Below are 115,343 nucleotides of genomic sequence, written 5' to 3'. Positions count from 1 at the left end.
ACCAGGCCAGGAGAGGAGCTTCTCTCGCAGCTCAACTACGTGAGGGTGGTTGAGATAGTTGGTCTTGACCAGCAGATGGACGGCGGAACCCACGTCAAGAGCACGGGAGAGATTGGAAAGATAAGCTTTGAGAAGTTCGAAAACAAGGGAAAGCACAACAAGAGGATCGAGATAACGCTTTCACCTAGCTCAGGCTTTTAGGCACTTACCTGCTGCTCTGGGATGGAGTTCATCTACATTTACCTAGCTGCGCTTGCCTCTTCCATGGCAGTGGGAAGAATCACCAAGATAAGGTGGGCGGGAAGGATGCTTCCCTTCGTAACTGGAGCGCTGATATTCTTAATGGGTATGTGGGCTGGCAACGAGATCAGGTCGCTTCCCGCCATTGGATCTCTCTTCGTGAGCTCGGCTGAGATATTGATACCCTCCGTGGCCATAGGCTACGCCCTGGCATATGCCTTCAGAGATGATGAGGGAAAGCGCCGCTCAAAGCAGGCCCAAAGGGGCAAGCTACCTTACGTGTTCATAGCGTGCGCTGCCACGGGCTGGGCCCTCGGTTCGCTCGTAATCCTCCCTAGTGCGAGCCTTGACATAACGATACTTCTCATAGTTCTCGTGATCGTCATAGGCATAGACATGGGCCCGTCCATAACCTTTGGCTCTTTCAAGCGTGACCTCAAGCACTCCTGGATACCCTTCTCAGCCCTAGCTGGCGCCCTTATCGGAGGGGTTCTATCTTCGTTGGTCTTCGGCCTTAACGTTAAGTTCGCCATTGCGGCTTCCGTAGGCCTGGGCTGGTACAGCCTCGATGGGCCTCTCATATCATCTTACTTCGGCCCGACGTTTGGCATGGTTGGCTTCATGGTGAATTTCCTAAGGGAACAGCTCACCTTTTTTGTGGTGCCGGCGCTGCGGAACCAGAAACCTGGGGCCCTTCTTACAATCGGCGGATCCACCACTATGGATGACACGCTCTCCCTTTACGCTACGAGCCTGGGGGACGATTACAAGGAAATCGCCCTCTTTAACGGCCTCGTTCTCAGCATAATCCTCCCGTTTCTGCTCCCTGCGGTGCTGTCGGCGCGAGGTGCCCATCGTTAAGCTGATAAGGGGCTGCCGGCATTTCTTAGGTTGTTATCCCCCGGTTACATGGGGATGATCTCTCAGCGCGATGCGGAGGCGAAAAGCCGATGAACCATAACCGCGTCCTTTCGGCTTCTATACTTGACATAGAGATGCCGGTAATATGGGAAAAGCTCAAGCCCGTTATAGATGCTGGGCTAAAGTGGGTTCATCTGGACATAGTGGATGGCCACTTCGTCCCCAACATAACGTATGGGCCCAGGATGGCTGCCGACCTGAGAACGCTTACCGACATTCCCCTCGAGGCTCATCTCATGGTTACCGAGCCAGAGCAGTACATGGATGAGCTTGACAGCAAGGTTAACATCATATATTTCCACTACGAGTCGGCCAGGGCTCCCTTTCGTCTTATCCAGCAGATAAAGTCCATGGGCCTTAAGGCCGGCATAGCGCTCAGCCCTCGCACAAGCGAGGAAACTGTTTCATACCTTCTTCCCGAGGTGGACTACGTGCTGGTCATGCTCACGGAGCCAGGATATGGCAATCAGCAGATGATCGGTCAGTCGCTCAGAAAGATAAGGCACCTTAGGAAGGTAAGGGAGAGGGAGGAGCTCAACTTCGTGATAGCCGCCGATGGGGGCATAAAACTCCACAACATAGACCAGGTCTTGGATTCGGGTGCTGAGGTCATAGTCGTGGGATCTGGCATATTCAAGACCGAAGATCCGGTCAAGTCCTTCAGGGCCTATAGCTCCATAATAGAGAAAGCTAACTCTGAATAAAAAATCGCTTTTTCTCTTGTTGTTGAACCCTCTTCCAGTCCTCAGCGAAAAGGGCTAGTCCCTCGTCTGTTTTTGGATGCCTTAACAGCATCTCCAGCACTGGGAAAGGCATGGTGACCACGTCAGCTCCCATGAGCGCCGCCCTGTAAACGTGTATGGGATTCCTTATGCTGGCCGCTATTATCTCGGTCTTGAGGCCGTAATTCGAGAATATGCGCTTGATGTCATCAACTATCCTCATGCCGTCCTCCGTTATGTCGTCAAGCCTTCCCACAAATGGGGAGACGTAAGTGGCGCCTGCCTTTGCGGCCAGGAGAGCCTGAAGCGGCGTGAAAATCAAAGTGGCGTTCACCTTGATCCCTGACTGCGATAACGCCTTCATGGCCTTGAGCCCCTCCGCCGTGAGGGGAACCTTTATCACCACGTTGTCCGCAAGAGACGCAAGCTTCTTGCCCTCCTCGACTATGGCGTCGCTCTGCGTGGAAACCGCCTCCAGGCTCACGGGGCCCTTGCAGAGCGATAGGATATCCCTAACCACCTCGTCGAAGGGTTTCTTTTCCCTAGCTATTATCGTGGGATTGGTGGTTACCCCATCCACTATCCCCATATCGACGCCCTTTCTTATCTCTTCCGCGTTTGCGGTATCCAGAAATATCTTCACTTTCTCATCGCCTCCACGAAATCCCTTGCAACCTCCGCTATGCCGTCGCTATTAAGCTTGTACTTCTTGAGAAGCTCCTGAGCGGTTCCAGACTCTCCGAATACATCGTACATGCCGTGCCTCTTCAGTGGGGTTGGTTGCCTTTCCGAGAGGACCTCAGCTACCCTAGACCCCAAGCCGTTGTAGACGCTGTGCTCCTCCACGGTCATAACCAATCCCGTCTGCTTGGCAACCTTAACTATCAGATCGGCGTCGATGGGCTTCACGCTTGCCATGTCCACGACCGTGGCAGATATTCCGTCCTTCTTCAGCTTGCCCGCAGCTTCAAGGGTCTCGCCCAGAAGGATGCCCGTTGATATGAGCGCAATATCCCCTCCCTCTCTCATGACGAGCCCCCTCCCAAGTTTAAAGTCATATCCCTCCGTGACGTCTGCCACCTTTTCTCTGCTCAGCCTCACGTAAAAGGGTCCCCTATCGTTCGCCACCGCATCGATCACGCGCGCCGTCTCGGGGGCATCCGCGGGCGCCACCACCTTCATGTTTGGAAGACCCGCCATTATGCCAAGATCCTCAAGCATCTGATGCGTTGCGCCGTCCTCCCCAACTGTTATCCCAGCGTGCGTGGCAACTATGTTAACGTCAAGGTTAGGATAGCATATGCTCTGCCTTACCGTGTTGTACACCATGCCACTCATAAATGACGCGAACCCGGCCACGAAAACCTTCTTCCCAGAGGAGGCAAGCCCTGCGGCTATGCCCATCATGCTCACCTCTATGAGGCCTGCGTCGAAGAACCTCTCAGGATATGCCTTTCCAAATAGGCCACTCCTAGTCGAGGATGAGGTATCCGCATCTAGTACCACTATGTTCTTGTTGAGGCCTCCTATCTTTACCAGCTCATTTCCAAAGGCGTCTCTGAGCGCGTTCATCTTGACGGATTGAACTGACATTCGGTTCACCTCGTACGGAGAGGCCCCAAGCGATCTTATCTTGTCATCAAGCTCATCGATTTTAGCTTGAAGCTCGGTGATCGCCAGCCTGTACTTCTCCTCACTCTCTGGGGGATTGCCGTGATAGTGATCGTTGTTCTCCATGTAAGAAACGCCCTTTCCCTTCACGGTCCTTGCGATCACAGCGGTGGGACGCCCCGTCTCTCTTTTTGCTGCCTCAATTGCGCCGATTATCTGATCGACGTCGTGGCCGTCTATGTCAATAACGTTCCACCCAAAAGCCCTCCACATGTCATCGATCCTGGATAGGTCAAGAAGCAAGTTCCCGTCAAGCTGAAGGCCGTTGAAGTCGACAAAGACCGTCAGGTTTGAGAGATGGTGCGATGAGGCAAAAAGAGCCGATTCCCAGGTGCTTCCCTCCTCGCACTCCCCATCGCTTATTATGGCATAAACCCTGTAATCCTTGCGATCTATGGCACCTGCAAGCGCTATGCCAACTGCGTTGCTTAACCCTTGACCTAGCGAACCGGTGGTTATCTCGACCCCCGGCGTCGATATGTATGGGTGGCCTTGGAGCCTTGAGTTTATCTTCCTAAAGGTCATGAGTTCATCGGCGGGAAAGTAGCCCTTCAAGGCGAGCGCCGCGTAAAGACTGGCTGAGGCGTGGCCCTTGCTCAACACTAACCTATCTCTTTCTGGCCAAGACGGATTCTTTGGATCAACCCTCATTTCCTTGAAGTATAGGACGGAAAGTATCTCCGCAATCGAAAGGCTCCCACCAGGATGACCGGATTTAGCGCCATAGATCATCTCAATGGCGTGACGCCTTATCCTGTAAGCGACCTCCTGTAACCTCAGCAATTCCAGATCCGATACACGCGCTTGCTTGGACATTTCTTACGTAACTGTTGGGCGCGTCTTTTTAAGGGTTGATAACTTTTTTGCTTGATGGTACTGAGCGTCCCTGCGACAAAATCGCTAAGACTTCATCGCCAAGGCCTTGTCCACCTCGCCTTAGAAGAGATAACGCGGTCCGGGGATCGTTTGTCGTTACGGAGTCGGGCCCGATGGCAGAAAGAGCCCTTAGCTCATCGGGGTTGCTGGGAGCCCAGACGTCAAGCTTCAGGCCATGGTCATGAACCACATCGCCATCTCCCTTTTGCGCTAGGTCGTGCGCTCCCCTAAGCCACTTGCTTCCGACCTCCGCTGCTATGCCGCAAAAATAAGAAGGCCTTCCCACGAATATTATTCCGGTTTCCGCCTCAGGCCAAGCGCTTTTAACGACCTTCAGGGAGTCGTAATCAAAGGAGACAAATTGAGCGCTTACGCCTTCTGCCCGCACCTCCGAGACCACCTTCTCCTCTATGCCCGGATAAACCGCCGAGCCCCTCTTTATCTCGATTACGAGTAGCGCGTCGCGCTTTTCGCGTTTAACCGCCTGCAGCACCTCCTGCAGCGTCGGTATCCTTATTCCTGGCATGCCGAACTTCATCCCTGCGTCAAGGCGCTTGATCTGGTCCACAGTGAGAGATGACACCTTTCCGTGGCCGTTCGTCGTCCTGTCCACATCGTAGTCATGGATCACCACGGGGACGCCGTCCTTTGACAGATGCACGTCCATCTCGACCCCATCTGCTCCCGCCCTGAGCGCACCGAGGAAGGAAGGAATGGTGTTTTCTGGAAAAGCCGAAGGAAAACCCCTGTGTCCTATTACGAGCATGTGCACCGAAGCTGCTTCCCGTTTAAGTTTAGCGTTAGGAGATGCGCCCAGTCCTTCGCCTTCTTGACTTGGGCCTTGAGGTTGCGCGCACTTAGAAGACAATGGGCGCCGTGTCCAGTCTCCGACCTCCCGAATCCGTGGCAAGTACGCCGTTCTCTATCCTTATACCAAAGCCCTTTCCGTATACTCCCGGCTCAACCGTGAAAACCGCTCCCTTGCACAGAACGTCGGTGGACGCGGGATGAAGCGCGGGCAGCTCGTGATGCCTAAAGCCCACCCCATGGCCAAGCCTATGCACAAATTCATCACCGTATCCGCTTTTCTCCAGCGCTTTCCTTGCGGCCATGTCAACGTCCGCTGCCCTTGCCCCTATCTTGGCCGCTGCAACCCCTGATTCATTGGCCTCAAGCACGGCCTCAAACCTATCCCTCAGCTCTTTCGGGGGGTCAATGAACCAGGTCCTTGTGGTATCTGACCAATACCCATCGGCCTGAACGTCAAGTTCTATGAGCACCGACTCGCCCCTCTTTATCCTCTTCTCGGATGAACTGTTAAACGGATAATAGGCGACCGACCCCCTTTCTCCTGACATCACGAAGGCATAAGCCCTTACGCGCTGCGTTCCACTGTATCCCACTGACGAGTTTATGGCATACTCTATATCGCTGGCAAGCTCCGCTTCGGAAACGCCCTCCTTCAGCTTGCAATGGCCTTCCCTAAGACCAACGGCGGCAAGCTCATACGATATGCGTATCTTTTCCAGGTCGTCCTCGTCCTTCTGCTGTCTCAGTTTTTCGAGGCTAGCCGTAAAATCAACTGGCTCAGCTCCAGCCTGCCTGACCACATCAAATGTCCTACATGAAGCGTACGATACCTCGGTGCCAGCATGCACCGTGCTCACCACCTCCGATGTCATCTCCACCCCGACCTTTCCGCTCAGCTCTCCCAAGAACTGCTTAAACCTGGGATATGGATCGAAGACTGCCTTCAGGCCTTCATCTTCTTCCCATTGCACCTCATCTGCGCACCCATCGGGCACGAAGTCGCGCTCGGAAACCGGGGCCAAAAGCCTGCTCTCCCCATCGGAGCCTATGAATAGCAGCGAGCGGCCGATGGCTGGCCAATAGCCCGTAGCGTAAAGGATGTTCTCGGGATTTCTTATCAAGATTCCGCTCAAGCCAAGCGCCTCGGCCTCGTGGAGCAAGCCCTCAATTTTTTGCTTCTTCATTCTGGCTTAACTTGCGTGGTAACATAAAAACGTGCATCAGCTGTACGATTGGCCCAAGGCCGCGACCCTCATGAAGGAACGTCAGAAAAGGGAGCCGCGCGCGGCACGTAAGACCCTCGCGCAAGCGGGATGAGAAAAACCGATTAAAGGGACCTACTTAACCGCAGAGGCGACAAGAGATAACGCACCACAAATCGGTTAAAACTAGCGAGAAGCCGCTTGAAATCGTCAAGATTGGGCAGATCGGCGTCAGCCTTGGGCGCTCTACCATCTTTAGGGCCGTGATCCCAGAAACAAAGATCAGCTCCAGATTCCAAACGCCGCAATCGCGGGGCCTCGCAGATCCAACCCGCAGGACCCGAACCGTCAGCTGTCGCTTGACAGCCCCTCGCCTGGAAGCGAGCGCAGCTGAGAGCGAGCTCAAGAGCTCCAGCGCCACCTTTATGACGACCTTGCCCGCGTTCTTGCTGAACGGGAAGGTGTCATAGTACCTGTAAGCCTCAGCGGCCTCATAAGAACTCACCTCAAAGGCCTTGGCATCCGGAACGTATCCCATCAAGCCGTTGGCATATCCAACCACGAGCGTCTCAGGAAAAGGGGAGCCTAACCTTATGACGCTGCCGATAGAGCTGAAGAGCTCGGCTGAAAAAGACACAAGGGCCAAATCGCTGGATAAGGCCACGGCTTGAGCTTCGCCCACGGCGGGCATGGGCTTAGCCTTACTGACCTCGTCCAGCCACTCCCGCAGCGCCTCAGCTTCGAGCTTAAATGGCATGCCCGCTTTCCTATCCAGCTCATCACCCATCCCATCCTCCTTTTTTATCCTATCTTCAAGCTCATCCGCATTGATTTCCGGTTTTACTCTCTCAAGGGTAACCTGCTTGCTGGCAGCAAGCACGTGAGCATCTACGCTTTTCCCTTCGACATATGTCTTTTCGCCGAGCGTTTTCCCCATCCGCTCCGCGTCAGCAAAAGTACCGCTTTGGCCGCGAGGGAGATAAGGGCTGAGATCTCCTGACGCGCCGTTCAAGAAAATGGCCTCCTCTCCCGCTGCCTCGTAAAACGCGTAAAGGTAACCAGGATAGTCGGCGCTTACCTGCCTGTTGTCAGCCCCCAGCACAGAGGGGTGGCAGGAATAGTTAACAAGCGTCACCCTTTTTCCCTTGCCCTCCGAGGGCTTTAAGTGAATGGCCGCAAGCGAGTCGTCGGGGGCGTTCTGATACACCCTGTTGAAGCTGAGGCCTGGCGCCCTGGCCGTGACGAACGTCATCGTTGACCTGCGAGTTTCTGCGCTTTTCTCGACGGCCTCGCCTATGGCGCGCTCAATGAAGTCGAGGTACTCTTTCTCCACTTTGCCGCCCTTCCTTAATTGAATGGTTGCCGGGGACGAATGAGTGTGGGTAGCGGTCAGCATGACGTTTGACGGCCTTATACCAAGCTTAATGGCAACGCCTTTCCTTATCTGAGTGGAGAAATCGTGGTCAAAGCCGAAGGTATCGCATGATATGATCACGAACTCCTCTTCGGACCTCAAGTAAAGTGACCTGCAAAAGAGCCTGTCGTGAATCCCCTCGCTTTTCCTACCCGCAAAACCTGATAGCTCAAGCTGTTTATCGGGGGTTATGTCCGTCTTACCGAAACCGGCCTCGATCATGCGATGAACCATGAACCAGATAAAAGTGTTTACTTACCCCACGCAAGGCCCCGAATGCGGGAAGCGATGGCATCGGCTTTTTCTCATCATGTCTTCGTAAAGCTGGATCAGCGCCTGTGTTCCCCTCTCTCCCCTTCCGCTGGCCACCAAGGAGTTGTAAAGCTGAAGCAAGAGCGCTGCGCCCGGGAGCGGGACGTTGAACTCGTGAGCCATCTCTATGACGTAGTGCAGGTCCTTCCTTAGGTGGGCTGCCCTGAACCCGGGCTCCATGTCTCCCTTCATTATCCTGGGCATATAGCTCTGAACCGTGAAGGAGTTGCCAGCCCCACTCGAAAGGACCTCATATAGCGTGTCCATACTTATGCCAGCCCTTTGAGCGATAACCATGGCCTCCACAAGCGCGAGCATGTCCACTCCAACCACTATTTGGTTTGCCAGCTTAAGCGCCTGTCCTGAGCCCGCCTCGCCCGCGTAAACCACTGTCTTGCCCATGGCCTGAAACGCTGGTTTCACCCTCTCAAACACCTCTTTCTTCCCGCCGACCATGATGGTAAGAGTCCCCTCGCGGGCTCCTTTGTCCCCTCCGGTTACCGGGGCATCCAAGAACTCTATCCCAAGTTCAGATAGCCTCTCGGAGAAGGCCTTGGCGTGACTGGGAGAGTTCGTGCTCTCATCGACGAATATGAGGCCATCATGCTTTCCCTCAACAACGCCTCCCTTTCCGAAGAGGACTTGCTCCACGTCAGGAGCGTCGGTCACTATCTCAAAAACCGCATCCGAGCGCTGAGCCACCTCAGCTGGGGTATCGACGACGACCGCGCCTTCATTGCCAAGGGCCTCGGCCTTGCTCTTCGTTCTGTTGTAAACTGTGAGCGGAAAGCCTGCCCTTAGAAGGTTCTTGGCCATGCCGCTTCCCATTATGCCTAAGCCTATGAAACCAAGCCTGAGTTTTTCGCTCATAAAAACATGAGCGCCTGCGCTTTTACGCCTATCTAACTGCAGCGCGCTAGCTCAATGGTTTAACTCGAAACGCGTAAAGGCATACTGGCAAGCCCTTTATGAAGATCCTTGCCGTCCAATCCGGCGGGCCGTCTCCTGGTTCGAACCCCGCGCTGGCAGGGGCCATCTCCGCGTGCCATGATGGCTGCGAGCTTCTCGGCGCGGTAGGCGGATGGATCGGCTTAGCCAAAGGCAACGTGATATCCCTGAACGGAATCAAGCCAGATCAGATAGCGTCGTCGCCGTCGCCCTACCTTGTGACCTTCAGGGACAGAACGAGCGAAGACGCGATCATGGCATCAATAAGGCGCTTGGATGTAGACGCCATATTGATCATAGGCGGGGAAGGCTCAACGGCTTTTGTCAAGAGACTTAGGTCAAGGGCCGACATCGGGGCGCTTGTTGTAGCCAAGACCATCGACAATGACCTGGGCCCCTTCCATCACGATCTTGGATATCCGAGCTCGGCTGAGAGGGTTGCCGACTTCGCCGTGAGGATGAGGTACGACGCCTCTTCCTACATAGGCTACGTGGAGGTCGACCTGATGCAGGTCATGGGAAGAGATGCGGGATGGCTCACGCTGGCATCCGCGTTGGCAGGGAAGCACGCGCCCGATCTTTTCTTGCTTCCCGAGACAACCTACGACGTAGAGGAGCTGCTCGCAGAGGTTAAGAGGATCATAGGGCGCGTGGGAAAGGCCCTAGTGGCCATCTCCGAAGGAGTTACGGTAGAGGATGGTAAGCTGGTAAGGGCAACTGATTACCAGAGGGCGGGCGCCGCCCCAGCCCTCAGGGACCTCTTGCAGGCGCAGGGAATCAGGACAAGATACGAGTGGCCTGGCATACTTTACAGGTGCGTGGAACCTAATGAAAGGGACAAGAAGGAGGGGATGGATCTTGGCAGACTTGCCATAGAGAAACTGCTCAAAGGGCAGGAGGGCGTGCTGGGGCCTGATGAAAGAGGCAAACCTGAGCTCGTTACGCTCGATGAGGCAAGTAAGAGATATGTGCCGTCTAGCTTCTTGAACGGCTTCCTGCCCAGCGCTGAAGCCCTGCACTATCTACGGCAGGTATGCGCATTTCACGAAAGCAGTTGGGCAGAGCCGTTATCGCTCGCCTGACCGTGAGGTGTGTCATTCCGGTTTCCTCTTGCCTGAAGCTCGGGTGAACTTCAACCTCAAGCTTCCTTTGGTCGGGGGGAGCCGCTATAACCCACGCGTATCCGCTCCCAGTAAGAGGTGAGCTCACGTGAGGGTGATAGCCGCCAGTTATAAGAAAGACGTCGTAATCGTGAACCACGTAGGCCCTCTCCTCCCCATCCTTCATGGACATCTGAATCGCGTAGCCGGGATCCACGCCATAGAACACGTACGCCTCGGGCTTTCCCTCATGTCTGTGAGGGGGGTACGAGCTCCAGTTTCCTGGATACTCCTCTGTGTATCCAGCGAGGAAGCTGATCGCGGGATCTCCCTCACCTATCATCGTCTTAACCCTTCTCGTGTAGTTCCGCAGGCCCACCTCCAAGGAAGGAACGTCGGCATAGCGCTTAACGTAGAATGGGAGGGAAGAGCTATACCGCGACTCGGCCAAGTACGTGACCGATCCGCGCGACACGGCAATCCTCCCCTTGAAGCTTGATGGCAGGTAGGCCATATCTTTTTCCTCAACGCTCCGCCCGTTGATGATAAAGCCTCCCTTCAGCGAAAAGACCAATCTCTCCGACGCGCTTTGACCTATCTCGAAGCTCGCGTCTGAGGAAGCCCTCAAGCCGTAAAGGGAAAAGCGGTCGTAGTCGAATATTTTCTCCAGAGAATTTCCCTCACCTATCCTCGTGTAAAGCATACGTAGGACACCGCTTGGCGTAAACGGCTTGCGGCAAGCGACCCATCAGGCTGTGAAGCCGTCCCAAATCACCACCAAAGCGCGCCGATGAAGACGTTCCTGAGCTACCGCTTCTCGCAGAACGCGAACAACACTTAAATTTGATTGATAATTCATCTATATGAAGTTCATACTCATCGTGATAGATACGCTCAGGGCCGATCACCTTGGTTGTTATGGCTACGCGAAAAACACTAGCCCCTCCATCGACAAGCTGGCAAGGGAAAGCACTGTTTTCCTAAACGACACCGCAACTGACGTCCCCACTCAGCCCTCCTTCACGGCCATGATGACGGGCAAGAGGGGGATAAAGACCGGTGTCGTGAGCCATAGCCCCCACGAAACGATTGGCGATGAGGTTCCGCTGCTTCAGCAACTCCTGGCCTCCAAGGGATACGTAACTGGCGCCGTCTCCACCCTCTACATAATGAAGAAGTACTTCTCCAGGGGCTTTCACTACTACATGAACCCAGTGGCTGGCAATCCCTCAAGGATACAGAGGGTGCAGGCGGAGGAGATAAACGCCATGGCCCTCCCCTGGATAGAGCAGCACCAGAAGGAGGACTTCTTCCTCTTTGTACACTACTGGGACCCTCACACCCCGTACATGCCTCCTGAGAAGTACCGCAAGATGTTTTACGACGGGGTATATAACGATCCCAGCAACCACAGCTTGGACGAGCTCAAGAGCACGCCGCTTTGGTACCATCACTTAACCTGGCTCAAGGAGGCAGGATACGCTGACGTGACCGATCTGAACTTCATAATTTCCCAATATGATGGAGAGATAAGGCACGTAGACGACGCCGTAGGTGAGCTAATACAAAAAATAGATGACCTGGGTCTAACGGACGATACGGCGATTTTTCTAACCGCGGACCACGGGGAGAGCATGGGAGAGCATGGCTTTTACTTTGATCATGCCGATGTCTACGAGACAACGATACACGTTCCCCTAATGATCAGGATGCCTGGGATTTTTCCAGCGGCGCGGGTGAGCGAGCTGGTTCAAGGCATTGACGTCACGTCCACGATTTTGAAGATGGCGGGACTGTCTCCTACGGATCCCGAGGGTCTTGACCTGAGAGACGTTGCGACTGGCGCGAAGGGAAGGGAAACCGTTTACTCAAATCAGGCACTTTGGACCGCCAAAAGGATGATTAGAGAGAAGAGGCACAAGCTCATACTTACCTACGAGGCCACGTACTGGCCCACTCCGCGGCTCGAGCTTTACGACCTCGATAACGACCCCAAGGAGGAAAAGAACATAATTAACGAAAGGCCCGACTTGGCCAACGAACTTGAACTCAAGCTGAGAAGGTGGGAAGACGAACAGCTTGGACCAAGGGTCGACCCACTCAAAAAGATCACCGAAAGCGGGATACCCGCAAAAAGCTGGGTGGAGAACGTACTTAAGAGGTACAACGTCTACGACACTTACGAGAAGCAAAGGAACGCCATAGACGCACCAAAACGAGCGACTTTTCCCCACGACAAGTAGCTCGTAGGGTAGAAGAAGCACCTGATCAACTGAAGGCTAATCGCTTACAAGTTTCCCGCCACCTCACCCATGCTCGAAGCAGTGAGCGCTCCAAGCGGTAAGGCGTTACGGATGACGCTCACTTCAACCTTAAAATGCGAGGCGTAACTAACCATGGTTTGAAGCTTCTCATGCCTTATGGCGAAAAGGGCATGCAGATAGAGTTACCCAGTAGTGCCTTTGTGGCCAAAGCGCATATACCCGCTGGGGTGCCAGAAAGCGAGACCACTAACGTGATCATGAAGTCGTTGAGGAACTCCATTGGGTTTACGCTAGAGGAGCTTGTCGGGGGCACCGAAAGAATCTCCGTGCTGGTAACCGATAAGACCCGGGCCACGCCAAACGCTCCCATACTAACCGCGCTGATCGATGCCATTGGCCAGGGGCATGGCATAACGATCGTTGTTTCAAATGGCCTTCACAGACCTGCCGGGGAAGAAGAGCTGAGAAAGCTTGTGGGAGACGAAATATATGAAAGATATGAGGTCGTAAACCACAACTCCGACGATGAAGATACCGCATACGTAGGAAAAACGTCAAGGGGTACCGACTTTTATCTTAACAGATCAGTTGCCGTTTCCGACCTGATAATCGGTACCGGACTCATAGAGCCCCACTTCTTCGCTGGCTACAGCGGCGGAAGAAAGCTCCTGCTTCCCGGCGCCGCGTCCACGCGCACCGTCTATCAAAACCACGATTACAAAAAGATAGCGGACCCAAGATCGGACTACGGTTACCTTGAAGGCAACCCAATCCATGAAGACATGGTTGAGGCCGCGAAAATGGTTAAGACTTTCCGCTTTATAGTTAACGTCTTACTTGATGAGCAGAGAAGGGTGATCGCGGCTTTCTCGGGAGACCCCTATCAGGCGCACGTCCTTGGAGCGAAGAAATACGATTCCTTTGGGAGGGTCACTGTCCCCTTCAAGGCTGATGTGACCGTCGTTACCAACGGCGGTGCTCCCCTCGATCTTAACCTGTATCAGGCGGTGAAGGGCATGACCACCGCGGCCCGGGTAACAAAGCGGGGAGGGGCTATAGTGATCCTCTCCCGTTGCCGTGAGGGAATTGGGCACGAAAGCTTCAGAGAGCTCGCAGCGTACAGCAAGAACCCCTCCAAGATCCTTGATCGGATAAGGCAGGAAGAGCCCATAAGAGACCAATGGCAGGTCCAGAAGCTTGAGCAGGTGCTTCTAAAAAGCAAGGTGGTGGTAGTGAGCGAGGGAGTGAAGGAGAAAGATGTGGAAGAGCTTAACATGATCCCGGCGTCAAGCTTTGACGAAGCGCTGGAAATCGCGCTAAGGCTAGCAGGAGGAGACAAAATCGTGGCAATACCTGGCGGACCTTACGTCATACCCTACTTGGCCAATTCGGCGTAAACGCGTCGAGCTTCCGCCGACGCTTCGTGATGCGCTATCGGGTTTCCGCCGACACCCATTAATCGCATGGATTTGCGCAGATCCGCCTAGGCTCGATTTCGATCCGCTATTCCTCCAGACCGAGCCTGCGCAGAAATCCTGAATAAGCGTCGTCCTTTCCCTCTGGTTCAAACTTCCTAACCTTGAACGATCTCCTCACGGCGTCTCTTAGCTGCGATGGGGATAGGTTTCCCAAGCCGACCTGCTGCACCAAGAGGTTCCCCACGGCCGTTGCCTCGTCAGGCCCCGCGAAAACCGGGACTCCCAGGGCGTCAGCGGTCATCTGGTTTAACAGCCAATTTCTTGACCCTCCTCCCACGACGTTGATCGCCCTTATCCTCCTCCCTGAGAGCTTTTCAGCCATCTCCAGGATGTACCTACGCTTCAGCGCCAAGCTCCTGATAACCACCCTCAACGTCTCTCCTTCTCCCATGGGCTTCTGCTGCCCCGTTTCCTCTAGGTAACTCGTCACTTCCTTGGCCATGTCCGCTGGAAACAGAAATCTCGGATCATCTACGTCCACATATGAATTGACATCGCTTGACCGAGAGGCCAGCTCAACAAGTTCATCGTAAGAGTAATCCCTGTGATGCGCGGCTTCGATGGACCTCTTAAGCCCCTGAATGATCCACATTCCCTGCATGTTCTTGAGGAAGTTCACCTTCGAAAAGGCACCTCCCTCGTTCGAGAAGTTGTTGAGCATCGCCTCGCGCGTCGCGATGGGTGACGAGAGCTCGAGCCCCACGAGGTCCCACGTCCCCGAGCTCACGTAGGCCACGTCATCGGAAACCTCAGGCGCCGCGGCGATAGCCGACGCGGTGTCGTGCGTCGCTGGCAAGATTACAGATGCCCTGAAGCCAACCTCGGCGCTGACGTCCCCGCCAAGCTCTCCCACATTGGCTGATGGCTTAAGGGTCGTTGGAAGCTCGAGCTCTATGCCGAGCAGGCGCATGGCCTCTTCCCACCACCTCCCATCGAGCCCCATGAGCTGAGTCGTCGTGGCGTTCGTGAGCTCTCCAGCAGGGATGCCAGTGAGGTAGTAGTGAAAGAGGTCTGGGATCATCAGAAGGTAGGAGCGCAACTTGTGAGATGCGTGCCGAGAGAGCCAAAACAGCTGATAAAGGGTGTTGAACTCCAAAAACTGTATTCCCGTTTTCTGGAAAATCTCTTCCCTTGGAAGCAGCCGAAGTACCTGGTCCATTGCCCCCTTGAAGCACGGGTCCCTGTAAGCGTAGGGAAGGCCAACCATCTCCCTCTCCCTGAGCAGGGCGAAGTCAACGCCCCAGCTGTCTATCCCAATCGACGACACCGGTCCCGCCACCTTCATGGATTCCTTTATCTCCTCCCACAACCTGGGGATATCCCAGTAAAGGTGCCCACCCATGGCGACGGCGTGGTTCTGAAAAACCCTCACCTGATTCACAAAAACAACCCTCCTGTCGGGGTCAAAAGAACCGAGGAAAGATTTTCCACCGCTGGCGCCCAAATCAACCGCGAGAGATGAAGTAAAGGCCGCGCCTGTCAAGCCACTCAAGCGAATGCAAGGGCCTTTACGCGTTGTGCCGCAGGTGCATTGCCTTAAATTCCAAGCCAAGAGGGTCTTATGGTCAAGAAGGCTTTGATCGTGGTTGACATGCTCAACGACTTCGTTCATGGAGCCCTAAAAACGGAAGAGGCGGCCTCGACCGTGGGGCCCGCAGCGAAGGTTCTCGAAGCCTTCAGAAAAGCAAGCCTTCCCGTTTTCTTCACCAATGATTCCCATCTTCCAACCGACTTCGAGATGAGGCTTTGGGGCAACCACGCCATGAAGGGAACGTGGGGAGCGGAGGTCGTGGAGGAGCTTCATCCTCGCGCCGGCGAGGTGGTGCTCGAGAAGCACGCGTACTCAGCGTTTTACGGCACGCCCTTGGACTACCTTCTTCGCTCGCTCGGCGTCAGCGAGGTCGTACTGATCGGGCTTGATGCCGACATCTGCGTGAGACATACGGCGGCGGATGCCTTCTTCAGGGGCTATGCCGTTGCGGTGATCAAAGACGCGGTGGCGGCCCGTATCGACAAGCGTTGGGAGGACTACTACAGGAAGGTATATGGCGCCACGATCATCAGCTCTGACGAGATCACGGGTTATTTGGCTCAATAACTCCGTTAGCGGCGTAAAGGGCAACGCGCACGCGGTGCGTAGGCATAAGGCTCGAGAAAGCCGCACGCAAGCGCGCCCAAGAACCGCACGCCAGTTGGATGGGATAAAGCGCGCGCGATCTTGCAACGACCTGACACCTAGGCTACTCGCGCAACGCAAATGAGCGTTTAGGTGCGCCGCAACTTAGCACTTTATAAGGCAAGCCGCCTCAACTTTATGATACTGCTCTCTGGATTCATGATGGTGGACCTGGTGGCCGCCGACCTTCCCGATATCCCCTCTCCCGGCGACCTCGTCTACGCCCCTCGCGGCATATCGGTCTATCCTGGAGGACATCCCGATAACGTGGCCTCCACGCTCGTTAAGCTCGGCCACAACCCAAGGGATATAGCGCTCGTTGGGGCAGTGGGCGACGATGCCTTTGGCCGCTTTCTGATCGAGACCATGGGATCCTTGGGCATAAAGCTTCTGGTGCGCTCCCTCAAAGCTAATACCGGCAAGACCGTAAGCCTAAAGCCCAGGGGCAAGGACAGGTCATTCGTCGTTGACGTTGGCGCAAACCTGCTATTCAACGCAAGCTGGGTGCTTTCGGCTCTCGAAGAGCTGAGCCCCTCATTTTTCTACATGGCAGGGGGAATACTGGGAAACGCGGATAATGAGATCTCCGACATGCTGGCAAGGGCAAAGGAGCTGGGAGCGGTTACCCTCGCCGACTCGGTAAGGCCGCTGGGAAGGGGATGGGATTACCTTACCCCCGCTCTCAAGCACGTTGACTTCTTGCACCTCAACAGGGAAGAGGCACGCGAGCTCACCGGAGAGAGCGATTGGGAAGGCGCGGCGCGCGCCCTCTCAAAGGCCGGGGCACGCTTCGCCCTAATAACCGATGAAGAAGGAGTTATGGCCTCGTGGGATGGCGGCAACCATCGCGCTTTTCAGCCATCCTTTAAGGTGGATGTGGTCGACACCACGGCCGCAGGAGATTCCTTCGTGGCTGGCCTCATTGAGATGCTGGGCAAGAGGGGAATTCCGTCGACAAAGGCCGAGCTGGAGGAGTGCCTTAGGTTTGCGCAGGCCACCGCGGCCGTTAAGTGCACGGGCGTCAGCACGTCGGGCGTCAGCCTTGAGGCCGTTGAGAAAATGCTTGGAAAGACCTCACGACGGGCATTGCCCTCGGTCCTGAGCGTACTCCTTCCAGAGCTTGACGGTCTCCTCCACGTTCTCAAGGACCTTTTTGTCGTCCTCCTCAGAGGGAGGGATGTACTCCACGAAGGCGTAGACCTCCTTGGCTCCCGATCTTTCCAAGCTCTCAATAACCTTATCTGGCTTCATTATGCCGATCTCGTTGTACTCGCGCGCGAAGGGCCAGTGCCTGTCCGCCTTCCCGTCGGTCTGCTGCAGGTGGATGACCGGTGACTCCGCGCCAAGCTGGGCAAGCCACCGGTAGGGATCGCCGTCAGATCCCTTGAGGGTGCACTGGTGGCCCATGTCAATGGCCAGCTTGAGGGGAACGCCTTCTCCCTCGTTGGCCCTCTTGAGGACAAGGCTTGCCTCCTCGAGGCTCCACGGGGTTTCCCTAGGGACCGGCATGGGTTCCCAGAGAAGAGCCTCAAGCCCCTCCTGCTTCGCGTGGACGCGCATGGACTTTACGGCCTCGAAGAGGGCCTGGTCAACCGCGTTGGCGCGGGCCTTGTCTTCGTAGTCGGCAACGCTCTTTGCCCCCATGTGCCCTCCAGTCATCTTTGCTCCCAAAAGCTTTGTCACCCTTATGGCCTCCATGTACCAGTCAAGGGCATCTGCCCTCATGACGGGATCCGGGTGGGCAAGGAAGTTCATGGAGTAAGGTATGAGGCCCGTGAAGGTGGACTGAAGGTAAAGGCCGTACTTGGCCACCGCATCGTTTACCTGCCCTATCCCGTACTCGAGGACCACTGGTTTCGACCTGGGATCGAGGAGGTCGAAGGAGAACTGCACGTTCTTCACGTCCATCTTCCGGTAGAGGTCGGCCCATTCCGACGGCACCGGCCACCTCTTTATTGCCCAGCAGTTGTTCAAGCCCAGGTGAAATTTTACCATACATCTTTCCCCCACGTGAATAAAAACGCGGCGCGAAAAAAGCACAAAAGGCGAAAGTCGAGGTAGCGAGGCACGAAAAGGATGTCTCGGCGATCGGAAAGCTTCCAAGGTCACGCGCCTCCGTGAAACCACGCGAGCCGGCACGCCCACGAGCGGTCGTCGGCCGCGGAGAGGACGGCTTGGCCTGCCAAGCCCAAGTAAGGCCAAAAACTTAAATCAGGTGCCTTCAAGGGCACGTGTGCGATACCCTCGTCTCGCTTGCCAATAACAACGCGGAAAAAGGCGTTACCTACTTCGCGAAGAACAGCGACAGGGAACCTGACGAGCCCCAGCTCGTTGAGTACTACTCCTCGGCCCCTAGGGAGGGGAAAATAAGGGTGACCCGCGTCGAAGTCGAGGCCAAGGGCCGTGTGGAGGCGAGTCGCACCGTCATATCGAGGCCAACGTGGATGTGGGGGGCTGAGATGGGCTTCAACGAGCACGGGGTCGCGATGGGAAACGAGGCGATCTTCACCAGAAGGCGCTTTCCCAGGCAGGGAATGCTGGGAATGGACGTGCTCCGCATAGGCCTCGAACTGGGGAAAAGCGCAAGGGACGCCCTTGACGTGATGGTCGACCTCGTGGAAAGGTATGGAGTTGGAGGGTCAAATAGCTCCAAAAAGGAGGAGTACTACGACAACTCCTTCCTCATATCCGACAGGGAGAGGGCGTTCGTGCTCGAGACCTACGGAAACCGGTGGAGGTACGAGGAGGTGAAGGGATACGCCTCCATTTCGAACGCGCCCTTTGAGCCGCTTGAGGGAAGGGGTGAGAACTTCAGGTACAAGCTCAACCTCCTTTACACGTACCTCGGGAGGGGAAGAGAAAGGGAAGCCTACACGAGCTCCGCGCTCGCGAAGGGAGGCGTGACGCTGAGGGACGTGATGACGATCATGAGGCACCACAAGAGGGAAAGGTTTTGCCCGAGGAAGGGATCAAACGAGGACGTGTGCATGCACAGCGGCTCCCTGACGAGGACGTCGCAGACCGCCAACTCCATGATAGCGGAACTCCGCCAAGAGTACGTCATTGGCTGGTTCACGTTTTCCTCAAACCCGTGCATATCGCTCTACAAGCCCCTGGTTGCCGGCGAGGGGAAGGTCAAAGTCCGCTATGACGAGGGCTACTGGCTCAAGGCCCAGTCGATTCACGACAGGCTTTCAAGGAAAAACGCCGATCTATACGCGAAGGCAATGGAGATAACGAGAAAGCGCCAGGAAGAGCTGCTGGATATAGTGGACGAGGCAAGGGGCAGGCTGCCGTCCGGCGACGTAGCCGAGGAGATAGGCGAAAGGGCAGGGAAAATCGACAGGGAGCACTTAAACGAGCTCGCCTCGCTTTGACCTGGGCGCCGAGAGGTGAGCGCTGCGTCTTTGGAGGCGTCTTTGAAACGGACTTTGAGATCTGACCTAGTCGCTCGCCCTTTCGCACAAAGCGCCGAAGCAGCAAGCGGAGCCGAAGCTTAAATGCGCGGGCGAGCTTACGTCATGCAGTCGGTTTTGGACTCTTTCAGCCTCAAGGGCAAATCTGCGGTAGTCACGGGGGCGTCAAGCGGCCTCGGCGTCAGCTTCGCCGAGGCCCTCGCGGAGGCGGGAGCCGACGTCTTGATATGCGCCAGGAGGCAGGAAAGGCTCATCGAGAACGCCGAGAGGATAAGCTCCCACACGGGGAAGAAGGTCGTTCCCTTCAGGGCGGACGTCACCGTTGAGGAGGACGTGAGGAGAACTGTGGAGGAGGCCGAGAGGCAGTTCGGCAAGATAGACATTCTCGTGAACAACGCGGGCATGACTGTGCACAGCCCCACAACCGAGCTGAGCAGGGAGAGCTGGCAGAAGGAGATGGACACAAACGTCACCTCGGTCTTCCTCTTCAGCAAGTACGTCATAAGGAGCATGCTCGCACACAAGGTCAAGGGAAAGGTAATAAACATAGCATCCATTTCCGGCCTCCTCAGCAACATAGAGCTGCACGCGGCGTACTACGCAAGCAAGGGAGCGGTGGTCAACCTGACAAGGGCGCTGGCCACCGAGTTTGCGAGGGATGGGATACGCGTCAACGCCATAGCGCCGGGCTACATAGCCACCGAGATGACGGCGGAGCTGTTCAAGGACGAGAAGGTGATGAACCACATAAGGCTCAGGACGCCCATGGGCAGACCGGGCACGCCTGACGAGCTCAAGGGGACCCTGGTCTACCTGGCTTCCGATGCCTCTTCTTACGTGACCGGCGCCATCATACCCGTGGACGGAGGATGGACGGCCTTCTGAGCCATCGCGGGAAAGCGCCGAGCGGCAACACTTAAAAACGGGGCCGGGATCAGCGCATGAAAGCCGTAAGCATAGTAGGTCCTGAGAAGCTTCAGTTTGTTGAGCTACCCGAGCCCCACGCGGGACCCGGACAGGTGGTCATAAGGGTTCGCAACGTGGGCATATGCGGGAGCGACCTCCACACGTTCGTGGCGAAGCACCCGGACTGCAAGCTGCCCGTCATCCCGGGGCACGAGTTCGCCGGGGAGGTCGTAGAGGCAGGGGAGGGGGCGACGCACAAAATCGGCGACAGAGTGGTGGTGGAGCCCATAGAGGTTTGCGGGCACTGCTACTACTGCAAGAGGGGGGAGTACATAAGGTGCCTCAACTTAAAGTGGCTTGGCTGCCAGCTCAGCGGCGCCTTCACGGAGAGGATAGCCGTCTCCGATGAAAGGGTTTACGGCATACCCGCCTCCATGAGCTGGGAAGAGGGGGCTGCCGTGGAGCCGTTGGCCATAGCCGTTCACGCCCTCAGGAGGGGAGGCGTGAGGGAAGGAGACAGGATAGCCATAGTTGGAGGGGGAACCATAGGGCTGAACATATTAGCAGCCGCCAAGGCGGCTGGCGTCTCCTACGCGGCGGTCGTGGAGCCAGTTGAGTGGAGGCAAAGGGTCGCCAAGGAGCTCGGAGCAGACCTCGTGGTGAAGCCGGAGGACGCCGACCGGATAGTGAAGGATACGGAGGTAGGGGTTGACGTGAGCTTGGAGGCCGTGGGGAAGTCGGAGACGGCCGCGCTCGCCCTTTCCCTGACGAAGAAGGGAGGAAAGACCGTGGTGGCCGGCGTCTTCGAGGTCCCCCAGTTTCAGTTCAACCCCATGATGCTCGTTAACAACGAGAAGGAGCTCTACGGGAACTTGGGATACGCCTGGGGAGACTTCCCCACAGCGATCTCGCTCATAGCCAGCGGAAAGGTTCCCGCAAAAAGGCTTGTGAGCAGGGTTCTTCCGCTCGACCAAGCGGAAGAGGGGTTCAGGCTGGGGCTCTCAAGAGGGGAGGTAATAAAAGTACAGCTTCAGCCATGATCCCTAAAACCCTACCAGTGGGATGGCGTTGACCTCGTTCGAGTAAGCCGCGTGAGCGGCCAAGGCCGCTACCTCCTGCGCTTGACGCTCTTCTTTTCTCTTTCCACCCGACGCTTCCCGGCTTTCCAAGCCCCATAGGAAGCTCCTGCCACCGCCCCAACGATGAGGATGACGATGACCAAGACCCAGTAGGGAAAAGTCGGCTTGAAGACCGCCTCAACGTATCCGCTTCCGCTTATGATGATGGTCGTGTTTGGGAGGCTGTCGTTGAGGAAAACTATGAAGGGAGCTGACGAAACCCACTTATAGAAGCGATAACCGGTTGAAGCCTTGGCGCTTACCTTCACCGTAGAACCTCCCTCGTACCAACGAGAACCCGATGGGTAAACCGAGCCACCAGAACCGGACGTGAAGTTGACCTGGTAGTACGGGAGATACACGACCTTCACAAGGGCCTGCGATGGAACGCTAAGCGTTCCAGATGAGATCGAGGCACGGTAAACCGTTCCCGGGCCCCCAGCTATCTGCGCGGGGGCGGACCAGCGATAGGAACCGGGAGGAAGGTCCACGACGATCGTCCCGTTATAGGTGTAGTAAGCCGTGCCATTTACCGTTACCTCCCACATGGTGTTAAAGGGCAGTCCAACGACCACGAACTTCACGTTATAGGAAGGCGCAGCGAGGGCCAATGGGATAAAGGAAAGGGCAAGGAGTAGGAGAAAAACGGGCAGGAAGCGCATGATATTAAGGGAAAACTCGCCCAAAAGTGTTGTGGATGACCTACTCTAGCGACTTGGAGTAAACGCCGTAGAGCGATATCACCGTGAGCAGCACGTTGATCAGAAAGCCAGAGGGAAGCAGCGAGAAAAGTCCAAATATGAGGGAAAAACCGAACGTGACGAAGAAGAGGAAAAGGGCAAGGGCAGAGAAGATCATGAATGCAAGCGCGAGAAGCGCCGACCTGAAGGAGCGGACGCGGCCCAGTTCCGTGAAGAACTGAAAAAGGATGAGACCCGTTACCGCGGTCAGGTACACGAACAGGTAATCGAAATTTGACTTGCGCACAAGTGGTAAGCGTGGGGACGTAAAAGTTCAGCGTCTCCCTCGCTGAGGTTCGCCAGCCTGTTCTGAAACGGCGGCAGAGGGAAGAAAGGCGCCCGCTGCCACTAAGGCCAGCATAATCCCAACCAAAATGGTCTTCGTGTTTTTCTTATCAACTGTGCAATTCGTTATTAAACGTTTCTCTTAAATAAGAAACAAGTGCTAAGGCAACATGCTAGGGCTAAGGAAGGCCAGATGGGACCCCGCGCAAGGGGACGCGCGGGAAGAGCGGGTTGGCGGAAACCAAGGACATAAAAAAGCAGGCCGTTCAAGGAAAAAGGCCAGCTCGATTTCCTGAGAGAACTTATGGGGATCTCCAGTAAGGTCTCGATGCTTTTTCGGAATCAACGAGCTATAACTCCCGTGACCGCAAAGCCGGTCAGAAGCCGGAAACGCAAAACGAGAGGCAACGCGGAGAGCAGCCCGATCCATGAACCCGGCAAAGCAAGCGGAGGAGCTGAAGCGCATCAAAAAGCCGTCTATCGAGGGGCGAAGCGAGAAAAGAACGTGATCGCAGTAAACCGCAGGCGCCAAAGAAAAGAAAAAACGCAAAAATAGGATTAAGGCGGCTACGACGTGGTGAAGCTTATCGAGCCCGAGATCACCGGGTTGCCCTGGCTGTCGTTCAGGCCTGTCAGGGTGACCGTATACGTGGTATCAGGGCTGAGGCCCGTTATGATCACCGTGATAGTGCCATCGGCAGGAATCGTGTTCGACGAAACCGTAACCTTACCACTTGGGGTGCTAGACCCAGCCGCGGTTACCACGACAGCGCTATTCGATATCGAAATCGGGAACTGGCCTCCATTCGTTATCTGCAGCGTCGCAGCGGTGTTGGTAACGTCAAGTATCGTTATGGTGGCCGACTCCGAGGTAGGCATGTGCGTGCTCGTTCCAGATCCTATGAGGCCAGACACCCATCCGTAGATCGCGAGCCCGGCGGCTATGGTTATGGCTATGAGCAGCACGGTGGCTATTATGGGAGAAATACCCTTACTCTTTGAGCGCATTCTTCTTTCTAACGCAATCCGTCCGAGCTACTTAAACTTTTTTGTAAATCATCGTAAAAGCCCGAGGTAAAGAGCTACGTAACGCCTAGAGGGTACCTCACTTTTTCCGGTTTTCATTCCGATCTGTTTTTATCCGCTTTTTCGTTGTCGTCCTTTTTTCTCCTGTCCTCGACCCATGCCCTCGCGACGGCAGCGGCGACCGCCGCCACCAGGGCGAAGTAGGCGTAAACGGAGAAGGAGTTGGCCAAGGCCTCGTCCCCGAGGGAGAAGGCGACGGCAGCAGCCACGATAAGCGCCACCGCTGCGCCCGCGATGGGCGAGGCCGGATCCCTCTTCGCCAGCACCCCCGCCCTTTTAGCCGCTACCGTCACCCTCCTCCTCTCGACCACCGCTGCCGCGACCAGCGCGTAAGAGCCCGCAAAGGAGTAGGCGAACCACCTCTCCGCCCTAGCCACCCTCCCGGGGTAAAGCGAGGCCTGCTCCTTCACGCTGGCGTAGTTCAGCTCCAAGAGGACCATGGCTCCCCTCTCCGCCCTCCCGGCGACCGAGGGAGAAGGGGTGAAAGCCGGGGCGCGCCAAGCTGCGAGGGTTGAGTTACCCTCCACGAGCTTTACCTCCCCCTTGGAGAAGAGGAAGTAGAACAGAGCCGAGCCGTTGACCTCTCCCACCCTCTTCCCTCCGGCGATTAGGGCGCCAGAGGTGGAGGGGGCGCCGCTTGAAGGGACTACGTAAACGAAAACCCTCGACCCGTTAACGTAGCCCGGCGAGACGGAAAAGTTCCAGCGGAAGAGGTAGCCCCAGTAGATCGAGAAGTTGACCTCGGCCGTTGAGGAGGCGGGCAATGACGGAAGGGAAGAGGGAGCTGCAAGCGAGGCGTTCAAGGCCGAGTTGGCTATGAAGGAGAGGATGCCGTGGTCGTAATCAGATGAGAGATAAGAGGGGGAGACGGAGAAGGAAGAGGAGGGAAAGGGGAAGGCCTTGGCCGCCGAGTAGGCCGGGGACGTTGCGAAGGCGTAGTAGGCGAAGGAGGAGGAGATCGGCAAAGAGATCAGAAGCGCCACGAGGAGGGCCAGCAGGATTGGATGGCTCGGCCCTGAGGGAGCGGACGAGGAGGGGTTAGGCGCTGACGACGCGAAGCGGTGGCGCGAGGGATGGTCGGCAAAGGGGCGCATGCCAAGATCAGGAGGACGCTAATAAGCGTTGGCGATGGCAGCGGCGGCTCGGGAGAGAGAGGACGGGCGGCCGTATGGAAGAGAGGGGAAGCAGGCCGAAACAGCGACCCGCAACAGAACCCCAACAGAAGAGGCAAAGCTCATAAGCCCTCCTTCCCTATATGCGATGCGGCGTGCAGCAGCGCGTTGAGAAGGCTGTCATAACGGCGGCCGGGCTCGGCACCCGGCTGCTCAGCGTAACCAAGGAGATGCCGAAGGAGATGCTCCCGCTTTTCTCCCCCTCGCCCTCCGGATCCCTTTCGGTGAAGCCCCTGCTCCAGCTCGTGTTCGAGCAGCTCCACTCGGTGGGGATAAGGGAGTTCTGCTTCGTGGTCGGGAGGGGGAAGAGGGCAATCGAGGACCACTTCACCCCTGATCCCCGCTTTCTTGAGGAGCTGAGGGAAAAGGGAAAGGAGACATGGTCGCTCGAGTCCTTCTACGCCGCCCTGTCTCTTCGCGCCTACTGCCATCAGATGAAATAAACCAAACTTCCTAATCGACCCGCGGGCCGCCGCGCCGCGTAAGCCGAACTTGCGTTAAGCTCGCAAGACCTTGCCGCCACCGCTCACCTCACCCTTTTAAGCGTTGACCCTCTAGCCCCATGCCCCCACGCATCTCGGTGATAGTGACGGCCTACAACCGCAGGGAGTTTTTGCCACGCGCCGTGAGGTCAGCCCTCAACCAGACCCTCCCCCGCGATCGCTACGAGGTGATCGTCGTCAAGAACTTCGAGGACAGGGCCATGGACGAGGAGATGGAAAGCGAAGGGGTAACGCTTCTCCACAGCGAAAGCCCCTTTCAGGGGCAGCACCTGCTGGTCGCCCTCGGTAGGTGCAGGGGTGAGATCATATCCTTCCTCGACGACGACGACGAGTTCCTTCCAAGAAAGCTCGAGGCCGTGGAGAGCGCTTTCTCAGACGGCGTGGTCTTCCACAGGAACCGCCGTGTCTTCGTCGACGCGAGGGGCAGGGCGCTGAGTGCCGAGAAACCTCACCCACCCGCCACGCTCGGTCCCCGCGGGGCAGCCAATAGGGCGGTGCAGCTCGGTATGGGGGTCAACAGCAGCTCCATGTCGATCAGGAGAGAAGCTCTTGAGGCCGTGAATCGGGATGTCGTGGGAAAACTATGGCTGGCCGTTGACCTGCTTTACTTCCTTGCGGCGCTGAAGAGCGGGAAGGACCTCGTCTACGACCCAAGGCCTCTGACGGCCTTCAGGGTTCACGGGCAGCAGAGCTTCGTGGACTCCACGTCGTTAAGGGCTTACGCGGGCAAGAGGTGCAGCTCCAGCAAGAAGTTCGTGGCCAGCTATGAGGTACTTGAGGAGCTGGCCGGAAGGGAGTTCGAGGGGTTGGTCAGGCCCCTTCTCCTCAGGTCGGCGCTTGTGGGGTCCCTTTTCTGCCCGCTGGTCGGCGAGCGCGCGGAGACCTTAAAAAGGCAGGACCTAGCCTACCTCTTGTTGCACACGGCGGCCAGCCCTCTGGACTCCCTCGGCGTTCGCGCGATGGCGCTTTCAGCCCTGCTGCGCCTGCCAGTCGGGAGGGCGATGGCCGAGGCGGAGTTCGCGCTGGCCAGCCGGCCGCGCCGAAAGATAGCGGGACCACGGCCGAACGGATATGGGCGAAGTGGCTTGCGGCACTTAAAAAGGCGACCGCCCGAAAATCGAAAAAGAACCCGGTGCTGATTCTCCGAGGCACCTCCTGCGGAAAAGCAAATGCGGAAGCCAAAGGGGTAAAAAAAAGCGCTGATTCTTAACGCGCTTGCCGAGGACTGCCCTGCAGCCAGGGCTTTCCTCGCTAACGTAAAGCGAAAACGTCACGATTTTTCGATAACGCGCAAAGATGGATAAAGGTTTAATAAGACCATGCCCTGTTAACGCATGAAAGTCCTGCTGGTCAACATAAGCCCTTCAAGGAGCGGGGTCGGTAACTACGTGAAGCTCATAATGAAGTACAGCCATTTCAGCTACGACCTGCTCAACGTGTCGCTCTTTGGGCGGAGCGAGCCGTCACTGTACCCACTGAGCCCACACGGGAAGACGGAGCACATGTCGGTCAGCTCAGGGCCACTGCAGGGGCTACTCAAGTTCTACTCTGGGGCCATGGGAAGGCAGATAGCTGGCCGCGTCAGGGCCATGGGGGGCGACGCCGACGCCGTCTTCCTGTCGCAGCAGGACCTGATACACTCGGCGCGGGCTATACGCGAACAAACGGGGAAGCCGGTGGTGGCCACGGACAGGCCTCCCATGAACGAGATATTACCCGTTGGGCACTTCGTGAGCGACCCGTTCGACCCGGCCGCTCTTGCCGAAGCGCTCTCGAGGACCATCGAGGATGGGGACGAAGTGGTCAAGGGGTATGCCTCGCTGAGGGAAAGGTTCTCCATCAATAGGTTCGTTAGCGAGTTCGAGGGCTCGATGAGATCGGCCGCGGAGGCGACCGCGCGGTGATCAAGAGAATGCTCGGTTCATCGCTGATCTGGAGGCTCACAGGCTTCACTAAAAGTGGTTCTCGCGCAGGGCGTTACTGCGTGTTGGCTTTGGAAGTTACCCTGCACTTCATCATCCCGGTTTCATTGACGCTCCTGCTTCTCAGCTACCTCTTGAAGCCTGGCTACGCAGGCTTCATGGATAACGGTGGTTTTGCTTTACCGATTTCTTCATACATTGCTCTTTCGCGCGGACCTTGGGGTTTCTTCTTTGGCACGAGCATGATCCCCCAAGAACTAATTTATAGTGTATTTCCCAATAAGATAGGCGCTTGGAAAGCCTCTATATTCTTTTACCAGTACGCCTCGTATCTGTCCGCTTACGCCTCCACGCGCGTGTTGAGGAAAAACTTCCCTTTGATGAAATCCTTTTGGCTTGAGTCGGCTTTTTACTTCATATCACTAGCGTACTCCTTCAACACTTATATCGTAGGAGGCTTCTTGAACTACTTCTCGTACCAGTTCGAGATGCCTCAAGTGATCGCGCCTCTCCTCGGAGCTTATGTTTTGAGCCTCATATTTAACGCCGAGCGCTCAGTTCGCGAGCTTGTGAAGAAGCTGGCGGTAATAGCCGCTCTTGGCGCTTTTGTTTCCTCTTCGCCCCCTATGGTGGTCGCCATGGGCCTGCTAATGCTATCGGCCTTTATCGTCGAGCTACTCTCGTGTAGAGGTGTAAGGCACGCCGTAAAGGTGACATTGGTGTTCGTGGCTTCGGCCGCTGTTTCATTCTTCTATTTTCTCATCTATTACGCCTTATCAGCGATCAACTACTTCGGTGCCTCACAGTCGCTGATCCCCACCTCCAAGGATTATTTCTGGGGACCGGGTGTTTTCAGCGCACTCACTGACTCATACGGAGCAATAGACATCAGCAGGTCTTCTTACATTCTCGCGCACAGCTTATCCATCCCCTCATCGGTACCAGCCTACGTTCCTTTTTCTATGGTATTCTGGCTTGGGGCCTTCTATATGCTGTCGAAGGGTAACGCGACCTCCCGGAAATTAGCCCTTGCTTTGTGCGCTACCGATCTAGTACTGGTGCTGTTTCTCAACGGTTTCCATGCCGATAACGTTCTTTCTTCGCTGTTATACTTCTTGGCTAGGTACCTGCCTAACTCGTTACTGTTTTCTTTTCAGGACTCGTTACCCGATCTGGCTTCAGTCTTTCCCATCCTCTTTTTGGGGGTTTTGACGCTTTTCTTAACGCTTGGCGAGCGCGAATCCGGACATAACCCCACTAAGAAAGAGTTGAAAGTTGCGTTGGCCGTGGCCATCGTGATATCGATACCCATCATGATAAATTACGGCTACATCCAGCTCTACGCGTATTCCGCTATCATAAATCCAACCCCAATACCGAGTTACTACAGACAGGCATTCAACTTCATGGCGGAGCACGCCAACTCTACGTATGCCTGGTTCCCAGTTTATGGCACGCCAGCGTGGAGAGGATGCTTCCTATCGAACATCCCGGGATATCTTGGTGGCCTGTATGGGATAAAGTTCAACTACTTGCCGTGGTACGTGTCAGCCGAAATAGTACAGTCTCTATACCAAGGTCAAGTCCCGCTCGCATTTATTTCCAAATATCACGTCCAATACGTGGTGGTCGACGACAGCGTTATGGGTTATCCGTATCTCAATGGAGCGTTGAGCTTCATGTCCAACAGCGCTTACTTCAGGCTCGCCGCCCACTATGGAGACATCTACATATACGAGTTCATCAACAGTTCGGAGGGCTGAAGCGCTTGGCGGAAGACTTCTGCATTTCAGCCGTTGTGATGTCTTATAATCACCCTGAAAGAGTAATAACTTTGGCAAAAAAAGTGAAAGAGTTCGTGGACGAAGTCCTTGTACTGCACACAGGTCCAGCTGACGCGTTCCAGCTGATCAAGAGGCAATTGCCCTTCGCAAAGGTGCTGGACCTGCCAGACCTTGGCATCGCAACGTTATACGTGGAGGTTGCCCTAACTTCTGCCAGTCACAATTGGATCTTGTACCTGGAGGATGATTACGTCCCTTCTGCCGCACTCCTGCACGGCCTTAGAGAGCTGATCACGCAAGGAAAAACCAGGTTGTACCGTGTGAACCGCGTTAACGTAACTCCTGAGGGAACTGGTGTTCAAAAGGTGATAATGTTCTTCGATAAGAGAGCCGTACGCCCGACGGGCATGATACACGAGCACTTCTTCACCGCGGAACGCTTCGAGGACATCGACTCCCAAATGTATGTAGAGCACAGGCAAGATCCCCTAGGCTTCGCGCAGTGGCTCAAAAAGATGTGGAAATACTCGCTTTACTCTTCATTGGGTATCCCGTACAAGCTGTTAACGCTTTCGTCTTTGAAGTCACCGATGTACGATGACAGTGGAGAAGACCTAGTACGCCAAAAAAATTTGGTTTACTCAATTAGACTTTGCGACCCAGGTAGGAACAACTTCTGCTTGCTTCTATACGAGCTAATCTACGACGCCGGGTCGTGGTTACTTACGATGATAGACCTTTTTAAGGCAAGGGCAAAACCCTCGACTTTCATCAGTGTCAATATTTATTATCTCTTTTTAGTTGCTAACGCTCTTAGGGACATAAAATTGTTGCCTGTATCCAGGCTGGCTTTCCTTAAAGGAAACTACATAAACTTGTTCGGGCTGGAGACCTATGAGTCAGCGCGCCAAGCCCTTGCTGCAACCCCAAGCGACCTTTCAGCTACCAATAGATACTTTTTCCTGTGCAAGAAGGCATTGAAGGAATACCACAGAAATCGTAACCATCCTTTACTGAAAGATTGAAAAGATAAAAGGCCGCCAAGAGGGAAACGAAAACGACCAAGTAGGGGGAGGGGAAAGCTGGCAGAAGGGCCATGACAACGGCGGCAAAGGCCAAGTCGTATACCGAAAAGACCTTAGTAGCCGACAGCTCCAATCCCCTGTAAAAGATGAGGGCCGCGAGCGGCATGAGCGCGTAAAAGACGTATGAAGGCATTGGATCCGTCAAGTCTCGAAAAGCCAGTACGTGGAGTACGTGTAGGAGATCCCCGAGATGGCCGCCCCGACGGTGCCAGCCCTCCCGCGCGGGAGGAACTCCGTCGGGAAGAGGTACATGGACAGCCCGCTCGCGGCGAAGGTCAAGTACCAGATCGACATCTCTGCTACCGAAAAGCCAGCCAATGAGTTGAGGACAAAAACCAGGGCGTAATAGGGAAGCATACAGTTAGCGTAAGTGAAGTAACCCCCGTACCCATACCAAGCCCACGCGTGAAGTAGAGATGTTAAATCTTCCCTGGGAAAGAGGGGGAAATTAGAATCCGTCATATAGATGAGGCCGTGGCCGCAATTGAACCACGAGATCACGGGCAGGGCCAGAGCCCCGAACAGCAATATCACAAGTAAGTCGCTTAGCCGCGCGGAGCCCATGCTTTCTCGATTAAAAGCAAGGCGCGCCATATAAGTTTGCGCCCATGGGCGATTATCCTCATGAATCCAATGTAATGAGCTTCCCCCCTGCCCCCGCTTTCTACCCCTGACTTCTCGTAGCCTTGTTTTGGTCAGCGGGTTATGGCGCCGTTAGCCTAGGTGCTCTGAACAGCCTTACGCTGTAGGAGCTTGCCGTTTCTTGGCCTTCCTCCTTACCGAAATCGCCTTCGCGAGTAGAAATCACCCTATTTAGCGCCTACCATGTCCTATTTTCGCCCTTTGCCAATTGCGGCCTGAACGATTCTTCCTTACGTCGTTGCTCCCGCTCCTAAGAGCGACCTAAGACGTTTCCCCTTCTTGTTTGGTTTCAAGTTCCTTCGGTAAAGAAGCGTTAATTATTTACGTTGATCGAGAGGGAAGTTTGCTGGAAAGGCGGCACGTGCAGATTAAACTAATTTTAGCTAGATATGTCATTTCATTTAATTCGATTATGATTTATATATAATGAAGCGGATTATTTAGTCTGTTGGATTAATTGAAATCGTTCCTTTTAGTCAACGATAGGCTTCCTTCGCGAAGAACTTGAACGAAAAGCTCGCCCCGATCTCCCTCACCCACGACGGCAAGAGCGGAAGGAGGAGCTGCGCCCAAAAATGCGTAAGGTGACCACTCATGTAGGGCATGTAGCTCACCCAGGCCGCCACGTCTTTTATGGAAAGCCGATCAAAAATAGGATCGCCGAGCTGGGTGCGCCTTGGCCTAGAAAGCCATGCCATCTTCTCGTTTATGAAAAAATACTTGACGACTTTTTCATATGGCGTCTCGCGGGCAAGCCGTACAGGTAAAAGGCATCTTGTAGGTGCCTCTTACCTGCCTCGCTCAGCTTCGCCTCATTTATTTCACGGGAGCGCAAGTCCACGCCCACGTGATCCCCGTGAACTCTAAAAAGGGTCAGGGGTCTGGGATCATCAACGATCACATCGCCCTTGAGCAGAGACGCGACGAAGCAATAGGCGTCGAGGCTTAAATCGATTTTCTTAAGCTCTTTTCCCAAAAGGCGCCGTCTGACGCTGACGGACGAGTTGTTATGGAAAGCCGCGTGAAAAAGCAGCCAGCGCATCCAGCTCCTCTTCGCCTCTTCTCCGCTTATTAGCGCGCTTTCCCCTTCCTTTCTTAGTTTGGCTCCAGACTCGTTGATCACGAGACGGCCGTTGTGGTAGTAGTCCGCGCCGCGCTGAAAGGCCTCGTAGACGGCCTTGAGCTTTCCTGAAAGGAACTCATCATCATCAAGGAAGGAGATGACGTCACCTCTATCAACCTGAAGGGCCTCGTAGACCATGGCCCCGAAGCCGACGCTCTCGGAGTAGAGGTTCGTCACCCCCCACTCCCCCAGCTTCGAGTCTATGAAGTCGTCGCGGAAGTTCTTCACCACGATCACCTCGTAGAGGTCGCGGGAAAGGGTCTGGTTAAGGGCCGACTTGACGGCGCCCAAAAGGTACTTCTTCCGGTCGTAGGCCGTCACTATGACAGAGATGCGAGGGAAATACACGAAAGAAATAACATACCACAATAAAAACATTCGCGTGAAATATCAAGATCAGGAGAGACGCATCTGCGCGTCGTATAAAATATAAAGCAGAAAGCACGTGCCTTGCGTATCAATCCTCATGGTTATCCACCAGAAAAAGCTGAAAAACTAAAGGTTTCAGCTAAGGCACAAAGTTCTCCTCGTCAAGCTAGGAGCTTCTCGATTCTGGCGGCAACCTGATCCCAGGTAAGGACGGCCGCGAGCTGCGCGCGGGCTATCTCTTCTCTCAGCTTTGCGTCGCCCATCAGCTTTTTCAGGCCAGCGGAGGCCGCCTCGACGTCGCCAACGGGTACCACCACAGACCCCAAGGACGCGTACTGGGAGCCGCAACCAGCCTCAGATGTCAAGAGGGGCAGGCCGTGCGCCATAGCCTCCACCCTAGCGATTGAAGAGCCTTCCCAATCGGAAGTAAGCGCGAATATAGACGCGCGATCGTATTCAGCCTCCAGCTCATCTTCAGAGACCGGGCCGACAAAATGGACACGACCGATCAAGCCCAGCCGAGTCACAAGACGCTTCAGCTCATCAAAGTAGCCCTGATCATAAACAGGGCCCACGATCCTCAGCTCCCAGTCTGGAAATTCGGCGCAAGCAGCATGAAAGGCGCATATGAGCACGTCGAGCCGCTTCTGGCGCGATATCCTAGCGACACTCAGCACCACTTTTCCCTTTTTACGTGAAGCTTCTTTCGCCTTAGGCAAAGACGCGTAGCCGTTGGGTACGACGCGTAACCTATAGGGAAGTGGAAGCCATCACTTAAGCAACGAGCGATAACCGCAGGGGGTTTCTACCACAATGAGATCGTAGAGGAAGCTAGACAAGAAAATGTTTAACTTAAAGACCGGACGCATCCAAACTGGGAGGGAGCCTGGCCCTGCGCCTTCCCACTCAGGGTTCAAGTCAAGCTTAAGCACAAGCTTCGCGCGCGGCTTCGCCAACTTGTATGAGACCAGCACTGGCAGCCAAAACGGAGAACTACCCATCTGGAAAACTACGTCCGGTCTTTCTGCCTTCAGTACGCATAGCAGGGAGGCGCTGTCGCGCACACGGCGACTTATCGACCATCCCAGAAAGCCAAAAAAGGTGAGGAGGCGCGCCTACTTGGTAAACCTTCAAGGGCATGGGAAAAACCTATAAGGACATCTCATCGACCAAGATGGAAACGCGGTAATCCAACCGAGCAAATCCCTGAAGAATCCCTCCTAGCTCTCTTTTCCAGTGAACGTCAGCGAACTCCGCTAAAGGCCAAAGGAAAATAAAGGCCTTAGTTTTCGAACCTGCCACCTGTAATCACTTTCTAAACGGGTTGCCTATTAAGTTTTGAGCGCCATGCTTTAGTGCGCTTCGACCTCCTATGCCCAAGGTAGAAACGTAAGAATTAAGATCTTTTGGAGAATCGTGCCCTTGCCGCCCGCGAGGACTACTCCCTTTATAAGGGTAAGGGGCGAGGACTTTTAACCCTTGCGCGGCGCCTGAGGATCTTTAAATCGACCGACTCAAGGTGGAAGAGGCATTAAAGCTAAGACAAGGGTCGCTTCCAGGCGTAGGCGTAACCTAAGAGCATGTTCGGGTCGGCGGCACGCGGGTTATAAGACCTGTGGGGCTTGTCCGCCCTCACTTGAAAGCCAGCCCTCCTCAGGGCCTCCACCACCCTCTTGGGCCCGTAGTGGTACTCAAGCATCACCTGACTCACCTCGCCTATCCTGCGGCTGTTGGCAAGGGCGTCGTACTCGCAGCCCTCGCAGTCCATCTTCAGGACGTCGAAGGGGCCGTACTCCTCGAGGACGTGGTCGAGCGAATAAACGGGGACCTCCACGCCCTCCTGAGAGGGCTTGAGGTCGTCCCCTAGTGGTCTCGCCGGTCGTCACCATTATCGAACGATCATTTCCGCCCACGGCACCGTTGACAACCTTCACGTTTTTCAGGCCATTAACCTCCACGTTCTTTACTGCAAGGGCGTACGGGAAGGGGTAAGGCTCAAAGGCCACGACCTGCTTCGCTCCCCTCAGAGCGAACGCCAGCGCGGAGTCGCCTATGCTGGCTCCAACGTCAAGTACGCGCTTGCCTTTCACGTCGAGCCAATCGAAATCTGAGAAAGCGCTGCGAACGTCGCCGTACTGCCATCCGTAAAGGTAGAATAGCTTCCCATCATACTCGAACTGAATACAGTCGTTCGATATTGCCTTTACGTGAGCTCCAGCTCCCGCCAGCTTAGAAATCGTGAGTGTTTCGAATGGCGTGGCCTCCAACTCAAGACCATCCCTGAGCTTAGCCCTTATGGTCTTCTTGCCCGTGCGCATAGACCACATGACCGAGGGCCAGTTAGAGTAAGCCTTCCTGTACCTTGTAAGCTGTTCGACGAACCCCATAATGGCATATGCCCGACATTTATAAAGCCGTTGGCTAATGGGTTGCCCTTCTACCCGAAGGCTCCTCATAAAGGGATGAGTTTTCGGCCATAGATCGCCAGGTCTCCGTACTGATGCCAGCTTCATAAGACTGAATGCCGAAACCCAGACTTAGCGTGGCAGGTTATCCTTCAACGCACCGAGCCGCCCGAAAATTAGGGCTCGATCTTAAAACTAGAGATTCCCTTGCTCGATAAAAGCGTAAATACTGCTTTACTGCATGCTTCGGAAGCCTCTTAAGAATTCGCTCATAGATTTGCCAAAATACAGCAACATAGAAGGATCCCCGATCTCCGTGTGGTCCTTTGTCTCATTTTTATCAGAAGAAGCGCTGACCGTTAGAATTCCGTGAGCTTTATCCAGTGAGGTCGATTGTACGGCAGGCTTTTGCGCAAGCCTTCACCATATTGGCCCAAGAACCGAGATCTACTCAGCAGACCTCTCAAATAACTTGCCCCTAGAAAGCAAACGCGTGAACGTCGCGTTCACAATTTTTTGGCGGCGGGAGTTTGCAGCTTTGCATGTGCAAATGGCCCGTCAAGTAGCATCAGTATCTCGTGCTATATCATGTAAACACCCTCCGTTCACAGCGCGTTCACAGGCCAATTTTCATGAGGAAAATTGTGAACGTTTAGTGAAAGGTTAACACCTACGCGAGCGTTCACACCCGAGTTTAATGAGGAAAATGTGAACGGTTTGCTGAGGGCATTGGCGCGTTCGGTGAACGTTCACCGAGAGAGTTAAAACGCCCTATGAGGGATTACTGAGGGGGTGTGAACGCGATGTGAACGTTCACTTCAGAAAAATAGGCTTAAAAGCGAGCGCCGAACATATCTCATGCCTAAAAGGGAAAAAAGCACTCGTTCTAAAAAAGTTGCACAACTCTTGGTCAAAAACCCAAACGCCAGCATATCCGAGGTGGCGAGGAGGGCCGGAGTGTCCAAATCCTTGGTATCCCGCATCGCCAAGGAGCTCGAAGAAAAGGGGGTTATCCAGCGCAAGGCAGACGAAGCGGAAGAAGAGGTAAGGGGTAGGGCCCCGAAAAAGAGAGAAGAGATGGGGAAGAGGGATATCGAGAAAGATCTGAACTACATCTCCGCCCCGACGGCCGGCTCTCCGTTGAGGGATACAATCGTCACCAACGCGGCGTGGTGGCAGGAAGCCACTCAAGAGCTGGGGAAGAGGACCGCGATGCTGGCCCTACAGCTCGCGAGCTCCGATAACGACATAGAAAAGACCCTCAGCGGCTTCAAGAGCGCTGGTGAGTTCGTGGACTGGGCGACTGACGTCTTCCACGCGTTTGTGGACCTGAAGAGGGACGCCACGGCGCTCCTTGAGGAGAGACAGAAAAGGAGGGATGCCGAGGCCCGCGTGGCGCTCCGGGACATCTGGATCGACGCCCTGAAGCAGAAGCTCGGCGAGACGCAGGCCTGGTTCGCCTATGCCCTTAAATTCGTGCCCAGGGAGGAGATGATGAAAATGACGCTCGTGTCAACAGCGTATTCCGCTGTCAATAACCCGATTCTGGCTCCCTTCGCTCAGGCCGCTCCGACCGCTCAGGGCCCTAATGCTGGTGTCGGAACTAGCACCGGTGCAGGCGCAGCAAATGGTCAGCAGCCGCCAAGCGAAACGGCAAACAAGTGATAAGAGGGGCTTTTTAGCATCGAGCTCACGGGCAGATAATACAAAAGCGATAGAACCGAAGAAGAGATCAAGACGGTCCTCAGTTTCATACACTTCCATATGACAGATCACGGAAGGGGCTACCGTCATGAGAGAATAGCAGCCGCGACATCGAGCGCCCTTGCCCTAGCGTAGCATGCCATGGCGTCGTTATCAGACCCTCTGAACTGCTTCCGCGGTGAGCGTTTGGGGCTTCCTAGAGGTAGTATCGTCGCCGAACTTCCTCTTCATCCGAAAGAAGCCCTCAACCGCCCATCTCCTTCCGTAATCCGTTTCGTCCTTCCACCTCTTGTAGCCAAGCGCGCGGTACCTCCTGATCTCATCCCTCCTCCTTTTAGAGCCGCGGGAACGGTAAGTGGTCGCGTTTTCCCTAATCTTCACGGCGCTATCTGCGTCCCTTAAGGAAGAGAAGACAAGGTTGGCATCGTAAGTTTTTGCCGTAGAACCTCTTTACCCTCTTCCCCTTCTCCCTGACACCGGCGAGCATCTTCACGGCCGTCTTCGCCTCCGAATGGCCTCTTCCCTCGACGTAAGCGTCAACGGCCAGCAGCTTCCTGCGCCTAACGTCCACCGTGATTATCAGGACTACGTGCTTTTTCTGCTTTCCCGGCCTTCCGTACCTGTAGGTCAGGTACTTGCCAGCGCTTCCAGTTTCAACCCGGTGCCGTCGGCAGCGATTTCAAGTTCGTTGGCGCTTGGCAGCTTTTCGGGTACCAGGTTGGATATCCCCCTCCACGCGGTCGTGTAGTCGTCAGCCCTGGGGATCAGGCGAAAAGCCCTCAAAGCGCGGGCTATGCCCTCTAACCCGCGGTAGTCAACCTTGGCCATACCGCCTGCCACCTTGCAAAAGAGGCGGGGAAGAGATAGGGCCTTTCCCTCTTATTCCTGTTTGCTTTTCTCAGATCCCTCTTCCAGTGCTTGAAGATCCTGACATCGAGAAGGAACTCGCCCCTGATAACTAGTTCCTCGTCCTAGGAGTGCCAATCACGTCTGGGGCTAGGCTTATTTCCCTTATCCGCAGAGGTATCCCAGTGGTTAGAGCTCCTAGTCGCCATAACCTTGTGGCTCTAACCACTACTTATCTTACGTGTTGAAAGTTCTCTCTGGAATTATGCAACAATCTATTCATACCGAAACCTTTTTAATCGCAAGACGTATCACCGCGTGCAAAAGCCCGAAACACCGCAGAAATACCACTGGGGCCAGCTCACCCTGTACATACCGAGGGGTGGCGAGTTGATGCTTTACGAGAGGTATCTAGCGGGCGAGTACGACTCACTTAAGATCAGGCCCTCTGACGTGGTGCTCGATGCGGGAGCGTACGTCGGGGACTTCACGGTGAAGGCCGCGAAAAAGGCAAGGGAGGTCATAGCGGTGGAACCGATTCCCAGGAACTTCGAACTGCTGAAGAAAAACGTCGAGGCAAACGGCTTGAAGAACGTCACCCTCGTCAACAAGGCGCTCTGGAAGGAGCCCGGAATGCTAAAGCTGGCCGATGAGGGATTCGCATCCCATATAGCCAGCGAAGGGGTCGTCGTGGAAGCCGTAACAGTTGATGACATGCTGGCCGAGCTTGGGCGCAGCGTGAGCGTGGTCAAGATGGACATCGAGGGAGCTGAAAAGTACGCGCTGAAAGGGAAGTACATAAATCATGTGAGGGAGATAGCGATGGAGCTGCACGGCGAAAACGCAAAGGAGATACCGCCGTATCTCGAGCAACTCGGGTTTAAAGTGGAGTACTTCGGGAACAATCAATTAGCAATGAGAACCGCTAAGAACGCGCTGCTGCACATGCCTTCCCTGCTCGACGCCGAAACGAAGAGCTCATGGTTTGCCTTAAGGAATGCGTTAAGGTTCATCAGTCTCCACGGGAAATTACTGATTTTTTCACCCGACTCCCCACTCAGGGTGGTGTACGCTAGAAAACGCGCTGTCCAATAAATCCATCTTTCGTCTCATGTCGTTCTTATTTCGCGCCTCGCCCAAGGTAGCAGGCTGCCCAGTTTCACACCAACGCCCTGTGAACGGGCTCTGCCGTGAGCGTTTGGAGCTTCCTAGAGGTAGTATCGTCGCCGAACTTCCTCTTCATCGCAAAAACCCTCGATGGCTCAGCGCTTTCCTTAACTAGTCTTTTCCTTCCATATGTTATATCCCAGCGCGTGATACCTCCTGATTTCATCCTTTCTTCCTCCTGGAGCGCGAACTGAAAGCGGGCTCCGAAGTCCTTCCCCGAGCCCAGGAGGTCAAGGAAGGCTCCCGCGTTTTCCTTGCCAGTGACTATGAGTATGGAGGTAACACCTGCCTTCACAGGGAAGGAGACGTCAACTGCTGACGTCTCTTCCCCGCGCTACGTCGCGAGCTGGGAGCGAGCTGGGAGGGTTGCTTGGGTGGGAATAAACGTGAATAAGCCGCCAGCGGCCCCATTTTCCGCAGAAAGGCCAAGCGTGGAAGGGCGCATGCACCACCCTATACGCAGATTTTTTGATCGCTGGCTTTCCTTAAATTGCTTAAACTTTCTTAAACAGCTCATGAATCCCTTCATGAATGACCTCGGAAAAGCGGGCGCGGGACTCAAATTTTTCAAAAGTTGTCGACCGCAAATCCGAGAATTTCTCCGCTTTCTTAAGCTCTCTTAAAGGTTCTTAAGCTCGCTTTCGCAAGGCGCTTCTACAACCCGGACTGGGTTTCCCTTCCCTCCCTGACCTCGTGGCGTTGGAACCCCTGCCCTTGCGGGAAGCCGCTAGAACATCGATTGGCCCTAAAGCCGAAATTTGGGACACCCTTGGCAAGAGAAAAGTCCGACGCGCTTCTCGCGAAGCCAGCAGGCGCACGCCTGGCCCGCGCGAGGAAGCCCTCCTCGCGGCCAAAACCGCTCTGGGGAACCAAACTGGGAAGGCGCGTCTTGCGATAAGGCAGGGCTTCAAGATATCGTTAAAAGTGCGCACGTAAGCCCTTTTTCTCCGCTAGTGTTCGTTTTTCCTCGGCTAGTATTCCTTTTACTTTCGCTAATATTCGTTTTGCGTTTACTAGTATTCGAGATATCGTTAAAAGTCCAGCGCAGGCATTCTTATGGCTGAAGGCGCCAACGTGACCGTTTCCGTGTACGTTCCCGAGCACGTGAGGAAGGCGCTCGAGGCCGAGGTGCGCGCGCCGCCCCACGAAAAAGGGGCGGGCGAGGGGAAGCGCCTAAGCCTCCGCTCCTACCTCCGCGACCTCCTCGCGAGGCTCATATCCGAGGAAGCGGACGGCGGCCTGCTTTCCCGTGAAAGGAGGATGATATCGTACGCGTCAAGGGAGTACAGCGTCCCGATTGACCTGCCCAAAGAGGCCTACGTCAGGCTGAGGGAGAGGGCGAGCAGAGCTAGGGAATCCGTGAACGTCCTCGCCAGCGCCCTTCTCTTGAACTACTCGCTCCGCGACCCATATGTGAGGAGGGAGCACGCCTCCTTCTTCCCGCAGAGCGCGGAGACCGCTAGGTTCGTGAGGGACGGCGACAAGTCCCACCTCATCCGCGCTCATAAAGGGGCGGGAGGGGGCGGGGCCGTCAACTACGTGGCGCTGGGAAAGATCTTCTACGACTCCTTCCTGCGTCTCGTGGCGGACGAGGAAGAGCTGAAAAGGGTAGCCTCACTCGGCTCCGAGGACTTGAGGGCTTGGGTGCAGAAGTACGTCGATAAGCTGAAGGGGCTCGTCGATGAGGGCATGAAAGTCCCCACGCTGAGAATTGAGAACGCTGAGCTGAAAACCACGTTGGAAGCGCTGAGCTCCAAGAACGCGCAGCTGCGCAATGCCCTTCAAAGCCGCGACCAGGACCTTAAGGAGCTAAAACAAGAGATGAACGTGAAGGTAAAGCAACTGAGCGACGAGAAAGAAGACCTGCAGCAGAGGAACTCCCAGCTGCAGGAGGACAATGCCGAGCTGGAGCAAGAGCTGAAAGCGGAGAAGGAAAGGGCCGAGAAGCTTCAGGGATACATGGAGGAGTATGAAGACGCCATCTCGCTTGTGCTGACGGCGAGGAACGATCCCCTTTTGGGCAACATCTTGGGGAACGGCGCATTGGCATGGCTGATGGGGACCAACCCGCCAGAATTCATGCTCGTCCCCAACGTGGCGGCAACGGCAGATGAGGTCTTGAAGGCGCTCGAGAAGAGCAAGTTCTCGTCCTCAACCGTGAACAAGGAGGATTTGGCGCACTACGCGGCACTCGTGATAATGGAGCACTACGCCCGTTACCTTCTGAGGCAGAGGTCATCAATTATTTCCGAGCTGGCCCACCTTCCATCCTCGACGCCCTGCTTCCTCAAGGCCAGTGACCACAACTTCGCGACTAAGGCCTCCAACCTCGTTAGAAACTTGGAGGCATTTGCATGGATATGGGGCGGTGCCGCCAAGAAGAACGCCCGCTATTCAGTGAAGCCGCTGTTGCCAGACTCCCAGAAGCTGCTGGACGCCTTCGATGGCATGAAGGCTAGGATAGAGGAGGCAAAGAAGATGCTAGATGAGTGCAGGCCGCTTGGAAGGCGGTAAACGGTGGTAAGTTAAACCCAAAGCGACGACAAGGGGATCGGTCAGCCGCGCGATTTTATGCAATTTGGTAAAGGATCCCTCGTGTGCCTGAGCGAGACATCGCGCGCAGGAACAAACCCAAGCGCCGAGCCGGAGAGCGAAAACAGCACCTGACCCCTTGGCAACCGGGCGCCGACGTATTGGATCGCGGTCGCAACGACCTCCCGTCCACGCGCAAATCGGTATCACGACGAGTTTCTCCTTGTTCTCGATGGCGCTGCGCGCCGGGAAATTGACGCCCGTCCTCACCACGCTGACGTCCTCGTAGCCCAGCGCGCGCAGCTCGCGCGCCGTTGAATTTGCGTTCGTTACGACCTTCGAGCGACAGATTGCCGGGGCCACGTAAAGCTGGAGAAAATTGACAGCCCTCAAGAGGACGCCGCTTCCTACCCTCATCTTTATGGCATCGCAGGTCACCACGCGGTGGACCATCCTAACCTTCCTGACCGGAAAGAGGACGGTGAAAAGAAAGGGTATGGCGTTTATCGACTCAAAGATTAGCGCGAGCCCCTTCACCCTGAGCAGCTCAAGTAGCCCCAAGAAGTAAACGGTCCTGACGTTACCTAATGACGTAGCCCTCGTAGCGCTCCTCCTTCTTCCCCCTAGGAATCCAGCGCTCATAAAAACCACGTTGTATCCGTCCGCCCGAGCCTCTTAGCCATCTCATGGCAATAGCGCTCGGCTCTCCCGCTCAATGGGTTGAGGATATCCATGTAGTTTATGATCGCCACGGTTGGCTTTTTTCGGCCTCATTTAGCTCACCTAGGTGAGCGATAATAAGGCTCGCGCCATCCCTAAGGGGGAGCTCGTGCTTTTCCGAGCCTATGCCCTTCCTTGCGCCGCGGCCTTCATGTCATGCTCGACCATTATTTTCACCAGCTCCTTGAAGCTCGTCTTCGGCCTCCATCCCAGCTTCTCCTTGGCCTTCGAGTAATCTGCAACGAAGTTGTCCGCCTCAAGGGGCCTGAAGAACTCCTTGCTGACCCTAACGAGAACGCGGCCGTCCTCCGATAGGCCTACCTCGTCAAGCCCCTCCCCCTCCCACCTCACCGTGATCCCTGCCACCCTGAAGGCCTCAGTCGCGAACTCCCTCACCATGTGCGCCTCCCCCGTCCCCAGCACGTAGTCGTCCGGCTTCCCCTGCTGGAGCATCATCCACATCCCCTCCACGTAGTCCTTGGCGTACCCCCAGTCCTTCACCGCGCCGAGGTTTCCTAAAACTATGGGCTCCCTCGATCCCCTCGCGATCCTCGCCACCCCCAGCGATATCTTCCTGGTTACGAACTCTGGCCCCCTCACCTCGCTCTCGTGGTTGAAGAGGATGCCGTTGCAAGCGAACAGGCCGTATGCCTCCCTGTAGACCTTCACGGTCCAGTAACCAGCGAGCTTGGAGATGGCGTACGGGCTCCTCGGGCGAAACGGGGTCTGCTCGTTCTGAGCGACCTGCTCGGGCTTCCCGAACAGCTCGGACGTGGCGGCGTAGTAGAGCCTCGTGCGCGGGGAGTAGTCCCTCACCGCGTTGACCGCGTTCAGCGTGCCCCCTATGTTCACGTCGTAGGTGAAGGAGGGGTCGGCGAGGCTGTAGGCCACAAAGGACTGGGCCGCCAGGTGGTAGAGCTCGTCGGGCTTAACGTCAGAAAGGGCTTTGTTCATGAAGTTCGTGTCCGTAACGTCCCCCTCGAGGAGCCTTATCTGATCCCTCAAGCCCTCAGGGAGAAGGGAGAGGTTCCCGCGGCTCCTCGAGGAGTTCCTCCTCACTACGCCGTATACCTCATAGCCCTTTGACAGGAGGAACTGAGATAAGAAGTAGCCGTCCTGACCGGTTATGCCCGTAATGAGCGCTTTCACCAAAGATCTCGTCCGTTAGGGTGCAGATAAAGGCTAGTTATGCCCGTAATAAGCGCTTTCATGGCGTAACTCCGATGGGCGCTAAAATAGCTTTCGCTGCGCCCTTTCGGCCACCTGGGTCTCATATAGGCCAATCCTGCGGGCCATAAGAAAAAGGCCTTGCCGCCTTTCGCGCCCAACCTTTCCTCCCGGTTCTTTCTTCATCCCTACCTCAATCCCTTCCGTTCTCTCCGCTTTCCGAGCTCTGCGGTTGCGCAACCTTTTGGCGTCACAAGACCGCTGCTAAAGTCCGCTACCTCCGCGCTTTTCATCGCCCAAGGTAATAGCCCAGCGCGAAAGAAAACCCCTTCAGGGCCACAAGGCCGATGAGCGGTGCCCTCTCCCTCACGCTCCCAATCCTCATCCCCCTGTTTCTCAGGAAGAACTCGTACTTCGTGCCCTTGAGGGCCCTCGCGCTCCTCCCGTACCTCGCCCACTTCCTGGCGTACTCGATCAGGCCCATGTCCTCCGCGTGGTAGATCCCCCTCTCCACGTATCCTGCGGTCGGGACCTCGCGGCTCACCTCCCAGTAGAGCACGGCGTCCTCGTACGCGGTCAGCCTCTTACCTAGATCACCCACCCTCTCGTAGGCCCTGATCAGGGCCCCTCTATCGTAAAACCTCGGCTTTATCGAGCCCTTAATCGGGTCGAGGTTCTCCGCCACGTGTGAGCCTATGACCCTCTTGTCAAGTGAGTCCATGGCGGCCACGATCCCCCTTCCCGTCACCACCTCCTCAAAGGCAACCGCGCGGTAGCCGGAGGAGTAAGCCCTCTCCAGAGCGGTGGGCTCCAGAACCTGGTCGGCATCCATGTTCATCACGAACTCCCCGGACGCCTCCCTAGCCCCTATGGCGCGGGCCTCGAACCTGCCCGCCTTAACCCTTATGACCGTTGCGTGCTTCTCGGCCAGCGCCGCCGTCCCGTCCGGTGAGAGGGAGTCCACGACGATCGCCTCTACCTGAGAGCCCAACGACGAGGCCCTCACGGAAAGCAGCGCCCTCTCGATCGTCGACGCCGCGTTAAGCGTAGGTATGACCACTGAGACCTTCACTCGCCTCACGCTGTAATCCGGGAAAGACATTTAAGCAAATCGCGCGCAAGCCCTAAAAGCGCCCCTCCTCCCGCGTTATGTCCACCTCCTCCCAAGGGCCTCCCAAATGGCGCCCCCTCGACGTCCTCTGGATCAACCACAGGGACCCAAAGCACCCCCGCGCGGGAGGGGCGGAGGTCCACCTCATCGAGGTGGGCAAGAGGCTTGTGGCCAGGGGGCACGCCGTCACGCTCCTCTGCGAGAGGTGGCCCGGCTCAGCTCGCGAGGAGGTCATCGAGGGGGTCCGCGTGAGGAGGTACGGCGGACCCCTTACCCTCCACGCCCTGTCCCCCATCTTCGCGGCGGCATCGCGCGCTGACGTGGTCGTCGACGACGTGGCCCACGCGGTCCCGTTCTTCTCCAACCTCTTCGCGCGCAGGCCGGTCGTGGCCATCGTCCACCACGTCCACCAGGGCGTGCTTGACCGCGAGCTCCCCTTTCCCATTTCCTGGGCAGCCAAAAAAGCCGAGAGGGGGGTGAGGCTTTACCGCTCGATCGTAACCGTCTCGGAGGCCAGCAAGGCCGACCTAGTGAGAAAGCTGGGCGTGAGTCCGGAAAGGGTCACCGTGATCAGCGAGGGCGTTGACCTCTCCAAGTACTCCCCTGGGAAGAAGGCGGATGCCCCGACCTTCCTGTGGCTCGGCAGGATAAAGAGGTACAAGAACGCCGACCACGCGATCAGGGCGGTATCCGCCGTCAGGGGGGCCCGCCTTACGGTGGCAGGGGCAGGCGACCCCGACGAGGTCTCGCGCTTGAGGGCGCTGGCCAAAGAGCTGGGGGCCGAGGACCGCGTGGATTTCAAGGGCTGGGTAAGCGAGGAGGAAAAGGCCAGCCTTTACGCGGAGAGCTGGGCCCTCCTCATGACTTCATCCGTTGAGGGCTTCGGGCTGGTCGTTGTCGAGGCGGCGGCATCGGGCACACCGACCGTGGCCTACGACCAGGGGCCCATGAGGGAGGTGGTCGAGGACGGGAGGACCGGCTTCCTAGTGCCCTTCGGAGACGCGAGCGCCCTCTCCGAGAGGGTGGCCGCCCTCTCATCGGATCGCTCGCTGGCCGAAAGGATGGGGATGGAGGCAAGGCGGTTCTCCAAGAGGTTCGACTGGGACGCGACCGCGGCCGAGTTCGAGAGGGTCCTGCTGACTGTCGCGGGGGGAAGGGGCGATCCGGCGAGGACCGTTCCTTGACCGCGGAGCTTTCACCCTTTCTTATACCTAACCAAGACTTCGTCAGCGAGGCCAATGTCGTAGCGGAGCATTCACCTTTTCTTATACCTAACAAGGCCTTCTTTACTTGCCGTCGTCCTTGACCGACGAGCGTCACCCTTAGGGAAGGGGATCGCTCAGGGAGGAACGCGCTTTACCGCGATTTGAAAGGTACCGGGGGCCCTGCGGCGAGGAGGCCGCGCGGCGAGCGAGGCGAGAGGCTTTGCCCCGCCTGCGGCGATAAAACTTCAGCGAGCTTCGAAGCGAGCTTCAAAAAGCGTAAAGGCGCACCCGCCCATATCAAAAGATGCTGAAGCCCTCCCCGCTACCCGATCCCTCCCCGTCACCTCAGGTCTCCTTCATAATACCCGTGGGAAAGGAGGGGGACCTCACCGCCCGCATGCGCCGCTTCCGCGATGAGGTGAAGGGGCTCTCCGCCGAGGTTTTGCTGGTCACGGACGTCCGCGATCCGGTCACCCTCTCCTCCTTGAAGGCTCTCTCCCGCGAGGGCTTCCGCTGCCTCTTCATAACCTCCCCCGTGGGAAAGGGGGGGAGCATTAAGGCAGCGGCGGAGCTATGCGCCGGGAAGGCCGTCGTAATAGAGGACGCCGACATCCCGGTTTCCCCGGAGGACGTGAGGAGGGCGCTTTCCCTTCTAAAGGATGACGCGTCTCTCGTTTACGCGGAGAGGACGAGCAGGGAGCACGGGGCCCTCCGCCTCTTCCTCTCCGACGGCTACAACGCCCTCGCCCGCCTCCTCTTCCGCACGGGCGTGAAGGACCACCAGGCCGGGTTCAAGGTACTGAGAAGGGACGTCATCCCCCTCCTGCGGGAGATCAGGAGCGACGGCTTCGAGTTCGACACCGAGCTGCTCGCCCTAGCGCGCGAGGTCGGGAGGCTCGTCCCGGTCCAAGTTAGGTGGAGGGAGAGGAGGAGGGAGGAGGGAGGAGAAGGACGCGAGGGCGATGAGGACGGCGAGAAAGGCAAGAAAGAAGGGAACGGGGATGGAGCCGGAAGGGCACAAGGAAAGAGAAGAAAGGACCCGAAGCCCTCCACATTGCTCCCTGCTAGGGCGACCTTCACCATGTTCTCCGACCTAATCATGTTCAAGTACCTTCAGATAACTAAAAGGGGCGTGAGGAGGGTGAAAGCCGGGGACGTGATAGACCTCTCAACGGGGCAAAAGGTGGGCGAGGCATACGCCACCTACGTCAGGTGGAGGCACCAGGGGCTTGCCAAGGTCGCGAGGTACCTTTACTTCAGGGCCTTCGCGGGGTGCGAGCCCCCAAGCGAGGACCGTGCGCGCCCAAACGAGGATCAGGCCGCCACCTGAACTACCCTCACAGACTCAAGGCGCAAGGACCCAGAGGCGGCGAGCCCGACCCACCCGCAGAACCCGTCCACGGAAAGGGAAAGCGTGACCTCCTGAGGCCCCCCTCTTAGAAGGGCAGAGGTCGAGGAAAGGAGGGCGGTCGAGTTCCACGCGTAGGCCGAAAAAGTGGCGCTTCCGCTTCCCTCAACCGCAAAGGTCACGTTGAACTTCCCGGGCGGAAGTGCCAGGTACGGCCCGTACCACTCCGGGCGGATGGCGTAGGACAGGCCCCTGAACTCCACCGCGAAGAGCTCGTCGTAGGGGCCGTAGAAGGAGGCGTTCGCCGGCGCGTTCGCGGGCTCAGCTCCCCGTGAGGGCGTCCAGAACTCGGATGCCGGCAGGCTCTCCACGAGGGGCGAGTAGCGGACGAGGGGCCCTGAGTAATTTGCCCTGAGGAGAACGAAGCCGTCGAGTTCCGCGTAAATCCCGTACCCGTGAGATAAGAGCCAGTTAGCGGACGCCAACGCCGACGCGTTCTCGTAGCCGAAGCTCGGCTTGTAAAGCCAAATCGCGGTCACCTGATCGCTTACGTGAAAGTTGAAGAGGGCGTACTCCTGCTGGCCGTTGACAGCATCCCAGATCACGTCGTGTCCATAGGCCTCCGGCATGTCGTTCTCCACGGATAGCGGGGCGCCCTCAGGAACGAGGGAAAGGGCCTCGGTCAGGTTCCCGAAGGCCGCGGTGTCCGGCGCCTTTGCCAAAAGGACGCCGCTGGCGTTGTTGTTGTCGTACGGCGATATGAGCGGAGGGCGGGGAGAATAGGGGGAGAAGAGCGGGCCGTAGGGCTCGTAAAAGACGTCGAAGAACGCCAGGGCCAAAAGGACGAGGGCTGCTACCTTCTTTGGTTTTGCGACCCTAGACAAAAGCGAGAGGCCGTCGACCGCCCCCAAGAAAAGGAATGGCGCGATCCCGGCCACGTACTGAAGAAACGGGAACTCGTATCCCCAGTAACCTATGTAGACGAGGGCGAAAACGTACGGTACGTAGAAGAGGATCCACCTCTTCGAGAGGAGGGGAATCAGCAGCAGCGGAAAGAAGAGGGCGAAAAGCGAGTAGGCCTTTTGAGGGTAATCCGCCAGGATAGAGGATATGCCAGCCGCTGCTGCCGGCGAGCCATAAGCAAGGCCGAGGACGGATGAGGGGCTCCTCAGCACCATCAGGTAGTAAGCCAGCAGGAACGAGGACGATACGCACAAGAGCGAGGACGAGAGGGCCGCCTTCTTCCTCTCGGGCATGGGCGAAAGCGGCGCGAAGCCGAGGGGGTAGCTCGGCTTGGCCGCCGTAAAAAGCCTCGCGACTGCCAAATCCACGAGCAACAACAGGGAGAAGAGCGCGGGAAATATCTCGTACGCCCCCCTCACGCTTCCCGAAAGGGCGAGCAAGATTAGGGACGGCCAGAGGTTCCCCCTCTCGTAAAAGTAGTAGCCCGCCAGGAACAGGAGGGGAAAGAAGGCCTGCATGTGCAGGTCGAAGGCGTTGGCGGGCGCAAGCGGGAAGTAGGCCAGGTAGGCGACCGAAAGGGCGACCGACGCCCCCTCCCCCACGTGGCGCCTCGCCACCCCGTAAAGGGGAAGGGCCCCTCCCCCTATGAAGAGGGTCTGAAGGACAAGCATGAGCGGGGCGCTCCTGAAAACGATGAGAGGCGAAAGGAGGAACAGGAAGGGCCTGTCAAGGGCGTAGAATAGCAGGTTCTGGCCCTCCATCACCTGCCTCATGGAGGTAAGGAAGACGCCAAGGTCCCAGTACGTGGCGAAGAGGTCGTAATACCTCGTTATCGAGAACCAAGACCAGTAAGCCATGTAGGCGGCGAAGGCGATCAGAACGACCACGAGCCCCGCGTGCCCTCTGATCCAGCCCTTCATCCCGCTCGCGCCTTTTTTTGCGGTCATCGATCGCCACGACTCGTAGAACTTCTCGTACTCCCTCTTAGCCCTTTCCCTTCTGTAGTAGCCCTGCAGGAACGACCAGTCGTCCCTCCTCGCCGCGGCCTTCTCCACCGCGTCGACCCACCCCTCGACGTCGTTCGGGTCCACAAGACGCCCCCCTCCCCTCATTATCTCCCTGTGAACGGGTATGTCTGAGGCCACAACCGAGGTGCCAGAGTTGATCGCCTCTATCACGGGGTAGTCGAAGCCCTCCGCTAGGCTTGGGGCCACGAGGACGTCGGCAGCGTTGTAGTAGTAGGGCATGAGCTCCCTTGGAACCCCCTCGAGGAACACCGCCTTCCCCCTCAGCCTCTTCTCCATGCTCTCCGACCTCCCTATCCTCACGAGGAGGTAGCCGAGCGATTCCACAACGTGGGGTATAACCCCCAGGTTCTTTGTGGGCGAGTCCCTTCCCACGCTGAGCACTACCTTCTTATCGAGGGGAAGGCCAAGCCTCTTCCTCGCCTCCTCGGGATCCCTCGGGGTGAAGTCGTCCTCCGTCCACTGGTGTATCACCTCGGCGGTGGCGTCGGGAACAACCTCGGAAAGCGCTTCGGCGGTGGCCCTCGATATGGCCACCAACCCCCTGAGCGAGGGGACGAAAGCCAGCTCCTTCCTGAAGTAGAGCCTGAAGTAGTAGGAGTGGTGCTGCGGCAGCTGGAGGGGGATAAGGTCGTGAACGGTCCCGTAGCACCTCCGGTTGTACTTGGAAAGGTGGAACCAGTCGGGCGAGGCGAAGTGGACCTTCCCCATGCTCGACACCGCCTTCCCCCACCTCGAGGGCAGGTAAAGGGAGGAGAAGACGTGCGCCTGATAGGGTATCCTCAACCTGAAGGGAGACCTCACCACTTTCTCGTAGCCCTTCTCGCTCACGGAAGAGCTCACCTTGAAGAGGTAGAGGTCGTCGAAGAGGCCAAGGGAGAAGAGGCGGGCCGCGTATATGCCTATGCCGTGCGTTATGGAGGACGAGGATATGACCGCCGACCTTTTCATGGGTAGGGGGACGGAGGGGCTTAAAGGGATCTCGTTTTGGAGGGCCGCTTGACGTCGCTGGCGGCGCTTGGTCCTTGGCTTTTTAGCTGCAGGTCGGTGATCCTCCGTGCAGGCGACCCAATTGTACTGAGGGCAGAGCGGACCGGCAGTCCTCGGTAGTCCTCCGTGTAGACGACCCTTGCCCCGAAGGGGTCGATCCTAACCTCCTCCGCCCTGTGGTCCGAAAGGGCCTTAATCACGTCTGGCTTCTTCGAGGGGGCACCAGGAAAAGCATGAAGCCTCCCCCTCCCGCCCCCTGGAGCTTTCCGCCTATCGCCCCCGCCCTTACCCCCTTCTCGTAGATCTCGTCGATGTCCGGATTGGATATGGAGGGCGCGAAGGTCTTCTTAACCCCCCAGTTCTCGCCCACAAGCCTCCCTAGCTCCTCGAGGTCGCCCCGCGAGAGGAGGTCGCGTGCCCTGTAGGCGAGCTCCCTCACCCTGTAGTAGCCCTCCAGGTGATCGCGGACGGTTGAGTCCTGAACCTCGTGTATGGAGCCCGATGACCTCTCCGCCCCCGTGAAGACGAGCAGGAGGTAGCCCTCGAGCTCCCTCCTCCTCTCGGCGCTCATGATGACGGGCCTCACGAGGACCGCGTCGTCAGAGTTAAACTGGAAGAGGTTTATGCCGCCGTAGGCCGCCGCGTACTGGTCCTGCTTCCCTCCCGGCTCCTTCAGGACCTCCCTCTCCACGTGGTAGGCCTCCCTCGCCAAGGTCTCTGGGGTGACGCTCTCGCCTAGCCAGGTGTGGAGGGCCAAGAGGAGGGCCACGAGGAAGGCCGAGGAGGAGCCGAGGCCCGTTCCCCTTGAGGGTATCTCGGTGACGCTTACTATCTGCACTCCCTTGTTTATGCCGAGGAGCTTGAGGGACTCCCTGACCGTTGGGTGCCTTATCTGGTCGATGTCCCTCACCTTGTCCTCCGTCACGGAGTAGCTTATCCTGTACTCGTCTGGGTAGAAGTTGCGGGCGACCGTGACGTATATGTAGCGGTTGATGGTGGCGGCCAAGAGCGCGCCGGGCCCGTGCTCCCTGTAGAAGGAGGGAACGTCGGTCCCTCCTCCGGCGAAAGTTATCCTGAGAGGTGCCTTGGTAACCACGTACCTGAAGTCTCCCTGAGACACTTGATTAGACTGCGGTGGCCTTTAAGCTCGGCCCCCATTTTCCACGTTTTCTCCGCTTCTCCGCGCATAGCGCTCGGCGCCCAGCGAGGACACGACCTTAAAAAGTTGGGCGCGCGGTCTTCCCTTGCGGCCGCTCCCGCGTCCCCGCAGGTCCTCGATGTGTCCGTCGTATCACTCACGGGTCCCTCGCAGGTAAACCTTGTAGGTCGCGACCCCCTTCCCCTTAACCCTCACGGCGAAGCCCCTCTCGGTCCTCGGCACCTCCTCGCCGTCCCTCTCGTCCATCTCGGAGAGGCTTACGCCCCTCACGCTGAAGAGGGGAAAGCGCATCTCCCCTGAAACCTCCTCCTCTCCGGGGTTGTAAACCCTCACGATCAACCCCTTGCCGTCAAGCGAGGGCTTGAAGGCCGAGAGGTAGAGGCCGCTGGGGAGCTCCAGCAGCGAGGAGGAGCTGGGGAGCGCCGTCCCCTCAGGGCCTCCCACGGGAGAGATCATGCCGAACAGCGGCTTCAGGTAAGCCTCTGCCTCCGCCCTTGGCAGCTCTCCCTCGAAGGGAACCACCGAGAAGGAGAAGGTCATGGTCTTGAGAACCTGCGAGGCCGGCGTCATGACGCTTGGGCGAGCGAAAATCGAGCCAACCGACCTGAAGAGGGTAACCATGAGCGCCTTCCTCGAGCCCTTGCCTTTGCTTTCCTCCTTGCCCTCCTCATCCTCTCCTTCCCGCTTTTCCTCGCCCTTTCCCTCGGCTCCCGTCCCTGCCTCCGCCCAAGGCACCTCCTCCACCCAGCTCTCGTAGAGGCCGCGGGCCGCCAAGAGAAGTCCACACCTCCCATCGCCTGCGGCGACCCATCCCTTGAAGGGATAGTTGTAGTAGAGGGGATCGCGCCCCGCGTCCCTTTTGAGGTCCTGCCTCACCTCGGCGAAGGCGGTGGAAGTGATCAGCTCGCTCACCTCCATTGGGAAGGCAACCCTCAGCAGGTGATCCCTCGCGTTGTTGTGCACCGTGACCTCGAACTCCGCCCTCCTCGTCCCCCTTATGAGCCTGGCCCTCAGCTCCACCTCCAGATTTACAAGCTCGCTTGCGTCTGCCTCCCTCTTTCCCTTCCTCCCTTCCCATACCGCTTCCTTGGGAACTGGCATGGAGTAGATCGCGCGCATCTCCTCCCATAACGGGGTCCTGACCACCTCCGATCCCGTGAGCTTGCCCGCGCTCGTCACCACCACGTCGGGGGAAGGCGTGCCGTGGTTGTACTCGTCTCCCACGTCCCCCGAGTCCACAAGGCATATGCCGTCGTACGCGCGGCCGCTGCGCCTGTCTCTAAGGGAGAGCGTCCCGTCACCCCTCAGCGAGAGCTCGAGGTCCTCGTTCCTTATGACCGCGCTTCCCCTGCTTGAAGCCGGGGGATCGCCCTTCTCAAGGGAGTAGGCCCTGTAGCCCACCGCGGGAACGTCTGCCATGAACGCTATCCTTGTCGCCTTTGGCTGCAGCCCCTTCTCGTTGTCGACCTCCTCCGACACCGCGGGGCCTCCCTCGCCGTCCCCAATTGCCCTTCCTATGGGCCCAGTCCCAGCCGGGAGGTCAACGAAAACCAGGTCGTGCCTGCGCTGGTTTGACGGGTTGAACACAACAACGGTCAAGGGAAGGGAGAAAATGCCCTTTGCCGCGGCCGCGGCCGCACCCGCAGCGGTCCCCGCGCTAACGCCTGCACCAGCACCCGTTATCGGGGCCGGGCGGGAAACCCTCGCAGCCAGAAAGTCTCCCGCGCGCTGCGCCAGAGCCATGCCCGCCTCCTTGGCCCTCTCCAGCCTCTCCAGCTCTTGGTCGTTCACGCTGTCCACTCCCGTGGTGCAGGCGCTGTCGTGAGCGTGCGACCTCAGCAGCAGCTTCCAGGGGTAATCCAGCGACACCGGATCGCCGCCGAGTCCCCTTTGGACCGCGCTGAGGGGCTCGGCGTAGAACTCTAGCACCGCCTCCGCGTCGAAGTTCTCGCGCTTCGTGTCCGGCCTCGTGGAGAGGTATCCCCTCAGGTTCCCTCCCCAGATCGCTCCCCTGAGCTCTCCCTCGTACGTCTCGAGGGGGGTGGCAGCCGCGTCGGCCTGCGCTGCTTTCTCGTAATCGTCCAGGTCGGCGACCACGAGGTCCTCCCCAAGCCTTTCCCTCAGCCAAGCGAGCACCTCCCCCACGCGCTGGGGAGGCATGTGATCGCAGCCTATCATTACCGGCCATGACCTCAGCGCCGAGTGCTCCTTCAGCGCCCGCAGGAGGTCGGAGACCGGCTTTAGCAGGGCCTCGCGCTCGCTTCCCTCAAATCCCCTTCCCACGGAGTAGTAGGCCCCCAGGGAGAAGGTGCGACCGTAGGGAAGGTAAGCGTAGACCGGGGAGTAAAGCTCGGCGGAGAGGGCGCCGGGGTTGAGGCCGCAGTAGCCCCCGTCCCTGAGCAGCACCGCGAGCACGCTCGAGCCATCAGGCGCCCTCCACACGAACTCGCTCTTGCGCTTCTCCCCCTCCTCTCCCACCCCCCTGCTGAAAACGAAGGTGCGGATGCCAAATCCCCTGAGTATCGTTGGGAGGCTTACCACGTGCCCGAAGGAGTCGGGCACGTAACCGACCATGGAGGACCCGCCTGCAGCGCGGGCGACCGAGAGACCGTAAAGGAGGTTCCTGACTAGCGACTCGCCGCTCGGAACCCACTCGTCGGGCTGAGTGTACCAAGGGCCAACCCTGATCTTTCCGGCCCTGATCAGGGAGAAGAGCTCATCCCTTCTCTCGGGCCTGAGCTCGAGGTAGTCCTCAACCACCACCGACTGACCGTCAAGCACGAACTTCTCCAGCGTCCCGTTCCGAATCATGTCCAGGGCTGCGTCCACGACCCTCGTGAGCCAAACCCTGTACTCCTCGAAGGGCAGGTACCACTCCCTGTCCCAGTGAGTGTGAAGCACGACGTAAAACCTGCCGCGACCCGCGGCTTCGCTGGCCTCGGCTTTCCCCTTTGAGATTTCGGCCATGTCCTAATTTCAGCCGCAGCACTTAAAGCATGCGCGCCAGAGCCACGGCAGGCGCTGCCCTTCTGCCGGATGCCCGCTCAGCGCTCCCCCCATTGGGCACCTTACGGTCAAGGGCTAAACGCCCCTTGCTCGCGGTGCCTCTGCTCAAATTGCATGAAGACCAGCTCGCCCAGCAGAAGGAGGCCTGCTCCCTTTGTCACCGGGCTGGTTACTGCCAGGGCGGTTCCCACCAGCGTTGGAGGGGGCGCTAGGTCGGAAGGAGCCGGCCCCGAAGGCGAGAACAACACGCCTGGGGTAAGGGCAGCCCACCGCGCTAACGCCCCAACCGCGAGGATAAGGGAAAGCCCTAGCGCCCTCCTTTGCCTTTTTGCCAGCGGCAAAACCACCACAACGGCAGAGGCGAAAAGGACCGCCGCAGCAACGAACGTGAGGAGGGACTCCGTTGGCTGGCCCGGAGGGGCTGGAGGGGGCGGTATCGCGGGATAGGCAAAACCCAGCGCGGCCGCCGAGCCGGATAGCAGAAGCGAGGCCGCCTTTCCCGTTACCCTGAACTTCTTCGAGAGCCCAAGCGCGAAGACCGAGGCAACGGCCGCCACCAGCTGGAAGCCCGGCATCCAACTCGGTGGCGCCTGATACCTAACCGATGAGAGGGGAAGCGAGTAAGGAGGGGATGAGTAGTTTAGCTCCGCCAGCGGAATTTGAAGAGGTATGGGGAAGGCCGCGTTCTCTTCCAGAACAATCGGCGCCCTCCTAACCGCGAAGTCGAAGGCCGAGAGCGGAACCCCAGACTCCTCCACGTACTTCGAGAGGTATGGAAGGCCCCAGTTGTAATCTACGAAGGCCAAAATGCTCATGTGGTTTAGCACCTGATCGTCAACGTAGTTCTCCTTGGCGTAGGGAGATATGAGGAGAGCGGGGACCCTTTCCCCGTAACCAAAGGGGTTGACCTGAGGAGGGGGAACGTTGTCGTAAAAGCCCCCGCACTCATCCCACGTCACGAAGATGGCCGACGACCACCAATCCGGCCCCTCCATCACCGCGTTCACGACGCTCTCGGTCCAAAGCTCGCCAACCGTCACGTTCGCGGGGGGATGCTCGCTCACGTCTGGATAGCCGTCCTCACCGTAAAGGCCGAAGGGCATGACGAAGCAAACCGATGGAAGCGATCCGTTCCTAGCCTGCTGGTAGAAGACAGAGATGTTCATGACGTTCTCCATCATGGGAGATGACGAGAATCCCTCGATGGAATCCAGCGGGTATATCTCGGAGGCTGGGGGATCCCTGGCCGTGCTGAACAGCTCGTAGTATCCCCAGCTTACGTTGTGCTGGGTCAGCTGATAGAAGATGGTCTGGTTTAAGGGAACGTAGGGAGGGGGACCGTAGTCGTTTGAGACGGGCGCAATTCCGGCAAGGGAGAAGAGCCTGTTGGGAAGGGTCTCGGTCATGGCAGGGGAGAACCAGTTGTCGAAGAGCACGTACTCCTCAGCGTAGTCCCAGTACACGGAGAGCTGCCTTTCCGATAGGTAGACCATGGACTGAGGGCCTGAGTAGGCAACCCAACCGTCCATCCTCCCGTAGTCCCAGTCACCGTGGTAATCCACCCATCCTTCCCCCGGGTTCTGCTGCACGGCCGACGTCGAGAGAGAAAAGCGCACGCTTCCTAGCGGGAGGCCTGGGTAAACCGGAACCGATGTGTTGAGAGGGGCAACGTAGGGCTTGGAAAGCTGCCTCACTATTGGGTTAGATAGGAGCGACCCGTTTATGCCCTCGGGATAGAGCTCGAAGTAGTTGTCGAAGGAGTGGTTCTCCTTCATTATGAAGATGACGTGCTTGATGGGCGTCCTCGTGGGAGGTGCTGAGGAGGGAGGAGAGGCAGAGGCCGAGACCACGAGGGACGAGGCAAGCACAACCAAGATCAGGAAGAGCGCGAAGGGCTTCACGCGCCTACTTCAGATGGAAATTTAAGCCTTCTTTTGGCCATCCGCGCGAAAGCCCTTAACGCTAAGCGCGCACCTCGGGCCTTGGGAGCGGCCCGAAAGCCTCATTGCAACTTTTCTGCTATTATTCGTGGAGTACTATCCAAGAAAACCAGAAAAATTGGGCCTCTGGATGCCGCGCAGGGAAGCCCTCCTAATCAGCGGGTCAAGACAGAGCGCCAAGACAACACCCCCTTCTCCACCCAAAGGAAAAGTACGGCACCAGCGAGATCGATGGGACGAGGGTTGGCGGCGTTAAAAAATGTTTCCTGCGAGAAACAAAAAAGCCTAAATTATGTTTCCTATAGGAAACATATGATAGACAGGGAAACGCTCAAAAGGGTCGTTGCCGAGTCGCTGAGCGCGTCCCTCCCCGACGTCATCCCTCGCGACGTGAAGGTGGACCTCAACTCGCCTTCCATAGTCGCCCTAGCGGGAGTCAGGAGGGCCGGCAAGACCTACGAGATGTTCTCAATCATGAAAGCGCTGGTGCAGCAGGGCGTGCCGCGCTCGCGCCTCCTCTACGTGAACTTCGAGGACGAAAGGCTGAGGGGGATAGGAACCGATCAGCTGCAGGAGGTCATCGACGTCTATCACGAGCTCTCCGGCAGCAAGCAGGACGATAGGCCTTACCTCTTCCTCGACGAGGTTCAGAACGCGGAGGGATGGGAGATGTGGGTGAGGAGGCTTCACGACGAAGGCTTTAGGATATTCGTCACGGGATCGTCTTCAAAGCTCCTGAGCCGCGAGATAGCCACGGCGCTTGCCGGACGGCAGATAACCTACCTGATCTTCCCGTTCTCCTTCAAGGAGTTCTTGAGCGCCATCCGCTTCAACGCCGATCCGGTTTCCCTCTACTCGAGGTGGGGAGAAGTAATGGGCTTTGTGAGCGCCTACCTAACCTACGGCGGATTCCCTGAGGTCGTCTTAACTCGGGAGGAGCCAACCAAGCTGAGGCTTCTCTCCTCCTACTACGACTCCATAGTCTTCAGGGACATAGTCGAGAGGTACTCAGTAAGGGACACGAACACGCTCGCCACGCTCCTCCGCTACGCCGTCTCCTCCTACGGAAATCAGTTCAGCTCAAGCAAGGCCTACAGCTACTTGAAAAGCAACGGGATAAGGGTGAGCAAGAAGACCGTTGACGCTTACCTTGACCACGCGAAATCCGTCTTCTTCCTCTTCGAGCTCTTCAAGTACTCAAAGGGTTTCAAGCGCTCGAATCAGGCGAGGAGGAAGGCCTACCTCGTTGACAGCGGCTTCGCGTCCCTCTTCGGGGCGCAGGACTGGGGAAGGCTTCTGGAAAACGCTGTGTTTTTAGAGCTCCAAAGGATGGTCGCAAACGACCCAACGCTCTCGGTTAACTACTGGTCGGACGGGGAAGAGGTTGACTTCGCGTTGTCGAGAAGGGGGCAGCCGGTCCAGGCAATACAGGTGACCTACGAACTTTCTGAAAGCAACAGGAAAAGGGAGCTCGAGCCCCTCGTTGAGGTGGCCGGCCAAACCGGAGCAGAGCCTCTTCTCATAACTTACGACCGCGACGGCGAAGAGATTTACGAGGGAAGGAGGGTAAAGGTCATCTCGTTCGCCAGATGGGCACTTCACCTTTTTAGCGAAAGATGAGAAGGAAATCGCTCCAACGATCGTGGTTATCATCACCATCAGGACAATTGCCGCGTACTCCGAGGTCGTAAGTATGGCCAGCGAGGAGGAGGCTATGGCAAGCCCCATCTCTCCCCTCGGGATCATGCCCAAGGACGCGGCGACCGACCCATTCTTGTCTTTCGTCTCGGCGTATGCGAAGGGAAGTGCGCCCGCGAACTTCAGCGCTATGGCCAGAGCGGAGACCAGAAGCGCCAAAAATAGGGCCTGGAGCGTACCTACTCCCAGGTCCGTCTCAGCTCCCGCGATCACGAAGAAAAGGGGGCCGAAAAGGGAGGAGAGGCCAACGGCCATTTCCCTGAACGTCTCCGACAGCCTGCTGGTGGAAAGGGAGAGACCTGCCACGTAAGCCGCTATTATGGGAGAGAAGCCAAGCGCCACCATTATGACCACGAGGGAGAACAGGGAGAGGAGGGCGAAGGGGCGGGCGTACCTCTCTCCAAGCCTGTTGGCCGCCCTTGGCAGTATTATTATCGAGTCGGCCGTTATTATGGCCCACGCGAGGACGTAGTAAGCGACCGTGCAGATGAAGGAAGAGGGACTTCCCGTCCCGCTGGATATCGCCAAGGCCGCCGAGAGGATTATCAGGGAAACCACGTCGTCGATAGCTCCAGCCGTGAGCAGGAAGTCCCTCGGAGGGCCAGAGAACCCCACCTCGTCCGCCACGTAAGAGGCAACGGCGAGGCTGGTCGCGGCCGATGCCGCCCCCATTACGAGCGATGCCGAAGAGCCGAGGCCGTGCCAGAGAGCAGCCGTAACGCCTAGGAAGGGGAGGAGCGCACCGAAAACCGCCCCAAGGAAACCCCATATGCCTGCCCTCTCGAGCCCCCTTAGCCCCTCGCCAAGGCCCGATGAGAATATCATAAGTATCACCGAGAACTGGGCGAAGAGCTCCACGTAATCGTTGATCGATATTAGCGGAACTCCCAGCACGGAGTTGATCAAGGGCCCCAGGGCGTAAGGGCCGATTGCCATCCCAACCAAAAGCTCTCCGACAACCGCGGGTATTCCAACGGCGCGCACTAGTCCCCTTGAGCCCTCCGCTGCAAATAGCAACACCGATATCTCGAGCAGGGCCAGGTAAATGGGGGAGATCTGCAAGCGCTAGGAAAACATTTGGCCCAATTTAAACCTACCATCCAGGTGCCTAAGAGAAAAGCGAAACTAACCGAGGGCTAGATTCGCTCAACCAGCTCCTTTCCGTAAACGAAAGTAATTCCCGCTTCCTTGCACCTCGCCTTGAGGTACCCCACGGCCTCACTAGGGGCATTTCCGACTGACAATAATTTGAGGAGCGCTTTCTTGTTGAAGAGCTTCTCAGCAACGGCTACGTGATCAATGAGCTTCTCGAACTCGGCCTGGGCTTCACTCTCGTTGCTAAGGTAAGTGGTCACCTCTCCCACCACCAACGGCTTTTCGCAAAACACGTCAATCTCGATCTGCCTTCCGTCTGCTTCAAGCAGCTTCTTGCCCACATTCAGGCTTTTTCCGTCGTATCCTCTCTCTTCAAGTATTATCTTCACAAACGAAGCGGTATAATCCTCGAGAGTTCTCCCCACCGCGTTGCCAAAGGAATCCACCTCAACTTCCAACCGATTCATTCTTCTTGAAAGCAAGTCTGTCGTGCTCTTTAACGCTTCCTGACCCTCGCGGAGAGCCTTAACCTCTTCCCAGAGCTTGTTATTGCTTTCCCAAAGCTTCTTCTGGCCCTCGCGGAGCTTGCGTATCTCCTCTTCATGGGCCGCGAAGCCCTTCTGCATGTCCTCGCGAAGCTGCTGGATCTCCTGCTCGTGCCTTGCGAAGCCCGCGTTCATGTCCTCGCGGAGCTTGCGTATCTCCTCCTCATGGGCCGCGAAGCCCTTCTGCATGTCCTCGCGGAGAGATTTCAGCTCCTCCCAAATCTTCTGGTTCTCCTGCCACAGCTTCTCCTGACCCTCGCGGAGAGCCTTAACCTCTTCCCAGAGCTTGTTATTGCTTTCCCAAAGCTTCTCCATGCTGGCCAATGTCTTCTCCATGGTCTCCTGCTGCTTGTCCAGCCTCTTTATCAAATCCCCTAGCCCCAAGTATCCCGCGATCGCGTAGCGAAACTCCTCGTCTTTATCTAAGAGATCTAGGAATTCTTTCTTGAAAGACATGCCCAATTAATTTCACGGCGTGCTATTTAAAACTAGTTTTACACTCTTAAGGCCATAAGGTGAAAGTGACGGGAAGCTTTCCTTTTATGCCTCAACCTTCTTACAGATGGACAGCGCTTCTGGTCGTCGCTTCAGACCTGCCTTGCGCTCAAGCGAACGATCCCACCCTCGCGGGTGGGCTTCCCGGTTCACGGGCACGCTTGCCCTCGCACGCGGAATGCGTGCGAGGTACTCCAGCATGTAGAAGACAGAGGCGGGCCCTTCCCCGCCCTTGCGGACGGGGACTTCCGCCCCATCGTGCTAAAGTTCTTGCGCCCAGGGCTCCTCCCAGGCGCTTCTCCCAGGCGCTTCTCTCGATAGGTCACTTTCTAGGTGTCGTATTGTCATAAACACGCTAAGAGGAAGAGGCCCGTCCCGGACCGCTTGCCCTCGCTTGCCAGGATATCCCGCGATATTCTCTCAAGGGCTTTACTTCGAGCTTTCCTCAGACGTATAAGCTGAAGCGCCTCTAAATTATGGACGAGGACCAGATCAGAAGCAGACTTAAGCTTATTCGCTCCGTAGTCACGAGAAACCTGATGAGGGACTACGTTCCCTTCCCCATGGATAGGAAGCTGGCGTCTTCATGGGCCTCTCCTCTTAAGGTCCCAAGGGGAGGGAGTACGCTGATCTACACTTCCTACATGTATCAGATGGCCTCGGTGTTCAAGTCCTACGGGAGGCTGTTACCCAAGTTCGGCTCGCTGGCCTCCTCCTCTATCGTTCAGGGCCTTGGGGCGCGGGTCATCAAGCCAAGCGATGATGAAATGAAAAGGGCCTCATCCGTGCTTTCCAACGCCTACTCCCTGATAAGGGCAAGCGGGGTGGAAGTGGGCTACCTCTACGAGGAGGAGCCGTACAGCGGCGCGCTCCTGCTCGAGATGGGGTTCCTCGACGAGCTAAAGGAGTACGGGAAGAGGCTTCTCTCCTTCTTCCACGATAAGGGGGTCAAGAGGCTCATAGTCCTCGACCCTCACACCCTCTTCACGCTCACTTACCTGAAGCGCGAGGCCGGCTTTGACGTCTCCTTCGAGCATTACCTCGACGTGATAAAGGAGGCCAAGGGAGAAGGAAGCTTCGTTCTTCATGACTCCTGCGTTTTCTCGCGCCTTCTGGACCGCTACTCATACCTGAGGGACTTCATAAGGGAGGCCGGCATATCCCTTTCCGAGAACGAGCTGATCACGGGAAAGGCCACCGGGACCTGCTGCGGAGGCCCGCTTGGCTCCCTTGACTACGAGCTGAGCGAGGACATGGCCAAGCAAAGGGCAGATCAGCTCAAAAGCGTGAACCCCCGCGTGCTGGTCATGTGCCCCATATGCCTATCTCAGCTCTCACCTTACGCCGATGTGAGGGACCTTCTCGAGGTGATAAGGCATGAGCGAGAACTGGAAGTCGGCCATAGCCAAGGTCGTTACTTCAAACGAGCTGGCCGTGGAGAAGATCCTCAACGAGTACCCCTACGTCGTTGAGCTGGCTGAAAGGCTGAGGGAGACGAAGCTGAGGGTGATAGATGACCTGCAGGCCTACGTCGACAAGGCCGTGAAGGGCGTCGAGAGGAGTGGAGGGCACGCCTACATGGCAAAGACAAAGGACGATGCCAAAAAGATCGTCACCGACATAGTCAGGGAGGCGCCAACTAGGGAGGAGGGGAAGCGCGGAAGCGAAAAGAAGAAGACCGTGGTTTTGGCGAAGTCAAACGTGGCCTACGAGATAGGGCTCAGGGATCACCTAATCAAGGAGGGCTTCGAGGCATGGGAAACCGACCTTGGGGAGTTTCTGGTCCAGCTGAGGAAGGGATGGCCGGTGCACCTGGTCCTGCCCTCCGTGGATCTTACGAGAGAGGAAGCCGGGAAGCTCGTTCACGGCATCGACAAAAGCGTCAACGAGGATTCCTCCATCGAGCAGATAGTGGCGGCCGTGAGGGGCTTCCTATTCGAGAAGTACCTAGCCGCGGACGTGGGGATAACCGGGGCAAACGCGGTGTCCGCGGACACGGGCTCGGTGGTGCTTGTGGAGAACGAGGGAAACATAAGAATGGACACAGTTATGCCCAGGACCCACGTGGTGGTCACCGGGGTCGAGAAGGTGGTGCCCACGCTCAGGGATGCCATGGATGAGGCAATCGTCCAGTCAGCTTACGCCGGCCTTTACCCTCCCACCTACGTAAACGTGACCACGGGCCCAAGCTCCACCGCGGACATAGAATCGCACAGGGTATCTCCGGCAACGGGACCCAAGGAGTTTCACGTCGTGTTCGTAGATGACGGGAGGATTGCCGCTTCAAAGGACGAAAATCTCAAGGAGGCGCTGCTCTGCATAAAGTGCGGGAGGTGCTACTTCGCGTGCCCCGTCTACAGGGAGCTTGGAAGGGACTGGGTTGGGACCGGATCTCCATACAACGGCCCGACGGGAGTGGTCTGGAACTACCTTACCAACGGAGATCCGTGGCCAGCCTTCCTCTGCACTCACTCGGGAGGGTGCAAGGAGGTATGCCCCATGAAGATCGACCTTCCCTCTATCATAAGGTACGTGAAAAGCGTGGGCGAGAAGAGGCTGGGCTAAAAAACAAAAACAAAAAAACGGACGCGGCCCGCTCACTTTTTCTGGGTATCGTACTGCACGTAAACTATGTGGGTGTTGAAGAACTCCTCGAACCCATGCTTTCCGTCGTCCCCTCCTATGCCGGAGCGCCTCCATCCAGCGTGGAATCCCTGAATGGCCTCCCAGTGCTCCCTGTTCACGTAAGTCTCTCCGAACCTGAGCTCGTTGGCAGCCCTCATGGCCACGTCTAGGTTCTGCGTGTAAATGGACGACGTTAGGCCGTAGTCGCAGTCGTTAGCGTAATCTATGGCCTCGTCCAGGGTCTTGAAGGTCTTAACCGGAAGGACCGGCCCGAAGACCTCCTTCCTCATCAATTCCGATCCCTGATCCACGTCCGTTATCAGCGTCGGCTCGTAGAAGTATCCCTTTCCGCTCCCGGCCCTCTTTCCCCCGGTGATCACCTTTCCGCCCTCCTCTACGGCCCTCTTCACCATCCCCTCCACCTTCTCCCTCTGCGAGGCGCTCACCAGGGGACCCATGTCCGTTCCCTGAGCGAAGGGATCTCCGACCTTGAGCGAGGAGAAGCGGTCGGCCAGCGCCTTCACGAACTTGTCAGCTATTCCTTCCTGCACGTAAAGCCTCTCGGCCGCGTTGCACACCTGGCCGCTGTTCAATATCCTGGAGGCCACCACGTAGCCCAGCGTTTTTTCCACGTCCGCGTCGTCCATAACTATGGCTGGAGCCTTCCCTCCCAGCTCCAGCGACACCTTCGTGACGTTTGCCGAGGCAACCCTCATTATCTCCTGTCCAGTCTCCACGCTTCCAGTGAAGGAAACGAAGCCTACCTTCCTGTTCGACGCGAGCGCGTTGCCCACAACTCCCCCGGGGCCAAACACGACGTTTGCCACCCCCTTTGGCACGCCCACGTCTGATATTATCTTGGCCATCTCGTAGATTATGTCAGGCGTCTCGCTGCTGGGCTTTATCACAACGGTGTCGCCGGCCACGAGCGCGGGAGCGAACTTCCTCATAAACACGAAGAGCGGGTAGTTCCAGGGGATTATGCCAGCCACAACTCCCACCGGCTCCCTGTAGAGGAATATGTTCTCGTTGGGCCTGTCGCTCTCCACGATCTCCCCCTCGATCCTTCTGGCCCACTCGGCCATGTAGTCCGCGTACTCCGCGGAGCCGTCAACCTCTCCCAACGCCTCCTTCAGTATCTTCCCCTCTTCCCTCGATATGGTCCGCGCCAGCTCCTCCCTCCTCTTCCTCACTTCGGCGGCGACCTTCCTCACGTAAGATGCCCTCTCTATAGCCGGCAGCTTGGCCCATTTCTTCTGGGCCTCCTCGGCGGCGTCCACGGCCTCATTGACCTGCTCGACCGAGGCCGAGGAGTAAACCGATATTACCTCCTCCGTGGCAGGGTTCAGGTTCTCGAACGCCTTTCCCTGGCCCTCCACGAACTCGCCGTTTATAAATTGTTTACGAATTTCCTTTTGCATCGACATAATTTAATCGTGCATCAAAATATACGCTTATCTGAAATCGCAGGCCAAAAAAGCGCGAAACGGGATTTAAGATAAAAGATAAACGAGGGATAAAACGAATGGAACGCGGGGCACGCCATGAGGTCCGCAAGGGTAGCTGTCAAGCCCCTGCGGAGGGCTTTCCCAGCGGTAATCTAGCGGTGACGACGAAAGCGCGAGTTAGAAGTTCTGCGTTCGCGCTCACGTCAACCTTAAATCGCCCCCGTTCCCGGGCGTGACATGATAAGAGTAGGCATATTGGGATCTGGTGGGATCTCCCACGCGCATGCCGATGGGTACCTCGACCAGCAGAACTCCTCGAGGGCAAGGGTAGTGGCGGTCTCAGACGTGGTTCCCGCGGCCGCTCAAGCTCTGGCGTCCAGGCTTGGGCCTGACGTGAAGGCCTACGGCGATTTTCACGATCTACTGGACAAGGAGCAACTCGACGCAGTCGACGTGTGCCTACCGCACAATCTGCACGCGGAGGCCATAATAGCTGCCTCAAAGAAAGGTACCGCGATCATGGCGGAAAAGCCCCTTACGGTTAGCCTTGAGGAGGCGAGGAGGGTCAGAGACGCGATAAAGGGAGCCGGAGTCAAGTTCTTGGCAGCTCACACCAGCATATTTACCCCATCGGTCCAAGACGCTAAAAAGCTGGCCCCGTCTCTCGTGGGCAAGACTTACGAGGTTATGACGAACGAGTGCGGCCTGAGCTTGGGGATATCAGGCTGGAGAACGAGAAAAGCGGAGATGGGGGGCGGAGAGCTGATAGACACCGGTTACCATCCGACTTACAGGTTGCTTTACCTGGCCTCTTCCTCTCCAAAAGCGGTTTATGCCCAAACCGCAGGTTCAGGTTAAACATGGAGGGAGAGGACACCGCTCACCTGCTGATCGAGTTCGATGACGGATCCACGGGTGAGGTCAACACCTCTTGGGCATTTGATCAACCCGCGGGCCTTCACTCCTTCTACGTGATCGGCGAAAAGGGACAACTTTACGGCGAGGGAAACTTTCTCGGCTACAAGGTATCTGGCTTTTCAGAATCCACGAGAAATTACGTCTGGAAGAACCCATTCATAGTTGAGGTCTCGCACTTCCTCGACGTGATCGATGGGAAGGCCCAGCCGCTGCAGACGATCGACGACGCGTATCAGGTGATGAGGGTCATCGATGCGGCCTACAGGTCGGTAGAAAGCGGCAAAGCGGAGGGACTGCGTGGGCGATGATGACGGCACAAAGAGATGATAGCTCGAGAGATGACCCACGGCGCTGGCAGTTTAATTTTGTGCTCGTCTTCCTTCGAAGACGAACTGCTCAAGCCTGAACGACGAGGCCCTATCCTTCTTTGGCCCATCGCTTTTGATGGGAAAGACCGGTTTAGGAGGGGCTGCCCCGAGCCCAGCGCAGCCGCTTTCCCAAGCGCTTTGGGTTCCCCCGTGGAGCCCCCTTTGGAGGGGCCAGAAAAAGGGGCTTCGGAGGAAAGGCTAGCGCTTTTGGAGCGTTGCGCCGTTTTAAAGTTCAAGCGCGAGAGCCATCCCCGCGCATAACGGTGCTTGTTCGCTTATCGGGCCGCTTCAAATGCTAACTTTACCGCACTCGGGAATCTTCGCTCCAAACTATCCGAGCCCCGCGCGGTTCAAGCTCAACTTCCATGGTGCGATACCCCTTCAGCGAGCCTAGGACCTGCCCCTTCTTCTCGGGTGGCACGAAGAAAAGCATGAACCCTGCCGCTCCAGCTCCCTCAAGCCGCCCCCCTAAAGCGCCCGCAGCGATTCCCCTAGAGTAGAGCTCCTCTATGGCAGGATTGCTGACCGAAGGCTCGGCACGCTTCCGGACTCTCCAGTACTGATCCGCGATATGCGCTAACCCCTCGACGTCGAGCACAGAAGCGGCCTCGTAGCCCCTCAGGGCTAACTCCCTCATCTCCTCGAAGTCCCTGAGGTGTACTTCCACTCCCCTCTCCTGAGCGGCTTGGACCTCCGGCGACCTTCTGGTCAACCCGCTGTCGCAAAGCAGCAGAAACGCCTCGAGCTCGCGTACCTGCCCAACGGAAAGAGGCAACGCCTTGAACTCCACGCTCTCATCTCCGTTGAAGATGAAGAGTCCAGTCCCTCCGTACGCGGCAACGTATGGGTCCTGTTTTCCTCCTGGCTCTCCAGCAGCCTCGCTTACGGAAAACGCCTCCCTAGCCAATGCCTCTGGTGACGGGTCCTCCTCACGCCAGGCGTGAAGGGCAAGCAGAAGCGCAACCAAGTAGCTGGACGACGAGCCAAGACCTGTCCCCCATGGCACGTCGCTGGCGGTGGTAACGCTTATCCCAGGCCCAATCTCCAAGCGGCGCAGGGCTTCCCTGATGGCCACGTGATTGATGGCTTCCAAGCGATCAAAGTTGCCCGTGAATCCGGGATAACTTATCCTATAGCCGGCCTCCGCTTCAGAGACGAAAGCGTAAGCGTACCTCTTTATTGCCGTGGTGAAGACCACGCCCGGCCCATGGGTAGCGTAAAAGGGCCTTATGTCGGTCTCTCCCCCAGCGAAGTTCAGCTTTAACGGTGCCTTTGCCGCCACCGCGCGCACTTAGCTCACGGGAGCTGTGCGCTGGGCTTTTTAAGCGCTTGCAGAAAGGTGACCTGCGCGTTTAAGCGCGGGTGAAGGTGCCATTTTCGGCGCCATCACGGAAGCGATCACCTCACCAATGACCGAAAGCGCGGAAAAGCGTTTGCGCCCCATTTCCGCTGGAAAGCCTTTATTGGCACACTGCGAACAAGGAAGCACGCGATTTTCAAGACCCATAAGCGGGCTGAGGACGCCTTCCACCAAAGCGTTGATCTCACCAAAGGCGCCACCGCTTTGTTGCTTTTCTTGCCGATCTTCAAGGGAGTATGGCCATGAGCCCAAGCATGAGGTCAAGCGCTTCGCGAGCCGCCGGCTTTACCCTCTTTCACTCATTTCTGCCTTCGCCTTCTTGCTCGCTTGGCTTGCTGCCCGTATAGACCTCAAGGCCATTTTTCTTGGCGATCTCGGCCGAGTCCCTTTCGAAGAAGGGAGATGCGATTATGCCCCTCCTCACTTCCATTCCCATGCGTTTTTTGAAAAACTCGATCTTCCTGAGGAAAACGTAAACGTCATCGCGGCTCACGGAAGACTTAATCTCTATGAGCGTGGCCCCGCCGTCCGTGACGACTACGTCATACTCTATGGGAACACCCTTTGCCCCGAAAACAAAGGCCTCGTCGTCGATTAAGATTAGGTTTTGCACCTTCACGTGAAAGTCCTCTTCCAAGAGCCCGCGCATGGCATTCCTAAACGTGGCCTCAGAGTCAATGCCCCACCTGGAGCCAAGAGCGGTAAGCTTGGTCTCCATCCTTTCAAACCGCTCGTCATACCTAGCAAAGCCCTTCTGCATGTCCTCGCGGAGCTTGCGTATCTCCTCCTCATGGGCCGCGAAGCCCTTCTGCATGTCCTCGCGAAGCTGCTGGATCTCCTGCTCGTGCCTTGCGAAGCCCGCGTTCATGTCCTCGCGGAGCTTGCGTATCTCCTCTTCATGGGCCGCGAAGCCCGCGTTCATGTCCTCGCGGAGCTTGCGTATCTCCTCTTCATGGGCCGCGAAGCCCTTCTGCATGTCCTCGCGAAGCTGGTTGTTGAGCTGCCAAGCCTTCTCGAACTGCTCGTCATACCTAGCAAAGCCCTTCTGCATGTCCTCGCGAAGCCTGTTCATGTGATCTTCAAAGGAGGATAAGTTGGTTTCCAGCCTTTCGTTCGTTTTCGCAACCCTTTCAGTCAACTCCTTTACGGCGGCCTCGGTTACCTCCAGCCTCTTGATAATCTCCTGCAAGCCAAGAAGCCCCGCGACGGCATAGCGAAACTCCTCATCACTCTTGAGTAACTCAAAAATTTTCTGCTTGAGCTCAGGGGCTTCCATCAAACTTCACTTACTGTGGCATTTAAGTGTGAGCCTGAGCATGAGTTCCAGCGTAACGCATGGTTGAGCAAGAGCAAGGGCAGATTTTTTAACTCGACGGGGATCCTTACCCATTGCCGATCAGTTGCTAGTCGCTCTGCTTGTCCATATCGTGCTCGCTTTAGCTTGCCTTTCCCTCAGGAAGCTTTTTCCGTGCCGTTAAGACCGTCAACCACAACGCGTAAATCGGCGTGAAACCATCCGCTTATGACCATCGTTAAGAAGGTCCTTACCCCTTACGAGGGAATAGAGGGACTAGTCGGAGGAGTTGGTACGCCAAACGTCGTTTACGACGTAAGGCGGGACAAGCACTGGTTGGTTTTCACCGGGTGGAGCGACCCGACTGGCATGAGAAGAGAGATATGGGCTGCCCAAATGATGAAGGACCTAAGCTTGGACCGCTCCACGCTGAAGAGGGTGATCCCAAGCGAGTTTCCCGAGAGAGAAAGCTACACCAACAACACGGTAAGAGCTATCTACAACGCCGTAAGGGATCAATTCATCCTTACCACCACTCACGGGAAGGGCGGCTACATCTACTACTTTAGGCCGGATTGGACCCTCATAACCTACAGGAAGATAGTGGAGGGAGTTGGAGATCACTCGATCCCAGTAAGGCCCCTCGGATGCTACGGCAAAAACCATGACGCATTGACCATCATACCCCGCGGCCAAGACCTGGTGCTAGGTCAGATAACCGACGTCGACGACTCCGAAAGGGTAAAGTTCACTGAGATGGGCGTGGCAGCTGAGTGGGGAGAGAGCAACGATGTCCTTGATCTAGTCACCGTGCCTCGCCTGGCTGCCTTTGTCGAGGAGGATGCCACCAACAAGTGGTTGTTGCACTCGTTCCTTGGGCCCAGCTTAGACGACATTTACTCCGGCTTTCTATCCCAGGTGGGATTGCTGCACGGCTCATTGATGCCGTTGCTAGGACTTAGCGATGAGTTTGTTCAGGTCGGGCACCCTCACTACACCCTTGAGCCAGACGGAAAGCCGAAGCTCTTCTTCGCGGCGTTCAGGGACTCTTGGAGCGCTACTCCCAGCACTTCTAGGGAAGGATACGCGCACGAGATATGGGAAGTTGAGGTAGGGCCTGAGCTGTTCAAAAACGAGAGCTACGGCGTGCTCTCCGATAAGGCCATAAGTCAGACAAGACAGTCGCCCAGCAAGTGGTACTTCGTAGGAGGAGCCAGATCCCTCCTGCTCATGGTGACCGGGGTCAAGGAGGGGGCGCGCGTGGAGCTAAGGGAAAGGGCGAACGTCAAAGACGAGGACGCGACGTCCCTCTTCGAGCTCAAGAGCAACTCCAAGATCGTGGTACCAGATCCCGCTCCCTACGTCAGCGTATCGGCAGATCCATCGGTGAGCGTGACGCTCACGGCCACATATCGCCGACCCTCATAAGTCGCGGCTAGAGCGTTAGCCTGACGCCTTAAATGCAAGCTCGCGCATAGCCAGTACGATCCGCGTGTCGTAAGACCTCAAGGGCTCACCGGGCGCTTTCCAGAGGACGGACTTCACGGGTCAGGCATTTATATCCCAACGCAGAAAATTACTATGGAAATAAGCTTCAAAGGCAAGGTCGTTCTTGTCACGGGGGCGGGAGAGGGCATAGGGAGGGCCACAGCGGAGAAGTTCGCCGAGAGCGGTGCGGAGGTCATACTCAACGCGCTTACCGATAGGTACGTGATAGGAGTTCACTCATCCCTGCAACAGAAGGGCTACCCATCCCATTACGTGGTCGGGGACATCTCCTCGGAAAAAACCATTGAGGGCCTGAAGGACGAGGTGAGGCAGTTAGGAAGGTTGGACATCATAGTTAACAACGCCGCCATGGAGGTGGACAAGCCCTTCGAGGAGCTATCCTTGGACGAAGCCAAAAGGATGGATGAGGTGAACGTGCTGGCCTACTTCAACACCGTGAAGACGTTCCTGGATTACCTCAAGGCTTCCAAGGGATGCGTGATCAACGTTTCCTCGGTGCAGGGCCTTAACCCCGAAAGCTTCAACGCCTATTACCCGGCCACCAAGGGCGCAGAGATCACCCTGACCAGGGAAATGGCCGTGGAGCTCGCCAAGTACGGAATCAGGGTAAACGCGGTGGCACCGGGCCCGATCGACACCCCTCACAACAGGAAAAAGATGGGGGAGATGTTCGGAGGCGACTACAGGATAGGATACGAGAAGCTGGCCCGCGGCGACCCACTCAAGAGGTTTGGAACTCCCGAAGAGGTGGCATACACCATACTTTTCTTGGCCTCTGATCTCGCCTCTTACGTGACCGGCGCCACGCTTTTCGTGGATGGCGGCATGCACATAGTGCAACCGCACTCGCTTGGTTTTCTATGATCGACAAAGCAACCGACGCCTTTTTATAGGGGGCGTTGCCTTGGCCATAGCGCGCAATTCGGCGCGAGGAATAGCTCCGATAGGCACTTCATAGGTAAAAAGAAAAGGGGGTAAGGGTGCAGCGACGGTTGACGCCCTCACAGCAGAGATCACCTGAATGTAGTTCAAGCAGAGATTTCCTTGCCTCGAAGTAGGCTCGCGCGTTGCTCGCCGTTTACGGAGAAAGCTCCGAAGAAAGCGCCGATTTTATCCGCATGGCCATAAAGACAAGGCGGCGTAAGCAGATCGACGTTTTGGGCGATCAGGGCGCGAGGTCGACCTTTATGGCCTTCCCCTCACCTCTCTCCAGCATCTCGAAGGCCTCAGGCGCCCTCTCAAGGGGAAACACGTGGGTCACCATTCCCCTTAAGTTGATCCTTCCAGAAGCTGCCACCTGTATGGCCCGCTCGAAGGTCAGCGGGCTCCTGTAGGAGGTAACTATGGTCAGCTCCCTGTTGTACAGGTCAAAGGGGCTGACGGTCCACTTGGCGTCCTGAGGAGAAACCCCAAATATCTCGAGGGTCCCTCCCCTCCTCACAAGCGGGTAAGCCGTGTCTATGGCCGCTGGATGGCCGACGGCCTCAATGGCCTTATCAACTCCAATCCCATCGGTCATCTCCAACGCCTTCTTTAGCGCTTCCTGGGGCGTTGCAACCTCGTCGGCGCCGAACTTGAGTGCCGCCTCCCTCCTGTCGTCCCTCGGCTCAACTGCCAGCACCTTGCTTGCCCCCATCATCTTCACCAGCTGTATCATGAGTATGCCCATGGGCCCAGCGCCGACCACCGCGACCCTGTCTCCTATCTTCATGGAAAGGCGGTCTATTCCCCTCACCGCGCACGCCAAAGGCTCCACGGTAGCGGCCTCTTCCCAGCTCATGGAGTCCGGAACGGCGTAGACGTTTTCCAAAGGAACCGAGATGAGCTCAGTGAACCCCCCATCCATCTCAACGCCAAAACCCTTCAGGTTGGTGCAGAAGTAGTTTGGCTCTCCCAGCCTGCAGAAGTAGCAGTGATGACAGATGACGTTGGGCTCAAACACAACGTGCTGTCCCCTCTTGAAAACCCCCTCGTCGTCTGGTTCCTCCACGTAACCAGATATCTCGTGGCCAAGCACCAACGGCAGGTTGGCCTTCCACTGCCCCTTCCAGAGGTGAAGGTCGGTGCCGCATATACCTCCTCTCATGACCCTTATGAGCACCTGACCTTTTTCTCTCTTCGCCTCGGGTATGTCCTTAACGGCAAGCTTACCGACATCCTCCAGAACCAATGCCTTCATTTTGGCCGCGATTATAGTCACCTCAACTTATAAGCATGGAACGACGGTCATTCAGCGCGCTCCCGAGGGCTTACAACCCGCGACATCTTCGGAACCATCAGGCCAAAACCCAGCAAATCGCGACGCTCCTCACGCTCACGGGCTTCTCGCCCGCATGACCTATTACGGCGGCGTTGTGGGCATCTCACGCCTTCTTCCTAAAGGCCTGGCGCGTGACCCACCGCCCCTTGATTACCGCACCTCGCCGCACTTCCCAGGGACCCGTGCGCTTTGTGCAATCGTTAGGTGGCGTCCCCTATTGCAGAGGGCAATTGCCAACCTGAATACTAGGAGCTCCTCGTCAGCGTTAAGGGGACCGACCCCAACGCAATTCAGCTTCCAAGTTGAATTCGAAAATCTAAGCCTTACGAGTCCCGCGGTATACCAAGGCTACGCGTGAGAGAAAAGGGTTGCCCGAACGACTTAACCAAGTACGTAAAGCGATGGGCCCGGTTCGCCCTCGGGGCCTCATGACTACCTTTATGGCCCCGTACTTTCCCTTGTTAAGGGAGACCTCGAAGGCCTTCTGGTACTCATCGAGGGAGAAGACGTGAGTTATAAAGGGCTTGGCCCTGACCTTCCCCTCGCCCATGAGCTTTACTCCTATGGGATAATCCTCGGGTTGGTTGTTGGCCGTGCTGGTTAACTCCCTCTCGCCTCCCAGCAGCATCATGTCAAAGTCCTTGAGGGTGTGCAGAAGGCCAGCGAAGAGGAGCTCCTTCCCTCCCCTCCTGAGCATCTTCAGCCCCTCCACGGCGGTTTCTCCTCCAACCGTGTTAAGCACTAGGTCCACCCCTTGGTCGTACTTCTCGCCTGGGCTAAACTGCCTTGCGGCCTCCACCGGATCCTCCTCGTTCGCGTTAACCACGATGTCGGCACCCAGTTCCTTGGCCACCTTAAGCGGTGCCTCTTCAACGTCCACGGCCATCACCCCTCCGGCGCCATAGGCCTTGGCCACCTGCAGCGCCAGGAGCCCAATGGGGCCAGCGCCTATGACCGCTACCGTATCTCCGGGAAATATGTTTGCCCTCCTGAGCGCATGGACCGCAACAGCCGTGCCGTCCAGCTGCGTGGCGTCCTCGTAAGAAACTGAATCAGGGATTGGAACCGCTTGGAAATCCTTGACCGTGACGTAGTCCGCATATCCTCCGGGGTTGTGCGGGAGGCCGGTCCCAGACCAATTTCCGTCGTGTCCCATGTGCAATACATGAGAACAGAGGTTGTACCGCCCCCTTCTGCACTGCTCGCACTCGTTGCACGGCAACATGGCCATTATCCCTACCCTCTCTCCGACCTTTCTCCTCGCTCCCTCGCCAACTTCCACTATCTCTCCGGCCACCTCATGCCCAAGTATGGAGGGAGGCAAAAGGGGGTTGTCCCCAATTGTGTGAAGCGCCCAAGAGTTGATCCCGTTGTAATAATTGACGTCGCTCCCGCATATGCCCACAGCCTTAACCCTCACCTTGACCTCTCCCCTTCCCGGCTCGATGTCCTCAGTTTCCCGCATCTCCAGTTTCCCAGGAGCAAGAAGCCACACCGCTCTCAAATTCGTTACCAATTATCATCGCCGTCGCGATTTAAACCTGTAGCCCTCATTTTGCGGCCTCGCGCTGCTTGCGCCCAGGTCTTCGCCCTCGATCGCTGCGCCACGCGCTGAAAATCGCCCACCTCAAGCCTAGGCCCCATCTCCCGTGATCGCTGGTTCGCCGCCGCCTGATCATCGGAAAGATAAAAAGCTCAAGTGGCCGGCCTCTTCCATCAGCGCATAGGCTCAAGCGCTGGCTTTGGGTTAGCCTCGCGACCGCAATTGGGGCTGAGGCGATGGCCGAACCCCCAAAGGTTTCAAGCATCGGTTGAACTGCTCGGGGCTGATCGCAAAAAGCGCTCGCAAAAGGAGCCATCGAGGGGCTCGCCTCACGCTCCCTCGCCCAACGCCCTTATCCTTTCGATACCTTCCCTGATCTCCTTGAGCAGGGGCTCGTCAATGGCTCCCTTTCTGGCGTAAGCAGGAAGCTTGTAAATCGGCGCATCGCACTCCACCGCTGCAGGGCCAACCACTTCGTCTCCGGTCCACAGGTCAATCCATTTTCCGTCTGGAAGCTTGACTCCCCTCGATTTGGCGCTTCTCTCAACCACGGGAGCGAAGAGCAAGCGATCGCCAAGAGTGAACTCATCAGCCAAGTCAAAGTACCCCTCGTGATCGAAGAAGAGCGGCCTTATGAGGGGCGAACCGTCCTTAAGCGTCTCCTCCTTCACAAGCTTCAGCGTGAGCTTCGAGATGGTCACGTGGAACCAGGCGTACTCCCTTGCCAGCGCCGTGGTCTTCTCATCGTACCTCCAGGGAATTATGGAAAACTGTATCGCGGGCATGGGCGCTGATGCCTCAACCCATCTGGTGAATAGCTCGTGGTCACACCGCTCATCCCTGTACTCGTTTCCCCCTATCATGTCTGGCATCACGAAGGGGTAGCCCAGCATGGAGTAGGTCAGGGTCGACGTGATCACCGACGCTAGGCCGTTGTCCAAGCCCCACCTAGAGTCCTTGTCGCCAAGCCTTGTGAGGAGACCAAGGCGCTGGGAGAAGGTGCTCACCCTCGTCTCCGCGGTCTGCCCAAAGCTCTCAGCTATGAATCCCATGTAAGCGTCCGTGAACTCCGATGGCCTTACCCCGGCGAAGCTCGTGGCCCCTTCCTTGAAGAATCCCGCGTCACCGGCATCGAACTTAAACCCGTCAAAGCCGTAATCCCTCTGCAGGACGAGGAGCTTGGTCCTAAACCACTCCCTGGCCCTCGGATTCGTTACGTCGATGAGGCCAGCCTCCCCGTTCCACCACCTGACCTTGAGCGGAGAACCCCCGTCCGACACCAACCATCCCTGCCTGGCCGCCAGCTCGTAGTTCTCGGACTCGACATTTATGAAGGGGTAAACCCAGAGGGTCACCGAGAATCCCATCTCGTGAATTCTCCTCACCATCGTTGAGGGGTCGGGAAACTTCTGAGCGTCAAATGTGAAGTCACCGTAGTGAACCTCCCACTTGTCGTCTATCTCAAGCGTTCCAACGGGGAAGCCCCTGTCCAAGACGCCGCGGGCGTAGGAGAGCACCTTGTCCTGATCAACGGCCTTCTTGTACTCAGCCCACGTGCTGTAGATGGGATGGGAAAAGAGGAAGGACGAGGGGGCCGACGCCGGTCTTCCGACCTCTTCAATGAACATGCCGTAGAGATCCTTCACGTTCTTCCCCAAGAGGAGCTCGAAGCGTAGCTTTCTTCCTATCTTCTTGGTCAACAGCGCGCTCTGCTCGCCATCTCTCTTGAAGGAGACCGAGAGCTGGGGATAATCCATGAAAAGGAGACCGACCCCAGATGAGGTGAAGACGTATGGGAGCTGCACGTTGCCCGCCGGAAACGAGTCGACCTTAAGCTCACCCTCGAGGGGAAAGTGCTGGGGAACCAGAAAGCCGGCCCCATAGACCTCCTTTTGCGTCCTGAAGGAAAGGGCAATTTCCACGTCGTTCTCTGACTCAAGGGAGAAGGAGGCGCTCGCCTCACGCCTTACGACCTCCGCCGTTATCTTTTTGTCCTGCCCTGCGCTCATGTGAAAAGTCAGCTTGCCGTCCGCCTCAACGGCATCAGACAACTGGTAGGGCGCCTCAATAATTAACTGTTCTTCGCCTTTACTCTTCACCCTTACGGCAAAGCGATCATGGCTAAACTCCAGCTCGTATGCCAATCTCATCACTCTGTTTCCAAGCGGCCCGAGCTTTAGACTTATCGGGCATTTCAACCTGCGAGCGGACGAATCAACCAAGCCAATCCCATATTTAAAAGCCACCGCGCGTATTTCATATGTCGGACGAGTTAGATCCCGAGGAAGCCCTCAAGCAGCTCGAGATGAGGAAGGAGGAACTCACTAGAGACATAGAGGAACTTGAAGAACAACACAAGAGGGGAACGATCAACGACGAGGACTATCGGGCAAGGCTGAAGGAGCTTCAAAGGCAAGTGGTCGAGGTAATGGATAGGATAGTTCAGATGGAGTTCCTAGCCGGACGGAGACGATCTAAGAGAAGGGGCCTTGTCTTAAAGGCGGATGTCTGAGCGCGGAATCTGAGCACAACCAGCAGAGCTCCGTGCGCTTGGGCAAAATAACCCAAGGAAAGAACGCTAAGCGGAGGTTTATCCTGCTTCCTCAACCCATGAACGCGTTCTTGCTCAATCACCGCCCAAATGTCGGGGCAACTTCTCCCATGCTTTCGTTCCCGAGCGCGGCCGAATTGCGGTTTTTAATCCCTTTTTGATGGCACCCGATGATGAGAATCGCGCGATGAGGCATGGCGCCACGCCTTGCGTGCGCGTTAAGCGGTATCGGGCCTCCCTTGTGCTGAGGGATACCCATAGCAAAAGGAGAAAAAAATTAAGTTATCTCACGCAGGCACTATTTCCTTTTTCACCACGGCCCTAAAGTTCCTATTGCAGGTCGGGCAGTGGAATATGCCATTCGTGAGCTTTACCCTCTTTCCTCCCATGGGCTTGCCCAACATGGTCCATGTCTTAGTTGGGGTTGGCACTTCCGTGCCGTCATAAGGACATTTGGCCATTTTGTGGTCACTCTTAGGAGGCAGAGGCACATAAGCTTAACGCTCTTAAGAGGGGGTTAGTCGTCGTCTTGATGTTTATTCGGGGCAACGCACATTGGGGGGCGCTCATGGCTTGCGCGAGGCGTCGCTTTTACGGGAACTTTCGGCCTCTCATGCGGGCGGCTGCCAACAGCCACTGGGTCGCTTCCCAGGTTCGCCAGCAAGCGGACGAAAACCAAGCGCGTCTCGGGCGTCGCTCGAGCAAGTCCCTTCAGAGATGCATAAAAGGCGGAGCGGGACTATCTTATGGGCTCCAAGACATCGGGGCTTTTAGCCGGCGCCACAGGTGGCCTGGTCTACGGCCTTGGTCAGTCGTCGTACATATCCTTGGTGAGCATCTTCGCGGCTCAAACCGTCGAAAGGGCTCTGGGGTTAGCGCCAACGCTTCCTATGCTGGAAAGCTCGATCGTGTCCACGCTATCCTCCGCCGTCGTGTTTGGTGCCTTCTTCGGTCTCATATACGGATGGAAGTACAACGGCATACCCGGGAGGAGCCCCGCTCTCAAGGGCGTGGCCATGGGAATACTGCTCTTTCTCTTCAACATGGCAGACGTATACCTTTACGAGAAGTTTGGCCTCGCCCTTTTGGGCGCGTTCGTCGCCGTAAACGCGATCACGGCCGTCGCCTATGGCCTCATCTTGGGTTACTTGTACTACAGGCTCGAGCTTTACTGAGGGGCGTAGCCAAGCGAGGCTATAACGTACATGGCGGCTGACCACGTCAATGGTGACGTCGTGGGCAGTGGGTTCCCGTAGTTGGGGTCAATTGCCTCGGGTAGAAGCCCTCCCTGCTGGTGCGCGGCGCACCATTCGAGGAGCGATAGGGCTCCTGTGTAGTTGCCCACCTGCTCGTAATAAATCGCCAGAAACATGGTCGTTATTATCCATGGCGGCATCTTTCCCGTACTATCCCAGCCGTAATGGTAAGTGTCTCCTAGAAACCTGGCCAACCCTCCCTTTACCGTCAGGTACCTTTCTGCTGCCGTCACCGTGGCCACCGCCTCCGGCGACGTAGGCGATACGTAGCCGTAATCGATTGGTGCTATTAGCGAGGAGTCGGGGATCTCGTAGGCCTGAAGCCCGCTTTTGCTAGGTAGCGCATATTGCGCGAACCCCTGAGCTCCGTAGAACGGAGCCATGCTGGAGTTCAGCATCCGCGAAAGAAGGAGGACCCAGCCCGCCTTCATTCCCAGGGCTGAGTAAAGCTGCGCGGAGTCCCTAATTCCTATATCATCAAATGCCTCAGTCCAGAAGTTGTAGGCGTGATCATCCTCCCACACGCTGGCGTCCTCCGGTACGAGGCCCGTCGACTTGACCTGACGGAGCTCCCACGTGAGCGAGGAGTTTATGGCCGGTATCAAAGGCCTCACCTCGCTGGCGTTCCCGCAGCCTAGGTAGAGCTGCCAAACTCCAAGCTGAAAGAGCCCTATGCTGTCGTATTCCGTAGGCGCAGTTTCGTCAGGAGAACCTGTCCAAAAATCGTAGCGGGTATACCAGGTGCCGGCCTGCTGGCCGCTGCTCACGATCTCACTTGCCATCCACTTCCAATACTTGAGGGCCGAGCTCATATGTCCAGAATCGGCAAGGGCCATAGCTGAAAAAGACCCATCTCTGACCCAAGCGTAGAAGTAAGGCGGAGAGGGTGACGCCACGAAGCAACCAAGATAGGGATTCTGGTCATCCTTTATCAGCAGAAGGGACCTGTAGTAAAGGCTCAGAAGGTCTCCCTCCAAATCTGGCTTTCTGGATGAATTGAGCCACGCCTCTACCTCTCTGGCGTTCAGGCTTTCGACGGCAGCAAGGCCCATGGGCACTGAGCTTCCTATCACCACGCCCAGGGTCGCGTTGGAGCTTGGACACTCCGCCAGAACCTGAAACTCACCGTTACTGAAAGACGCAAGAAACTCCCCTTCCGGCATGTACAGCGTTATGGTAGGCTGCGTGAGCAGGGTTAAAGCCGATTGTCCCATGGAGTACCTTACCGGATAGGCCGTCTTCTCCACGAAGAGCACCTTTACTGGTCCAGATAAGAGGTCCTGCGAGACGTCCAGCTGGTCTGAGGAGGGAGGGAAGATAAAGCGAGTCGTTCCATCGCTCCCGTTTACCAAGACCTCGTTTCTGAGGTTGAGCTCGGCACCCGAGGTTTTTCCACCGGTGAGCACGTAGAGCTTCACTGGCAACAGCCCGTAATGACCGCAGTACAGGCTCTGAACTGAGAGGTTGTACCCCGGGAAATAGGGATCCTCGTTGCCTGTGGAAATCCAGGCCGTTTCGTTGCACCAGTTACTCAACAAAAGGAAGTCCGGATACCTCGTGTAGCCCAAGAAGTGATTTCCTCCCCTCCTAAGAACCACAAGCGAAGCTGTAACCACGAGGCCGATGACAACTAGGGCAACCACAAGCCTTGCGGCGCGCTGCATACCTTTCAATCACCATCGCGTTTAAGTGTAAGTCGAACCTGACTTCAGCGCCTTGCGCCTCCTCAGAGAGTAGACCGCGATCAATGTAACGAGACCGATCACGACAACGGCGTAAATCAGTATGAAAGAGTACGAGGGCTCGATCAGGGATACGCTCTTAAATGGATAACGCGAAGCGGCCAGCAGCACGGTGGCGTTGCTTCCCGGGCTTCCCCTGAAGGCGAGGGTGGCGGACGAGTACGGTGCCAACGCAACGGTGTAGTTAAAGGGCGCGGTTCCGTTTGCGGGCCTAAACGTCCCGCCCACTATGACGGAGAGGTTCACCTCGCGATCTAAGCCGTTAGCGACGCGGACTTTCAGTCCCCCTGAGTAGGCCGAGACCGTTATGTTTTCCTTTCCAAGAACTGGCTGAAGAAGGCCCTCCACGTATTTGCACCACACCGATACCGGGCCTGGGTCCACGTACTCCGCCCAGTAGTAATCGGAATCCGACGCGTGGAAAAGCCCTATCTGAGCTTTCATGAGGGTTGAGAAATTGGCACCAAGCAGCTGAGCCGCCTTGTACGCGGAGTGAGCTGCGTTGAGCTCATCCCACATGGGCTGCTGCACGCTCTGCGCCTGCGTTGTCCACTTCGCGAAGCTCATGTCAACCCATGAACCCGTTGGTACGTAATACAACACCTGCGTTGGAGGCACCTTTTCCAGGGCCTGCTGAAGAGTGACCGTCTCCATCACGCCCTCGGCCTCCTCTTCGTCCAGCAAGGCGTAAAAGTCGTTGAGGAAGAGCGCCGAGTTATACGGATATCTCGAGTCCAAGATCCAGTTCTCCCCATCCAAGGCAATGGTCACAACTCCAGACGTTCCATTTGTGGCGTTGTAGATCATGCGAACGACAACCTCAGCGGACTGGGCTGCCTGCTGGGCGGTGGCATCGTTGTTCTGAAAAGCTATGTAGTTAGATATGGCGGAGTCCCTGAAAAACGCCACAATGGTCTTCCCGGTACTGGGGTCTTCGACCACGTAGGGCTGGAAAGGCGATGACTTTTTATATCCGGGGCCAGCCTTAGCTCCCAGGTACTCGCCATAGGAGAGTACCGTGAACCTGATCCCGCTCTCGTTCAAGAGGTCCACGTCCTTCATCGTGAACGCCATTTCCGGCAACCACGCCCCCTTTTGAGTAACGTCAGTAAACGAATCCGTTATGTTCTCTCCCATGATCAGGTCTTCCTTCATCAGGTTGAACCAACCGTAGCGGGATAATATGTATCCGGAGATAGGATGGGCGTAAAAACTGGTTAACCACTCGTCCCTTCCCTCTCTGGAAAGGTTGAGAAAAGTGTCCATGACCCAGCGAACCTCTTTGGCGCAGGTGCCATTAGGAGGATAGTACGAACCCTGGTATTCATATCCTTTGCTCGTCGCGATTTCCCACTGAAGCAAGAGAGGAGGAGATACCTCCTCTGATACGTTTATGCCGGGATTGTTAAGGAGAGCCTGCGCCTTGAAAGCGTAAACCCCGTACCGGTAGTATGGCTGGAGCTCGTCGGAACAAACATGATAGAAAGCGTAATTGGAGAAAAACGTGCCATTGGGATAAAAGTTCGGTGCTTGATGGTCGTGCCAAACGATTGCTACGTATATGGGCTTAGGGTCCTTCACGACGTCGACCTCAGCACTTCTCGTTATCCCGTTGCTTGCCGCTCTGAGCTGATAATCACCTGGCGGAAGACTTACGCGGCTTTGTCCAGCCGGAAGCATAAAGGTGTTCACGAGCTTTCCCGAGGAATAGATGCCCAGCACGAACGGCGCCGACGAGTAAAGCAGGACGCCGCGTGCGGAGACGGCTACTGGATCGGCGTAGAAGACGAAGTTACCGCTGGCTTGGCCAAGGACACCCGGAAGGGGAAGCAGTAAAAGCGCAAGAAAAGCCCAAGCAAGTCTCATATGATCTTCTCGCTTTGAAATAAAACCCTTGTCCCAAGGGCTAAAAGCCAACCGATATTAGTTAAGCATGCCAGTGAGCATATGGGAAAGGGGTGATGGGTACTACTTCGTGAGGTTTTCAAGGCCGGAAAGCTTCAGGAGGTCAGCTTACGTGATAGGGGATTTTAACGCTCACAGCAGGGGCTCCGTTGAGCTGAAGTGGTGCGGGCAGGAGATCTGCGCGAACATCGCCCTTCCTCCTGGGAGGTACAGCTATCACTATGAGATCGATGGAAAGCAGCTGCTAGATCCGGACCCTCAGGGAAGCGAAAACGCGCTCGTGATCCCGCAAAGCAGGGCAAAGCGCCGGAAAAGGGACTTTACCTCCATTTACCAGATCTTCGTGGATAGATTCCTTTGCGTAACCCAGGAAGAAAGGCAGGTGAGAGATCAGGAAGGAGATCAGGGAAGAGAGAGAAAGGGAGCAGACCTAAGGGCCATGGCAGACAAGCTCGATCACGTGAAGGCACTGGGCTTTGGGGCCGTTTACCTGACGCCCATATTCTTGTCGCCCTCTTATCACAGGTACGATGTGATGGATTTCTTCAATGTCGACGATTACCTGGGCGGGAACGCCGCCTTTTCGCTCTTCCTCAGCAAAGCCCACAGCTTGGGCCTTGAGGTCATACTTGACATGCCAGTGCATCACACGAGCTCAAGGTCTCCCTACTTCCTTGAGGCACTTCGGGGCAGCAAGTTCAGGGAGTGGTATTACATGGACGAGGTAGGATACGATACCTTCGCCAACGCTAAATCCATGCCGAAGCTTAACTACAACGGCGCCGGAGAATGGATGAAGGACGTGTTCAGGCACTGGTCAACCTTCGGCGTAGATGGGTTCAGGATAGACGTAGCTTCCGGCATACCGCCGTGCCGCCTATGGGAGTTGAAGAACTACGTCGCAAAGCCGATCATAGCCGAGGTATGGGAAAAGCCCTACATGTGGTTCAACGCGGTCGATGGTGTAATGAACTACCAGTTGTGGGATGCCATCATGAAGTTTTTCCAGGGGCAGACGAGCGCAAGAGATCTCAGAGAGGTAATCCTTGAGCAGAGAAGATTGTTCCCTCGCCCCTTCGCGCTCCACTCTTGGAACTTCTTAGGGACGCATGACACGCCGAGGGCCTTCACGCTTTTAAAAGATAAGATGAGGGCCGCGCTGGTACTCATCTACTTTTTGCCGGGCACGCCGCTCTTGTACTACGGAGATGAGATACCCATGGAAGGGAACGCAGACCCGGATAACCGGAGATGCATGGATTGGAGCGCGGCGCCCGCTCTTTCCGATCTCGTAACCAAGCTAAACGCCTTGCGGAGGCCCAGAGCCATAAGAAGCGTCAAATTGAGGGGAGAGTGCCTCGAGATGGAGACCGACGTGGCACGCGCGTCTTTTTGCCCATCCGGAAAGCACGACGTGTTCTACCGACGGGGAAAGCGTAAAGCCAAATCCGACGTATTCTTATGACCGAAATATCAGTTGAAACGAAGGGAAAAACCCACAGGATCTCAATAAACAACCCTAAGCCAGTAGTTAGGTTCGACTTCAGCGGGGCTCCTGACGAGCAGAAACTGATCGCAAACCTTGGGCTTTCCTTTAAGGAGCAGGAAGATTCCCTAACGGTCACAAAGCCCTTGGGAATCGACGAGCACCTATTTGGCCTGGGCGAGAAGGCCTTTGAGCTAGACAGACGCAGGACGAGGGTGGTCATGTGGAACACGGACGCGTACGGTTACCGCTGGGGAACAGATCCCATGTACGTATCCATCCCATTCTTCATCTCTATAGAAAACGGGAAGGCAAGGGGATTCTTCTTTAACTCCCCATCTAAGATGACTTTTGACTTTGGCATAACGCGCTACGATCAGGTAATCGTGACGATTCCGCAGCTTGAGCTTGAGCTCTTCGTCTTCGACGGCCCTTCCGTTCAAGAGGTTGTCGAGCAATACGTGGAGCTCACTGGAAAGCCACTCGATCCCCCGCTTTGGGCGTTCGGTTACCAAGCGTCAAGGTACACGTACTTCCCGCAGGACTACGTGATCGACATAATAAAAAAGCACAAAGAAAAGGGAATAGACCTAGCCGCCATTTACCTCGACATAGACTACATGGAAAAGTATAAGGACTTCACTTGGGGGGAGAGCTTTCCAGAACCAAAGCGCATGCTTGAAGAAGCCCACAGAACGGGAGTTAAGGTCGTGACCATCGTGGATCACGCCATAAGGGCGGAGCAGGGATACGAGCCCTTCCTTAGCGGCATGGGCCACTTCTGCGAACTTCAGGACGGAAACCTCTACGTTGACAGGATGTGGCCGGGCACCTGCGTTTTTCCGGACTTCTTCAATGACGGGTGCAGGAACTGGTGGGGATCCGAGATAAGGAAGTGGGCTGAGCAGGGCGTCGATGGCATATGGCTTGACATGAACGAACCTGCCACCCTGACGCAGGAGCACGACTTCCGCGGCCCTGTCGTGCACAAGCTCGACGATGGGAGAAAGATAAGGCATGAGCTTGTGCGCAATGCCTACCCTTACTTCGAGGCAATGTCGACCTATGAAGCCCTGAAGACCATAACCGACAAGCCCTTTGTGCTGAGCCGCGCGGGATACGCGGGCATACAGAAGTACGCCATGATATGGACTGGAGACAACTCCAGCACCGAGGAGGCCATACCCCTGCAGCTCTCCCTGGTGCTTTCTCTCTCCATATCGGGTATTCCCTTCGTGGGTTGCGACCTGGGAGGCTTTGCCGGAAGAAGCAACCCATCGCTGGTCCTCAAGTACTACAGGGCCGCCTTGTTCTTCCCGCTTTACAGAAATCACAAGGAGAAGTCGGGAAACGACCAGGAGCCCTTCAGCTTTTACAACGAGGAAGAGATAAAGGAGGCGATAGCGCTAAGGCAGAAGTTTTTACCCTACATCTATTCGCTGGCAAGGGAAGCTCATGAAACCGGGCACCCGATCGTCAGACCCCTCCTCTACGAGTTCCAAGACGACCCCAAAACGTACGGCATCCTTGATGAGTACATGGTTGGGTCAGGTCTCCTTTACGCACCCCAGATATACGAAGGCTCCAGGAAAGTTTACCTTCCAAAGGGCAAGTGGGCAGACTTCTGGAGTTGCAAGGTGATCGAGGGGCCAGCTTGGATAAGCTCAGACATGCCCTACCCGATCTTCATCAGGGAAGGACACGTGATACCCACCGAGGGAGAGGCAAAGGCCTTCGGAACCGGGAGCATAACGCTTTATGACGGATCAGAACTAAGCTATGATGGGAAGCTCTGGAGAGCTCCGTCGGAGCTCAAGAAGACGGTCATAAACCAAGATGGAAGCTGCAAAACCTCACGATTTTTAGCCTAGGCCACTACGGAGTTTTAAGCACATCACAAAGTCCCCCTTACTACCGGTGCCTCGACGCAACGTGAATAACTAGGAAGATAAGGAGGACCATGAGCAGCACCAGCACGACTACGTATATGACGTTCTGCTCCCACCAGTTCACGACCTTTATTGGGCCTTGAACGGCCGAAGAAAGAGGAGGGACAACGCCGTACGACGTGACGTTACCCGGATAACTGAGCTCTATGTAATAGTTACCGCTGGGAGGATACATGGTGGCGTTAAAAGTCCCGTACTCGTTGCTTTGGACCTTCTGGACCACCTTGAAGGGCTTGCCAGCCATGACCGTTATCTGACCGGCTCTTACGGGGGTGCCGTTGTAAATGACGTATCCGTAAAGCCTTATGGCGCTTCCTTCATTCAGTGACCAGGGTGCTACGGAAAAGGCTATGGGGGAAACCGTGAGGTTATAGCCTACAGCCTCCATCAAGTCGTGAACTGCGGTCGCGTTATACGTCGCTGGCTTGGGCATCGATGCCCCTGACCACGAGACTTCCTCAGGCACCAGCGGGGAAGAGGCTGGCTCCGCAAGGCCCCTGAAAAAGGCCTCGCAGAGGTAGCTCGTGGGGATGGCGCGAGAAAGGGCTTCCCTGAACTCCGTAGCGTAGGTAGCACTAGCCGTGGGGTTCACCTTTGATGACGGCAGGGCGGTGCCCGTTCCCCAGATGGGGCTCTTGAGGTTAAGCATCAGTCCAACGTAAATCACTGGCTGCCCTATGGCCCAGTGAACTCTGGGAATTGACCTGTAGAACTGATAAGGCCAAAATTCGTAAGAGAGCACGTAGGCACCTCCTTGGTTCATGAGTTTGAGTTCGTATTGCACTCCCCTTTCGGAGTAGACCACCTCGATGTGATCTATGTTAGGCGTTCCGTTCCAGTATCCCGAGAAGGCCTTCAGGTCATAGGTACCCTGAACCACGCCTGCGATCTCATATGGACCGGTCCCAACCGCCGCGCTTCCCAAGGAAAACTCGCTGCCAAGAAGCCCCTCGTCTCCTAGCTTTGCCAAGATGTTCATGGGATAAACGAAGACGTTACTCAGAAAGACAGGATAGAAAAGCGCAAAGGGCTTGGGAAGCACGAACTCGACTTCGTGGTCGTTCACCGCGATTACCTGTCCCACGTACGACGTTCCGTTTGTGTAGTAGGTCGTGCCGTTAGACAGCACGAGCTTGACCGCATTTCCCAGGACCGTCCCGTAGAGCTGCCGCATTGTCGAGCCGGTCAAGGGGTCAAGTACCGCCTTAATCGACCAAACCACGTCGTCTGCTGTCATGGGCTGACCGTTCTGAAAACTCACACCTCTTCTGAGGTAAACGTACCAAGTGGTCGAGTTGCTTTGCGTCCAGTTGACCGCGAGGCACGGGGCATAACCACTCGAGCTGGGAATAACCAGCGGCTGGAAGACCGCGTAAGCCGGGAGTCCAGTAGCGCCAAACATGGGTAGAACTGTTGAGGGGACAGGACCGTACTCGATGTAGGTAACATTTTGAGTCCCGCTCCAGAGCCAGGGTTCGGGAAAGTAAGCTGAAAGCGTGGGATTGAAACCACTTATCTGGGGGCTCAAGGCCCAAAGGGGGCGCGCGTAGAACAGGGGAATCTCGTAACTGTTCTCGCTTATCGTGTCGAGCGCCGCCTGAAGGTAAAGGGAAAAACCAGTCTCCTCGTACTTGCTCAGGTTACCAGCAACCGATGGCACATAGGTCGATACCAAGCTGTAAATCGGGTTAAAGGGGTTCACCGAGGGAGACAAGACCTCGGACAGAAGAAAGGCGTCATACCCTCCCTGAGAGTAATTTAGGCCAGACTGATAAAAGACCCTGCTGTAGGCGGCCGTCCAGCTCAAGTTCTCGGGGATTGCACTTATCCCAGTTGAAGCTATGGATGCCGTCACGAGATATCCCAAGTCGCTCTCCTGAGGAGTGAAGGCCACGTTAACAGTTATGCCACTGGAGGCCTGAGCGGATCCAGAGGGCAAAAGCACCGCAAGCAAGAGCAGGATCACCAAGCCCTTAGCACCGTGCAGTTCCTATCGCCTCCTCCAAAAACCACATATCGCTCTCCTTCCTTCAAATTTAAGCGTTTAACTTTGCCGAGCAAGCTCGAACAGCACCGAGCGCTTAAATTTGTGAGCTTACATTTTATCGTGAGTTACACACCCGTCATAATCACCTACCTGAAGGAGAGAGTAAAGAATTGGCAACGTTATGAGGACTTCGTGAGCATGGAGCTCAAGGACTCTCCATTAGACGTGCTCCTCTTCAATTCCGTGCCCGTGGAGCTGACGTTAGGGGAAGTAAACTGGGTACTAATTGGTGTGAAGAAGGGCTACGAGGGAGAGGCAAGCGCCGAGCTGACGTGGAAGGGTTACATAAAACGGACACCCCAGTTCGTGGGCCCCAGCGCAAAGGAACTCAACTCCGATCCCATGCTCATTGAACTCATAAAGCTTATAGATCCAGTTGGAGCTGAGGTCGCCGTTAAAAAGGCCGAGGACAGGGCCGACTTGAACGTGAGCATAAGCGTTTTCTACCTGCCTTCTCCAGGCTTCAAGACCAAGCTGCTCGGTGCTGTAAGGGCAATTGAAGTAATGTACGGTGATGTAGCCAAAAAAAGGCCTTAACCTTCGCCCACTTTCGCGGGACCTTGCTCCGCGGAGCGCGGCTTTCCTGTCTCTGGCTTTTCGGCCGCGCGCTGCGCTATGTCGGTTATCATGAATGCTATGAGTCCTCTCTTCGATAGGTCTTTCATGAACTCGCTCAACGAAACTGCCGCCTCGGCCTTAGTAAGCTTGAACTGGCTCGCTATATCGTCTATTATGTTTTGCACCGTGTGAGTACCATCGCATCTCTGCCACACAAAGGTTCCCAGCACGTCGAGTTTCACCACCTTCTTGTCTGGAGGATTCAGCAGCAAGCTGACCCACTTAGACGGCTTCTTGAGAGGGACTTCAAGCTCCACGGTTCCTTCTTCCGTGCTCCTGGTCACCACAACGGGATTTCTTACGGGATATGACGAGAGGAACTGGGACCTGTCGATTCCCTGCTCTTTGCTCTTTTTCCCGAGTCCAAAGGGCATGATAAAGAAAAAGCGGGAAGCTTTTTACGGTTTGCTCAATACCTTATCTTGGCGTCATTTGGCCCTATCTCCACTTCTATTTTATCCTCGATTCTCTGGAACTGCCCATCGGACAGCCATGCTATCCTATCAGACACGTCTATGACCTTGAGGTCGTGCGTATTAGTTATCACCGTTACGCCAAGCTCCTTGTTGAGGTCCCTCAGCAGGCCTATTATCTCAAGCCCGGTGTTGAGGTCCAAGTTGGCCGTTGGCTCGTCTGCCAGTATGATGCTTGGCTGATTCGCCAGGGCCCTTGCTATGGCTACCCTCTGCTGCTGGCCGCCTGAAAGCTCGGTTGGAAGGTGATCCATCCTATCCTTCAGGCCGACCCTTTCCAGAAGTTCAGCTGCCCTCTTCTGCCTCTCCGCCTTGCTAATTCCCGCAAAAACCATGGGAAGGGCCACATTATCCAGCGCGGTGAGGGTTGGGATTAGGTTAAAGGTCTGAAATATGTAACCTATCCTGTGAGCTCTAAACGAGCTCAGCTCCTTGTCGGAAAACTTGCTCAGATCCCTCCCATCTATGCGCACCTTGCCCCTAGTGGGCCTGTCAAGGCCTCCTATCATGTTGAAGAGCGTGGTCTTACCTGAGCCGGAAGGACCCATAACCGTCAGGTACTCTCCCTTTCTGACCTTCAGGTTTATGCCCTTTAGCGCCACCGTTTCTATACCACTGCTAAGAACGTAAACCTTCCAAAGGTCGACTACCTCTATGACGTATTCCTGCTCTTCTTGAGCCGATATCTGGTTCTGAGACACTTACATCACCTGTTTGCTCATTCCCCTCTTGACCTCGCCCTGCTCCGTGCTGGACTCAACGGCAACTTCTGCCCTCTCCTCGATCCTCTCTATCTTTCCGTCCCTGAGCCAAAGTATTCTGTCCGCCACGTCCAAGAGCTTAAGGTCATGAGTTGCCGTCATTATGGTTACGCCCTTCTCCCTGTTAAACTGCTTAAGCAGATTTATTATCTCAAGCCCGGTGTTGAGGTCCAGGTTTCCAGTAGGCTCATCAGCAAGGATTATGGTTGGGTCATTCGCCAGGGCCCTTGCTATGGCTACCCTCTGCTGCTGGCCGCCTGAAAGCTCGTTGGGCTTGTGATTCATCCTCTCCCCGAGTCCGACCCTCTCCAGAAGGTCTTTAACCTTCTTCTCCCTTTCCTCCCTGTCCACACCCGCGAATATCATGGGCAGCTCGACGTTTTCGAAGGCCGTTAGCACCGGAATGAGATTAAAAGTTTGGAATATGTAGCCTATCTTTCTGCTCCTAAGCCAAGCTAGTTCATAGGCGTCGAGCTTCGATATGTCAACCTCGTCGATGTAAACGGACCCCGACGTGGGCCTGTCAAGGCCTCCTATCATGTTGAAGAGCGTGGTCTTACCTGAGCCGGAAGGACCCATGAGAAGCATGAACTCCCCGCGCTTTATCTTGAACGATACGTCTTCAACGGCGTTGACCTTTATGCTTCCCCCCTTTCCCAGAACGTAGGTCTTAGATAGATTTTCGACCTCAACCGAGTACTCTATTACCGTTTCGCTCACCTCCCTTCTTAACGACTTCCTCAGGCGCCGTCCCCTCTCTGGCGGCGCGTCCCTTCTGGCGCTCGAGCTCTGCCTTTGCCTTTTCATCCTCGTACTTCTTGAGGCTGCTCATCACGCCCTTCCAATCGACTCCCTCCTCAACTAGCCATATCAGATGCTCCCTGAGTTTTTTCTCCATGGTTTCCTTTCCCATTCTCGAAGCGTTCCACGTGCAGAAAGGAGAGTAGAACCTGGCATCCACCAGCTCCGGCTTGTTGTTCTCCACCTTGAACTTTATGAAGCCCAGCTCGTGCAGATAGCAGTCGGGATTGGGGCATATTATGTCGATCTCCATTTGGTCTTTCTTCAAGAAAACGAGGCCGTAATCCGCCGCGCTCCTTATGTAGGTGCCGCAAACGCACTGCACAACGTCGCTTGACTCATGAGATGTTTGGGCCTGAGCCATTTTTCTTACACCTCATACCTGATGGCCACCGCTGGACTCAGGTTAGCAGCCCTGTAGGCGGGATATACCGTGGCTATAACGCTGAGTATGAAGGCAACGCCGACGCCCACCACGAAGTAGCTCACGACGCTTGGTCCAATAGCAACAAAAGATGACGGCAACGAGGCGGCTCTTGCGACATATGCAAACCCGTACTGGGAACCGTATACGGCAGCTGCCACACCGTAGCCTATGACAACACCCAAGAAGCCGCCTATTATCCCCACTATGCTAGCCTCTATCATGAACAGCATCACCACATGTGAGGTCAGCGCTCCCAGCGTCTTCATGGTTCCTATTTCCCTATACCTTTCGGTCACCGACATCAGCATGACGTTGACTATGTTGATCGTCGTTACCAGAAGGGCTACGGTCACCATCCACACCTGATACGCGTGGACGCCTCCAGCCATATTCCCCTCCACTGCCGCAGTTATGTCGGCTCCCGCTATCACGTATATCATGAACGCAATCCCCATCACGTTACCCAGGAGCAGCACCAGGGTCCTGTTGAACCTTCTTTTAATGTTATCAATCGATACCCTAAGCGCTTCTCCAAAAGGAAGATCGACCTTTCCGTAATCCGCTCTTTCCGAGGACAAGCGATATCAATAAAATGACGTCCATCACTTTTAAACTTTTTTTAACCAGAAACGCCGTCAAGAACGGCACAGGCCGCTGAAGCGTGTTCGTCGCATTAAGCACGTCGTACAAGCAGAAATCCGACAAAGAGAATTGCACGAGGCGGGATCGCCGTCCAGACGAAAGCCCTCACAAGAGACACATTCACCTTTGTCGCCGAAATCCCGTCCGTTAGGAAAGGGATAGAAAGGCTAGACCAACATATGAGTGTTTCAGGAGTGTTCTTCGAGAGTCGAAGGCCTCCCTGAAGCGCAAGCGCCCGACAACGACCTGAACGCCGTGAATAGCGGACCTAACGAGGGGGGCGGGCCGGGTCCCGCAAGCAAAAAAAAGGCGAGGGTACACCGCGCTACTGAAACACCGGCCGTGATGAAGGGGTAGTTTACTAAGCCATATCATCCTTTTCCCGGTCGGTACTGGTCGCAGCTGAGGCCGGCACGAGCACGAGGAGCGATGGTCCAATCTGGCTCACCTGGCCAAGGCGCCTGTTCGGGATTATGCCTATGCCGAATCACCTGCCGTCTCCTGATAACCTGAGTGACAACGCACGTAATTCGGCGGGGAAGTCAGATCGTTGACTTTTTTCCTCCAATCTTCCCTCAAGGACAAAGGAACCACGAGCACGTAAGCGGAGCTACTCTGAGCGCATTTCCACCCGTACGCGGAAAGGTACTGCGGCATACCCCTTAGTAAGCCTCCCCCCACGGAAAGAAGGACCAAGTAGCCCTCGTGCCCGTTCACGTTTACCTCAACCGGTCCGAACCGAACCCTGGCACTTCCCACGTATTTACCTGTTAACGTAGCAGCTTCCTGTGCCGTCCAACTCGCGAGATCCGAGTTGCCGAACCTGATCAAGTTCACCTTTTCGATGATGAGCTTCCTAACCGGCGGCAAGGGAGGCGGGCGCAACCATGAAAGTGTTCCCCTCTTCTTCCCCTCGATTTCCCAGTGGCCCAAGAAAACGGCGATAAGCCTACCCACCTCCGCCTTCTGGACGTCCAAGCGGTAATCCCTTGGAAGTTGCAAGTCAAGTCCAAGGTATCTCCACGTCAGAGTGCTCAGGGAGGAGTGGCATGAAACCGAGCTTAAGATCGATTTAAACGCGCCGTAGTCGTCGCCATCGGTGTAGCGCAAGTAATAATAGCGATCTGAGGTACCACAATACCAGATCGCGTCATAACCCCGCAGGCCTCCGCCGTACCACTTGCTTATCACCGCGGAGTGACCTCCTATTCTCTCGTGCGAAATGCCCTCGTCAAACTCCATGTCCTTTATCTTCTTCTTTATCTCCTTATGGTAGTTTTCAGCCACCTCTTCCGGCTCCAGAAGCTTTTTCGTGAGCGCCTTTCCTCTCGCCCTTGCTTCCTCCTTTGTTTTTTTCCAATTGGCCTCTTGCCAACGGACCTCCAACCTGGCTTTCTCGAGGTCCTGTATTCCCAACACGGTTTCGTTATTTGATATCCTTATGGCCGAAACTTCCCATTCCGAGGGAATATCAACCGAAAAGCCTCCGAAGCTGAGGTTCTTGAGCTCCATAGCTAAATCACCGAGGCAGCCATTTATAAGGCCCCCCTGAACGCGAGAGACAACGCCAAAGCTCTGCAAGAAAAGGCGTCAAGGAAGACCCTCTTGGGATTCCCGCAGTATCTCCCGCAACCTCCTTTCCTTTGACCTGTTGCGGTAAATCGAGTACGCCAGAAGCCCAAGGCCCACTGCGGCCAGCACAGCACCGATGCTCAAGAACATCGTCCAGCCGCTCGTGAGTCCCAAGTAGTCAACGTTACGCACGGATATCGGCTTTCCGTTCACGTAAAGCCCACTTGAGTTCCAAGATATCTCGTTGCTCCCGTAAAATATCTCGTGGTCGGAGTCCGGCAGTGGCTTTCCCAGAAAGTGAAGCGGCTGCTCGGTGAAGTTAGCCACGTAAACGTTGAAGGGTAGCCTGTAGGAGCTCGGCTCAGGAGCGTAGAAGTACCCTATGTACGTCGACGATAACCCCACCTTAACCGACGAGTTGTCAGAAGACAGTATGTAATTCATCTGAGGAGTTATCTCATTTGAAGCGTAGAACACGTACTTGTAGCGGTCAACCACGTGAGGATGAGCGTAGACGAACGCCTCGGAAACGTAGTCAAATGGAATTCCCATCTTTATCAGGGAGTAAAAGAGCTCTTGCTGATAAGCCGCCGTCTGATTGCGGTTTCCAATTGAGAACGTCGGCCTTATGACGAGCACATGGGAGATCGACGTAGTCGGCAGGGGAAGATCGTTTATTTGAAGAGCTGGGTCAAGCACGAACTCTTGCAACGGGACGAAGTTCCCATCTGGCCCAACGAAGAAAGCGTTCACGAGCGGCGTTGCCCCCGACATGTAGGTCGAAACCTCGTTCAGCTCAAACTTGAACAGCGCCATGCCCGAGGTGTCCCTGCTCGACGAGGTTATGGCCGCGAAAGAGTCGTCAACCCATAGCTCGCCAACCGATTGCTCATATGAGGGAGACATGGGGGCAGTCAGTATGACGTAAGCGTAAGGATATGACGTGTAACCCTGAACCGGCCTAGCAAGCGCAAGGTCCTGAGTGAGGGTGAAGTTAGGCCTAACCTCTTGGTAGAACGTGTAAAGGGATTGAACGGTGTCCAGATCCTCTGCAACCGAGTCATATTGAACGATCCCGTAAGCCAGGTCGGGCCTAACCCCTCTGGAGTAATTGATGAGCTCCGCAGCTATTTGAGCCGCCGACTGCACCGCCCACTCCGCAAAAAGAGGCGTGTAAACGGTGCCGTTTTGTGCAAAGACCAACCTTTGAAAACCCCTGCTCTGAAGCCACGAGTACCACGATGTGAGCTCGGCCTTAGGAGGGTGCCTTACCCACAGAACTCCCCACTGGCCATATGCCATAGCTCCCAGCAGCACACCCTTGACGTTACTCTCGTTTATCGCGAGGAGACAAGCCCTAAGCTCGCTTTCCACCTGCGAAAGCGCTGACCCGTTGTAGAGATCCACCTGAGGAGGGATGACCAACTCCACGTAAAACGTGACCTTCGGGTAGCGAGCTGCCAGCGAATCCACTAGCCGCACTCCCGAGACGTTGTCCACGCTCACGTCCTCGTAAATGAAAGCGGAGAAGTTCGAAGAAAACTTTGACAGATACCAGGAGGCCGGCCTGGGGTTTTTATAGGGAAAGTATCCCAGTATGGAATCGGTTGAAAGGTTTTTCGGGGCGACTGGCTGTCCAGCGGCCTCCACGGTCCCGAGCATTACAACTAACAGCAACAAAGTCGCCTTAAAGGTAGCGTTCAACGGTTGCTCATCCCTAAAGGCTCGTCCTAAGCCGGTGACCCGCCGCTTATGTACTTCTCCCTCTGTTCTGGCCTCAGCGTCCTCCACAGCAGGACCTGAGCCCTTAGGTCATCTAGGAACGGCGCGCTTCTGGCCTGCCAAAGCCCTGGATCTCCAGTTAACAGCTTGAGGTTCGCAAACAGCGTGTAATCCATGGTTGCACCCTGGACGAAGTCCAGCGTGACCAGTTGCGATATGCCCATCTCGAGGGGAGCAAGCCTTATCTTGACGGTGAGCTTCGCCGCGGCCTCATCCAGAACCGGCTCCTCATCCACCCTGAAGGAAGGCTTCTCGTACCCAACCCCGGCGTAGTATTCCCTAAGGTACCTGAGCACGCCGATGGTCTCCTCTTTCTTTGAAAGCTTCATGGGAAGCTCGATGCTCCACTCCGTTCCCTTTGCCCTCGAGGTTGGCCTCCACCTCCTACTGAGCGATGGAGTTATGAGCCTGCTCGAAATGCGGCTCGGATACACGGCTCCTGCTAACGTTGCGACGAGTATCATGAGTAGCGAAACGAGCATGGACCAAGACGTGAAGTTGAAGGTGAAAGATGAGGGAAGCATATGAGAACTTATGAACACGTAGTCGAGGAAGAAGCCGAGGAGGAATCCAAGCACCGCTCCAATGAGCGCGTACACAAGTGCCTCCGTCACGAACATCATAGACGCGCCGCTTGGCGAGAGACCCAAAGAGGCGTACGTGTATATCTCCCTTCTTCTTATTTGCACGTTCTCGTAAAGCGCGTTAAGTATGGCGAGCGCTGCTATAAGGAGAAGTGCCACCGTAAGCGAGAACCCAAGCAGCGAGTAAGTCGAAATGACAGAAAGCGAGATTACGGAGCCGCGCTGACCGCCGCTGGACCCGTGCCCTACGTACACCGAGGGAGTTATGGGATACCTCATGAGCTCAGCGTAGGATTCCAGCTGCGTCTCGTTCATCGGGTACTTTGGAACAAGCTCCACGCTCGACAGGAACCCTCCGAGATCCTTTGCCACCTTCCAGTCAATTACGACGAATTGGGAGGGAAGCACGGGCTCCGGTAGCGATACCGATGAATACGCGGTGCTGTATCCCTCGTCAGCTGCGCTGTTGTAGAATGGGCTTATGGGGAGAATGGGGAAGCCGTCGTAACCGCTTCCCGTGACGTTATTAGACATTATCCCAACGACCGTGAACTCACCAACCCCGTAGAAGTTTACCTCCTGTCCTACGCGTATGTTCATCTGCTGGGCCAGCTCCTGCGGCACTATAACGCCATGGCCAGTCACGTTGGCGGTACCCGATATGATGAACTTGGAGAAGAACTGGGAAGCCTCGCCGGATGGAATGCCCATGAATGCCAACATCTGTATGGAGGTCTGGTTTGTTCCTTCGACCTGCACCGGCAGGGCAGTCTCCAGCGAGTACACGCCTACCTTGTATATCAGCGTTGGGTAGTAAAGATAAGTTGGCCAGTAGTAGAAGGCATTCCCGCCTATACCCTTAAGGTAATTCATCATCTGGTCGCCCATGACCTGCGGGGGCATGCCGTGATACCACTTCACGACGATTGCCTGTTGGGGCGGAACGCCAACTGAAGGTACTCCTGTCTTCGCAATCCCTATCCCGCTTGAAGTGGAGGTTAGCGCCACGTTTCCGGCCGCAAATATAACTATGGTGGCAAGAGTAAGCGCGGTCATAAGAGGCCTTCTTCTCATGTTCGCCACCGCCGTGCTGGCCGCGTGAAGCGAAGCCGCACCGGTCGACCCGGTTACCTGGTGAGCCCCGAGCCTGGTTTCGGCTCCCTGTTGCAAAACCTCCCTTATCTCCCCGTAGAAGACCCAAATTATGAATAGAGCAAATATGAGGAGCCCAACCCCAAGCACCGTCATGGTTGAGTTACTTATCACGGCCAGGCTTGGGTTGATGAATGAGAACACGTAGAGGAGCACGCCGATGATCGCGAAAAGCGCTATTATCCTCTTGAATCCGGAGAAGTGGAAAGTCAGCTCCTCAAAGAAGTACGCGAAGGGTATTATGAGGAAAGTGAAGAATATCATGCTTCCCGATATCTGCCCATACATGGGCATTAGTTGCGTTGAGTAGGCCTGCGAGGAGTAAGCAAGAGAGACAAGGGAATCGTTGTAGGCGGCCGCGTAGTTCAACTCAGTTAAGTTATCATGAGCGTAATTGAGGTATATCTTGGCCTTGGCCATAAGCTGTACAAGACCCGGAGAGGTAGCGTAATGCGATTCCAGCTTCGCGTACCTTTCCTCAACGAGGAGGTACATGTCTTGTGCCTGTTGGTAGAACGTGTCCGTTATCTCATAAGGCCCATTTATAAGGTACCCGGCACCCCTTGGTTCAGAGGTACTTGCGTTGTCGAGAATTATGAGCGGCCCGACCTGAACCGGATTTGGATCGTAAGTGAGCACTATGTTTTCGCCCTTCTGCACGAAAGCCGTGGCTACAGTGGTCGCTGGATCGTAGTAAAGTCCCCAGAACGTGGGCGCCGCGCGCGTGGTCTCCTTGTAGACGCCCATCACTGCAGGCTCTGAGAAGAACGTGAGGTACGTGTCCCTCGGATCGTATATCTCCGCGGGGGACATGGTCCTAGTGTCTAGTATGTTGAAGGCGGTAACCGGCTCGGCTTGGAACATGGGGATGGATATGTACGAAGGCTGGTAAACGACGTCGGGTATTGACGTGGCCAGTCCACCTGACACGCCCTGCGCGGTCCCATAGACACCGTAGTTAGGGGCGTAGTCGAGTTGGCCCGTCGAGCCATTGATCTTCCACGCGAGGAAGCTCTTGCTCGTGTAAGGTATTGCGCCATAGTAGTCCAGTGAACCGTTCGCATTGGTGATGTACCACTGGCTACCGAACTCCCACCAATCGGGGTTCTGTGCGGGTCCCATGGGGACCTGCAGAAGGGAGTCGGGAACCGGAGCGTACCAACTGGTGTTCGGGCTGAACTCCACGGTCCTAACGTCCACGGTCACAAACCCGACGTACGCTCCCGGCACAGTACCTATCACCGCAGGAGCATCTGATGACCACGAAATACCCAGATCCTCGCTGTTCGCAAACCCCGCGATTATGGCGGCAGCCGTACGGGCCTGTTGAACGACGTTATCCCAGTTCGTGTAGCCAAGGTTATTCAGAGGGGTAAGCCAGGTGGTTCTCTGGTCAAAAGACGTCCTAAGGGTGAAACCCAGGGTGTTGGTCTGCACTATGGGTTCCACATCAAGCATGTAGAAGGTCGGCTGCGTTCCCCAGTCCTCTGCCCCGTGCATGTAAAACCTGACCGCCGGTAAGCCGGTGGAGAGATTTAAGTTGAGTCCGGCCTCTTGGATGAACTGGTCAGCCTCCGGCTCCAGGTACGACTGATATTTCGTCTCCGCATAGGAACCCATGTCGTACCCTGTGAAGAAGCCATAGTTCAGGGCATCAAGGCTCGAAGACCCCGAGGAAAGGTCGAGGTCTATGTCCATCCATATCTTCGTTGTCCCCCGCATGTTTGAACTCGAATAGAGATACTCGTGCACAAAGGCATAGGGCCCGACAAGCCCTTCCCAGTAGCCCGAGTACGCCACTATCCAAAGCGTGTTGGCGGGACGGTTTTGCGAGAAGTACTTAGCCAGATCAAGGAGGGTTGATATTGCAAGCGCGTCCTGCCCTCCTGGAGCTATGGCGGGCACCACGCTCCAAGAGTCGTAATGCGCTGACGCGATAATTATGTTCTGGGGCGAGACCGTCCCATTGATTATTCCAATTATGTTGTATGAGGTGACGTTCTCCCACCTCATCCCATCGTGCAGATAAACGATGCCCTGACCCTGCGCAACCTTGAGAAGCTCGCTAGCTGCGCTACCCTGCACGTAAAGCCTCGGCAGATATAAGGGGTCTGGGTTCGCCTTAACCCTGCTTTCAAGCGATGTGGTGTTCTCCGGTGCCAGGAATATCACGGCCTTGGCACCGAGCTCGGCCGCGTAAAGCCAGTTGGCACCGGAATTGAAGTTCTCTAGGACAACGGAACCCTTTATTACCTTGCCGTCCATATCCGACAAGGTGCCGTTACCGACGTAAACCAGCCTTCCGCTCACGTATCCTTGTGTCCAGCCAGGCACCGGTCCGTTCGGCCAAAGGGCGTAGGCGGTCAAGTTCTGATGTTCGGATGGAACGTAAACCCACGACCCAGTGTCAACTGGAACGGCTGCCTTGAAGCTCTCGTTGACGACCTTCACGCCGTCCTGCCTCAAGGCGTATTCTATGAGCTTGGCAGCCTCTAAATTTCCCTGATAACCCGTAACCCTCGTGCTGATCGATGAGAGTTGCTTCGCGTACTCCCTTATCTGGGACACGCTCAGCGAGTTAACGGCACCAGAGAGATATGCGGATGAGCCAGCGCTCTGGGCCGAAGACACCTCCATCCCCAGCACGGTCAGGGCAAGAATCGCCAGAACGAGGATTTTACTCTTCAAATGTCTCACCTCTACCATGGCCAAAGCCATGCCGACTTGGCAAGCATGGCCAAGATCGTGGCGAAGAACAGCGCAAGGCCTTCACCTAAAGCCTCGCCTGCGACCACGGGGGCCCTGTACGTGTTCCAGTTTTCCCTTCCCCCCACAAATCTGGGCATAACGTAGTAGCCGATCGCCGAGCCCAAAAAGAAGGAAAACGCCGTCGGAAAACCGGCGTAAAGTCCGAACAGGAACCCGAAAGTAGACCAAAGCATACCCACTTTCCTGTGAAGTAATTCCCCTATCCCTATCACGGCCATTACTATGAGCGCTGAGTAAACTATTATGGAGGGCGTAAAGGTCAACCCCCTCGTGACTATCAGGGAATCGGTCTGCGCGCTCACAGGATAAGAGAATATGGTCGCAGGATAAACCGACGAGGGTATGGGCGCGATTCCCCAGAAGTAGTTAATAGATATAAGGCCTATAACGGTGCCGAGGATCGCGGTGAGGATGGAAAGCTTCACCAGGTCAATTGGCTTGGTCTCCGTCAAGAGCGCCGACCTTATGGTCTGCGAGAAACCGCCTGCGGCCGTTCCCACTATGATGGGCGGGGCAACGAAGCCCGTGTAACCTACGTAGGGCGTCATGTAGAGGACAGCCTGCCAGGACCAGCCGGGCACTCCTGGCACCGCAAAGCCCAGCATCCCCTGAGTTGCTGAAAGTATAACGGCTACCACGAAGCTGAACCCAACCGACATCACGAGAGGAACCCAGAGAGGGACCTGCGGGATGAGGTAATGGAAAAGCGCTACCGATGAAAGCGTGGCAACGAGATACATCAACAAAAGTGTGGTGACAGACGGAAAGCCCAGTATTGACGTGGACCTCTTGCCCACGCTGATAAGCGCCTTAAAGAGCGACACTATACCTTTTCTTGCCATGATGCCTATCATGAGCGCCCCTCCTATCATGAAACCGATTTGGGGCGCAAACCAAAGCGTTGAGAATGAGCGCGTGTTTATCGCTATCAGTCCCATCCCCTTGAAGTAAGAGGAGCTCCACTTGGGGAAGACGTTTGGCCAAGTAGTGACAAAGAGGGACTGAAACACGTCCACCATGACGGCGGTTATAAACATGATCAACGCGGCATCGTACGGGAAGATAAATCCACCCACGTAAGAACCAAGGGGTGTTGGAAATGCTAGGACTGCCCCAGGAAGGATGCCCTGTATAACCCAAGTGAAGTCGTCATAAGGCAGGGGAATCAGGGCGAAGTGGCTTACGGATGGCATTAGGTAAACCAGTATGCCGAAGGCCGCACCGACCCCCATGGCCGTGAAAAATGGCTTCACGTAAGACTTTGGCCTGTCACTCATGAATGTCACAAACGAGACGTCGACGTTTGCGTAGGGGAAGGGATAGTTCTCCACTTCCACAAACGCCCTTGCTATCATCATGTCTATGGCTATCTCTCCGACGAAGCTAAGCGCCGACATCACCGCATAGTAAGAGACGGCCGGCAAGAAAGCCGGCTGGAAAAAAGACCGAACATTATATGCCGGGGAGTTATAAGGTGGAGCTAGCCACGAGGGAACTAGATCGGCCAACGGGACGCCGTTTATCTTGTAAATGAACGCAAAGGGGGAGTGAATGAAGTAAGTCCTATACAGCAAGAGGCTCACGAACGTACTGCCCCACGTAGCTCCTCCCACACCGGCCCCGTAGTAAAGTATGAGCGTTTCCTGCTTGGTCAGTGGCTGCCTGAAGAGCCTAGCTATTTCGACCATAAGAACCGTCGTGGCAAACACGGCGGGCCCTGCAAGCCCAGATCCGATTAGGAGACTAGCGTATATCGACACTGGAATGAACATCAAAGCGGAACCGACAACTCCAAGAGCAGAACGCCAGGTGAAACCCGACTTGAACTCAGGCTTCCTTGTCTCTAAGGCCATAAGATCACAAGTCATTAAAATTTAAGTCTTTACTCTTTTTGCGGCTCCTGCAATTCCGGAAAAGAGCCAGTAATTATTCTAATAGTAATAGAACTATAAGCCTTCCCAACCGTTAAATGACGACTATATTTAAGTTAGGATATAAAAAAGTTCTTAGTTAACGTTAAGGCTTCCAGTTTGTCATAAGGTACGGCCAGCTGTACGTCATCCAGACGTATATGCCAACCACAAGGTACAGTAATCCGTACCCTATGGCGAATCCGGTTGCGGCCGGTACAATGAGCTCTTCTGTCCGCCTTGGGCCTAGCGTCCTTGAGAACACGTACTTCAGTATTAGCGCTATCAAGCTCGCAAGCCACATGTACTCAGGCAGCCAGAGGGTCAAGACAAAGGCCGTCGGGTTGAACATGAACCAAGAGACCATGCCGCGTATCCACATCAAGATGAATATCAGCGCGATTCCTCCTATGGTCCACGCCCACGTAGCAGCGAACGAGTCACTCGTGTACCAGCTGTTCGTGCTGCTTGTTATCCCTGAGGTCATAGCGTTGCTAGCCCTCCAGACAGCTGCACCTCCGTAAGGCGTATTGGTCATCCCTATGTGAGCGAAGAACCATATTACGAAGAAGCCCACTACTGGATATGTGATTACCGTGAGGATAGTGGTCCAGTTGAATATGTCCTTTATGCTCGCTTTGACATCGTGTCCAACCTTGTAGAGACCCATGAGGTAGCCTGGCCCTAGGGGGTTCAGCCTAGCAGCCCACCAGTCTCCCATGGACACGTTCACCGCGTTTATGGCCATCAAGGACGCGTTGTTCTGAGCTGGTGCGCTACCCCATATGCCTAGCCCTGCTCCTATTGGCCAATAGAGCTGCCAGTAAGTGTACATCATTATAGGTGGGTGCCACCACACCTCGGCCATCATCCTTGTTGAAGCTATCGCCCATATGAAGTAGAGTATCAGCCATATTATCCCTATGAGCCAGTTGACCCCCATGGCAAGCATCAGCACAAAGAAGGCCAGTGTCGAGATTACCAGCATCCAGGCACCTGTCTTGACCGAGAAATCTCCCTGCATGTAGGTCGGGCCAGTGAGCGTCTTCAGCACCTTTGATATCCTACCCCTCATCCTCCACGCGAAGTACAGACCTAAGCCAAGCGTTAAGCCCAGCGTTGCCCAAGTCTGGTACGGGAAGGGAGCCTCCTCTCCATATATCCAAGCGCCGTTGTTCTCCGAGCCGGCCACGTAAGTTACCCAGCCCATCTTGACCGCTAGAGTATCGTAGAACATAGGTATTGCAAGCCACGTGACCAGAGATGTGATCATCACCTCGTACGGAAGTAATATCATGAGTATGGCCTGCAAGATGATGAGGTCTGGCGAAATGTATGCTCCGGGCATTATCCCCGCTATGTAGGAACCCCAAGTGAGCGGTATTTCACCCCACTCGTAGGCACCGAGATACGCGAAGCCTGGCACGAACGATAGTATGACTGGTACCCCTCCTATAAGTAGCCCCACAATCGCCATTATCCAGAACACCTTCATATTTGAGCTCTTGAAGCTGAGAAGCATACTATGTCCCGCCTCGTCCCTTGTAGTCGTGGTGTTGATCAGGTAAATAGGCGGCACCATGAGAGGGTAGACCAACCTTTCCGTCTCTGTCCACTCAGGGCCTGTTATGGTAAAGCTAAGGGATAAATTGATTAACCCCGCGAAAATGAGGAAGAGAGACCAGAAGATTATCGGGCCTATGTAGGCTCCCCATGGAATGGTTTGACCTGCCTTCAGCCCGTTCCATTCTATAAGCGCGGCGGAGATGCTGTGAGGTATAACAAAGGAGGGAAGCAATTGAAGGGCTGGAATCCAGCTGGTGCTGTAAGGCGCGGCAAGGGCGCCTATGCCGAAGGCTCCCAAACTAGAAGCCTGCATCCAGTCAAACGGGCTTTCCCATCCGAGCGTTCCGTCGGTGATGTAGGCTTTCCCGGCCGCAAACCAAAGCGGGATCATCAACAGCACGTACTGAGCTGGATTTAGCCTGAGCCTTTTGCTATACCGGCCCAATATCTCCATCAGCACTATTATGTATATGAACGGAACGAACCAACCCTCGAGGACACCATTATAGCTCCCTGACAGATCAGCTGTGACTATCCCAACTATTAGCGAGAACACTGCAACGACTATCAGTATCGTTAGAAATGCAGGTGTCAGCGCCTTATGTAGAGCTTCCTTACTCTGCGACATCCTAAAAACTGATCCTCTTTCCTTTTTAAGTGTTTTTCTTGAAAAATCACGGTTTGACTTAGTAATGAGCCCAACTCATATTTAAGAATGCGATAATGATATATTATAACCGATATGCAGCGACATAACTCGTTTCTGCTGCAAAAAGCAAAAGCCTCTCTTGTGTCACCGACCCACGGCCGAAACCCGTGGGCTTTGGCTCCCGAGAAAGGGGCCAACATAGGCTGGCTGACGGCAGGGCTCCTACATAACGCGCTGGGGCAGTGAACCCACAGTTAAGGCATCTGAAAACGTCGCGCGTGGGTCTGTTCCGCTTGTCCGCGTAATGGCACAAAGGGCACTCCCTTGGCGTGCTCTTCGGATCCACAACTATGACGGGCACGCCCGCGACCCTCGCCTAAAGAGACGCTTCTGGCGGGATACCTTCCGCTGAACGTATTAGTCATGCTTCGCTGAACCAGGACTCCCACACCCTTCAGGATGAGAGGATGCCAGTAGTTGAGTTCGTGGTCACGTTCGCAATGCCCAGGTCAACTCCGATCACGTCTGAGGGCTGAAAGGGTCTTCTTCAGGTAAATCAACGACCACCTAAAGATAAAACCTGCCATCCCTGTATACCAGGTCTGCCTGGCTCCTCGTTTTCCTGCCTTCAAGCTTCTGCCCCTGATACACCTGACCCGTGACCTGAGTTTGAATCTTACCCTTATCGTAGCTATTGACGCGGGGTCAAGTCCTCTGAAACCAAGTATCCCCTGGTACGACTCCTCTTAAATCAAGCTGTAGAGGGCATTCTGGGCGCCTTTTCGCGTTTCAACAACGCTTGATATTGTACGCATCGCCATCCGGCCCTCAGACCGAACTTCTCCATGATTCCGAGCAAGTCTAACTCTACATCGATCGTGTCTCTTGAGGCCCTTGGGTATATGAGGCATTTTGAGCGCGCATGTGCCCGCCTTAAAGGAAGTCCTCGTGCAGCGCGCCTTGGATTGACGGGGTCGGGGTTTGTGACATCTGCTCTTTAGATGAGGTGAAATGGGAAACTCCATTTTTCACGCTTCGAAGCGGGAAACGAGGTGTTTCTAGAAGCTGGGCGTTAGAGGGACGCTATGAGTTCAAAATATGAAGTATATTCTGAGAAAAGTAACGAGCGCAATAATGCCCATAAGCGTGCCCAGCTTAACGCCGTTAATCGAGTGAGTTACCCTTGTGGAGTAAGCGGTTAGCAGAGCTGCCCAGATCTCTCCTCCCCAACCCAAGTACTCCCAAGCCATGTAGTACGTGTTTCTCGATAGGGCCGTCATGTACAGGTATGAACTTTCACCTGGGGAGATGACTATATGCGGTAGCATGGCACTTGGAAGCAAAGAAGCAGCTCCTGTTATCATGAGAGGGGCTAAAGAAAAGAAGGAAAAGGCGAAGAGGGTTTTCGCGTCTCCCTTTACAGAAGTCCATCTAGAGATGAAAGACGCCGTAATCCAAATCACGAAGAAGTTGAATAAACCCTGGAAGAAGGTGAATATCACGGATTCAAGGAAGTAATACAGATATATCGTACCGGGAATCTGATCCAGCAGGTTGAGCGCCATGGCAGGTCCCTGAAAGCCGAGCGGGGGAAGCTCGGTCACGAGGACCTTAGATAGCAGCAAAACCTCGTTTCCTAGACCTAAAAAACCGATCACCGTTAGAAAGACCACCGGCCCAGTTAGTTGCTGAACACTCCTCATGGATTCAAACGCGCGAGCGGGATGAATTATCAGGTCTTTGGTTATGTGCAGTAGATCTTGCGCCTGCCCTATTTCGATCGTTGGCACCTCTGACATGGTCAGAGAAATGCGTTCACTTATAAAAATTGGGTTTTCTACCCGTTGTAAAGCAATTTTCACGAAGTTTTGATCGTAACCCAGATTCCATGAGGAAAGCTGAAAAGAGTTCAAAATTTCTCTTGAAACCCGATTTATTAAGAAACTCGCGAGAAAATCTATGAGTAATTTCGGAAGCATCAAAAAGGTAGTCTCCACGCTACCTCAGCTACGGGCGCGGGTCTGTTAATGCCCCGCGCTGGTGTTAGGCAATTTGCGTCTCGTGGTACAGTTGGAAAAAGTTTTGCACAAACCATGGCTTTCTCGGTACGGAAGATACAGCTTCTGCTGTTCCTCGAGTGACTTTGCTGTGGAGGAGAGAGAAATCGTGTAGGACTTCTTCGAACCGACTCCTGAAACTGGAGCACGGAAACTTCACGCGTTCAGTCCGGGGCTGATACTTTTGACATCGCCCACTCTATCATCGATAGCCTGTACCTTATGGCCTGCAGCTCGCTTTCATAAGCGGATCTCTTGGCGCTGTACTCCTCGTCCGATACCTCGCCCAACCTCTTGGCAGCTTCCATGTCTGAAAGCATCCTTATGTGACCACTGAGATCCTTCTTCAAGGAGTCGGCGTATTCCCTGCTCTCTTCAACAAGAGGCCTGAGCCTTTGCAACGCGTCCCTCAGTCCGGCCTCGTACTTCCTTTCAAAGTCTTCATATATCGTGGGAGATATCTCGCCCTTCATGCTATTCAATTGCTGAAGTTTCCTTGAATACTCATCAACTGTCTCCTTGATCTTTTCAATCTCCGAAATTATCTCGTCGATATTCCTCTGCCTTTGCCTTCTCTGGACAACATCAGAACTCCTTTGGACGGACCTGCGGCTCACGGTCACCTTTATGGTCTTGTCCCTCCAGATCGGGTACTCTAAGAACAGCCTTTCAAGCCCGTACAGAAATCCTTGGAATTCGCTGTCATCCGATAGAACTGGAGGATATGTCATGGAGAAGCTCATGATCCCGGCTTCTGTCTTGGATCTGATCAACATCCTCTGCGGGCTGCCCATGGACAACCTCCACTTCGCATCCATCCTGAGTGAGAACTGCCCCGACTCGTTCACATTAAGTTCCGGATTCAATCCCTTGAGCTCGGGGATTACGCGCTCCTTTAGGTACGCTATTAAGAGATCTGCCTCTTCTTCCCCGATTTTTAGGGGTAGCTCGTAAGTCAGCATATCTCCTTCGCTGCGCGCCTCCCGCGGTATGACCCTCTTCTTTGGCCCCCCCAGTATCTTTGTCTCTTGCCTTCTGTTGATTGCTATCAGCGATCCGAGGACTGGTACGACAAGGCCGACCGACAAGCCTATGGCAAGCGAGCCGAGCGACCACACGCTCGACGCGGAACGCGAGCCAGCCATCACGCTTTCAAGCATGTTCATGAGGTAACTTCCGAAGACCCCCAGCAAGCTGGAAACGGTTCCCAAGATCAACGTCTGCACTAAAAGCATGCCAGCTAAGGAGCCCGGAGTTGCCCCCAGGGTCGACATGAGCCTGATGTCATCTTTTCTCTCCTCCATGAAGAAGGCGGTGAACGAGTAGGTCAGCAGGACGGATATCAACACCGGTCCCACGGCCGCGCTGGCGTGGGTTGCGCCGAGCACATACGTGAAGTCGTAGGTCGTCCACGTTTCGTTCCCCACAGCTGTAACGGGCGTCGCCGTTAGCTCGGATACCTGCTGGGCCAGCGTGACGACCGAGTAAACGCGCTTTGGAATGATGAACACGTATTTGGGAACCATGCCTGGCAAAACCACGGAAACTAAAGCACTGCCACCAAACTTGCCCATAAAGCTTGGAGCTGACGAGAATGCTGTCTCCTGGTAAAGACCCGAAACTGAGAACATACCAAGGTCATAGCTCACCGTCGTCCCAACGCTTCCACTGGGAGATAGGACCAATACCAGCTTTACGGTACTTCCCAGCGTGACTCCAGGCAATCCAGCTGGAAGAAGGACTTGGGGCGCACCTTGGGCGGGCAACGAACCCACGACCTTCGCTAGGGAAATGCCCGTCGAGTTCAAAGCGGCAGGGGGAACGCAGTAAATGCCTTTCAGATAACTCACCGAGCCTCCGCTCTCAACCTCAAGGGTTACGTAGGAAAAAGAGCTACCACCTATGAAGAGGGTAGACGGCTCATAAAATACTGAATAGCTTCCATTTACCCACTTCTGGGATAAAAGCCACGTGTTTTCACCTTCCCACTGAGCGACGCGAGGTTGAACCACCAGCAGCGGACCGCCACTGCCCCAAACCCCAGTTCCAGTCTTTACGATTCCGTATTGCCCAGAGACGTTAACGATCGACATGGAAGAGGCTATCACTATCGCAATGGGTATTATGATGAGGAGCGCGCGCCAGAAGCTCCTCTTGAAATTCTCCATGGCCATTCTGGTAATGAAGCCGGAGGACACAGACATGATGCCCTTTTTGAGCAATGAAAATACGATGTAGATCAAAGAGAACACCGCAAGCGACAGGAAAAGGGCCTGTGCTGCTGAGAGGGGAAGGTGCAAGCCGAGAACCGAAGCGAGAGCAGGGGATGCCCAAGGCTGCGTAAGGCCAACGAAGAGGCTAAGAGGCATATAGAATAGGAAAGGCATGAACTTCGCGATCCTCTTACCCCCCTTGCTTCCCACGAACCCAGCCACTATAAGCGACAAACCGTAAATAAGGGCCAAAATCGTCAGCGTTGTAACCCACGCGTAAGTTACAAAGGATCCCATGGCAGAATTCACTGATGAGGCCAATCTCTGAGCCTCGCCGAAATATGCCGTGGCCGCCGTGAGATTGCCCGCCTTAAGGTAAGACAGGGCATCCTCGTAGAAAGGCAGGATCTCCGCGTACTTATCCTTGTTAAAGGAGCTGAACCCAAAGGACAGGTACGAGGTAACCCTGTATGATATCTCGCTAACTGTCTTGTTAACGTACGCAGCGAAGTACAGCTCGGACCAGTTCACGTAACGATCCGATTGATTGACAATCACCCGGAACACGGGCGTGAGCTCGCCCAGATTTGAGACCGCGGTGACGCTCAAGGGGAAGTACATGGGAACGAAGAAATCTTGAGATCCCTTCACGGGTAAGGCTGGAGAGATTACGGGCTCATCGTACTCGCCGGTTATCAGATCGTAAGAGCTAACGCTTACTGCCTTTCCCGGCTCAGCCCAGACTATGAGCTCTTCAACTCCGGGCCCCAGCGAACTAGCAACGCTTGGCTCAAAGGTCTGTTCATAATTGCTGAAGCCAGAACTGTAGTATCCGCTATAGGAAACGGTCGTAGAAAGCGGCCCATAGGGAAGATTATACGTGGTTATCTCCGAGGACCCCACCATCACTACAGTGTAATTGTCCCCTATGGAGAGACTCGTTATGGGAATGATGTTCCCGTTGCCCACGACGTCCAAGGCCGCGGTGCCGTTATATGAGGTCGTACCGTTGAAGGTGGATGGCGTGATGCCAGATGCCGTGAAGCGCACCGGAATGCCGGGTAATGGCACCTTGTCTTCATAGTTCATCATAAGGACCACTACTTTTTGATGAGAGAACCCCTGCGCCTCCACACCCGCGCATGCGCTTCCCAGCGCAAGGACGAGAACGAGAAGAACCAGAAACTCATTCCTCATGTCTGGTCAGCTCCGCAAGCCTTGCCTGATATTCGTCGTTAAGCTTGTTGTAAAGCGCAAAGTCAACCTCTCCGCTATCGTAAAGCTCGTTGAGCTTTTGTATCATGCTCTTCAGCTTGGCGACCTCCTCCTTTCTTCCCCCGCTTTTAAGCTCAAGCGTGACGTAACCTGACCACCCGATCACGACCATAAAGATGAGCAACCACGCAGAAGCGCTAAGTCCAGCGAAGACACGAGCGCTCAGAACCGGCGCCGTTATCGATGCAGATCCTGCGTAAGCCGCGGATGACGCGGAGGCAGTGAAGCTGCCCTCTGGCAAATAGACCATTACCTCTCCTGCGGAATTCGTGCGCCCAGCAAAGACCAATGAACCGTTGCTTGAATAAACGCGGACTTCAGCGCCACTAATCGGGCCAAATATGGATGAAACGTAGATCGTGGTCCTAGAGACGGAGGCGTTCACCAGCTCGCTTGTAGGACCCTCCACTCTCACAGATCCCACCGCCACTGTGGAACCCCTGTACCGGAACATGTACGTGTAGTTGCCAATTGGAACGGCAACGCCAGCGCGACCCTGAGCATCGGTAGTGGCTTGGGTCAAGAATATGCCACCAGCACCGTAAAGCTGCAATGTCGCGTTTGAGAGCGGGTAGCCATCTACCGTCACAACGCGGAATGACAGCGAGTTGAGACCAGGCATGCGAAAAGCTATCAGCTCGTTGTGGCTTAAGTTTATGTAAAGGGGCTGAGTTTGAATTCCCCACATTACGCCCACTAACTTGTAGGAGCCAGGAGCTAGATACCTGAACACGGCTTCCGCGCTCCCGTTGATCTCCGAAGCAACCGAGTAGTAAGTTTCATTGGTTTGGAGCCCCCTCAGCACCAGCAGCGGCGAGTTTGGAGGCAGCATGGGAAGCCCGTTCTCGAATTCGGGCCTGACCAGCAACTCAAGGGATGCTGCGGTTAATTTGTAGACCCCAGATCTGAAGACGTTAAGCGATGCCGCTCCGAATAAGACTCCATCTTTGGTCATTTTGACGCTGTAAGTCCCTAAGGGAAGGGTGAATTCGATTTCTCCCGTCTTGTTTGTAACCCCAGTCCACGCGCCTTCGGGACCAGCCACCGTTACGGTTAAGCCTGGCACGGGATAGCCGCCGCTCGTGACTTGAATTGTCGCTCCTGCAGGCGGCAAAAGCGGCTGGATGTATACGTCAACGGTGAAGTTGACGGAGGACCCGTTGGCCTCAAAGTAGCCCGATAAAACCCCCGTACGATTGGCGTAGATCGTCCAGACGCTTTCATTAGATGAGCCCTTGATGACGCGGATGAACTCCGTGGCACCGGGCTTCTTAACGATGATGCCATTTGGAAAGTGTGGCCACAATACAATGCTTGAAGTATCGGTCGTAAACTTCATGTCGACGCTGACGTTAAATGGCTCGTATGCCTGCGCGCTGCTTGGATAAGATATTGACAGCACGGCCGCGGGCTCCGCGACGGAGACGCTTACCCCTTCGCTTAAAGCAGCGCATAGATCAGATGCGTATGTGCCATTGACTCCCGGCATCACAAGAGCGCTGAAAGCCGGGTCAGGTGTCTGATAAGCATAAGCAAGGATGGGAAAGCTCATCCCTAAGGCAAAATACTGGAACGTCGCGTTAGACGCGAGGGAAACGGGCACAGCGCCCGTAAAAGAATAAAGCTCCTCCGAGGGAAACAGACTTCCACTGGAGGTTATGCTCGACAAGCTCTCATGCGAGCTTCCGTAGGCAAATCCCGTGAAATCGGTTGCGTTAAGGTAACCCATGAGGGGACGATATGGGCCAGGAGAGCTCAGATAGACCCTGTAAAATATCACGGGAAAGCCTTTGAAGACAGTTATGTTTTCAACGTAACTAAGTGGTGACGTACCTCTTATTTCGAGCTCGCTCATCTCCATGCCGTTGTAAACCACCGAGACGTGAAGGTCCTCCGATAGAAGCTGATAGTTGACGGCTTGAGAGGTCAACGCGATCGCAGGGAAGGACAAGACCGATAGCTTGACGTCTCCGATCGAAAGGTTGGTTAGCCCCGTGGACCCGTTCGATATTCCGAACGAGAAAATCCCGTTTTCAACGTGATACGCGTTCCTTCCTGACAGCGTCAAGTTCTCACCGCTCGGGGCTTCTCCCGACTCAACGTGATAGGTGATCGTCGACAACGGCGCCACGTTCGAAGGAAAGGCTATCGTGACCGTTTTCAGTGAGCCATCTGAGTACTCGGACTCGCCGAGCACTTGACATGGCACCGTTTGGCCTCCTTCTCCTACCAGCTTTATGTTGCCTGGGAGCGCTTGCCCCTCTGAAAGATAAATCGTGGCAAAGCATGGGAAGTTCACCAAGCGGAAGTCGTGATCGTTTGTTACCGTGATTGTGGTTAAAAATCCCTGAGAGGATTGTGCCATCGATAAGTTAAGCAAAGGAGCAAAAATAACCAATGAAGCGACCACAACCGCCACCAATGCCAACCCACACCTAACGCACATCGTTCACTCACCCATTACCGATGCGAAAAGCGATCTTATTGCCTCCGACCTGCTCTTCCCTTGGGACATGTAACGCGCGATCTCCGATTCGAGCCTCGATTTTGCCCTATCCGCTCCCATGTTCAAACTGTAATAGTTGTAGAGCCTCTCATACATCTTGTTCACGCTTTCTTCCGGTGTTAGAATCTCCCTGAGCTCGTCGGCCTTAGGCAAGTTCAACCCCGATAATAGGATCTGTATGTTGACGCCCTTGCGCTCTTCAGGATGTGCGTAAAAATAATAGCAGTCAAAGACCGCCGAGTCTATCGCATCCACGAACTCGGAGATCTTTTCAATCCTCTTGATCAGAGCATCACGCTGGCCCCTAAGAGGGGAAATGAGCTCGTTGTAACGATTTTCATCGTACTCTCCAACCTTATACCTCACGGTCAGCTCTTTCGTGGAGGCTTCAAGCTTCGCCAATTCCTCCTCCGTTTTCTTGCGGACCTCTTCAAGGCTTGCCTTTTGATAATTCCACTTGTCCGCCATGTAATCCAGAAACTTCTTATATGTCTCGCGCAACTTAGCGAATTCGTCGTCCGAGATTTCGCCCTTTTCCCTTGCACTCATGAAGATGGCCAAGCTCGCGATAGCAATCTCAACCCACACGTTCGGGTCAATCTGCATGTACGCGGTCTCTATGAGGTTGATAGAGCGCTCCGCTTCAGACACATCGCTGCCTGTCTTCTTGCCCTGTTCTATCTCGACCTTGAGCTCGGCACGCAGGCCCTCAAGCTTCTCCTCCGCATCAAAGAACTGCTCCATTGCCCTAGCCATACCGCTGCTATACTCGTCCCTGAGCTTCTTGGCGGCGGCGGGCTCTATGGATCCCTTGCTGGAGAGCTCGTCAAGTTCCCTCAGCTTGTGCAGCAACGACTCAATTTCGTTCATGCGATCGGAGAACTCCCTTAGCAATTGTTGTGGATTAGCCTGCATGTGTATGGGTATTGCCCCAAAATTTAAGTTTATACTGCTTGAGATTCTATCGTAATAGACGCGAAGTAAAAGTATCGAAAGTGGCTTTAGTCAGCTAACTTTTATCATCAAGTATTTAAATATAGCATTATGAGTCAGAATTAAGTGGGTAATTGAAGGGGTCTCGTACGTGCTCTCACAAAGTCCGAGGCAAAATCGGGCTCAGCGTTGCCCCATCCTAATCAAAAGTAACGAATTTGGGATTCCCGTAAAATGACTCGAGGATCTTCCTTGCTTTAAGTAACATGTCGTATATATCGTCTCTGCTAAGCCACTTGGTTTCATGAGCAATCCACTTCTTTTCGTCGTTTGACGACGAAATGGCCTTATAATCAGAATAGGTCTTCAGCAAGGGCTTAACACCGAAATCCGATGGGCGGACCGCCATTGGGGAATTGGGATCCATGGTATAGGGTATCGGAGGGACGACGAAACCAAGCCTTCCCTGTATTATCTTTCTGACCATTGGTTCAAAAAGGGAAAAGGTTTGCCAATCCTCGCGAGGAAGGCCTATCAAGAAATATACAAGAACTGGGATCCCCAAGCTTTTAGCGACCTCTAATGAGCGAAATATCTGGTCGTCGGTTACGTTCCTCCCGTTGAACCTGCGCACCTCTTCAGACGCGCTCTCGGGTGATACCGCCAAACTGCTACCCACTACACCAGACAACGAGCGCATGAACTTCTCAGAAGGAACGCGGAAAGACTCTATGTATATCCCGACATCACTCACCCTTGACGAGATCTCCTTCAGTAAGGGACTCCAGTACCGCTCTCCCCCAATCTCGGGATCGTGTGTAAAGCTCACGACTTTGACTCCGTACTTAGACAAGCTTTCCATGTCGTTCGCGACAACAACTGGATCCCGGAAAATCGTGGCCTGTCTTCCCATGGCAGCGGCGTACCCCTCCCTCGAACCGCCGCAGTAGGTGCAATTATAGGGACATCCTCTAGCTATGGGAAGCCAGAAATTAGGAGCCTTGCCACCCATGCCCAGATAGGCTTGATAGTCGTCAAGTAGCTCCAACGAAGTGAAATCGTAGGCGGAAAAAACCTCGAAAGAAACAGGTGGTCTGGGCGGCGTGAACCGGACCTTTCCCCCATCTCTGTACGCAATTCCCTTGACTTCGTCCAGGGGCTCGCTTTTTTCCCATCTGTCCACGAGCTCTTTTAGCGTCTGCTCACCTTCACCGATCACCACTGCATCAACATACTTCTCCTTACACAATTCCGATGCGAACCAGCTTGCGCTCATTCCACCAACAACGACTTTAGCGCTGGGTCTGAGCGACTTAATGGCCTCGGCCACTGCCGAAACTCCATACGCATGCACAAACCACTGAAAGTCTATCCCGTAAGCCTTCGCCTCAATTTTCCTCAGCCTCGACTTAATGTCAAAGTTAGGATTAATTGAGGCCTCCATTCCCAAGTTAAATATCTTGACTTCATACCCTGCGCGCTTCAGCTCGGTGGCTAAACTCATCAATCCCACTGGCATTATCGCAAACTGATTAACTTCTGGCATAAAACGCGGAACACGAGGCGGATGGATCAGCACTAAGTCGTACATGACCTTGACTATATAGCTGACTCTCATAAATAAAAGGATAACTCAATGACCTTCCACCGTCTGACGCGCCTTTCTTCTGGAAATGTAAACGAAGGTAACTATCACCGCGATTGCCACGGGGAGCGGCAACCACCAAAGCTCCGAGGCCACAAAGAAAGCCCGGGTTCCTACCATGAACGTGACCTCATTCGACCTCTTGCCGTTCCAGATCGCGTAAGCTACGTAATTTCCTGATTCATTGATCACGACGTCACCTTGCGGATAAGGCGTGCCGTTTACGACCAGCGTGGCGTTTGCCAGCGAGACGCTTCCAAAAGGAGACTTATGGTAAAGCGTGAAGTTTACGCGATGCCCAACAATGACCTCCTTAGGGCCCGATAGAGATAGCTCCGAAATCGCATCAAGCGAGTGCTTTGGACCGATCAGCAGCGACGCCTCTTCAGGAATTCCCACCTTTACGCTCAAGTTGATCATCCCGTCCACTGGTGTCAAGGGCCCAGCTAAAACTGACATCGTTGTCATGTTAACCGCATAAAGGTCTTGATCAGAGGCAAGCCCAAGGACGCTAACGTTGATGGCCAGTTTCAACGGGGAGGGGATTTTTCCAAGCGGACGCCCAAGCATGTTAGTGGTGGTGTCGATGGCAGTATAATCCGTGGCATATAACGTTAAAAGCGCCAGATCGTGATCGGCATTTACGAGGGGAAACAGCTGCAAGCTCTCTAACCGGTTCTCAAAGGGCGCGTTCACCTCAGCAAACGGCGTGAGCTTTACCTCTTGTGACGACGGCGCTAACGCTAGCGTGATGTTCGTGAAGTAATCTATACCAGAGCCATCGTCGATGAGACGCAACAGCATACCGCTTGCTCCAGCAGGTACCGTACCGGTTACAGAAAGGGTTTGAGAACCCGTGTCAATCCACTCCATGTAACCTTGCTCCTGGACGACTGATCCATTAGTGAAATACCACCTTATGTTAATCCTTGCGTCAGGAGATCCCTTGCCAACGTCTGCGTACGCAGAAAACGAAAAAGGCTCGCCTGGCTCAACTCTTATTACTTGTGAGTCGATCTCACCGGCCTTGGTCATCGTCGTATTTAATACCAACGCTGGCCTTCCTATTCCGTTCACTAGAACGGTGGAGTTAGCTATAGGTAAAGGTAGCCCTGACCAACCATAAGATACCCATGAGAGAAGATTCGGCCCTTTTCTTCCTGATGCGTACATATTGATGGAGGCGAAGCCGACCGGGATACTACCAAGCTTTTGAAGGACGAGGCGCATGTAACCTGCCCCCTGAGGGGGAGCGAACCGAAACCAAACCCATGTACGATTCCCAGTGACAACGCTATCCAGAGAAGGTGACTCGACACTACCGTTGGCAAGGATGAACTCAGCAGATATCTTTGCCTCGCTGCTCTTTGATGCCGCAACATAAAGGTTAACCGTGTAAACGGTGGATTGGGAAACAGGAATCTCCTGAGACTCGGCAGAAGAGCCACCGGGTCCATTCAATAAGAGGGACTGCAGTAACGCTCCTCCAACGCGGATCTTCCCAATCGAGGTCTGAGGTCCCGAATGATCTAAGTTGCCGGGCCAGGAAAAAGCGCTGATGATCGGATAAGGCCAAACGTAACTCAATGCTTTGCTTTGATTTTCCAGATAGATAATGCCATCCTGAGATATTTGGAGGAGTTGACCGCCAGAAGCTATCCATGCATTGACTGCTCTTTGAACCTTAGCAGGCAGTAGGCTCATGCTGTAAGTGCCCGCAAGGTTCACTATGTACCGATAATCGGAAAGGTTAACGGCGTTATTTTCTATCTCATAATCCGTTATGACCTGAAATGGCACGTATTCGTAAATCATGTCCTTAAGGGCATTATCTTCTTGTGCTCCGATTGCCGGATCCGCCGTTTCAGCGGCGAAGCTGTAAAGGGCAGCTACGGAGGAGTTGGCCAACTGAAACTGACCGGCAGGGTACGTCGATATAAATGAAGAATAATAGGGCGCAGTAACCCCATACCAGTCGGCAGGAGGGTAAACGAAGTAATCGTACCCAACTGAGCAGGGAATGCCCGATATGGCGTGGGAAAGCGAGGACAGAAAGACGGCTTTATTGGCTTGCATCATTGATGAAGCAGTTGGACCTCCTGGCCACTCGAACATGAGCTTAATACCGTAAGCCCTTGCCATGTCCGTAAAAGTGAGAGATAGATCCGCAAACGTATCGTCGTCCAAATTTATGATCGCTCCGTATTTTCTGGCTATGGAAAAAATGATATCTGGATAGTCGACGTGATAAGGGGCATCCGTGAGAAAGCCTCCCCAATAAATAAAAAGTTGCTTTCCATGATCAGCCAATATGGGATCCACAGAAGAATACACGTAGTTCAGCGTGTAATTTAATGACCACACACGGAAACGCTCAAAGTCTAACCATCCGGCGTTCCCCGGCCCTGGAGGCGGAACTACTTGGTTAAAGTCCAGATAAGAGGTACCCCAAACGGCGTTCAACGCGCTTATGGAACCATACTTCGATCTAAGGTATTCCCTGAACATCGCCACGGATGAATTAGAGTATCCCCCTCCGTACCAGTAAGCATCCAACCAGCCATAGTTAATGTACGCTCCAACGAAATCAGGGTCGCTTACGAAATTAGAAAGCGTGGTTTTCACGTAATCTAAGTAATAGCGCGTCTCCGTCAGATTCCACCACGAGGGATAACTATCCGTAGGGCCATTAACGGGCTCATATGAAGAATTGAGCTCATATTCTCTGATCCAGCTAGGATCCCATGGACCATACCAAAATATCAGAATATAACGTAGGCCTGCCCGCTCAGCGTACTTCACGTTGGAGCTCAGTAAAGAGAAGTTATAGATATTGGGTCTCGGCTCTACTTGAGACCAGTAAAGCTGGAGCTCCACCGTGTTTACGCCAAGGGATGCGAGCGCACGATAATCGTTTTCAGTCATAGAGGGCATATAGAAGATCTGTGCAGAGAAGATCGGAGAGTTTGCTTCATAGATAGAGGCATCGGAATGCGGTAGAAAACTAATTAACACAATAATGATCAATAAGTAACTAAGTAATACTTTGACCTTCACTATTTGTCAAAAGAAGCGTAGAATCTAAACTTAAGGCTATCGCAAATACATAACGCGCTAGGCGAGATCCAAGTACGCAGTTACCTCTGACTGAGATTGAGGCATTATACCACGTCAAAGTTATGCCCACGAAGAAGCACGTACTTCAACGACAATCCACTCGTTGTGAAAGGCTCTCTGATCGCGCTTATACCTTCATCAAGATGGGTTAGCTAATCATTGGTAAAGTCTGCTGATCGATAAGACTAAAGTCCCATCAATCAGGGATTTGAATTGACTTTTCG

91 protein-coding genes and 4 pseudogenes (1 of these 95 running past the window's edge) are annotated in these 115,343 nt (G+C 55.4%); 33 read left to right on the top strand and 62 right to left on the bottom strand.

Annotation, left to right across the window (positions count from 1 at the left end):
* From PRZ02_RS02545 to rpe, 3 genes are all read left to right on the top strand, one after another.
* Positions 1-201 carry the 3' end of an alanyl-tRNA editing protein gene (locus PRZ02_RS02545; protein WP_449464275.1) on the top strand. It extends 549 nt beyond the left edge of the window, so only the last 201 of its 750 coding nucleotides appear in the window; the start codon falls outside the window, past its left edge; it ends in the stop codon at positions 199-201.
* A gap of 21 nt (positions 202-222) precedes the next feature.
* A complete protein-coding gene (locus PRZ02_RS02540) occupies positions 223-1,101 on the top strand; it encodes a lysine exporter LysO family protein (protein ID WP_449464274.1) in 879 nt (292 codons plus the stop codon).
* Between the two features lie 89 nt (positions 1,102-1,190).
* Complete coding sequence (gene rpe, locus PRZ02_RS02535; protein ID WP_449464273.1) at positions 1,191-1,865, top strand: ribulose-phosphate 3-epimerase; 675 nt, start codon at positions 1,191-1,193, stop codon at positions 1,863-1,865.
* Here rpe and fsa read toward each other — a convergent pair.
* From fsa to PRZ02_RS02505, 6 genes are all read right to left on the bottom strand, one after another.
* Positions 1,852-2,526 (bottom strand): fructose-6-phosphate aldolase, encoded by a 675-nt coding sequence (gene fsa, locus PRZ02_RS02530; protein ID WP_449464272.1) that lies wholly within the window; start codon positions 2,524-2,526, stop codon positions 1,852-1,854. The two genes, rpe and fsa, sit on opposite strands and share 14 nt — an antisense overlap.
* Entirely contained in the window at positions 2,523-4,370 is a 1,848-nt protein-coding gene (locus tag PRZ02_RS02525; protein WP_449464271.1) for a transketolase, read from the bottom strand. The genes fsa and PRZ02_RS02525 overlap by 4 nt, the downstream gene beginning before the upstream one ends.
* A 28-nt stretch (positions 4,371-4,398) precedes the next feature.
* Positions 4,399-5,196, bottom strand: coding sequence for a glycerophosphodiester phosphodiesterase (locus PRZ02_RS02520; RefSeq protein WP_449464270.1), 798 nt, complete (start codon positions 5,194-5,196; stop codon positions 4,399-4,401).
* Between the two features lie 91 nt (positions 5,197-5,287).
* Positions 5,288-6,424, bottom strand: a complete 1,137-nt coding sequence (locus PRZ02_RS02515) for a M24 family metallopeptidase (RefSeq protein ID WP_449464269.1) — start codon at positions 6,422-6,424, stop codon at positions 5,288-5,290.
* Positions 6,425-6,581: 157 nt separating this feature from the next.
* Entirely contained in the window at positions 6,582-8,078 is a 1,497-nt protein-coding gene (locus tag PRZ02_RS02510) for a neutral/alkaline non-lysosomal ceramidase N-terminal domain-containing protein (RefSeq protein WP_449464268.1), read from the bottom strand.
* Between the two features lie 33 nt (positions 8,079-8,111).
* Complete coding sequence (locus PRZ02_RS02505; RefSeq protein WP_449464267.1) at positions 8,112-9,038, bottom strand: NAD(P)-dependent oxidoreductase; 927 nt, start codon at positions 9,036-9,038, stop codon at positions 8,112-8,114.
* A gap of 98 nt (positions 9,039-9,136) precedes the next feature.
* Here PRZ02_RS02505 and PRZ02_RS02500 point away from each other — a divergent pair, with 98 nt between their 5' ends.
* Positions 9,137-10,198, top strand: a complete 1,062-nt coding sequence (locus tag PRZ02_RS02500; RefSeq protein ID WP_449464266.1) for a 6-phosphofructokinase — start codon at positions 9,137-9,139, stop codon at positions 10,196-10,198.
* Here the strand turns inward: PRZ02_RS02500 and PRZ02_RS02495 are convergent.
* Positions 10,092-10,919: a 5-deoxy-glucuronate isomerase gene (locus tag PRZ02_RS02495; protein WP_449464265.1), complete on the bottom strand. Its 828-nt coding sequence runs from the start codon at positions 10,917-10,919 to the stop codon at positions 10,092-10,094. The genes PRZ02_RS02500 and PRZ02_RS02495 overlap by 107 nt on opposite strands.
* A gap of 160 nt (positions 10,920-11,079) precedes the next feature.
* On the opposite strand from PRZ02_RS02495, the gene PRZ02_RS02490 reads away from it, so the two are divergent.
* Together PRZ02_RS02490 and larA are read left to right on the top strand one after the other, a co-directional pair.
* On the top strand, positions 11,080-12,459 hold the full coding sequence (locus PRZ02_RS02490; RefSeq protein ID WP_449464264.1) for a sulfatase family protein: 1,380 nt from the start codon (positions 11,080-11,082) through the stop codon (positions 12,457-12,459).
* A 158-nt stretch (positions 12,460-12,617) separates the two neighbouring features.
* Positions 12,618-13,877, top strand: coding sequence for a nickel-dependent lactate racemase (gene larA, locus PRZ02_RS02485; RefSeq protein ID WP_449464263.1), 1,260 nt, complete (start codon positions 12,618-12,620; stop codon positions 13,875-13,877).
* 106 nt (positions 13,878-13,983) lie between these two features.
* On the opposite strand, the gene PRZ02_RS02480 is transcribed toward larA, so the two are convergent.
* Positions 13,984-15,450 (bottom strand): rhamnulokinase, encoded by a 1,467-nt coding sequence (locus PRZ02_RS02480; RefSeq protein WP_449464262.1) that lies wholly within the window; start codon positions 15,448-15,450, stop codon positions 13,984-13,986.
* A gap of 69 nt (positions 15,451-15,519) precedes the next feature.
* Between PRZ02_RS02480 and PRZ02_RS02475 the strand changes: the two genes are divergently transcribed.
* Positions 15,520-16,056, top strand: a complete 537-nt coding sequence (locus PRZ02_RS02475) for a cysteine hydrolase family protein (RefSeq protein ID WP_449464261.1) — start codon at positions 15,520-15,522, stop codon at positions 16,054-16,056.
* Between the two features lie 216 nt (positions 16,057-16,272).
* Positions 16,273-17,154: pseudogene (locus tag PRZ02_RS02470) on the top strand (carbohydrate kinase family protein); the annotation flags it as partial.
* 54 nt (positions 17,155-17,208) lie between these two features.
* Here PRZ02_RS02470 and PRZ02_RS02465 read toward each other — a convergent pair.
* Complete coding sequence (locus PRZ02_RS02465; protein ID WP_449464260.1) at positions 17,209-18,129, bottom strand: sugar phosphate isomerase/epimerase family protein; 921 nt, start codon at positions 18,127-18,129, stop codon at positions 17,209-17,211.
* Positions 18,130-18,365: 236 nt separating this feature from the next.
* On the opposite strand from PRZ02_RS02465, the gene PRZ02_RS02460 reads away from it, so the two are divergent.
* From PRZ02_RS02460 to PRZ02_RS02450, 3 genes are all read left to right on the top strand, one after another.
* Positions 18,366-19,511, top strand: coding sequence for a C69 family dipeptidase (locus PRZ02_RS02460; protein WP_449464259.1), 1,146 nt, complete (start codon positions 18,366-18,368; stop codon positions 19,509-19,511).
* A 144-nt stretch (positions 19,512-19,655) separates the two neighbouring features.
* Complete coding sequence (locus PRZ02_RS02455) at positions 19,656-20,435, top strand: SDR family NAD(P)-dependent oxidoreductase (protein WP_449464258.1); 780 nt, start codon at positions 19,656-19,658, stop codon at positions 20,433-20,435.
* 56 nt (positions 20,436-20,491) lie between these two features.
* Positions 20,492-21,496: a zinc-dependent alcohol dehydrogenase gene (locus PRZ02_RS02450; RefSeq protein ID WP_449464257.1), complete on the top strand. Its 1,005-nt coding sequence runs from the start codon at positions 20,492-20,494 to the stop codon at positions 21,494-21,496.
* A 68-nt stretch (positions 21,497-21,564) separates the two neighbouring features.
* Here the strand turns inward: PRZ02_RS02450 and PRZ02_RS02445 are convergent, their stop codons facing one another.
* From PRZ02_RS02445 to PRZ02_RS02430, 4 genes are all read right to left on the bottom strand, one after another.
* Positions 21,565-22,236 (bottom strand): InlB B-repeat-containing protein, encoded by a 672-nt coding sequence (locus PRZ02_RS02445; RefSeq protein WP_449464256.1) that lies wholly within the window; start codon positions 22,234-22,236, stop codon positions 21,565-21,567.
* 40 nt (positions 22,237-22,276) lie between these two features.
* Complete coding sequence (locus PRZ02_RS02440) at positions 22,277-22,561, bottom strand: hypothetical protein (protein ID WP_449464255.1); 285 nt, start codon at positions 22,559-22,561, stop codon at positions 22,277-22,279.
* 605 nt (positions 22,562-23,166) lie between these two features.
* The gene (locus PRZ02_RS02435) at positions 23,167-23,607 is read right to left on the bottom strand and encodes an archaellin/type IV pilin N-terminal domain-containing protein (RefSeq protein WP_449464254.1); all 441 of its coding nucleotides are present in this window, start codon (positions 23,605-23,607) and stop codon (positions 23,167-23,169) included.
* A gap of 113 nt (positions 23,608-23,720) precedes the next feature.
* Positions 23,721-24,779, bottom strand: coding sequence for a hypothetical protein (locus tag PRZ02_RS02430; RefSeq protein ID WP_449464253.1), 1,059 nt, complete (start codon positions 24,777-24,779; stop codon positions 23,721-23,723).
* Positions 24,780-24,952: 173 nt separating this feature from the next.
* Between PRZ02_RS02430 and PRZ02_RS02425 the strand changes: the two genes are divergently transcribed.
* The 5 genes from PRZ02_RS02425 (at position 24,953) to PRZ02_RS02405 (ending at position 30,091) form a co-directional block, all read left to right on the top strand.
* The gene (locus PRZ02_RS02425) at positions 24,953-25,300 is read left to right on the top strand and encodes a sugar phosphate nucleotidyltransferase (RefSeq protein WP_449464252.1); all 348 of its coding nucleotides are present in this window, start codon (positions 24,953-24,955) and stop codon (positions 25,298-25,300) included.
* Between the two features lie 119 nt (positions 25,301-25,419).
* Positions 25,420-26,499: a glycosyltransferase family 2 protein gene (locus PRZ02_RS02420; RefSeq protein ID WP_449464251.1), complete on the top strand. Its 1,080-nt coding sequence runs from the start codon at positions 25,420-25,422 to the stop codon at positions 26,497-26,499.
* A gap of 195 nt (positions 26,500-26,694) precedes the next feature.
* Positions 26,695-27,264 (top strand): glycosyltransferase, encoded by a 570-nt coding sequence (locus tag PRZ02_RS02415; protein WP_449464250.1) that lies wholly within the window; start codon positions 26,695-26,697, stop codon positions 27,262-27,264.
* Positions 27,261-29,045, top strand: coding sequence for a hypothetical protein (locus PRZ02_RS02410; protein ID WP_449464249.1), 1,785 nt, complete (start codon positions 27,261-27,263; stop codon positions 29,043-29,045). The genes PRZ02_RS02415 and PRZ02_RS02410 overlap by 4 nt, the downstream gene beginning before the upstream one ends.
* Positions 29,046-29,116: 71 nt before the next feature.
* Positions 29,117-30,091: a hypothetical protein gene (locus PRZ02_RS02405; RefSeq protein ID WP_449464248.1), complete on the top strand. Its 975-nt coding sequence runs from the start codon at positions 29,117-29,119 to the stop codon at positions 30,089-30,091.
* Positions 30,092-30,292: 201 nt separating this feature from the next.
* Here PRZ02_RS02405 and PRZ02_RS02400 read toward each other — a convergent pair whose 3' ends face one another.
* The 8 genes and pseudogenes from PRZ02_RS02400 to PRZ02_RS02365 all read right to left on the bottom strand — a co-directional run.
* Positions 30,293-30,715 (bottom strand): hypothetical protein, encoded by a 423-nt coding sequence (locus PRZ02_RS02400; RefSeq protein ID WP_449464247.1) that lies wholly within the window; start codon positions 30,713-30,715, stop codon positions 30,293-30,295.
* Positions 30,716-31,269: 554 nt separating this feature from the next.
* On the bottom strand, positions 31,270-31,491 hold the full coding sequence (locus tag PRZ02_RS02395) for a hypothetical protein (RefSeq protein WP_449464246.1): 222 nt from the start codon (positions 31,489-31,491) through the stop codon (positions 31,270-31,272).
* A gap of 8 nt (positions 31,492-31,499) precedes the next feature.
* Entirely contained in the window at positions 31,500-32,264 is a 765-nt protein-coding gene (locus PRZ02_RS02390) for a glycosyltransferase family 2 protein (protein ID WP_449464245.1), read from the bottom strand.
* A 182-nt stretch (positions 32,265-32,446) separates the two neighbouring features.
* Positions 32,447-33,004, bottom strand: a complete 558-nt coding sequence (locus PRZ02_RS02385) for a glycosyltransferase family 4 protein (RefSeq protein WP_449464244.1) — start codon at positions 33,002-33,004, stop codon at positions 32,447-32,449.
* A gap of 51 nt (positions 33,005-33,055) precedes the next feature.
* Positions 33,056-33,349, bottom strand: a complete 294-nt coding sequence (locus PRZ02_RS02380) for a hypothetical protein (RefSeq protein WP_449464243.1) — start codon at positions 33,347-33,349, stop codon at positions 33,056-33,058.
* A gap of 85 nt (positions 33,350-33,434) precedes the next feature.
* On the bottom strand, positions 33,435-33,587 hold the full coding sequence (locus tag PRZ02_RS02375) for a hypothetical protein (protein ID WP_449464242.1): 153 nt from the start codon (positions 33,585-33,587) through the stop codon (positions 33,435-33,437).
* A 235-nt stretch (positions 33,588-33,822) separates the two neighbouring features.
* Entirely contained in the window at positions 33,823-34,119 is a 297-nt protein-coding gene (locus tag PRZ02_RS02370) for an FkbM family methyltransferase (RefSeq protein WP_449464241.1), read from the bottom strand.
* Between the two features lie 49 nt (positions 34,120-34,168).
* Positions 34,169-34,603, bottom strand: a pseudogene (locus tag PRZ02_RS02365) (FkbM family methyltransferase); the annotation flags it as partial.
* Between the two features lie 945 nt (positions 34,604-35,548).
* Between PRZ02_RS02365 and PRZ02_RS02360 the strand changes: the two are divergent.
* On the top strand, positions 35,549-36,355 hold the full coding sequence (locus PRZ02_RS02360; RefSeq protein WP_449464240.1) for a MarR family transcriptional regulator: 807 nt from the start codon (positions 35,549-35,551) through the stop codon (positions 36,353-36,355).
* A 192-nt stretch (positions 36,356-36,547) separates the two neighbouring features.
* On the opposite strand, the gene PRZ02_RS02355 is transcribed toward PRZ02_RS02360, so the two are convergent.
* From PRZ02_RS02355 to PRZ02_RS02345, 3 genes are read right to left on the bottom strand one after another with little or no spacing between them, the layout of a single operon-like run.
* Positions 36,548-36,775: a hypothetical protein gene (locus PRZ02_RS02355; protein ID WP_449464239.1), complete on the bottom strand. Its 228-nt coding sequence runs from the start codon at positions 36,773-36,775 to the stop codon at positions 36,548-36,550.
* Positions 36,776-36,779: 4 nt separating this feature from the next.
* A complete protein-coding gene (locus PRZ02_RS02350) occupies positions 36,780-36,965 on the bottom strand; it encodes a hypothetical protein (RefSeq protein ID WP_449464238.1) in 186 nt (61 codons plus the stop codon).
* 56 nt (positions 36,966-37,021) lie between these two features.
* A complete protein-coding gene (locus PRZ02_RS02345) occupies positions 37,022-37,222 on the bottom strand; it encodes a hypothetical protein (RefSeq protein WP_449464237.1) in 201 nt (66 codons plus the stop codon).
* 336 nt (positions 37,223-37,558) lie between these two features.
* Here PRZ02_RS02345 and PRZ02_RS02340 point away from each other — a divergent pair, with 336 nt between their 5' ends.
* Positions 37,559-38,335 (top strand): FkbM family methyltransferase, encoded by a 777-nt coding sequence (locus tag PRZ02_RS02340; protein WP_449464236.1) that lies wholly within the window; start codon positions 37,559-37,561, stop codon positions 38,333-38,335.
* A 64-nt stretch (positions 38,336-38,399) separates the two neighbouring features.
* Here the strand turns inward: PRZ02_RS02340 and PRZ02_RS02335 are convergent, their stop codons facing one another.
* Together PRZ02_RS02335 and PRZ02_RS02330 are read right to left on the bottom strand one after the other, a co-directional pair.
* Complete coding sequence (locus PRZ02_RS02335) at positions 38,400-38,702, bottom strand: hypothetical protein (protein ID WP_449464235.1); 303 nt, start codon at positions 38,700-38,702, stop codon at positions 38,400-38,402.
* A 359-nt stretch (positions 38,703-39,061) separates the two neighbouring features.
* Positions 39,062-39,280 (bottom strand): hypothetical protein, encoded by a 219-nt coding sequence (locus PRZ02_RS02330; protein WP_449464234.1) that lies wholly within the window; start codon positions 39,278-39,280, stop codon positions 39,062-39,064.
* A 183-nt stretch (positions 39,281-39,463) separates the two neighbouring features.
* Here PRZ02_RS02330 and PRZ02_RS02325 point away from each other — a divergent pair, with 183 nt between their 5' ends.
* The gene (locus tag PRZ02_RS02325) at positions 39,464-40,921 is read left to right on the top strand and encodes a hypothetical protein (RefSeq protein ID WP_449464233.1); all 1,458 of its coding nucleotides are present in this window, start codon (positions 39,464-39,466) and stop codon (positions 40,919-40,921) included.
* Here PRZ02_RS02325 and PRZ02_RS02320 read toward each other — a convergent pair.
* The 3 genes from PRZ02_RS02320 to PRZ02_RS02310 all read right to left on the bottom strand — a co-directional run bounded on the left by PRZ02_RS02320 (position 40,889) and on the right by PRZ02_RS02310 (position 43,898).
* Positions 40,889-41,581 carry a hypothetical protein gene (locus tag PRZ02_RS02320; RefSeq protein WP_449464232.1) on the bottom strand — a complete coding sequence of 231 codons (693 nt, stop codon included), beginning with the start codon at positions 41,579-41,581 and terminating at the stop codon, positions 40,889-40,891. The genes PRZ02_RS02325 and PRZ02_RS02320 overlap by 33 nt on opposite strands.
* A 201-nt stretch (positions 41,582-41,782) precedes the next feature.
* Complete coding sequence (locus tag PRZ02_RS02315) at positions 41,783-42,811, bottom strand: GDP-mannose 4,6-dehydratase (protein ID WP_449464231.1); 1,029 nt, start codon at positions 42,809-42,811, stop codon at positions 41,783-41,785.
* Between the two features lie 304 nt (positions 42,812-43,115).
* Entirely contained in the window at positions 43,116-43,898 is a 783-nt protein-coding gene (locus PRZ02_RS02310) for a glycosyltransferase family 2 protein (RefSeq protein WP_449464230.1), read from the bottom strand.
* 77 nt (positions 43,899-43,975) lie between these two features.
* On the opposite strand from PRZ02_RS02310, the gene PRZ02_RS02305 reads away from it, so the two are divergent.
* Entirely contained in the window at positions 43,976-45,121 is a 1,146-nt protein-coding gene (locus PRZ02_RS02305; RefSeq protein WP_449464229.1) for a glycosyltransferase family 4 protein, read from the top strand.
* Between the two features lie 325 nt (positions 45,122-45,446).
* Positions 45,447-46,472: a glycosyltransferase family 2 protein gene (locus PRZ02_RS02300; protein ID WP_449464228.1), complete on the top strand. Its 1,026-nt coding sequence runs from the start codon at positions 45,447-45,449 to the stop codon at positions 46,470-46,472.
* On the opposite strand, the gene PRZ02_RS02295 is transcribed toward PRZ02_RS02300, so the two are convergent.
* The 4 genes from PRZ02_RS02295 to PRZ02_RS02280 form a co-directional block, all read right to left on the bottom strand.
* Entirely contained in the window at positions 46,457-49,429 is a 2,973-nt protein-coding gene (locus tag PRZ02_RS02295; protein WP_449464227.1) for a DUF2079 domain-containing protein, read from the bottom strand. The genes PRZ02_RS02300 and PRZ02_RS02295 overlap by 16 nt on opposite strands.
* Positions 49,430-49,664: 235 nt before the next feature.
* Positions 49,665-50,588, bottom strand: a complete 924-nt coding sequence (locus PRZ02_RS02290; protein WP_449464226.1) for a GHMP family kinase ATP-binding protein — start codon at positions 50,586-50,588, stop codon at positions 49,665-49,667.
* A 171-nt stretch (positions 50,589-50,759) separates the two neighbouring features.
* Positions 50,760-53,594, bottom strand: a complete 2,835-nt coding sequence (locus tag PRZ02_RS02285) for a glycoside hydrolase family 38 N-terminal domain-containing protein (RefSeq protein ID WP_449464225.1) — start codon at positions 53,592-53,594, stop codon at positions 50,760-50,762.
* A 107-nt stretch (positions 53,595-53,701) separates the two neighbouring features.
* Positions 53,702-55,534 (bottom strand): alkaline phosphatase family protein, encoded by a 1,833-nt coding sequence (locus PRZ02_RS02280; protein WP_449464224.1) that lies wholly within the window; start codon positions 55,532-55,534, stop codon positions 53,702-53,704.
* Positions 55,535-55,885: 351 nt separating this feature from the next.
* Here PRZ02_RS02280 and PRZ02_RS02275 point away from each other — a divergent pair, with 351 nt between their 5' ends.
* The gene (locus PRZ02_RS02275; RefSeq protein WP_449464223.1) at positions 55,886-57,193 is read left to right on the top strand and encodes an ATP-binding protein; all 1,308 of its coding nucleotides are present in this window, start codon (positions 55,886-55,888) and stop codon (positions 57,191-57,193) included.
* A gap of 45 nt (positions 57,194-57,238) precedes the next feature.
* Here the strand turns inward: PRZ02_RS02275 and PRZ02_RS02270 are convergent.
* Positions 57,239-58,207: pseudogene (locus PRZ02_RS02270) on the bottom strand (cation:proton antiporter); the annotation flags it as partial.
* Between the two features lie 200 nt (positions 58,208-58,407).
* Positions 58,408-59,367, bottom strand: a complete 960-nt coding sequence (locus PRZ02_RS02265) for a hypothetical protein (RefSeq protein WP_449464222.1) — start codon at positions 59,365-59,367, stop codon at positions 58,408-58,410.
* A 515-nt stretch (positions 59,368-59,882) separates the two neighbouring features.
* On the opposite strand from PRZ02_RS02265, the gene PRZ02_RS02260 reads away from it, so the two are divergent.
* Positions 59,883-60,878 (top strand): heterodisulfide reductase-related iron-sulfur binding cluster, encoded by a 996-nt coding sequence (locus PRZ02_RS02260; RefSeq protein ID WP_449464221.1) that lies wholly within the window; start codon positions 59,883-59,885, stop codon positions 60,876-60,878.
* Positions 60,784-61,971, top strand: coding sequence for an LUD domain-containing protein (locus PRZ02_RS02255; RefSeq protein ID WP_449464220.1), 1,188 nt, complete (start codon positions 60,784-60,786; stop codon positions 61,969-61,971). Before PRZ02_RS02260 ends, PRZ02_RS02255 begins: the two co-directional genes overlap by 95 nt.
* Positions 61,972-62,003: 32 nt before the next feature.
* On the opposite strand, the gene aldA is transcribed toward PRZ02_RS02255, so the two are convergent.
* Positions 62,004-63,458: an aldehyde dehydrogenase gene (aldA, locus tag PRZ02_RS02250; protein WP_449464219.1), complete on the bottom strand. Its 1,455-nt coding sequence runs from the start codon at positions 63,456-63,458 to the stop codon at positions 62,004-62,006.
* A 258-nt stretch (positions 63,459-63,716) separates the two neighbouring features.
* On the opposite strand from aldA, the gene PRZ02_RS02245 reads away from it, so the two are divergent.
* Complete coding sequence (locus PRZ02_RS02245) at positions 63,717-64,337, top strand: Gfo/Idh/MocA family protein (protein ID WP_449464218.1); 621 nt, start codon at positions 63,717-63,719, stop codon at positions 64,335-64,337.
* Between the two features lie 2 nt (positions 64,338-64,339).
* A complete protein-coding gene (locus PRZ02_RS02240; protein WP_449464217.1) occupies positions 64,340-64,705 on the top strand; it encodes a Gfo/Idh/MocA family oxidoreductase in 366 nt (121 codons plus the stop codon).
* A gap of 361 nt (positions 64,706-65,066) precedes the next feature.
* Here the strand turns inward: PRZ02_RS02240 and PRZ02_RS02235 are convergent, their stop codons facing one another.
* Together PRZ02_RS02235 and PRZ02_RS02230 are read right to left on the bottom strand one after the other, a co-directional pair.
* Complete coding sequence (locus PRZ02_RS02235; RefSeq protein WP_449464216.1) at positions 65,067-66,056, bottom strand: GHMP family kinase ATP-binding protein; 990 nt, start codon at positions 66,054-66,056, stop codon at positions 65,067-65,069.
* A gap of 364 nt (positions 66,057-66,420) precedes the next feature.
* The gene (locus tag PRZ02_RS02230; RefSeq protein WP_449464215.1) at positions 66,421-67,401 is read right to left on the bottom strand and encodes a PD-(D/E)XK nuclease family protein; all 981 of its coding nucleotides are present in this window, start codon (positions 67,399-67,401) and stop codon (positions 66,421-66,423) included.
* Positions 67,402-67,647: 246 nt separating this feature from the next.
* Between PRZ02_RS02230 and PRZ02_RS02225 the strand changes: the two genes are divergently transcribed.
* On the top strand, positions 67,648-68,847 hold the full coding sequence (locus tag PRZ02_RS02225; RefSeq protein WP_449464214.1) for a hypothetical protein: 1,200 nt from the start codon (positions 67,648-67,650) through the stop codon (positions 68,845-68,847).
* Between the two features lie 153 nt (positions 68,848-69,000).
* A complete protein-coding gene (locus tag PRZ02_RS02220) occupies positions 69,001-69,792 on the top strand; it encodes an SDR family NAD(P)-dependent oxidoreductase (RefSeq protein WP_449464213.1) in 792 nt (263 codons plus the stop codon).
* 301 nt (positions 69,793-70,093) lie between these two features.
* Here PRZ02_RS02220 and PRZ02_RS02215 read toward each other — a convergent pair whose 3' ends face one another.
* From PRZ02_RS02215 to PRZ02_RS02205, 3 genes are all read right to left on the bottom strand, one after another.
* Positions 70,094-71,107: a zinc-dependent alcohol dehydrogenase family protein gene (locus PRZ02_RS02215; protein ID WP_449464212.1), complete on the bottom strand. Its 1,014-nt coding sequence runs from the start codon at positions 71,105-71,107 to the stop codon at positions 70,094-70,096.
* Between the two features lie 397 nt (positions 71,108-71,504).
* Positions 71,505-72,704, bottom strand: a complete 1,200-nt coding sequence (locus tag PRZ02_RS02210) for a zinc-dependent alcohol dehydrogenase (RefSeq protein WP_449464211.1) — start codon at positions 72,702-72,704, stop codon at positions 71,505-71,507.
* 356 nt (positions 72,705-73,060) lie between these two features.
* Complete coding sequence (locus PRZ02_RS02205) at positions 73,061-74,881, bottom strand: glycoside hydrolase family 31 protein (RefSeq protein ID WP_449464210.1); 1,821 nt, start codon at positions 74,879-74,881, stop codon at positions 73,061-73,063.
* Positions 74,882-74,991: 110 nt separating this feature from the next.
* Between PRZ02_RS02205 and PRZ02_RS02200 the strand changes: the two genes are divergently transcribed.
* The gene (locus PRZ02_RS02200; RefSeq protein ID WP_449464209.1) at positions 74,992-75,243 is read left to right on the top strand and encodes a hypothetical protein; all 252 of its coding nucleotides are present in this window, start codon (positions 74,992-74,994) and stop codon (positions 75,241-75,243) included.
* 326 nt (positions 75,244-75,569) lie between these two features.
* Here the strand turns inward: PRZ02_RS02200 and PRZ02_RS02195 are convergent, their stop codons facing one another.
* Positions 75,570-75,743: a chromatin protein Cren7 gene (locus PRZ02_RS02195; protein WP_449462626.1), complete on the bottom strand. Its 174-nt coding sequence runs from the start codon at positions 75,741-75,743 to the stop codon at positions 75,570-75,572.
* A 285-nt stretch (positions 75,744-76,028) separates the two neighbouring features.
* Between PRZ02_RS02195 and PRZ02_RS02190 the strand changes: the two genes are divergently transcribed.
* Complete coding sequence (locus PRZ02_RS02190) at positions 76,029-76,457, top strand: hypothetical protein (RefSeq protein ID WP_449464208.1); 429 nt, start codon at positions 76,029-76,031, stop codon at positions 76,455-76,457.
* On the opposite strand, the gene PRZ02_RS02185 is transcribed toward PRZ02_RS02190, so the two are convergent.
* Both PRZ02_RS02185 and PRZ02_RS02180 read right to left on the bottom strand, forming a co-directional pair.
* Positions 76,451-78,202, bottom strand: coding sequence for a glycoside hydrolase family 15 protein (locus PRZ02_RS02185; RefSeq protein WP_449464207.1), 1,752 nt, complete (start codon positions 78,200-78,202; stop codon positions 76,451-76,453). The genes PRZ02_RS02190 and PRZ02_RS02185 overlap by 7 nt on opposite strands.
* 21 nt (positions 78,203-78,223) lie before the next feature.
* Positions 78,224-80,146, bottom strand: a complete 1,923-nt coding sequence (locus PRZ02_RS02180; protein WP_449464206.1) for a hypothetical protein — start codon at positions 80,144-80,146, stop codon at positions 78,224-78,226.
* Positions 80,147-80,213: 67 nt separating this feature from the next.
* On the opposite strand from PRZ02_RS02180, the gene PRZ02_RS02175 reads away from it, so the two are divergent.
* Positions 80,214-81,650: an alpha-amylase family glycosyl hydrolase gene (locus PRZ02_RS02175; RefSeq protein WP_449464205.1), complete on the top strand. Its 1,437-nt coding sequence runs from the start codon at positions 80,214-80,216 to the stop codon at positions 81,648-81,650.
* Positions 81,647-83,542, top strand: a complete 1,896-nt coding sequence (gene malA, locus PRZ02_RS02170; protein ID WP_449464204.1) for an alpha-glucosidase MalA — start codon at positions 81,647-81,649, stop codon at positions 83,540-83,542. The genes PRZ02_RS02175 and malA overlap by 4 nt, the downstream gene beginning before the upstream one ends.
* Before the next feature lie 40 nt (positions 83,543-83,582).
* On the opposite strand, the gene PRZ02_RS02165 is transcribed toward malA, so the two are convergent.
* Positions 83,583-85,586, bottom strand: a complete 2,004-nt coding sequence (locus tag PRZ02_RS02165; RefSeq protein WP_449464430.1) for an ABC transporter substrate-binding protein — start codon at positions 85,584-85,586, stop codon at positions 83,583-83,585.
* A 141-nt stretch (positions 85,587-85,727) separates the two neighbouring features.
* On the opposite strand from PRZ02_RS02165, the gene PRZ02_RS02160 reads away from it, so the two are divergent.
* Entirely contained in the window at positions 85,728-86,204 is a 477-nt protein-coding gene (locus PRZ02_RS02160) for a hypothetical protein (protein WP_449464203.1), read from the top strand.
* Here the strand turns inward: PRZ02_RS02160 and PRZ02_RS02155 are convergent.
* The 17 genes and pseudogenes from PRZ02_RS02155 to PRZ02_RS02075 all read right to left on the bottom strand — a co-directional run bounded on the left by PRZ02_RS02155 (position 86,201) and on the right by PRZ02_RS02075 (position 115,059).
* Entirely contained in the window at positions 86,201-86,659 is a 459-nt protein-coding gene (locus PRZ02_RS02155; protein WP_449464202.1) for a PqqD family protein, read from the bottom strand. The genes PRZ02_RS02160 and PRZ02_RS02155 overlap by 4 nt on opposite strands.
* Before the next feature lie 35 nt (positions 86,660-86,694).
* Positions 86,695-87,459, bottom strand: coding sequence for an ABC transporter ATP-binding protein (locus tag PRZ02_RS02150; RefSeq protein ID WP_449464201.1), 765 nt, complete (start codon positions 87,457-87,459; stop codon positions 86,695-86,697).
* Entirely contained in the window at positions 87,460-88,239 is a 780-nt protein-coding gene (locus PRZ02_RS02145; RefSeq protein ID WP_449464200.1) for an ABC transporter ATP-binding protein, read from the bottom strand.
* Complete coding sequence (locus PRZ02_RS02140; protein WP_449464199.1) at positions 88,208-88,684, bottom strand: hypothetical protein; 477 nt, start codon at positions 88,682-88,684, stop codon at positions 88,208-88,210. The genes PRZ02_RS02145 and PRZ02_RS02140 overlap by 32 nt, the downstream gene beginning before the upstream one ends.
* 5 nt (positions 88,685-88,689) lie before the next feature.
* The gene (locus PRZ02_RS02135) at positions 88,690-89,325 is read right to left on the bottom strand and encodes an ABC transporter permease (protein WP_449464198.1); all 636 of its coding nucleotides are present in this window, start codon (positions 89,323-89,325) and stop codon (positions 88,690-88,692) included.
* Between the two features lie 541 nt (positions 89,326-89,866).
* Positions 89,867-90,901, bottom strand: a complete 1,035-nt coding sequence (locus PRZ02_RS02130) for a hypothetical protein (RefSeq protein ID WP_449464197.1) — start codon at positions 90,899-90,901, stop codon at positions 89,867-89,869.
* 78 nt (positions 90,902-90,979) lie between these two features.
* Positions 90,980-92,638, bottom strand: coding sequence for a hypothetical protein (locus PRZ02_RS02125; RefSeq protein WP_449464196.1), 1,659 nt, complete (start codon positions 92,636-92,638; stop codon positions 90,980-90,982).
* A 53-nt stretch (positions 92,639-92,691) separates the two neighbouring features.
* Positions 92,692-97,167 carry an FtsX-like permease family protein gene (locus tag PRZ02_RS02120; protein ID WP_449464195.1) on the bottom strand — a complete coding sequence of 1,492 codons (4,476 nt, stop codon included), beginning with the start codon at positions 97,165-97,167 and terminating at the stop codon, positions 92,692-92,694.
* An 11-nt stretch (positions 97,168-97,178) separates the two neighbouring features.
* Positions 97,179-99,101 (bottom strand): hypothetical protein, encoded by a 1,923-nt coding sequence (locus PRZ02_RS02115; RefSeq protein ID WP_449464194.1) that lies wholly within the window; start codon positions 99,099-99,101, stop codon positions 97,179-97,181.
* 163 nt (positions 99,102-99,264) lie between these two features.
* On the bottom strand, positions 99,265-101,352 hold the full coding sequence (locus PRZ02_RS02110) for a DUF6785 family protein (protein WP_449464193.1): 2,088 nt from the start codon (positions 101,350-101,352) through the stop codon (positions 99,265-99,267).
* A 250-nt stretch (positions 101,353-101,602) separates the two neighbouring features.
* A pseudogene (locus tag PRZ02_RS02105) lies at positions 101,603-101,737 on the bottom strand (zinc ribbon domain-containing protein); the annotation flags it as partial.
* Between the two features lie 727 nt (positions 101,738-102,464).
* A complete protein-coding gene (locus tag PRZ02_RS02100) occupies positions 102,465-103,172 on the bottom strand; it encodes a YIP1 family protein (protein ID WP_449464192.1) in 708 nt (235 codons plus the stop codon).
* A 422-nt stretch (positions 103,173-103,594) separates the two neighbouring features.
* The gene (locus PRZ02_RS02095) at positions 103,595-106,840 is read right to left on the bottom strand and encodes an FtsX-like permease family protein (protein ID WP_449464191.1); all 3,246 of its coding nucleotides are present in this window, start codon (positions 106,838-106,840) and stop codon (positions 103,595-103,597) included.
* Positions 106,830-109,364: an MSCRAMM family protein gene (locus PRZ02_RS02090; RefSeq protein WP_449464190.1), complete on the bottom strand. Its 2,535-nt coding sequence runs from the start codon at positions 109,362-109,364 to the stop codon at positions 106,830-106,832. Before PRZ02_RS02090 ends, PRZ02_RS02095 begins: the two co-directional genes overlap by 11 nt.
* A 3-nt stretch (positions 109,365-109,367) precedes the next feature.
* Positions 109,368-110,339 carry a hypothetical protein gene (locus PRZ02_RS02085; protein ID WP_449464189.1) on the bottom strand — a complete coding sequence of 324 codons (972 nt, stop codon included), beginning with the start codon at positions 110,337-110,339 and terminating at the stop codon, positions 109,368-109,370.
* A gap of 217 nt (positions 110,340-110,556) precedes the next feature.
* Complete coding sequence (locus PRZ02_RS02080) at positions 110,557-111,975, bottom strand: radical SAM protein (RefSeq protein WP_449464188.1); 1,419 nt, start codon at positions 111,973-111,975, stop codon at positions 110,557-110,559.
* Between the two features lie 15 nt (positions 111,976-111,990).
* Entirely contained in the window at positions 111,991-115,059 is a 3,069-nt protein-coding gene (locus PRZ02_RS02075) for a beta-galactosidase (RefSeq protein ID WP_449464187.1), read from the bottom strand.
* Positions 115,060-115,343 lie beyond the last annotated feature (284 nt).

Source organism: Tardisphaera saccharovorans, assembly GCF_046635845.1.
In the GTDB taxonomy this organism is placed as follows: Archaea; Thermoproteota; Thermoprotei_A; order Marsarchaeales; family UBA168; genus UBA168.
Note: the sequence above shows the minus strand (reverse complement) of the source record. Positions and strands in the feature narration are given on the sequence as shown.

Excerpts from the sequence above, each read along its gene's own strand:
- PRZ02_RS02275 (WP_449464223.1), top strand. The coding sequence starts at position 55,886 with ATGATAGACAGGGAAACGCTCAAAAGGGTCGTTGCCGAGTCGCTGAGC.
- PRZ02_RS02285 (WP_449464225.1), bottom strand. The coding sequence starts at position 53,594 with ATGGCCGAAATCTCAAAGGGGAAAGCCGAGGCCAGCGAAGCCGCGGGT.
- PRZ02_RS02500 (WP_449464266.1), top strand. The coding sequence starts at position 9,137 with ATGAAGATCCTTGCCGTCCAATCCGGCGGGCCGTCTCCTGGTTCGAAC.
- PRZ02_RS02445 (WP_449464256.1), bottom strand. The coding sequence starts at position 22,236 with ATGCGCTTCCTGCCCGTTTTTCTCCTACTCCTTGCCCTTTCCTTTATC.
- PRZ02_RS02360 (WP_449464240.1), top strand. The coding sequence starts at position 35,549 with ATGCCTAAAAGGGAAAAAAGCACTCGTTCTAAAAAAGTTGCACAACTC.
- PRZ02_RS02190 (WP_449464208.1), top strand. The coding sequence starts at position 76,029 with ATGGGCTCCAAGACATCGGGGCTTTTAGCCGGCGCCACAGGTGGCCTG.
- PRZ02_RS02245 (WP_449464218.1), top strand. The coding sequence starts at position 63,717 with ATGATAAGAGTAGGCATATTGGGATCTGGTGGGATCTCCCACGCGCAT.
- PRZ02_RS02180 (WP_449464206.1), bottom strand. The coding sequence starts at position 80,146 with ATGAGACTTGCTTGGGCTTTTCTTGCGCTTTTACTGCTTCCCCTTCCG.
- PRZ02_RS02505 (WP_449464267.1), bottom strand. The coding sequence starts at position 9,038 with ATGAGCGAAAAACTCAGGCTTGGTTTCATAGGCTTAGGCATAATGGGA.
- PRZ02_RS02265 (WP_449464222.1), bottom strand. The coding sequence starts at position 59,367 with ATGTCTTTCAAGAAAGAATTCCTAGATCTCTTAGATAAAGACGAGGAG.
- PRZ02_RS02420 (WP_449464251.1), top strand. The coding sequence starts at position 25,420 with ATGCCCCCACGCATCTCGGTGATAGTGACGGCCTACAACCGCAGGGAG.
- PRZ02_RS02305 (WP_449464229.1), top strand. The coding sequence starts at position 43,976 with ATGTCCACCTCCTCCCAAGGGCCTCCCAAATGGCGCCCCCTCGACGTC.
- PRZ02_RS02465 (WP_449464260.1), bottom strand. The coding sequence starts at position 18,129 with ATGGTAAAATTTCACCTGGGCTTGAACAACTGCTGGGCAATAAAGAGG.
- PRZ02_RS02205 (WP_449464210.1), bottom strand. The coding sequence starts at position 74,881 with ATGAGATTGGCATACGAGCTGGAGTTTAGCCATGATCGCTTTGCCGTA.
- PRZ02_RS02540 (WP_449464274.1), top strand. The coding sequence starts at position 223 with ATGGAGTTCATCTACATTTACCTAGCTGCGCTTGCCTCTTCCATGGCA.
- PRZ02_RS02435 (WP_449464254.1), bottom strand. The coding sequence starts at position 23,607 with ATGCGCTCAAAGAGTAAGGGTATTTCTCCCATAATAGCCACCGTGCTG.
- PRZ02_RS02345 (WP_449464237.1), bottom strand. The coding sequence starts at position 37,222 with ATGGCCAAGGTTGACTACCGCGGGTTAGAGGGCATAGCCCGCGCTTTG.
- PRZ02_RS02260 (WP_449464221.1), top strand. The coding sequence starts at position 59,883 with ATGGACGAGGACCAGATCAGAAGCAGACTTAAGCTTATTCGCTCCGTA.
- PRZ02_RS02430 (WP_449464253.1), bottom strand. The coding sequence starts at position 24,779 with ATGCGCCCCTTTGCCGACCATCCCTCGCGCCACCGCTTCGCGTCGTCA.
- PRZ02_RS02320 (WP_449464232.1), bottom strand. The coding sequence starts at position 41,581 with ATGAGCGCTGGATTCCTAGGGGGAAGAAGGAGGAGCGCTACGAGGGCT.
- PRZ02_RS02520 (WP_449464270.1), bottom strand. The coding sequence starts at position 5,196 with ATGCTCGTAATAGGACACAGGGGTTTTCCTTCGGCTTTTCCAGAAAAC.
- PRZ02_RS02510 (WP_449464268.1), bottom strand. The coding sequence starts at position 8,078 with ATGATCGAGGCCGGTTTCGGTAAGACGGACATAACCCCCGATAAACAG.
- malA (WP_449464204.1), top strand. The coding sequence starts at position 81,647 with ATGACCGAAATATCAGTTGAAACGAAGGGAAAAACCCACAGGATCTCA.
- PRZ02_RS02395 (WP_449464246.1), bottom strand. The coding sequence starts at position 31,491 with ATGGCATGGCTTTCTAGGCCAAGGCGCACCCAGCTCGGCGATCCTATT.
- PRZ02_RS02185 (WP_449464207.1), bottom strand. The coding sequence starts at position 78,202 with ATGCAGCGCGCCGCAAGGCTTGTGGTTGCCCTAGTTGTCATCGGCCTC.
- PRZ02_RS02495 (WP_449464265.1), bottom strand. The coding sequence starts at position 10,919 with ATGCTTTACACGAGGATAGGTGAGGGAAATTCTCTGGAGAAAATATTC.
- PRZ02_RS02415 (WP_449464250.1), top strand. The coding sequence starts at position 26,695 with ATGAAAGTCCTGCTGGTCAACATAAGCCCTTCAAGGAGCGGGGTCGGT.
- PRZ02_RS02100 (WP_449464192.1), bottom strand. The coding sequence starts at position 103,172 with ATGTCAGAGGTGCCAACGATCGAAATAGGGCAGGCGCAAGATCTACTG.
- PRZ02_RS02080 (WP_449464188.1), bottom strand. The coding sequence starts at position 111,975 with ATGAGAGTCAGCTATATAGTCAAGGTCATGTACGACTTAGTGCTGATC.
- PRZ02_RS02200 (WP_449464209.1), top strand. The coding sequence starts at position 74,992 with ATGTCGGACGAGTTAGATCCCGAGGAAGCCCTCAAGCAGCTCGAGATG.
- PRZ02_RS02130 (WP_449464197.1), bottom strand. The coding sequence starts at position 90,901 with ATGGAGCTCAAGAACCTCAGCTTCGGAGGCTTTTCGGTTGATATTCCC.
- PRZ02_RS02095 (WP_449464191.1), bottom strand. The coding sequence starts at position 106,840 with ATGAGGAATGAGTTTCTGGTTCTTCTCGTTCTCGTCCTTGCGCTGGGA.
- PRZ02_RS02155 (WP_449464202.1), bottom strand. The coding sequence starts at position 86,659 with ATGCCCTTTGGACTCGGGAAAAAGAGCAAAGAGCAGGGAATCGACAGG.
- PRZ02_RS02255 (WP_449464220.1), top strand. The coding sequence starts at position 60,784 with ATGAGCGAGAACTGGAAGTCGGCCATAGCCAAGGTCGTTACTTCAAAC.
- PRZ02_RS02115 (WP_449464194.1), bottom strand. The coding sequence starts at position 99,101 with ATGGCCTTAGAGACAAGGAAGCCTGAGTTCAAGTCGGGTTTCACCTGG.
- rpe (WP_449464273.1), top strand. The coding sequence starts at position 1,191 with ATGAACCATAACCGCGTCCTTTCGGCTTCTATACTTGACATAGAGATG.
- PRZ02_RS02110 (WP_449464193.1), bottom strand. The coding sequence starts at position 101,352 with ATGTCGCAGAGTAAGGAAGCTCTACATAAGGCGCTGACACCTGCATTT.
- PRZ02_RS02515 (WP_449464269.1), bottom strand. The coding sequence starts at position 6,424 with ATGAAGAAGCAAAAAATTGAGGGCTTGCTCCACGAGGCCGAGGCGCTT.
- PRZ02_RS02225 (WP_449464214.1), top strand. The coding sequence starts at position 67,648 with ATGACCATCGTTAAGAAGGTCCTTACCCCTTACGAGGGAATAGAGGGA.
- PRZ02_RS02400 (WP_449464247.1), bottom strand. The coding sequence starts at position 30,715 with ATGGGCTCCGCGCGGCTAAGCGACTTACTTGTGATATTGCTGTTCGGG.
- PRZ02_RS02195 (WP_449462626.1), bottom strand. The coding sequence starts at position 75,743 with ATGGCCAAATGTCCTTATGACGGCACGGAAGTGCCAACCCCAACTAAG.
- PRZ02_RS02085 (WP_449464189.1), bottom strand. The coding sequence starts at position 110,339 with ATGCAGGCTAATCCACAACAATTGCTAAGGGAGTTCTCCGATCGCATG.
- PRZ02_RS02450 (WP_449464257.1), top strand. The coding sequence starts at position 20,492 with ATGAAAGCCGTAAGCATAGTAGGTCCTGAGAAGCTTCAGTTTGTTGAG.
- PRZ02_RS02525 (WP_449464271.1), bottom strand. The coding sequence starts at position 4,370 with ATGTCCAAGCAAGCGCGTGTATCGGATCTGGAATTGCTGAGGTTACAG.
- aldA (WP_449464219.1), bottom strand. The coding sequence starts at position 63,458 with ATGTCGATGCAAAAGGAAATTCGTAAACAATTTATAAACGGCGAGTTC.
- PRZ02_RS02220 (WP_449464213.1), top strand. The coding sequence starts at position 69,001 with ATGGAAATAAGCTTCAAAGGCAAGGTCGTTCTTGTCACGGGGGCGGGA.
- PRZ02_RS02300 (WP_449464228.1), top strand. The coding sequence starts at position 45,447 with ATGCTGAAGCCCTCCCCGCTACCCGATCCCTCCCCGTCACCTCAGGTC.
- PRZ02_RS02455 (WP_449464258.1), top strand. The coding sequence starts at position 19,656 with ATGCAGTCGGTTTTGGACTCTTTCAGCCTCAAGGGCAAATCTGCGGTA.
- PRZ02_RS02215 (WP_449464212.1), bottom strand. The coding sequence starts at position 71,107 with ATGAAGGCATTGGTTCTGGAGGATGTCGGTAAGCTTGCCGTTAAGGAC.
- PRZ02_RS02240 (WP_449464217.1), top strand. The coding sequence starts at position 64,340 with ATGGAGGGAGAGGACACCGCTCACCTGCTGATCGAGTTCGATGACGGA.
- PRZ02_RS02325 (WP_449464233.1), top strand. The coding sequence starts at position 39,464 with ATGGCTGAAGGCGCCAACGTGACCGTTTCCGTGTACGTTCCCGAGCAC.
- PRZ02_RS02295 (WP_449464227.1), bottom strand. The coding sequence starts at position 49,429 with ATGAAAAGGTCGGCGGTCATATCCTCGTCCTCCATAACGCACGGCATA.
- PRZ02_RS02140 (WP_449464199.1), bottom strand. The coding sequence starts at position 88,684 with ATGGCTCAGGCCCAAACATCTCATGAGTCAAGCGACGTTGTGCAGTGC.
- PRZ02_RS02090 (WP_449464190.1), bottom strand. The coding sequence starts at position 109,364 with ATGTGCGTTAGGTGTGGGTTGGCATTGGTGGCGGTTGTGGTCGCTTCA.
- PRZ02_RS02475 (WP_449464261.1), top strand. The coding sequence starts at position 15,520 with ATGGTCAAGAAGGCTTTGATCGTGGTTGACATGCTCAACGACTTCGTT.
- PRZ02_RS02230 (WP_449464215.1), bottom strand. The coding sequence starts at position 67,401 with ATGGAAGCCCCTGAGCTCAAGCAGAAAATTTTTGAGTTACTCAAGAGT.
- PRZ02_RS02175 (WP_449464205.1), top strand. The coding sequence starts at position 80,214 with ATGCCAGTGAGCATATGGGAAAGGGGTGATGGGTACTACTTCGTGAGG.
- PRZ02_RS02490 (WP_449464264.1), top strand. The coding sequence starts at position 11,080 with ATGAAGTTCATACTCATCGTGATAGATACGCTCAGGGCCGATCACCTT.